Genomic DNA, 109,685 nt, shown 5'->3' with positions numbered 1-109,685 from the left:
GCTGAACATGTCCGTGGCCTCCGCCCGCTACCTCGTGGACGACGACCTGGCGCTGGTGCGGCAGTTCCCGGTGGTGTGGCACGCGTTGGCCGACGGGCGCATCGACGAGGCCCGGGCGAAGGTGGTCGTGAAGGCCCTGCGCTACCAGGCCGCGACCTGGGGCGGGCCGGTCGACGACGCGGTGATCGATGCGATCGCCGCCCAGGCGGTGGGATGGGCAGCGGCCGGGTGCCCGCCCACCACGTTGCGGGAGCGGATCGACGCCGCGCTGATCGCGGCCGATCCCGAGGCTGCGGATCGGCGGAAGGCGCTGCGCAAGCGGGAGGCCGGCGTCAGGGTGCAGGGCACCGGCGACGGCCTCGCCGACCTCCGGGCCACGAACCTGGAGGCCGCCGACGCCAGCTGGTGAAGGCCCAGCTGGGTGCGTTCGTGCGCAAGCTGAAGGCCGACGGGGACACCCGCCCGTCCGGGGAGATCGAGACCGAGCTGGTGGTCACGTTGCTGACCCGCCCGTGGGAGCAGCTGGACCCGGCGATCGCGCACCTGACGGTCAACGCCGACCTGGCCGACCTGCTGGTGCCCGACCTGAGCGCCCTCATCGCCCAAGCCCAGGCCGAGGCCGAGGCCGAGGCCGAGGCCGAGGCTCGAGCCGGTGGGGCCGATGTCGGAGGTGAGTCCGCCGCGACTGCCGACGTCGACGGCAATACCGACGGCGGCTCCGCGGACTTCGACTCCGGCGCGGATTCCGCCGAGGACGACACCGAAGTCGAAGTCGAAGTCGAAGCCGACGCCGAAGCCGACGCCGACGCCGGGGACACCGTTGCCGGCGAAGCCTCCGAGGTGGAAGTCGGTGCTGCGCATTCGGCGAGGACCGGTCCACCCGACGACGGGACAGGTGTGCCCGATGCCGGGGTCGGTCCGCTCGCCGGTGAACAGGTGGCCTTCGGTGGTGCGCAGGTCGGGCACGTCGACGGGCTGTCGGTCACCCCGGCGGCCGTGCGATCGCTGCTGACCTGGATCGATGCGCTGGGCCTGACCCACCCCGACGGCGGTGGGGAGCTGGCGTTCACCATCACCGGCCAGGGCGGCCGACTGCTGGCCGTGGCCACCCCCGAGGAGCTCGTCATCGCCGCGAAGGCCGGGCGAGGGGTCGGGCCACCACCCGTCGCATCCAGGTACACGCCGACGGCGGCGCAGTACCGGTATCTGCGTGCCCGCGACCGGCACTGCCGGTTCCCCGGCTGCCGTCAGGTCGCCCGAGCCTGCGACGCCGACCACGTCATCCCCTACGACCACCACAACCCCACCGCCGGCGGACCCACCTGCGTCCGCAACCTCGCCATGCTCTGCCGCCGACACCACCGGCTCAAGACCCACTCCCCCGGCTGGCGATTCCAGATGGGCGCCGACGGCACCCTGCACGTCACCACCCCCGGCGGCACCACCCGCACCACCCGACCACCGGCCATGGGCGAGGTCCTCGACCTCGACGCCGAGCCAGCACCGCCCGACGATCCCACGGACGACCCACCGCCGTTCTGACGCGACCATCGGCCGTGGGGCCGTGCAGCAGCGAGCGGGGGTCAGCCGCCGACGCAGATGAGGCCGCCGACGCAGATCGTGGTCGAGGGCAGCGGCAGCGGGACGTCGACCAGGGGCGGGACCGTGGTCGACGGCACCGTCGTCGGCAGCGCGGGGACCGTCGTGGGCGCTGCGGCCGTGGTGGACGGCGTCGCGGCCCCACCGGTGCCGCCGCTGCCGCCGGACGGTGCCGCGGTGGTCGCCCCGGCAGCGCTGCTGGCCGGCGCCTGCCCGCTGACGGTGCCCGGGGCCGGGGTCGCGCCCTGGTCCGGTTCCGTCGAGGGTGCGGCGGAGGAGGACGGCGTGGGCGCCACGGCCAGGCACTCACCGGGCAGCGGACCCAGGCGATCGGTGCCCGGCGCGGTGACCCCGGCGGGGCACTGCAGCGTCGCCTGGAGCGCGGTCGCCCGGGCGGCCACCTCGTCGACGAGGGCGAGGGCCTCGGACCGCGCCTCCTCGGCGCCGGAGGGGACGTCGAGGGCCGCGACCCCGGCATGCTGCTGCCCGGCCCACCGGCTCAACGTGCTGAACGCCGCCGTGTCCCGGGTCTCGAGAGCGGTCGTGGCCAACCACGAGGTGCCCTCGGTGGTCTGGTCGTCCATCGTGGTCAGGACGTCGACCACGGTGCCGGCGTCGACCCCGGAGGCGGCCACCGCGAGGCCCGAGGCGTCCGCCGGGCCGACCGACACCGGCGACGCACCCACGTCGGACCCGGTCAGGTCGGCCAGCTCGGTCAGCCGGTTGCTGGCGAACCCGAGCAGGGTGAGACCGCGGTCGGCGTCGCTGGCCAGCGCCAGCCGGGTGTCCTCACTGCCGCGCTTGAGGCCGTAGAGCAGGTCGCCGGGCTCAGCGCCCTGGGCCAGCGCCGTGAGCCCGGACAGGGCGCCCACGGTCATCGCGGCACCGGCGAGACCGGCCGTCAGCCGGGTCCGCCACCGGGCGACGGGCGCGTCGACCGCCCGGGCCGCGACCAGCCGCCGCCACCGACCCGGTCGCGCCTCCGGCGACCGCACCTCGCCCGTCGGCCGGACCGCCGCCATCGCCACCAGCCGGGCCCGCTGCGCCGACCGGACGTCGGGAGCCAGGTCCGGCTCGCCGCGGGACAGCAGCCGCAGCCGCCCGACCAGCGCCTCCTGCAGCTCCTCGTCGTTCACCGTGCTCCCCGATCCCCGTGTGCGTCGACCGGCCCGGAGGACCGTGTCAGCGCGGTCAACGAGGTCCACGGGGACCCGATACGGGGTACCCGCAGGTAACTTGCGCGCTCACCCGGACGGGTCATCGCAGACCCTCCGGCAGCAGCGCGGCCAACCGCTTCACGGCGCGGTGCTGCAGCGCCTTGATCGCGCCGTCCTTCTTGCCCATGGCGGCCGCGGTCTCGGCGACCGACAGCCCCTGCAGGAAGCGCAGCGCGATGCACTCCCGCTGCTCGTCGCCCAGCTGCGCGACGCAGGCCAGCAGCTCGGCGTTCGTCAGGTTCTGCAGGACGGCGTCCTCGGGCCCGTCGGTCACCCGGTCGGCGTCGCGCATGTCGCCGATGGTGACCTCCAGCCGGAACCGGCTGCTCTTCACGTGGTCCAGCACGATGTTGCGCGCGATGGTGACCAGCCAGGCACCCACGTCGCGGCCCTGGAAGGACAGCGAGTCGATGCGGCGCAGGGCCCGCACGAAGGTCTCGCTGGTGAAGTCCTCGGCGGTCTGCCGGTCGGTCACCCGGTGGTAGAGGAAGCGGAACACCATGTCGGCGTAGCGGTCGTAGAGCCGCCCGAAGGCCTCGGCGTCGCCGGCCTGCGCCTGCTCGACCAGCGCCCAGACGGTGACCTGCTCCTCGCCCTCGGGCTGCGCCGGCTGCTCGACCTCGGCCGGGACCGACGGGGGCTCCGGAACAGGCTTCGGAACGGGCTCGGGAACGGGCTCCGGCGCGGGGGTCGGCTCGGGGACCCGGTGCGAGGCCGGGGCCTCGTCGACCGGACGGCGGGGCGACGGCGCCGGGCGCGGGCGCGGCCGGGGACGGGGCGGGGGGAGCGCGGTGACCGCGTCGACGGGATCGGCAGCACGACCGCGGAGGGACACGGATGTCCCCCCATCATCGTCGGCGGCACGGGGCAGGTGGGTGCATCCGGGCCCTGACCTGCGCAGGTCGGCCCCATGGTGACAACATCGGGCCTCCGCGTCCACGTGAGAGCACCGGACCCCGGCCGCCCGGCCGCCCGGTGGAGGAGGGAGAGCCCGTCGTGGCCCCTGCAGCCGGCACGTTCCACGGTCTGGTCCGCGCGGCCGCCGACGCCCACGGCGAGGCACCTGCGCTGGTCGAGGGCGACCGGCGGCTGAGCTGGGCCGAGCTGTCCGCCGCCGTCGACCGGGTGGCCGCCGGCTGGGCCGCACGGGGCCTGGTCGCCGGCGACCGGGTCGCGGTCCAGCTGCCCAACGGCGTCGACTGGGTGCTCGCGGTGGTCGGCGCGCTGCGGGCCGGGCTGGTCGTCGTCCCGGTGAACACCGCCTACACCGACCCCGAGCTGTCCCACCTGCTCGGCGACTCCGGCGCCCGTGCGCTGGTCACCGCCGGGCCCCGGGCCGACCTCGACGGCGTGCCCGTCGTCGTCGGGCCGCCGGAGGCCGACGGCGAGCCGCCGGCCGACCCCGACGACCCCTCGGCGCTGGCCCTGCTGGGCTACACCAGCGGCACCACCGGCCGCCCGCGCGGGGCGATGCTCACCCACGCCGCCCTGCTGGCCAACCAGCAGCAGGTGCTCGCCGTCGACCCCGCCCCGGTGCGCCCCGGCGACGTCGTGCTCCTGGCGCTGCCGCTGTTCCACGTCTACGGCCTCAACGGCGGCCTCGGGCTGGTCGCGGCCACCGGCTCGTGCGGGGTCGTCGTCCCGGCGTTCGACCCGGTCGGCACGCTGGCGCTGATGGCCGCCGAGGGCGTCACCGCCGTCCCCGCGGCCCCGCCGATGTACCAGGCCTGGCTGGCCGCGGCCGACGCCGCGGGCTCGGACACCGCGCTGCGCCGCGCGTTCGCCGCCGTCCACACCGCGAGCTCGGGCTCGGCCCCGCTGGCGCCCCGGGTCTGGACGGCGATGCGCGACCGGGCCGCCGTCACCGTCTGGGAGGGCTACGGCCTGACCGAGGCGGCGCCGGTGCTGGCCACCACGCTGGTCACCGGCCGGGCCAAGCCGGCCTGCATCGGCGCCCCCGTGCCCGGCGTCGAGCTCGTGCTGCGGGACAGCGCCGGTGGACCGGGCGCCGGGCCCGACCCCGGCAGCAAGGTCCGCGAGGACGTCTTCGGCGACCCGTTCGGCGACGACCCGCCCGACAGCGCCGGCGAGGTCTGCGTGCGCGGGGCGAACCTCTTCGCCGGCTACTGGCCCGACGGCGCCGACGGACCGGACGACGAGGGCTGGCTTCTCACCGGCGACATCGCCTACCGCGACGCCCAGGGCGACCTGCACCTGGTCGACCGCCGCCGCGACCTGGTGCTGGTCAGCGGCTTCAACGTCTACCCGCTGGAGGTCGAGCGGGTGCTGGAGGCCCACCCCGAGGTCGCCGAGGCGGCGGTCATCGGGTTGCCCGACGAGCGCACGGGGGAGTCGGTGCGGGCGGTGGTGGTCCGCACGCCGGGGTCCGCGCTGACCGCCGAGCAGCTGCGCACCGAGGCGGCCCGGTCCCTGGCGAGGTTCAAGGTGCCCAGCAGCATCCACTTCGTCGACCAGCTGCCGCACTCGCTGACCGGCAAGGTCAGCCGCGCCCGGCTGCGCGAGCTCGGCCTGCACCTGGTCGCCGAGGAGACCCAGCACGTCGAGGGTGTGGACGGCGCGGGCGTCGATGGCTGAGCTGCAGCTGCTGACCCGGGCGGGCTGCCACCTGTGCGCGGTGGCCGCCGGGACGCTGGGGCGGGTGGCCGACGAGCACGGGCTCGCCGTCACCGAGGTCGACGTCGACGCCGACCCCGAGCTGCAGGCCGAGTACGGCGACCGGGTGCCCGTGGTGCTGCTCGACGGACGTGAGCACAGCTACTTCACCGTGGACGTCGACCGCCTCCGCCGGGACCTCGCTGCGGGCTGACCCACCCGCCCACGGGGTGGCGTCGGCCACATCGGACGGCGGTGACCTGCGGATACGCGTCGCCGAACTTTGTTCCGGCGTTCACAAGCGGTTACCGTGGCGGAGCCGGAGCCCGACGCGCCCCGGCCAGACACCCCCGATGTCGGCGACACCGCCCCGTGCGTGCGGATCGCCGTGGAGACGCCCGTGACCCAGCCCGTCCGGCGCCTCCGGGGTGCCCCGTGCCGGCCGGACGAGGAGGGCGCATGAGCGAGCCGCGGAACCGGGTCATCCCCGAGACCACCGTCGCCCGCCTCGCGGTGTACCTGCGGGTGCTCAACGGACTGGCCGAGAGCGGTCGCACCTCGGTCTCCAGCGGTGAGCTGGCCTCGGCCGCCGGCGTCAACCCGGCCGGGCTGCGCAAGGACCTCTCCTACCTGGGCCCCTGCGGCGTGCGGGGGGTCGGCTACGCCGTCCCGGCGCTCCGCGAGCGCCTGGCCCGCGCCCTCGGCGTCGAGCAGGCCCGCTCGTGCGTGCTGGTCGGCATGGGCAACCTCGGGTCGGCGCTGGCCGGCTACGCCGGGTTCGGCAGCCGCGGGTTCTCCTTCGTCGGCCTGCTGGACGCCGACCCGACCCGAGTCGGCGACGTCGTCGGCGGCACCGCGGTGCGCCCGGTCGACGACCTCGAGGACGTCGTCGCGGCCCACGGGGTGACCATCGCGGTGGTCACCACCCCGGCGGCCGTGGCGCAGGCGGTGTGCGACCGGCTCGTGGCCGCCGGCGTCCGCAGCATCGTGAACTTCGCGCCGGTGGCGCTGGTCGTCCCCGGCGGGGTCGACGTCCGGCAGGTCGACCTGTCGGTGGAGCTCCAGGTGCTGGCGTTCCTGGACCGGCAGAAGGGTGTCGACGTGCAGACCGAGCAGGTGGCGCTGCCATGAGCCTCCTCGCCGTGGGCATCAGCCACCAGACCGCGCCGGTCACGCTGCTCGAGCAGGTCGCCATGAGCGGTGACGACACCGTCAAGACCCTGCACGAGCTGCTGGACAGCGAGCACGTCTCCGAGGCGCTGGTGCTGGCCACCTGCAACCGGGTCGAGATCTTCGCCGAGGTCGACCGCTTCCACGGCGGCGTCACCGACGTCAGCCGGGTGCTGGCCCGGCACGCCGGCACCGGCGTCGAGGACCTCTCGCCCTACGTCACCGTGCACTACGAGGACCAGGCCATCGGTCACCTGTGCACCGTCGCGGCCGGGCTGGACTCCATGGTCGTCGGCGAGACCCAGGTGCTGGGCCAGCTGCGCGCGGCCTACGCCCTCGCCCAGGCCGAGGGCACGATCGGCCGCGAGCTGCACCCGATCACCCAGCGGGCGCTGCGGGTGGGCAAGCGCGTGCACAGCGAGACCGGCATCGACCGGGCCGGCGCCTCGCTGGTGTCGGTCGCCCTCGACCGGGTCACCGACCGGATCGGCGACCTCGCCGGCCGGCCCGTGCTCGTCGTCGGCGCCGGGTCGATGGGCGCGCTGGCCGCCACCACCCTCGCCCGCCGGGGTGCCGCCGTCACCGTGACCAGCCGGACGCCGGGCACCGCGACCCGGCTGGCCGAGTCCCTGGGCGGCCGCGCCGTCGACCTCGAGCAGCTGGGCGTCGAGCTGGCCGCCGCCGACGTCCTGGTCACCTGCACCGGCGCGACCGGCACGGTGATCGGCACGGACGTCGTCACCGCCGCGATGGTCGGGCGCGACCGTCCGCTGGTCGTGGTCGACCTGGCCCTGCCCCGCGACGTCGACGCCGCCGTCGGCACCCTGCCCGGCGTGCACGTGGTCGACCTGGCGATGCTGCAGGGCGAGCGCGCGGCCCACCCCGGTGAGCCCGTGGCCGGGTCGGTGGCCGCCGACGACATCGCCGCGGCGCACGCCCTGGTCGAGCTCGAGACCTCGCTGCTGCGCGCCGAGCGGCAGGCCGCCGCGGTGGCCCCCACCGTCTCCGCGCTCCGCAGCCAGGCCGCGGTGGTCGTCGACGCCGAGCTGCTGCGGCTGTCCACCCGGTTGCCCGACCTCGACGCGCGGGCCCGCTCCGAGATCGCCCGCACCGTGCGCCGGGTCGTGGACAAGCTCCTGCACGAGCCCACCGTGCGGGTGAAGGAGCTGGCCAGCGCCCCGGGCGGCACCGACTACGCCGACGCGCTGCGTGCGCTCTTCGGCCTGGGTCTGGACGCCGACACCACCGTGCTGTCCGACGCCGTGACCGTCGACGCCACCGCCTCCACCACCCTGGACCAGCTGCCCGACCGGGACGCCTCGTGAGCGGGCCGATCCGGCTGGGCACTCGGCGCAGCGAGCTGGCCCTCACCCAGTCCGGGCACGTCGCCGAGGCCATCACCGCGGCCTGCGGGCGCCCGGTCGAGCTGGTGCACATCACCACCGACGGCGACCGGTCCGCGGCGGCGATCAGCCAGCTCGGCGGTACCGGCGTGTTCGTCAGCGCGCTGCGCGACGCCCTGCACGCGGGCACGGTCGACGTCGCCGTGCACAGCTACAAGGACCTGCCCACCGCCGACGAGCCCGGCCTGGTGATCGCCGCGGTGCCGCCGCGCGAGGACCCCCGCGACGCGCTCGTGGCCCGCGACGGCCTGAGCCTGGGTGAGCTCCCCGCCGGGGCCACCGTCGGCACCGGTGCACCGCGCCGCGTGGCGCAGCTGCGGGCCCTGGGCCTGGGCCTCGAGGTGGTGCCGATCCGGGGCAACGTCGACACCCGGATGGGGAAGGTGACCTCGGGCGAATTGGACGCGGTGGTGCTCGCCCGGGCAGGATTGGCCCGCCTCGGCCGGCTGGACGCCGTCACCGAGGTGCTCGACCCGCTCCAGGTGCTCCCCGCCCCCGCGCAGGGTGCCCTGGCCGTGGAGTGCCGGAGCGACGACGACGTCACCCGGTCGCTGCTGGCGGCCCTCGACGACGCCGGTGCCCGCGCCTGCGTCGCGGCCGAGCGCACGGTCCTGGCCACCCTGGAGGCCGGGTGCAGTGCGCCCGTCGCCGCCCACGCCGAGATCGGCGAGGGCGAGGACGGCGCGGACGAGCTCTACCTCCGGGCCTCGGTCACCGCGATCGACGGCAGCGACGCCGTCCGCGGCTCGACGTCCGGGCCGGCGACCGACGCAGCCCGGTTGGGCCGCGAGCTCGCCGCCGAGCTGCTCGACCGCGGTGCGGCCGCCCTGATGGCGGCCAGCCGGTGAACCCCAGCACGACCCCCCAGACCCCCAGCCCGACCGCAAGCGACCCCACCCCGGGGTCGGAGATGGAGAGCACGCGATGACGCGCTCACGCAAGCAGACCGGCCGAGTCGTCTTCGTCGGCGCCGGCCCCGGCGACCCCGGGTTGCTGACGACCCGCGCCGCCGACGCGCTGGCCGCCGCCGACCTGGTGCTGGCCGACGCCGGCGTCCCGTCGCCGCTGACCGACGCGGTCCGCGAGGTGCACCCCGACCTCGAGCTGACCGTCGTCACCGGTGAGCCGGCCGAGGTGGCCAAGACTGCCGTGGCCGCTGCCAAGAACGGCTCGGTCGTCGTCCGGCTGGTCGCCGGTGACCCGTTCACCACCGACGCCGTGGTCAAGGAGACCCTCGCGGTCACCCGCACCAGCGTGCCCTTCGACGTCGTCCCCGGGGTGGCCGTCGGCACCGCCGTCCCGGCCTACGCCGGTGTCGCGATCGGCGCGGGCTCGGTGCAGGCCGACCTGCGCGGCGAGGAGCCCGTCGACCTCGGCGCCCTGGCCGCCGCCGCCCTGGGCACCGGCAGCCCGCTGGTCCTGCAGGTGCACGCCGAGGGCCTGCCGGCCGTCGCCGCGGGCCTGGTCGAGGGCGGGCTGTCCGCCTCGACCCCGATCCTGGTCACCGCCGACGGCACCGGCACCTCGCAGCGCAGCGTGGCCGCCAAGCTGGGCGCCGTCGCCGAGAAGGACGCCGGCACCGAGTCGCTGACCGGCTCCGTCGTCGTCACCGTCGGCTCGGTCGTGGACAAGCGCGCCAAGCTCGGCTGGTGGGAGTCCCGCCCGCTGTTCGGCTGGCGCGTGCTGGTGCCCCGCACCAAGGAGCAGGCCGGCGACATGAGCGAGCGGCTGCGCGCCTACGGCGCCGTGCCGGTCGAGGTCCCCACCATCGCCGTCGAGCCCCCGCGCAGCCCCGCCCAGATGGACCGCGCCGTGAAGGGCCTGGTCACCGGCCGCTACGGCTGGATCATCTTCACCTCCACCAACGCCGTGCGCGCCGTCCGCGAGAAGTTCACCGAGCTGGGCCTGGACGCCCGCGCGTTCGCCGGCGTCAAGGTCGCCTGCGTCGGCGAGCAGACCGCGCAGGCCGTGCGCGAGTTCGGCATCGTCCCGGAGCTGGTGCCCTCGGGCGACCAGTCCTCCGAGGGCCTGCTCGTGGACTTCCCGCCCTACGACGACGTGTTCGACCCGATCGACCGGGTGCTGCTGCCCCGCGCCGACATCGCCACCGAGACCCTCACCGCGGGCCTGAAGGACCGCGGCTGGGAGGTCGACGACGTCACCGCCTACCGCACCGTCCGCGCGGCCCCGCCGGCCGCCGCCGTGCGCGAGGCCATCAAGGGCGGCGGCTTCGACGCCGTCTGCTTCACGTCGTCCTCGACCGTGCGCAACCTGGTCGGCATCGCCGGCAAGCCGCACGCCCGCACCGTCGTCTCGGTGATCGGCCCGGCCACCGCGGCCAGCGCCACCGAGTTCGGCCTGCGGGTCGACGTCCAGCCCGAGACCGCCGCGGTCGGCCCGCTGGTGGACGCGCTCGCCGCGTTCGCCGAGGCCCGCCGCGCCGAGGCCGAGGGCTCGGCCGAATGACAGGGGGGGCCAGCCCGGGGTTCGCGCGGGGACGGCGGCTGCGCTCGACGCCGGCCATGCGCCGGCTGACCGCGCAGACCCGGCTGGCCCCCGCCGACTTCGTGCTGCCGGTGTTCGTCAAGCAGGACATCACCGAGCCGGTGCCGATCTCCTCGATGCCCGGCGTCGTCCAGCACTCGCTCGACTCGCTGCGCAAGGCCGCCCACGAGGCGGCCGAGGCCGGCATCGGCGGGCTGATGCTCTTCGGCATCCCCGCCGAGAAGGACGCCGTGGGCTCGCAGGCCGACGCCGCCGACGGCATCGTCAACGAGGCGTTGCGCCGGCTCCGGTCGGATCTGGGCGACGAGCTCGTGCTCATGGCCGACCTGTGCCTGTGCGAGTACACCGACCACGGCCACTGCGGCGTGGTCACCCCGGCCGGGGTCGTGGACAACGACCCCACGCTCGACCGGTACGCCGCAGTCGCGATCGCCCAGGCGCAGGCCGGTGCCCACCTGGTGGCCCCCAGCGGGATGATGGACGGCCAGGTCGCCGCCATACGGGCCGGGCTGGACTCCGCTGCCTTCACCGAGGTGCCGATCCTGGCCTACGCCGCCAAGTACGCCTCGGGCTTCTACGGCCCGTTCCGCGAGGCCGCCGAGGGCGCCCCGCAGTTCGGCGACCGCTCGACCTACCAGATGGACCCGCCCAACGCCGCCGAGGCGCTGCGCGAGGTGGCCCAGGACCTCGCCGAGGGTGCCGACGCCGTCATGGTCAAGCCGGCGCTGCCCTACCTGGACATCGTGCGCCAGGTCGCCGACGCCGTCGACGTCCCGGTCAGCGCGTACCAGGTGAGCGGTGAGTACGCGATGGTCGAGGCGGCCGCCGAGCGCGGCATGCTCGACCGGCGGCGGGCGATCCTCGAGACGCTCACCGCCATCCGCCGGGCCGGGGCCGGCACGGTGCTCACCTACTGGGCGGTCGAGGCGGCCGGCTGGGTCCGGTGACCCACCGGTGAGCTACGTCGAGCGCGGTGGCTCCTGGCGGCCCTTCTGGGGCATCGCCGGGGTCCTCGCGCTGCTGGCGGTCGCGGACGTCCTGCTGCCCGGCGCCGACGTGCCGCTGCTGGTGTGGGTGGTCGCCGTCGTCGTCGTGCTCGGCATCGTCGCCACCGGCACCGTGTCGGCCAACCGCGTCTGGACCGTCACCGTCGCCGAGCGCGGCGACGACGCCGGCCTGGTCGTGGGCCGCGAGCGGCTGCCGCTGGCCGACATCGACCCAGCCTCCCTGGACGGCGAGGTCGGCGTGGACGTCGGCGCCCCCGTGCTGGGCGGCGGGGCCGACGTCCCGCGGGGCCGGGTGGGCCTCCCGCTGCGCCGCACGGACGGGACGACGGTGCTCGTGCCCACCCGTCGGCCCGCACAGCTCACCGCTGCCCTGCGCACAGCTCTGACGGGGGCCGCCGGCACCGACGAGCGGCCTGGGACAGTGGAGCCGTGACCTACCCGTACGACGCCCCGGCCTCGGCCGACCTGTTCGAGCGCGCCGCCGCGGTGACCCCGGGCGGGGTCAACTCACCGGTGCGCGCCTTCCGCGCCGTCGGGGGCACCCCGCGCTTCATGGCGTCGGGCGCCGGCCCCTGGATCACCGACGTCGACGGCCGGCGCTACGTCGACCTGGTCAGCTCCTGGGGCCCGATGATCCTGGGCCACGCGCACCCCGAGGTCGTCGCGGCGGTGACCGGGGCGGCCACCCGCGGGTTCTCCTTCGGCACGCCCACGGCCGGCGAGGTCGACCTGGCCGGCGAGATCGTCCAGCGGGCCGGCGTCGAGCAGGTGCGGCTGGTCAACTCCGGCACCGAGGCGGTGCTCTCGGCCATCCGGCTGGCCCGCGGCGCCACCGGCCGGGCGGTCGTGGTCAAGTTCGCCGGCTGCTACCACGGCCACGTCGACGCGCTGCTGGCCGCGGCCGGCTCCGGCGTCGCCACCCTCGGCCTGCCCGACACCCCCGGCGTGACCACCGGTGCGGCCGCCGACACCGTCGTCCTGCCCTACAACGACGTCGCCGCGGTCGAGGCCGTGTTCGCCGAGCGCGGCGGCGAGATCGCCTGCGTCATCACCGAGGCCGCCGCCGGCAACATGGGCGTCGTCCCGCCGCTGGAGGGCTTCAACGCCGAGCTCCGCCGGATCACCGCCGCGCACGGTGCGCTGCTGGTGGTCGACGAGGTCATGACCGGTTTCCGGGTGTCCCGCTCGGGCTGGCGGGGGCACGAGCACTACGACGCCGACCTGGTCACCTTCGGCAAGGTGATGGGCGGCGGGCTGCCGGCCGCGGCCTTCGGCGGCCGCCGCGAGCTCATGCAGCAGCTGGCCCCGCTCGGGCCGGTGTACCAGGCGGGCACCCTCGCCGGGAACCCCGTGGCCGTCGCCGCCGGGCTGACCACGCTGCGGCTGTGCACCGACGAGGTCTACGCCCGCTGCGACGCCGTCGCCGGGGTGCTGTCGGCCGCGGTGTCCGACGCGCTGACCGGGGCCGGGGTCGCGCACCGGCTGCAGTCGGCCGGGTCGATGTTCTCGGTGTTCTTCGTGCCCGACGGCCGGGTGGTGCGCGACTACGACGACGCCCGCACCCAGGAGACCGCCCGGCACACCGCGTTCTTCCACTCCATGCTGGCCGCCGGGGTCTACCTGCCCCCGTCGGCGTTCGAGTCCTGGTTCGTCAACGCCGCGATGGACGACGAGGCCGTGCAGCACGTGCTCGACGCGCTGCCGGCCGCCGCCCGGGCCGCCGCGGCCGCCGTCCCCGGTACCGCCCCCGCGGTCTCGCACGACGCCCAGGCGCTGCAGCCGTGACCGCCGAGCTGACCACCGTGCACGTGATGCGGCACGGCGAGGTGTTCAACCCCACCGGCGTGCTCTACGGCCGGCTGCCCGGGTTCCACCTCTCCGAGGCCGGGCACGGCATGGCCCGCGCCGCGGCCGGGTGGTTCGACCAGCACCGGCCGATCACCCACCTGGTCGCCTCCCCGCTGCAGCGCGCCCAGGAGACCGCGGCCCCCATCGCCGAGGTGCTGGGTCTCGAGATCGCCACCGACGACCGGTTGATCGAGGCCGGGAACCAGTTCGAGGGCCAGACCTTCGGGGTCGGGGACGGCGCGCTCAAGCACCCGGCGAACTGGTGGCGGCTGCGCAACCCGTTCACGCCCTCGTGGGGCGAGCCCTACAAGGAGATCGCCGCCCGCATGCTCGGCGCGGTGCACACCGCCCGCGACGCCGCCCGCGGCTCGGCGGCCGTCTGCGTCAGCCACCAGCTGCCGATCTGGACCCTGCGGCTGACCGTCGAGGGCCGCAGCTACCTGCACGACCCCCGCAAGCGGCAGTGCGGCCTGGCCAGCGTCACGTCGCTGACCTGGGCCGGCGACGAGCTCGTGCGCGTCGACTACGCCGAGCCCGCCGGGCCGGCCGGGAAGGGCGCGGTGGGCGGGGCATGAGGAAGCTGCTCGTCGCGGTGGTCGCCGTCCTCGCCGTGGCCGGGTGCTCGACCGGTGCCGACCAGGTCGACGTCAACAACGGCGGCGAGTTCCGGTTCGTGGCCGGCACCCCCGCGGGCGAGGTCATCGACCAGGCCGAGCGGGCCTCGGCGCCGGAGTTCTCCGGGACGCTGCTGGGCGGGGGCGCCTGGAGCTCGACCGAGCTGTCCGGCGACGTCGCGGTGCTCAACTTCTGGGGGTCGTGGTGCGCCCCCTGCCGGGTCGAGACCCCGCAGTTCCAGCAGGTGTACGACGAGGTCGGCGACCGGGGCGTGCAGTTCCTCGGGCTCAACGTCAAGGACCAGGAGCAGCTGGCCCAGGCGTTCGTGACCAACCAGGGCATCACCTTCCCGTCGTTGTTCGACCCGGCCGGCGAGGTCGCGCTGGCCTTCCGCGACTACCCGGCCACCGCCATCCCCTCGACGATCGTGCTGGACCGCGAGGGGCGCGTGGCGGCCGTCTACACCGGTGAGGTGCGCCAGGACGACCTGCGCTCCACCCTCGACCTGCTGCTCGAGGAGGACTGACCGTGGGGGAGACGTTCCGGCAGCTGGTGCTCGACGGCCCGTTCCTGGTCGCCGCCGCGGTCGCCGCGCTGGTCGGGCTCATCAGCTTCGCCTCGCCCTGCGTGTTGCCCCTGGTCCCCGGCTACCTGTCCTACGTCACCGGTCTGGTCGGCACCGGCACCGGCACCCGCGCCCCGCAGCCGGTCGGCGACGGCGCGGTGGCGACCGCCGTCCGCGCCGACGAGCGGCCCCCGCGGGGCCGCATGGTCACCGGTGCGCTGCTGTTCGTGCTCGGCTTCACCGCGGTCTTCGTCGCCTTCGGCGCGGCCTTCGGTGGCCTGGGCCGGTGGCTGCTGGTCTACAACGACGAGATCACCCGCGTGATGGGCGGCGTCACCGTGCTCGTCGGGCTCGGGTTCCTCGGCTGGCTGCCGTTCCTGCAGCGCACCAGGAAGCTGTCGATCCGACCGGCCACCGGGCTCGCCGGCGCACCCCTGCTCGGCGTGGTGTTCGGCCTGGGCTGGACCCCGTGCCTGGGTCCGACGCTGTCGGCCGTGAACTCGCTGGCGTTCTCCGAGGCCACCGCCACGCGCGGCGCGCTGCTCGGCGTCGCCTACTGCCTGGGTCTCGGCGTGCCGTTCGTGCTCGTCGCGCTGGGCGCCCGGTGGGCGGTCGGGGCGACGACGTTCCTGCGCCGGCACGCCGCCGCAGTCAGCCGCTTCGGCGGCGCAGTGCTGGTGGTCGTGGGTCTGCTGCTGCTCACCGGGCTGTGGGGCGAGGGCATGATCTGGTTCCGCTCCTGGCTCGCCTCCACCGGCTTCGGGGAGTTCTTCCTGTGAGTGGGGTCGTGCGATGACGGACGTGGCTGAGGGCGCCCTGCGAGGTGGGGACCGAGGTGCGGGGCCGAAGGCTCCCGCCGAGGTGCCCAGGCCGGGCTCAGGGCCGGTCGGGCACGGCACGTGGCGGCGGTTGGAGCCCGTAGGGCGACGGTTGACGCGGTGGTGGCGGTCGCTGACGGCCATGCGCACTGCGTTGATCCTCCTGTTCCTGCTCGCCGTCGCCGCCATCCCCGGCTCCCTGCTGCCGCAGCGGTCGCTGTCGCAGAGCCAGGTCACCGCCTACTTCTCCGACCACCCCGACCTGGCGAAGGTCTTCGACGCGCTGTACCTGTTCGACGTCTTCAGCTCGCCGTGGTTCGCCGCGATCTACCTGCTGCTGTTCATCTCGCTCATCGGCTGCGTCGTGCCGCGGGCGATCGAGCACGGCCGCGCGGTGTTCGCCGCGCCGCCGCCGGCCCCGCGGCACCTGCACCGGCTGCCCGACAACCGCACGCTGCCCACCGACCTGGACGCCGCCGCCGCGCTGGACGTCGTCGAGGAGGAGCTGCGGGTCCGCCGGTTCCGGGTGGTCCGCCGCGACGGCAAGCACGGCCCCGAGCTGTCGGCGGAGAAGGGTTTCCTCAAGGAGACCGGCAACGTCGTGTTCCACCTGGCGCTGCTGGCGCTGCTGCTCGGTCTGGCCGGCGGCAAGCTCTGGGGCTACGAGGGCAGCATCCTGGTCACCGAGGGCGAACGGTTCTGCAACACGTTCCAGCAGTACGACAACCACCGCGAGGGCGCGTTCGTCGACCCCGCCGACATGACCCCGCTGTGCGTCACCCTCGACGACTTCCAGGCCCAGTACGAGGACAACCTCACCGCGGCCTCCTTCACCGCCGACATCGACTACGGCCTGGCCGGCTCGGCGACGCGGAACACCACCATCGGGGTCAACAGCCCCCTGCGCGTGGACGGCGACCGGGTGTACGTCACCGGCCACGGGTTCTCGCCCGTCTTCGACGTGACCTTCGCCAACGGTGACTCCTTCACCGACATCTCGGCCCCGTTCCTGCCGACCGAGACCCGCACCATGTCCAGCGAGGGCGCGGTCAAGTTCCCCGACGTGCCCGGCTCCGACACCCAGCTGGCCCTGCAGGGCCTGTTCGCCCCCACCGGGTCGGTGACCGGCGGCCTGCTCACCTCCATCGACCCACGGCCGCTGGACCCCCAGGTCGCCGTGTTCGTCTACGAGGGCTACCTGGGCCTGGACTCCGGCCTGCCGCAGAACGTGTACTCCATCGACCAGACGCAGCTCGAGCGCGGCACGCTCCAGCAGGTCGGCCAGGCGAACCTCAAGGTGGGGGAGTCCACCACGCTGGACGACGGCACCGTGATCACGTTCTCCGGCATCAAGGAGTTCGCGGCCATGCAGCTGTCCCACGACCCCGGCCAGCTCTGGGTGCTCGGCGCCGCCGTCGCCGTCCTGGTCGGACTGCTGGGCATGCTCCTGCTGCGGCGCGAGCGGGTCTTCGCGCGCGCCTCCGGCGGCACCGACGGCGCGGGTACCGTCGTCGGCATCGGTGCGCTCACCCGTGGCAGCGCCGACACCGCACCCCGCTTCACCGCACTGACCGACGACGTCGCGGCGGCCCTCGCCCGCCGGACCCGCAGCGAGGAGAAACCCAGCTCGTGACAGACGAAACGCTCGCCGCGCTGTCGGACACCCTGTTCTCCATCGCGGTGGGGCTCTACTCCCTCGCGGTGGTCGCCTACTGCGCCGAGCTCGCGTTCGGCGGCCGCACGGCCCCGGCCCGCGAGCTGGTCGCCGCGGGCGGTGGCGCCCCGGCCCTCCCGGCGACGCCCGCCACCTCCGCCGACGAGGAGCCCGCCCGGGCCCGGCGCTGGGGCATGGTGGCGATGGGGCTGACCGTGCTCGGTGCCCTGGTGCAGGCCGGCGTGCTGATCACCCGCGGCATGGCCACCGGTCGCCTGCCCTGGGGCAACATGTACGAGTTCGGCACCGCCGTCGTGCTCGTCGCCGTCGTCGTCTACCTGGTGCTCGCCGTCAAGACCCCGGCCCTGCGGCACATCGGCGTCTTCGTGCTGGGCCCGGTCGTGCTGGCCATGGTCGGCATCGGCCTGTTCCTCTACGCCTCGGCCGGCCCGCTGGTCGCCGCACTGCGCTCGGCCTGGCTGGCCGTGCACGTCACCACGGCGATCCTGGGCTTCGGCATCTTCTTCGTCTCGGGCATCGCCAGCGTCATGTACCTGGTGCGCTCGCGGTACGAGGCCAAGGTCGCCGCCGGAGAGGCCCCGCTGTCCCGCATCGTGCACCGGTTGCCCACGGCCGCCGCACTGGACCGCACGGCGCACCGCACCGCTGTCTTCGGCTTCCCGATCTGGACCTTCGCGGTCATCGCCGGCGCCATCTGGGCCGAGAGCGCCTGGGGCCGGTTCTGGGGCTGGGACCCCAAGGAGACCTGGGCGTTCATCGCGTGGGTGGTCTACGCCGCCTACCTGCACGCCCGCACCACCGCCGGGTGGCGCGGCCGCCCGTCGGCCTGGGTGAACGTGGTCGGCCTGGGCGTCATGGTCTTCAACCTGCTCTACGTGAACATGGTGTCGACCGGGCTGCACTCGTACGGCGGGCTCAAGTAGGTCCTCACCCTGCGTGATCCCCGATCGGGGGACAGCTGGGCGCTGCGCGTGCCCCGACCGCTCTGACGTGCCATCCTTCTGTCATGAGCGAGCTGAGGGGGCAGCACTGTGGGTAAGCACAGTGCCGCCGACGGAGCCGTCGTCCACCCGATCGTGGCCACCGCCATGCTGCGGCGCACCGGGGCGGGTGCACCGCCGCGGCCCAGCATCGGCGGGCCGCGGGCGGGTCACGCGTCCGCGGGGTCGGCGGTCGGCTGGCCGCAGGAGCCCCACCGGGGCGACGGCATCGGTTGGCCGGTCGAGCCCACCGGGCCCGCGGCACCCGAGCCCACCCCGGTCGGCGACGACGGCTCGGTGCTCGCCGTGCTCGACGCCGCGGCCCAGGGCGTCGAGGCCGCACCGGTCAGCGAGCCCCCGCCGGCCCGCCGCGGCGGCTGGCGCCGGATCTTCGGCGGCTCGGGCGGTTCCCCCAGCGCCGCCTGACGCACTCGCCCTGGCCACGGTGATCAGGTGACCTGATCACCGTGGCGCCGACCACACCAACGGTGGTGCGGTCGGACACCCGTGGATCAGGTCACTTGATCACCGACGGGCGCACGGAGGCGGGGCGGCTCCGGCGGGTGCGGTCAGGCGGGGGTGCTGCCGTCGTCGCGGCGGGTGCGGCGGTCGAGCTCGCGCAGGAAGTCGGGGTCGTCGTCGGGCGCGATGATCCGCGGCGGGGGCTTCGGGCCGCGCGGGGGCCGCGGGCGCCGCAGCCCACCGGGGCCACCGCCCTTGTCGCCGCCCTGCATCGCTGCGGCCCGCATCACGAGCACGACCACCGCGATGGCGATGACGAGCATGACCAAGAAGACCACCGGTCCACCTCTTCCCCGCTGTCCTGCACGACCCACCGGACCCCCAATGTAGGCGCCCCGGCGATACTCGGGGCGGCCAGCCATCCAGCACCGCCCGACCCCGGAGGACGACATCGACGCCGTCGACGAGCAGCTGCTCGCGCTGCTGCAGGCCAACGGCCGGGCGAGCTACGCCGAGCTCGCGCGGCAGGTGGGCCTGTCCGCCCCGGCGGTGCACGAGCGGGTCGGCAAGCTGGAGTCCGCGGGGGTGATCACCGGCTACACCGCCGTGGTCGACCCGGCGGCGGTGGGGCTCGGCGTGACCGCGCTGGTCGGCATCATCGACAGCGACGAGAACGACGACGTCGGCATGCTGGAGGCGATGTCCGGGCTGCCGCAGGTGCAGGACTGCTGGCGCACGGCCGGCACCGAGGGCTACGTCCTCAAGGTGCGGGTGACCGACATCCCGGCACTCGAGGACACCATCAACGCGTTGAACAGGATCCGGGGCGTCTCGCGCACCCGGACGACCGTCGTGCTGTCGACCAAGTGGGAGGGCCGTCATGGCCGCGCAGAGTGAGCCCAACCGTCCGGTGAGCCCGACCGGCGGGCCCGCCCAGGCGCCGTCGGTGTGGCCGCTGCTGGCGCTCTACACGCTGGGCCGGCTCGTGCTGGCCGCGGCGCTGGTGGCCCTGCTGTGGCTGCTCGGCCTGGGCAGCTTCCCCGGCCTGCTGTTCGGCCTGCTGCTGTCGATGCCGCTGTCGTTCGTGCTGCTCAAGCCGCTGCGCGAGCGGCTCACCGAGGCGATGCTCGCCCGCTCGGTGACCCGCAAGGCGGCCAAGGAGGACCTGCGCGCGCGGCTGGCCGGCGGGGACGACCCGGTCAGCTGAGCGCGAGGCCCAGCCCGAGCACCACCCCGGTCACCAGGGTCGCCCTGCCGGTGCCGCCGAGGGCGGCGATCAGCGCCGGCCCGGTGGCACCGGAGAGCACCGTGCGCGCCGGGCCGACGGCCAGCGGCGCGGCCAGCAGACCCAGCAGCGCCCACGGTCGGGCCAGCCCGATGAGCACGACGACGACGAACGCGGCGACCAGCAGGCCGGCGAAGAACACCCGGGTGGACCGTTCGCCCAGCAGCACCGCCAGCGTGCGCTTGCCGACGGCGGCGTCCCCGTGCACGTCGCGCAGGTTGTTGACCACCAGGATCGCGGTGATCAGCAGGCCCACGGGCACCGCGGCGGCGAAGGCGAGGCCCTCGACCGTGCGGGTCTGGCCGAACGTCGTGCCCACGACGGCGACCAGGCCGAAGAACACGAAGACGAACACCTCGCCCAGCGCCCGGTAGCCGTAGGGGATCGGCCCGCCGGTGTAGGTCCAGGCCGCGGCGATGCTGACCGCGCCGACGGCGACCAGCCACCAGCTCGACAGCGCGGCCAGCGCCAGCCCGGCGAGGCCCGCCACGGCGAAGGACAGCAGCGCGGCCACCAGCACCGCCTGCGCCGACGCCGCGCCGGACCCGACCAGCCGCATGGGCCCGACCCGGTCGGCGTCGGTGCCGCGCTTGCCGTCGGAGTGGTCGTTGGCGTAGTTCACCCCGACCTGCAGGGCGAGCGCGATCAGCAGGGCCAGCAGTGCGGGGACCAGCCGGAAGCCGTCGAGCGCGACCGCCACGCCGGTGCCCACCAGCACCGGGGCGACGGCGGCGGGCAGCGTGCGCGGGCGGGCGCCGGCCAGCCACTGGGCAGGGGTGGCCATCAGGCTCCTTCGATCAGGTCGGCGACCGCGCGGCGGTCGGGCTTGCCGGTGTGCAGCACGGGGACGGCGTCGAGCAGGTGCAGCTCCTTGGGCGCCGCGGCGGCCCCGAGCCGGTCGCCCACCCAGGCCCGCAGCGCGGCGAGCTCGGGCACGGCGCCGGGGGAGGGGACGACGGCGGCCACCACGCGGGTGCCCCACTCGGGGTCCGGGCGGCCGGCCACCACGGCGTCGGCGACGGCGGGGTGCTCGCGCAGCGCGGCCTCGACGGCCTGCGGGGCGACGTTGACGCCGCCGCTGACCAGGACGTCGTCCAGCCGGCCGTGCACCACCAGGCGCTGCCCGTCGAACGTGCCGGCGTCGCGGGTGCGGAACCAGCCGCCGACGAAGGCGTCCGCGGCCGGGTCCAGCCGGTAGCCCAGGGCCAGCTGCGGCCCGGCCAGCTCGACACCGCCGTCCACGACCCGCACGGCGACGCCGTCCAGCGGGACGCCGTCGTAGACGCAGCCGCCCGCGGTCTCGCTCATGCCGTAGGTGGTCACGACGGCGACCCCGGCCGCTCGGGCGGCCGCGAGCAGATCGGGGTCGGTGGCGGCCCCGCCGACCAGCACCGCGTCGAACGCGCGCAGCGCGTCGGGCTCGGCGGCCAGCGCCCGGCGGAGCTGGGTGGGCACCAGGGCGGTGTAGCGGCGGTCGGCGGGCATCGCCGCCACGGCGTCGGTCAGCGAGCCGCCGGCCGGCAGCACGGCGGGGGTGCGGCCGGCGAGCGCGGACCGGGCCAGCACCTGCAGCCCGGCGATCGCGCTGACCGGCAGGGCGAGCAGCCAGTGCCCAGGCCCGCCCAGCCGGTCGAGGGTGGCGGTCGCGCTGGCCCGCACCGCCGCGGCGGACAGCAGCACGCCGCGCGGGGTGCCGGTCGACCCGGAGGTGACGACGACCAGGTCGGCGCCGTCCTCGAGCGGTTCCGCGGGCCGCACCGCCGCCCGGGCGGCTGCGGCGGGGCCGTCGCCGGCGGGGAGCACGGCCAGCGGGGCGTCGCCGTCCAGGGCCGCGCGCAGGGCCGGCCAGACGTCGTCGAGGACCGCGGGGCCCAGGGGCGGCGCGGGCACCAGGGAGAGCTGCCGGGCCACGAGGAGCCAGGGTACGGCGGGGGCCCGCATACCCTGGGCCGGTGATCGAGGGCCTGACCGACGTGCGGGTCTACAGCACCCCGCTGCGCACCCGGTTCCGCCGGATCGACGTCCGGGACGGCGTGCTGGTCCGCGGTCCGGCCGGCTGGGGCGAGTTCTCCCCGTTCTGGGACTACGACGACGCCGAGAGCCGCCGCTGGTGGGCCAGCGCGGTGGAGGCGGCGACGGTCGGCTGGCCCGCCCCGCTGCGCGACTCCGTCCCCGTCAACTGCATCGTGCCGGCGGTCGGCCCCGAGGCCGCGCACGCCGCCGTGGTCGCCTCGGGCTGCGCCACGGCGAAGGTCAAGGTCGCCGAGCCCGGCCAGACCGCTGCGGACGACGAGGCCCGGGTCGAGGCCGTGCGCGACGCGCTGGGGCCGGACGGCGGCCTGCGGGTCGACGCCAACGCCGCCTGGGACGTCGACACCGCCGTGGCCCGCATCCGCGCCCTGGACCGCTTCGACCTGCAGTACGTCGAGCAGCCCGTCGCCACCGTCGAGGAGCTGGTGGCCCTGCGCCGGCGCACCGACGTCCGGGTGGCCGCCGACGAGGTGCTGCGGCGCTCGGCCGACCCGCTCGGGGTGGACCTGCGCGAGGCGTGCGACGTCGTCGTCCTCAAGGTGCAGCCCCTCGGCGGAGTGCGGGCCGCGCTCGAGGTCGCGGAGGCGCACGGGTTGCCGTGCGTGGTGTCCTCGGCGCTGGAGTCCTCGGTCGGGCTGGCCGCCGGGGTGGCGTTGGCCGCCGCGCTGCCCGAGCTGCCCTTCGCCTGCGGGCTGGGCACCCTGTCCCTGTTCACCGCCGACGTCAGCTCCGACCCCTTGGTTCCGGTCGACGGCGCGCTCGCGGTGCGGGCCGTCGTCCCCGACCGGGTGGCCGCCGCCGACCCGGAGACCGAGGAGCGCTGGCTGGCCCGGCTGGCCCGGGTGTCGGCATGAACCCCTCGACCGCCTTCGCGCGTGTGCTGGTCGACGAGCTGGTCCGCGGCGGGGTCGCCGACGCCGTGGTCTGCCCCGGCTCCCGCTCCGCCCCGGTCGCGCTGGCCCTGCACCAGGCCGAGCTGTCGGACCGGCTGCGGCTGCACGTGCGCATCGACGAGCGCACCGCGGCCTTCCTCGCCCTGGGCCTGGCCAAGGCCTCGGGCCGCCCGGTGCCGGTGCTCACCACCTCCGGGACGGCCACCGCCCACCTGCACGCCGCCGTGCTCGAGGCCGACGAGTCGGGCATCCCGCTGCTGCTGCTCACCGCCGACCGGCCGCCCGAGCTGCGCGGCACCGGTGCCAACCAGACGATCGACCAGGCCGGCCTCTACGGCGGCGCCGTGCGCTGGGCGACCGACGTGGGGGTGCCGGAGGTGGGGCGCGAGGAGCCGCAGAACCGCTACTGGCGCTCGCTGACCGCCCGCGCGCTGCTGGTCGCCACCGGCGCGCTGTCCGGCGACCCCGGCCCGGTGCACCTGAACCTGGCCCTGCGCGACCCCCTGCTGCCCGAGGGGCACGACCCGCGCCCGGCACTGCCCTCGGGCGTCTGGGCCGGCCGGCCGGCCGACGCCCCGTGGACCGCGGCGGCCGTGGGCACCGGGCCCGGCTCGATGGTGGTCAGCGCCCCGGCCGCGGCCACCCGCACGCCCGGGCGGGCCCGCCGCACGCTGGTGGTGGCCGGCGACGCGCCGGTCTCCCTGGGCCGCAGCACCTCGGTGGTCGCCGCGCAGCGCGGGTGGCCGGTGCTGGGCGAGCCGAGCAGCGGCACCTGGGGCGGCACCGGCTCGGTCCGCGGCGCGGCGCTGCTGCTGGGCGCCGTGCCCTGGGCCGCCGCGCACCGGCCCGACCGGGTGGTCGTCGTCGGCCGGCCCACGCTGAGCCGGCCGGTGGCGGCGCTGCTGGCCCACCCCGACGTCGTCGTCGACACCGTGTCCCCGCACCCCGGCTGGCCCGACGCCGGCCGCGGCACCCGCCGTGTCGGCGGCGTCCTGCCCGACCCCGGCGCGGTGCTCGGCGAGCTCGACGTCTCGGGCCACGTGACCCCCGACGGCTGGGCCGACGAGTGGACGACGGCCGCGCAGCGGGTGGGCGCCGCCGTCGACGAGGTGCTCGACGCCAGCCCGCGGTTGACCGCCGCCCGGCTGGCCCGCGACCTGGTGGCGGCGCTGCCCGCCGGGGCGCTGCTGGTGCTCGGGTCGTCCAACCCGGTGCGCGACGTCGACCGGTACGCCGTCCCCCGGGCCGGGCTGACCGTGCTGGCCAACCGCGGCGTCGCCGGCATCGACGGCACCGTCTCGACCGCGATCGGGGCGGCGCTGGCCCACCAGGGCGCCGGCGGCGGTCCGGCCTACGCGCTGATGGGCGACCTGACGTTCCTGCACGACCTGCAGGGGTTGCTGCTCGGCGACGGCGAGACGGTGCCCGACCTGACCGTCGTGGTGCCCGACAACGACGGCGGCGGCATCTTCGCCCAGCTCGAGCCGGGGCGGCCCGAGCACGCCGCGGGCTACCGCCGGGTGTTCGGCACCCCGCACGGCCGGGACCTGGTGGCGGTCGCCCGGGCGCTGGGCTGGGCGGCCACGGCGGTGCACGACCCGGCGCAGCTGGCCGGCGCGCTGGCCCTCGGCGGCCCCCGGGTGGTCGTCGTCCGGGGAGACCAGCACGCCGAGGCCGACCTGGCCACGCGTCTCCGCGACGCCGCCCACGCCGCCCTGGCCTGACCCCTCGCCGCCCGGGAGCGAGCTAGTCCTGCAGCGCGGCCTGGACGGCGGCGAGCTTGGCCTGGGTCTCGGCGAGCTCGGCCATCGGGTCGGAGTCGCCGACGATGCCGCAGCCGGCGAACAACCGGGCCTCGGCCCCGCCCGCGCCGCCGGTGAGCTGGGCGCAGCGCAGGGCCAGCCCGAACTCGCCGTCCCCGCGGGCGTCGACCCAGCCCACCGGGCCGGCGTACCGGCCGCGGTCCATGCCCTCGATCTCGCGGATCAGGTCCAGGGCGGCGGCCCGGGGGGTGCCGCCGACGGCCGCCGTGGGGTGGACGGCGGCCAGCAGCCCCAGCAGGCCCGGGGCGTCCGGCGCCAGGGTGCCCCGGACGTCGGTGGCCAGGTGCCGCACGTTGGGCAGGGTCAGCACGGCCGGCCGGGACGGGACGTCGAGGTCGGTGCAGAACGGCCGCAGCGAGGCGGCCAGGGAGTCGATCGCGTACCGGTGCTCGGCGTGGTCCTTGGCGCTGCCGGCGAGCCCGGCGCCCAGCGCGGTGTCGGCGGCGGGGTCGGAGCTGCGGGCGGCGGTGCCGGCCAGCACCCGGGAGCCGACCTGGTCGCCGGTGCGCCGCAGCAGCAGCTCGGGGGTGGCCCCGATCAGACCCTCGACGGCGAACGTCCAGCACGAGGGGAACCGTGCGGCCAGCCGCAGCAGCAGCCGACGGGGGTCGAGCGGGTGGTCGGCGGTGACCAGCACGTCGCGGGCCAGCACGACCTTGCCCAGGTCACCGGCGCCGATGCGCCGCACGGCCTCGGACACCACGCCGCACCAGGTGACCGCGTCCAGCGCGCCGTCGGCGTAGGTCAGCCGGCCGATCGAGGCGTCGGCGGCCTGGGCGGGGAACTCGGTGACCTCGTGGTCGTCGTCGCCGTGGTCGCCGGCGGTGGTCACCCAGGTCTGCCCGTCGCGCCGGCCCAGCACCACCGCGGGGACGACGAACACCGACGTGCCGCGCTCGGGGTCGAAGGCCACCGAGCCGAACAGCACCGGCCCCGATCCGGGCAGGCCGACCGGGTCGTCGACGCGGGTGTCGGCGCACCACTGCGCGAACCACCGCTCGGCGCGGTCGAGGGCGCCGGGGCCGGTGACCTCGAGCCGGGCCGCCTCGCCCCAGCCGACCAGCCCCTCGCCGTCGCGCACCCACGCCAGGGCACCCTGCGCGGGGAGCTTGGTGAGCAGGTCGCTGCGCCGCCGACCGAGGGGGGTGGTCACCACCTCGCGCGTCGTCGTCCCGGTCGCCGTGCTCACGTACTCCACAGTAGGAGGCCCCGCCGTATCGTCGTCGGGCGTGACAGCAGGAGATCCGACACACGGCTACCGGGCGACGTTGGACAAGCGGCCCGCCGAGGTGGCCGCGATGTTCGACCAGGTCGCCGGCAAGTACGACCTCACCAACACCGTCCTCTCGGGCGGGCTGGACGCCGGCTGGCGGCGGGCCACCCGCGAGGCGCTGGGCGCCCGCGCCGGGCAGACCGTGCTGGACGTCGCCGCCGGCACCGGGGTCTCGACCGTCGAGCTGGCCTCGGGCGGTGTGCGGGCGATCGCCTGCGACTTCTCCCAGGGCATGCTGCGGGCCGGTCGGCACCGCCCCGTGCCGATGGTGGCCGGCGACGCCATGGCGCTGCCGCTGGCCGACGAGAGCGTGGACGGCGTCGTCATCTCCTTCGGCCTGCGCAACGTGGCCGACACCGACGCGGCGCTGCGCGAGTTCCTGCGGGTGGTGCGGCCGGGCGGCACGCTGGTGGTCTGCGAGTTCTCCACCCCGACCTGGACGCCGTGGCGCACCGTCTACCTCGAGTACCTGATGCGCGCCCTGCCCTCGATCGCCCGGGGCGTGAGCAGCAACCCCGACGCCTACGTCTACCTGGCCGAGTCCATCCGCGCCTGGCCCGCCCAGGGCCCGATGGCGGCCAAGCTGCAGGCCGCCGGCTGGACCGACGTCGCCTGGCGCAACCTCACCGGCGGCATCGTCGCCCTGCACCGGGGCGTCAAGGCCTGACGCCGGGGTTGGGGGTGGGTGACCTGGGGCACACCTCGTGCATGACCTTCCCGCCCACACCTGACCCCGGCCCCGTCGACGTGCCGCCCACCCCGGTGGACCCGGTGCCGTCGGAGCCCGCGCCGCTCTCCCCGGTGCCCAACCCGACCGACCCGATCGCGCCGCCCCCTTCCTAGACTCCGGGCGTGGTGGACCAGCAGCGGGACGTCGTGGTCGTGGGCGCCGGACCCGCCGGGTCGAGTGCGGCCTACTGGCTGGCCCGGGCCGGGCTCGACGTCCTGGTGCTGGAGAAGTCGCACTTCCCCCGCGAGAAGGTCTGCGGCGACGGCCTGACCCCCCGCGGGGTCGCCGCGCTGGCCGCGATGGACGTCGACGTCGCCGACGACGGCTGGGTGCGGCACCGCGGCCTCCGGGTGCACGGCGGCGGCCAGGTGGTCGAGGTCGACTGGCCGCGGCTGGCCCGGTGGCCGTCGGGTGGGCTGATCCGCACCCGGGCCGACCTGGACGCCCAGCTCGCCCGGCACGCGGTCGCCGCCGGCGCCGAGGTCCGGTTCGGCGTCACCGTCGCCGAACCGCTGCTGGACGACGCAGGCCGGGTGTGCGGTGTGCGGGCCGCCGACGGCGAGGAGTTCCGCTCGACGCTGGTCATCTCCGCCGAGGGCCTGTCCGGCCGGCTGGCCAAGGCGCTCGGGCTCAACCGGCGCACCGACGTCCCGCTCGGGGTCGCCGTCCGGCAGTACCTGCCGACGACGCGGTCGCACGACCCCTACCTCGACATCTCCTTCGACCTCACCGACCACGGCCCCGACGCCGAGTCGATGCCCGGCTACGGCTGGTTCTTCGGCATGGGCGACGGCACGGCGAACGTCGGCTTCGGCCTGCTGGACACCCGGTACGCCGGGGACGACGACACCCGCACGGTCTACCGGCGCTGGCTGCGCTCCCTGCCGGCCTCGTGGGGCATCGACCCCGACGCCCCCGGCACCCCGCTGCGCGGAGCGGGGCTGCCCACGTCGCTGTCCCGGCGGCCGGCCTACACCCGCGGGCTGCTGCTGGTGGGCGACTCCGCGGGCACCGTCAACCCGTTCAACGGCGAGGGCATCTCCTACGCCATGGAGACCGGCCGCACCGGCGCCGGCGTCGTCCTCGCCGCCCTGGCGAAGCCGGCCGGCCCGGCCCGGGAGGCCGAGCTGCGCCGCTACCCGGAGATCCTGCGCCGCGAGTTCGGCGCCCACCACCGGCTGGGCGGGTTGTTCCTCAAGGGCCTGGCCCGGCCCGAGCTGGTCCGGTTCGCCACCGCGCACGGGCTGAAGCGCCCCGCCGCGGTGAGCATCGCCCTGCGGCTGATGGGCAACCTGTCCGACGGCCGGGACGGCGACGCCGTCGACCGCACCCTCGACGTGCTGCACCGCCTCACGCCCTCCCGCTGACCTGCGAGAACCCTGCTGAGGGTGCCCTCACCTGCGGCGCGCCGGAGGGGGGTGCCTTCCGGGAAGTGTGACCTCGGGCATAGGGTCGAGCCGTGTCGACTTGTGAATCAATTCACAAGCAGATCGGGAACTCGGGGAGGCGCTGATGCTCGCGACGTACGCCCCCCTGGTCGGTCTGTTCGTGCTCGCCGCCGGCTTCGCGCTGTTCTCGGTCACCGCGGCGCCGTTCATCGGCCCCCGGCGCTACAACTCGGCCAAGCTCGAGGCCTACGAGTGCGGCATCGAGCCGGTCGACCAGCCGCTGACCGGCGGTCGCTTCCCGATCAAGTACTACCTGACCGCGATGTTGTTCATCGTCTTCGACATCGAGATCGTCTTCCTCTACCCGTGGGCCGTCGCCAACGACCAGCTCGGTGTCTTCGGCCTCGTCGAGATGGTCGTCTTCATCGCCACCGTCTTCATCGCCTACGCCTACGTCTGGCGCCGCGGCGGATTGGAATGGGACTGAGATGGGTCTCGAGGAGAAGCTCCCCAGCGGAGTCCTGCTGACCAGCGTCGAGAAGCTGGTGAACTGGACCCGCAAGTCCTCGCTGTGGCCGGCCACCTTCGGGCTGGCCTGCTGCGCGATCGAGATGATGGCCTCGGGCGCCGGCCGCTACGACCTGGCCCGCTTCGGCATGGAGGTCTTCCGGGCCTCCCCGCGCCAGGCCGACCTGATGATCGTGGCCGGCCGGGTGAGCCAGAAGATGGCCCCGGTGCTGCGCCAGATCTACGACCAGATGCCCGAGCCGCGCTGGGTGCTCGCCATGGGCGTCTGCTCGAGCTCGGGCGGCATGTTCAACAACTACGCGATCGTGCAGGGCGTCGACCACATCGTCCCGGTGGACATGTACCTGCCCGGCTGCCCGCCGCGGCCCGAGATGCTCATGGACGCGATCCTCAAGCTGCACCACAAGATCCAGCACGAGCCGCTGGGCGAGAAGCGGGCCGCCGCCCTCGCCGCCGCCCGCGCGAACGGCACGGCGAAGGACCTCCACGTCGAGATGCCGAGCACCGTGCGCGCCGACAAGGTCGCGCGCAGGGCCTACGAGGACGCCGCTGCCCGTGGCCGCACCGGCCAGTTCGCCATCGAGCAGCGCGGGGGCAACGCCGTCCTCCTCCCGGGGGAGCGGCCGTGACCGGCGCGTTCCGCACCGGCGCCTTCGGGGTCACCGGCAGCGGCGACACCTCCGGCTTCGGCGGGCTGGTCCGGGTCGAGCCCGGCGGCGCCGTCGCGCTGCACACCACCGAGCGGCCCTACGGCGGCTGGTTCGACGAGGTCGCCGACGCCCTGGCCGAGGCGGTCGGGCAGGCCACCTACGACGCCGCCGTCCGCCGGGTGCTGGTCGACCGCGGCGAGATCACCTGGTTCGTGCACCGCGAGCACCTGCTGGTGCTGCTGCAGGCCCTGCGCGACGACGACGCCCTGCGGTTCGAGCTGTGCAGCAGCGTCAGCGGCGTCGACTACCTGGACGCCGGCGGCCCGACGGGGGAGCGGCTGCACGTCGTCCACCACCTGACCTCGATGACCTACCGCCGGCGCATCCGGCTGGAGACCGCGGTCACCGCCGACGACCCGCACGTGCCGAGCTCGACGCGCATCTACCCGACGGCGGACTGGCACGAGCGGGAGGTCTGGGACATGTTCGGCGTCGTCTTCGACGGCCACCCCGCGCTCACCCGGATCCTCATGCCCGACGACTGGGAGGGCCACCCGCAGCGCAAGGACTACCCGCTGGGCGGCGTCCCCGTGGAGTACCACGACGCGACGATCCCGCCCCCGGACGAGAGGCGGTCCTACCGGTGACCACCACCGATCCCTACGCCGGTTCCCGCGAGACCACCGAGGGGCGGGTCTACACCGTCACCGGTGGGGACTGGGACCTCACCTTCGGCTCGGACCCGCTCGCCGAGGAGCGGCTGGTCGTCAACATGGGCCCGCAGCACCCCTCCACCCACGGGGTGCTGCGGCTGGTGCTCGACCTCGAGGGCGAGACGGTCACCAAGGCCCGGGTCGTCATCGGCTACCTGCACACCGGCATCGAGAAGAACGTCGAGTACCGCACCTGGACCCAGGGCACGACCTTCGTGACCCGCATGGACTACCTGGCGCCGCTGTTTAACGAGACCGCCTACTGCCTGGCGGTGGAGAAGCTGCTGGGCATCGAGGTGCCCGAGCGCGCCACGACCATCCGGGTGCTGGTCATGGAGCTCAACCGGATCGCCTCGCACCTGGTCGGGCTGGCCACGTTCGGCATGGAGATGGGCGCGCTCACCGGCATGACCAACGGGTTCCGCGAGCGCGAGCTCGTGCTGGACCTGCTGGAGGAGATCACCGGGCTGCGGATGAACCACGCCTACGTGCGCCCCGGCGGGTTGGCCCAGGACCTGCCCGAGGGCATCGAGGCCAAGATCCGCGAGTTCCTGACGATCATGCCGGAGCGCGCGGCCGGCTTCCACCGGTTGCTCACCGGCCAGCCGATCTGGCAGCGCCGGCTGCGCGACGTCGGCTACCTGGACGTCACCGGCTGCGTCGCCCTCGGCGTCACCGGGCCGATCCTGCGCAGCGCCGGCCTGCCCTGGGACCTCCGCAAGGTCGAGCCCTACTGCGGCTACGAGACCTACGACTTCGAGGTGCCCACGGCCGACACCGCCGACGCCTGGGGCCGCTACCTGGTGCGCATGGCCGAGGTCTCCGAGTCGCTGAAGATCATCGAGCAGGCGCTGGACCGGCTGCGCCCGGGGCCGGTCATGGTCGAGGACAAGAAGATCGCCTGGCCCGCGCAGCTCTCGCTCGGCGCCGACGGCATGGGCAACTCCCTCGACCACGTCAAGCACATCATGGGCCAGTCGATGGAGGCCCTGATCCACCACTTCAAGCTGGTCACCGAGGGGTTCCGGGTGCCGGCCGGGCAGGTCTACAGCGCCATCGAGAGCCCCCGCGGCGAGCTCGGCTTCCACGTGGTCAGCGACGGCGGCACCCGGCCCTTCCGGGTGCACGTGCGCGACCCCAGCTTCGTCAACCTGCAGGCGACGGCGGCGATGAGCGAGGGCGGCATGATCGCCGACGTCATCGCGGCCATCGCCTCCATCGACCCCGTGATGGGGGGAGTCGACCGATGAGTGCGCTGCCCGGATCAGCGGAGGGGACGGCGGTGACGGGGCTGGACTCCAGCGCCGTCGAGGTGCACGGGGACCTCCCGCCGCTGACCGAGACCACCCGCGCCGAGTGCCGCGAGATCATGGCCCGCTACCCGGTGCCGCGGTCGGCGCTGCTGCCGATGCTGCACCTGGTCCAGTCGGTGCAGGGCTACGTCTCGCCCGAGGGCGTGGCGCTGTGCGCGCAGGAGCTGGGGCTGACCAAGGCCGAGGTCGGCGCGGTCGCGACGTTCTACACGATGTTCAAGCGCCGCCCCACCGGCCGGCACCTGGTCAGCGTCTGCACCAACACGCTCTGCGCGGTGCTCGGCGGGCAGAAGATCTACGACGAGGTGGCCGCCGAGCTCGGCGTGCACCACGACGAGACCACCGCCGACGGCGCGATCACCCTCGAGCACGCCGAGTGCCTGGCCGCCTGCGACTACGCTCCGGTGGTCACGGTCGACTACGAGTTCTACGACCAGCAGGACGTCGCCGCGGCCCTCGAGCTGGTCGCCGCCCTGCGTCGCGGCGAGAGGCCGGCACCCACCCGTGGTGCGCCGCTGACCGACTTCCTCGGCGTCTCCCGCCAGCTGGCCGGGTTCTCCCAGCACGCCGACGCCGCGGCCGCCCAGTCCGCGGTCGACGGGCCGAGCGCCGGCGTCCCCACCCTGCGCGGTGTCCGGCTGGCCGCCGAGCGCGGCGAGACCGCACCCCCCATGGCCGCCGGTCCCCCGGAGACCGCGGTCTTCGGGGAAGAGCCCCCGGAGACCGCGGTCTCCGGGGAAGAGCCCCCGGACACCGCGGTTCCTGGGGAGGGCGGGGGGACGCCGGGGGCGCAGGCCGCCGACGCCGAGGTGGCCGCCGCGAGCAACCCGGCCGAGCGCTCCGGCGCCGAGCAGAACCACCCCGACCGCCCCGAGCCGGCCGGCCGCGAGGCCGCCGACCGCGACGCGCCCGCACCCGACGCCGACGGCCAGGCCCAGTCGGGCTCGGGCACGTCGGTCCAGCGAGAGGTCTGACCATGCCGCTGACCCCCGTGCTCACCAGCCGCTTCGCGGAGGAGCGCAGCTGGACCATCGAGACCTACGAGCGCACCGAGGGCTACGCGGCCTGGCGCACCGCGCTGGGCATGACCCCCGACGAGCTGGTCACGCTGGTCAAGGACTCCGGCCTGCGCGGCCGCGGCGGCGCCGGGTTCCCGACCGGCATGAAGTGGAGCTTCATCCCGCAGCCCAAGCCGGGGGAGACCCCGACCGGCCCGGCCGCCAAGCCGAAGTACCTGGTGGTCAACGCCGACGAGGGCGAGCCCGGCACCTGCAAGGACCTCCCGCTGATGATGGCCGACCCGCACTCGCTGGTGGAGGGCGTGGCCATCGCCTCCTACGCGATCCGCTGCCACTACGCGGTCATCTACGTGCGCGGCGAGGCGGTGCACGCCCACCGCCGGCTGCAGGCCGCGGTGGCCGAGGCCTACGCCGCCGGTCACCTGGGCCGCGACGTGCACGGCTCGGGCTACGACCTCGACGTCATCGTGCACGCCGGCGCCGGGGCCTACATCTGCGGCGAGGAGACGGCGCTGCTGGACTCCCTGGAGGGCCGGCGCGGCCAGCCCCGGCTCAAGCCGCCCTTCCCGGCCGTCGCCGGGCTGTACGGCGCCCCGACCGTCGTCAACAACGTCGAGACCCTGGCCAGCGTGCCGTTCGTCGTGCGCGGCGGGTCGGCCTGGTTCAAGGAGTTCGGCCCCGAGAAGTCGCCCGGCCCCAAGATCTACTCGGTGTCGGGCCGGGTCGTGCACCCCGGCCAGTACGAGGCCCCCATGGGGACGACGATGCGCGAGCTGCTGGCGATGGCCGGTGGCGTCCGGCCCGGGCACGAGCTGAAGTTCTGGACGCCCGGCGGCTCGTCCACGCCCTACTTCACCGCCGACCACCTCGACGTCCCGCTGGACTTCGACTCCGTCGCGGCGGCCGGCTCGATGCTGGGCACGACGGCGCTCATGGTCTTCGACGAGACCGACTCGATCGTCGAGGCCACCCTCCGGTTCACCGAGTTCTACGCGCACGAGAGCTGCGGCAAGTGCACCCCTTGCCGCGAGGGCACGTACTGGCTGGTGCAGATCCTCGAGCGGCTGGTCGCCGGGCACGGCACGGCCCGCGACCTGGACCTGCTCACCGACACCTGCGACAACATCCTGGGCCGCTCCTTCTGCGCCCTGGGCGACGGCGCCACCAGCTGCATCGCCTCTTCGCTGAAGTACTTCCGCGACGACTACGTCGCCCTGCTCCCCGCCGACGAGCAGGGCCGGCTGGGCCGCACGCTCCACCTCGAGCCCGTGGGAGCCATGGCATGACGACCCCTGAACCGGCCCGCGCCCAGGTGCCGGCCGTCCCCGGTCCGCACACGCCCGAGGACCACGTCCGGCTGACCATCGACGGGTTCGACGTCGCGGTGCCGAAGGGCACGCTGATCATCCGGGCCGCCGAGCAGATCGGCGTGCAGATCCCGCGGTTCTGCGACCACCCGCTGCTGGAGCCGGTCGGGGCCTGCCGGCAGTGCCTGGTCGAGGTCGAGGGCCAGCGCAAGCCGGTGGCCTCCTGCACCGTGCCGGTGACCCCGGACATGGTGGTCAAGACCCAGCTGACCAGCGAGGTCGCCGAGTCGGCGCAGGCCGGCACGCTGGAGCTGCTGCTGGTCAACCACCCGCTGGACTGCCCGGTCTGCGACAAGGGCGGCGAGTGCCCGCTGCAGAACCAGGCGATGAGCAACGGGCACGCCGAGAGCCGCTTCGAGGGGGTGAAGCGCACCTACCCGAAGCCGTTGCCGATCAGCTCGCAGGTGCTGCTGGACCGCGAGCGCTGCGTGCTGTGCGCCCGGTGCACCCGGTTCTCCCAGCAGGTGGCCGGCGACCCGTTCATCGAGCTGTTCGACCGGGGCGCCCTGCAGCAGGTCGCGATCTACGAGGACGAGCCCTTCGAGTCCTACTTCTCCGGCAACACCGTGCAGATCTGCCCGGTCGGCGCGCTGACCAGCTCGGCCTACCGGTTCCGCTCCCGCCCGTTCGACCTGCGCAGCGAGGCCAGCACCTGCGAGCACTGCGCCTCGGGCTGCGCCCAGCGCACCGACTACCGCCGCGGCACCGTGCTGCGCCGGCTGGCCGGCGACGACCCGGCGGTCAACACCGAGTGGAACTGCGACAAGGGCCGCTTCGCCTTCCGCTACGCCGCGGCCAACGCCCGGCTCACCACGCCGCTGGTGCGGCGCGACGGCGAACTGGTCCCGGCGTCCTGGCCCGAGGCCTGGGCCGCTGCGGCCGCCGGTCTGGCCGCGGCCCGCGAGGACGGCGGGGTCGGCGTGCTGCCCGGCGGCCGGCTCACCGTCGAGGACGCCTACGCCTACGCCAAGTTCGCCCGGGTCGCCCTGGGCACGAACGACGTCGACGCCCGGGCCCGCGCGCACTCGCCCGAGGAGCTGGCCTTCCTGGCCGCGCACGTGGCCGGCACCGCGCCGGGCGCCGGTGCGGTCACCTACGACGAGCTGGTCGCCGCACCGGCGGTCCTCATGGTCGGCTTCGAGCCCGAGGAGGAGTCGCCGATCGTCTTCCTGCGGCTGCGCCGGGCGGTCCGCGAGCGCGCGCTGCCGGTCTTCGACGTCGCCCCCTTCGCCACCCTCGCCGACGAGAAGCTCGACGCCACCCTGCTGGCCACCCCGCCCGGGCTGGAGGCCGCCGTCCTGCGGGCGCTGGCCGCCGAGTCCGCCGGCGGGGTCGGGGCGCGGGCGGCCACCGCCCTGCGGCAGGACGGGGCCGTCGTGCTGGCCGGCGAGCGGTTGGCCGAGATCCCCGGCGCGCTGTCGGCGCTCTCCGCACTGGCCACCGCCTCCGGTGCCCGCATCGCCTGGGTCCCGCGCCGGGCCGGCGAGCGGGGTGCCGTCGAGGTCGGCGCCCTGCCCAGCCTGCTGCCCGGCGGCCGCGCCGTCGAGCACGCCGACGACCGCGCCGACGTCGAGGCCGCCTGGGGGGTCGAGCTGCCCCGCAAGGCCGGCCGCGACCTCACCGCGATCCTGCAGGCCGCGCAGTCCGGTCGGCTGGGCGGTCTGCTGGTCGGCGCCGTCGACCCCGCCGACCTGCCCGACCCGCGCCTCGCCGAGGCCGCGCTGGTCGCCGCCGGGTTCGTGGTCAGCCTCGAGCTGTTCCCCTCGGCGGTGACCGACCACGCCGACGTCGTCCTCCCGGTGGCCGCGGCGCCCGAGAAGGCCGGCAGCTACCTGGACTGGGAGGGCCGGGTGCGGCCCTTCGACGCCACCCTGCACGGCACCGGACAGCTCACCGACGCCCGCGTGCTCACCGGCCTCGCCGACGCGATGGGCGTGCGCCTGGGTCTGTCCGGCGTCGACGACGCCCGCCGCGAGCTGGTCGCCCTCGGCGGGGCCGGCCGGTCCCGCGAGGTCCGCGGGCTGGACGTCGCCCCCGCCGGCAGCCCCCGCGTGGGTGCCGAGCAGGCCGTCCTGGCGTCCTGGCGTCAGCTGCTGGACGACGGCACCCTGCAGCGCGACGAGCCGGCGCTGGCCGGCACCGCACGGCCGGCCGTCGTCCGGCTGGGCAAGGAGACCGCGGTGCGGCTCGGGGTCACCGACGGCGAGCCGGTCACCGTGACCGGCCCGGCCGGGGCGATCACGCTGCCCGCCCGCATCACCGAGATGCCCGACCGCGTGGTCTGGCTGCCCATGAACTCCCCGGGCAGCCACGTCCGGGCCGACCTCGGCACCGCGCCCGGCGGCGTCGTCACCCTGACCGCAGGAGGCGTCGCGTGACCGCACTGGCCGCCGCGGACTCGCCCACGCTGGCCGACTTCGGCAACGACGTCTGGTGGCTGGTGCTGGTCAAGATCGTCGGCGTGTTCGGCCTGCTGGTCGTCATGACGCTGTTCGCGATCGTGTTCGAGCGCAAGGTCGTCGCCCGCATGCAGCAGCGCTCGGGCCCCAACCGGGTCGGTCCGCGCGGCTACCTGCAGAGCCTGGCCGACGGCCTGAAGCTGGCGTTCAAGGAAGACATCATGCCGGCGCTGGCGGACAAGCCGGTGTACTTCATCGCCCCGGTGATCGCGACCATCCCGGCGTTCCTGGCCTTCTCGGTCATCCCGCTGGGCCCCGAGGTGTCGATCTTCGGCCAGCGCACCCCGCTGCAGCTCATCGACGCCCCGATCGGCGTGCTCGTGGTGCTCGCCTGCTCGGCGATGGGCGTCTACGGCATCGTGCTGGGCGGTTGGGCCTCGGGTTCGACCTACCCGCTGCTGGGCAGCCTGCGCAGCGCGGCCCAGATGGTCAGCTACGAGATCGCCATGGGGCTGAGCATCGTCGCGGTGTTCCTCTACGCCGGCACGATGAGCACCTCGGAGATCGTGGCCGCGCAGGCCGGGGACAACCGGCTGGACTTCTTCGGGCTCGAGTTCGACGGGCCCAGCTGGTACGCCGTGCTGCTGCCGGTCAGCTTCATCATCTACGTGATCGCGGTGGTCGGTGAGACCAACCGGGCGCCCTTCGACCTCCCCGAGGCCGAGAGCGAGCTGGTCGGCGGCTTCCACACCGAGTACTCGTCGCTGAAGTTCGCCCTGTTCTTCCTGGCCGAGTACGTCAACATGGTCACCGTCTCGGCCCTGGCCGCCACCCTGTTCCTCGGCGGCTGGCGGGCGCCGTGGCCGGTCTCGATCTGGGACGGCGCCAACTCCGGCTGGTGGCCGCTGCTGTGGTTCCTGCTCAAGGTCGTCGCCGCCCTGTTCGTCTTCATCTGGCTGCGCGGCACGCTGCCCCGCCTGCGCTACGACCAGTTCATGCGCTTCGGCTGGAAGGTGCTGGTGCCCACGGCGCTGGTCTGGATCCTCGCCGTGGCCACCATGCGCACGGTGTCCCGCGAGGCGAACCTGTCCAGCGGTGAGGTGGCCCTCTACGTCGGGCTGCCGATCGCCGCCGTCGTCCTCGCGGTGCTGCTCATCGCCTCCCGCAAGAGCAACGAGGACACCCGCATCGCCGCGCTCAACGCCGCGGCCGGGTCGATCAACCCCACCGAGCCCGAGGTGCTGCCCCCGGTGCGCACCGAGGGTGCCCGCCGCCGGCCCGCCCAGCGCAGCGGTCCCGCCCGGGCCGAGGGCGGGTTCCCCATCCCGCCGATGGACCTGGTGGTGCCCCCGTCACCCCGGCTGGCCAGCAAGGAGCCGGTCGCCGCCGGTGCGCCCGTGGCCAGCGGCCGACGCCGTCCCAGCCCCACCCCCCGGAAGGACGACGATGCCTGACCTCACCCCGGAGAGACGACGCGGCGGCGAGGTCGACCAGACCGGTGGCACCCGCTCCGCGCCGGCCGCGCGCACCAGCCGGCTGCCCGCCCCCGCCCAGGGCTTCGGCGTCACCTTCTCGACGATGTTCAAGAAGGTCACCACCGAGCAGTACCCCGACGAACCCAAGATCACGAAGCCGCGCTACCACGGCCGGCACGTGCTCAACCGGCACCCCGACGGCCTGGAGAAGTGCGTGGGCTGCGAGCTGTGCGCGTGGGCCTGCCCGGCCGACGCCATCTACGTCGAGGGCGGCACCAACACCGACGAGCAGCGGTTCAGCCCCGGCGAGCGGTACGGCGCGGTCTACCAGATCAACTACCTGCGCTGCATCTTCTGCGGGCTGTGCATCGAGGCCTGCCCCACCCGCTCGCTGACCATGAGCAACGACTTCGAGCTGGCCGACGACGACCGCGCGAGCCTGATCTACACCAAGGAGCAGCTGATGGCCCCGCTGCTGCCCGGCATGGAGCAACCCCCGCACCCCATGCGCCTGGGCGACGACGAGAAGGACTACTACCTGCGGGCCGGCTCCTGATGGGCGGCGCAGCAGCAGGCATCGAGATCGGCACGGCCGAGACCGTCGTGTTCTGGATCCTCGGCCCGATCGCCCTGGCCGGCGCGCTAGGCATGGTCTTCGCCCGCAACGCCGTGCACTCGGCGCTGTTCCTGGTGAACACGATGCTGGCGCTGGGGGTGTTCTACGTCGTCCAGGAGGCGCCGTTCCTCGGCGCGGTGCAGATCATCGTCTACACCGGCGCGATCATGATCCTCTTCCTGTTCGTGCTCATGCTGGTCGGCCGCGACTCCTCGGACTCCGTCGTCGAGACCCTCCGGGGTCAGCGGGTCGCCGCCACGGTGCTGGGCATCGGGTTCGCCGGCCTGGTCGGGGCGGGCATCGCGCGGGCCACCGAGGGCATGACCGTCGCCGGCCTGGAGTCGGTGCAGGGCGGTGCGGGCGGCGCCGCCGACGGCAACATCGAGGCCATCGCCCGGTTGCTGTTCACCCGCTACCTGCTGGCCTTCGAGGTCACCAGCGCCCTGCTGATCACCGCTGCGGTCGGCGCGATGGTGCTGGCCCACATCGAGCGCGAGCCCGGCAGCCGGCTGACGCAGAGGGAACGGTCCCGCGCCCGGTTCCTCACCTCCGACCACCCGCAGACCCTGCCCGGCCCCGGTGTCTACGCCCGGGCCAACTCCATCGCCGCACCCGGCCGGCTGCCCGACGGCAGCCCGGCCGAGGCCAGCTACGCCACCGGCGTCGAGCCCCAGGTCGTCGAGGAGCTGCCGCCCGGTGACCACACCGGCGGCGGTCCCGACGGCGCCCTGGGCACCACCCGGGGGGTGACCCGGTGAGCCTGACCAACTACCTGGTGCTGGCCGCGATCCTGTTCACCATCGGTGCCGTCGGCGTGCTGGTGCGCCGCAACGCCATCGTCGTGTTCATGTGCATCGAGCTGATGCTCAACTCGGTGAACCTCACGCTGGTCACCTTCGCCCGGGCCACCGGCACGGTCGACGGCCAGGTCATCGCGTTCTTCGTCATGGTCGTCGCCGCCGCCGAGGTCGTCATCGGGCTGGCGATCATCATGTCGATCTACCGCACCCGCCGGTCGGCCTCGGTCGACGACGCCAACCTGCTGAAGTACTGAGGGCGCCGACATGAACCCCGTGCCCGCGACCGGGCTCCTGAGTGCCTCCTGGCTGCTGATCGCGCTCCCCCTGGCCGGGGCCGCCGTCCTGCTGCTGGGCGGGAAGCGCACCGACCGCTGGGGCCACCTGCTGGCCATCACCACCGTGACCGGCGCGTTCGTGCTGGCCGTGCTGTCGGCCGTCGATCTCGCCGGCCTCGACGACCGGAGCGTCGGCGTCGACCTGTACACCTTCGTCTCCACCGGGCAGCTCGAGGTCAGCGCCGGGTTGCTCGTCGACCCGCTGTCGATCACCTTCGCCCTGCTGATCACCGGGGTCGGCGCGCTGATCCACGTGTACTCGGTCGGCTACATGGCCCACGACCCCGCGCGCCGTCGGTTCTTCGCCTACCTCAACCTGTTCGTCGCGGCGATGCTGCTGCTGGTCCTCGGCAACAGCTTCGTGGCGCTCTACGTGGGCTGGGAGGGCGTGGGTCTGGCGTCCTACCTGCTCATCGCGTTCTGGTACACCCGGCCGGCCGCGGCCACCGCGGCCAAGAAGGCGTTCATCATGAACCGGGTCGGCGACGTCGGCCTGGCCCTGGCGATCTTCCTCATGTTCACCCAGCTGGGCACGACGTCCTACGCGGGCGTGCTCGGCTCGGTCGGGGTGCTGGCCGGGGGCACGGTCACCGCGATCGGGCTGCTCCTGCTGCTGGGCGCCTGCGGCAAGTCCGGCCAGTTCCCCCTGCAGGCCTGGCTGCCCGACGCCATGGAGGGCCCGACCCCGGTCTCGGCCCTCATCCACGCCGCCACCATGGTCACCGCCGGGGTGTACCTCATCGCCCGGTCGGCACCGGTGTTCGACGCCGCCCCCGCCGCGCAGACCGTCGTGGTCATCATCGGCGCGATCACGATCATGATCGGCGCGATCGCCGGCTGCGCCTACGACGACATCAAGAAGGTGCTGGCCTGGTCCACGGTCAGCCAGATCGGCTACATGTTCCTGGCCGTCGGCCTCGGCCCCGTCGGCTACGCCGCGGGCATCGCGCACCTGCTCACCCACGGCTTCTTCAAGGCCGGGCTGTTCCTCGGCGCCGGCTCGGTGATGCACGGCATGGGCGACCGCACCGACATGCGCCGGTTCGGCGGGCTGGCCACGAAGATGACGACCACCTTCGTCACCTTCGGGCTGGGCTACCTCGCGCTGATCGGCTTCCCGTTCCTGTCCGGCTACTGGACCAAGGACGCCATCATCGAGGCCGCCTTCGACCGCGGCGGGGCGTCGGGGTACCTGCTCGGCGGCGTCGCGGTGCTCGGCGCCGGGCTGACCGCGTTCTACATGACCCGGCTGATGCTGATGACCTTCTTCGGCAAGCCCCGCTGGGAGGACGACGTGCACCCGCACGAGTCGCCCGCGGTGATGACCCTGCCGATGGTGGTGCTCGCGGTCGGCTCGGTGGCCGCCGGTTTCCTGCTGGTCGAGGTCTTCCCGCTGGCCGGCTGGCTGGCCCCCGTGTTCGGCGAGCCCGAGGAGGCCGCGGCGCACACGATCCCGCCGCTGGTGGTCAGCGTCCTGGTCACCGTCGTGGTGGCGCTCGGTGCGCTCACCGCCTGGCTGTTCGTGGGCCGCCGCGAGGTGCCCACGACGGCACCGGCCCGCGTGTCGGTCCCGGTGCGCGCCGCGCGCAACGCCCTCTACGCCGACCAGGTCAACGAGGCCGTGTTCATGCGACCGGGCATGTGGCTCACCCGGGCCCTGGTCTGGGTGGACAACCGCGGGGTGGACGGCGTGGTCAACGGCATCGGCGCCGGGCTGGGCGGTTCGTCGTCCCGGCTGGGCCGCGCGCAGACCGGGTTCGTCCGCTCCTACGCCCTCGGCATGCTCGGCGGCGCCGTCCTGGTCGTCGGGGCCCTGGTCGCGGTGACCGCAGGATGACCACCCACGACGACGAGGAGCAGCTCCCGTGAGCGACTTCCCCTGGCTGCTCGCGATGATCGCCGTCCCGGCCGTGGGCGGCGCCGCGGTGGCCGCCCTGCCCAAGGGCCGGGACCTGCTGGTCAAGCAGGTCACCCTGGCGGTCAGCGCCCTCGTGCTGGTGCTGGCCGTCCTCGCCACGGTCGCCTTCGACACCGGCGGCGACCGGTTCCAGCTGACCACCTCGGTCTCCTGGATCCCCGCCTTCGGGGTCGACTTCGCCCTCGGCGTCGACGGCATCGCGCTGGTCATGCTGCTGCTGATCGGCGTGCTGGTGCCGGTCGTCGTCGTCGCCTCGTGGGAGGACACCGGCCCCGGCGGCCGGTCCACGAAGGCCTACTTCGCCTGGCTGCTGGTGCTCGAGGCCATGATGGTCGGGGTCTTCGCGGCCACCGACGTCTTCCTGTTCTACGTGTTCTTCGAGGCCATGCTCGTCCCGATGTACTTCATCATCGGCAGCTTCGGCGGGCCGCGCCGGCAGTACGCCGCGGTGAAGTTCTTCCTGTACAGCCTGCTCGGCGGGCTGGTCATGCTGGCCTCGGTCATCGGGCTGTACGTGGTCTCGAACTCCCAGCTGGGTGAGGGCACCTTCGCCTTCGACGCGCTGCGCCAGCTCGACATCGACCCGGGCGTGCAGAAGCTGCTCTTCCTGGGGTTCTTCGTCGCCTTCGCGATCAAGGCGCCGCTGGTGCCCTTCCACACCTGGCTGCCCGACTCCGGCGCCGAGGCCCCGATCGGCGGCGGCGTGCTGCTGGTCGGCGTGCTGGACAAGGTCGGCACCTTCGGGTTCATCCGCTACTGCCTGCCGCTGTTCCCCGACGCCTCGCGCACCTTCGCGCCCTGGATCCTGGGCCTGGCGGTGGCCGGCATCCTCTACGGCGCCCTGCTCGCGATGGGGCAGTCCGACCTCAAGCGGTTCGTGACCTACACCTCGATCGCCCACTTCGGGTTCATCGCGCTGGGCATCTTCGCCTTCACCGCCGAGGGCGGCTCGGGGGCCGTGCTGTACATGGTCAACCACGGCATCTCGACCGGGATCCTGTTCCTGGCCGTCGGCATGCTGATCAGCCGCGGTGGGTCCCGGTCGATCGCCGACTACGGCGGCGTGGCGAAGAAGGCGCCGGTGCTGGCCGGGGTCTTCCTGGTCGCCGGTCTGTCCAGCCTGGCGCTGCCGGGCACCAACAGCTTCGTGTCGGAGTTCTTGGTCCTGCTGGGCTCGTTCCCGACCCGCCCGGTGTTCACGATCGTCGCCACCGCCGGGATCGTGCTCGCCGCGCTCTACGTGCTGCTGGTCGTGCAGCGGACCATGCACGGCCCCTCCCGCGGGCTGGTCGTGGACAAGCCGTTCCCCGACCTCCGCCGCCGCGAGCTGGCCGTCGTGGCCCCGCTGATCGCGCTGATCCTCGTCCTGGGGGTCTACCCGCAGCCGCTGCTGGCGCTGATCGACCCGGCGGTCGCCGCCACCATGACCGACATCGGTTCCGACCCGGGCGGCACGCCGCCGGTGCACGAACCCGTCACCGCCGAGCAGGGGGCCAACTGATGATCGAGGCACCGGACCTCTCGCTGTCCGCGCTCACCCCGCTGCTGTTCGTCTTCGGGGCGGCGCTGGTCGGCGTGCTCGTCGAGTCCTTCGCCCCCCGGCACGTCCGCCAGCCCACGCAGGTGGCGCTGGCCCTGGTCGGCACGGTCGGTGCCTTCGGGTCGACCCTGCTCGTCGCCGGTGACGACGGCACGGTCACCGGCGCCGGCGCGCTGGCCGTCGACGGCGCCGGGCACTTCCTGCAGGCCACCATCGCCGGGCTGGGTGCGCTGTCGATCCTGCTGTTCGCCGAGCGCGGCCTGGACCCCGCGAAGTCCGCGTTCGTCGCCTCGGCCGCGGTGCCCGCGGGCAGCCCCCGCGACCGCGAGCTGCTCACCGACGAGCGGGTGCAGACCGAGGTCTACCCGCTGGCCACCTTCGCCGTCGGCGGCATGATGCTCTTCGTCGCGGCCAACGACCTGCTGGTCATGTTCATCGCCCTCGAGGTGCTCAGCCTGCCGCTGTACCTGATCTGCGGTCTCGCCCGCCGTCGCCGGCTGCTCTCGCAGGAGGCGGCGGTCAAGTACTTCCTGCTCGGCGCCTTCGCGTCGGCCTTCTTCCTCTACGGCCTGGCCCTGGTCTACGGCGCCACCGGCAGCATCCGGCTCTCGGAGATCCGCCAGTCGGTCACCGACGACGGCACCGGCACCCTGCTGGTGCTCGGCCTGGGCCTGCTCGTGGTCGGGCTGATGTTCAAGGCCTCGGTCGCGCCGTTCCACACCTGGACGCCGGACGTCTACCAGGGCGCCCCGACCCCGGTCACCGCGTTCATGGCCGCCTGCACCAAGGTCGCCGCCTTCGGCGCGATCCTGCGGCTGCTCTACGTCGCCTTCGGGACGGCGGACTGGACCTGGCGGCCGCTGGTCTACGGCATCGCGATCGTCTCGATGGTCGTGGGCGCCGTCCTCGGCCTGACCCAGACCGACGTCAAGCGGATGCTCGCCTACTCCTCGATCGCGCACGCCGGGTTCCTGCTCACCGGGGTGATCGGCCTGGGCGGGGGCACCGGCTCCGGGTTGTCGGCCACGCTGTTCTACCTGCTCGCCTACGGCCTCACCACGATCGGTGCGTTCGCCGTGGTGACCTTGGTCCGGGACGGCGACGGCGAGGCCACCCACCTCTCGCAGTGGGCCGGGCTGGCCCGGCGCTCGCCGCTGACCGCGGGGGTGATGACCTTCCTGCTGCTGGCCCTGGCGGGGATCCCGCTGACCAGCGGGTTCACCGGGAAGTTCGCCGTCTTCCGGGCCGCGATCGAGGTGGGGGCCTGGCCGCTGGCCGTGGTCGCCCTGGTCACCAGCGCGGTGGCCGGCTTCTTCTACCTGCGGCTGGTCGTGCTCATGTACTTCTCCGAGCCGGCCGAGGACGGGCCGTCGGTCGGGGTGCCGGGGCTGCCGACGACGATCGTGCTGGCCGTGACGGTGGCCGCCACCCTCGTGCTGGGCGTGGTCCCGGGCTCGGTGCTCGACCTGGCCGACCGCGCCGCGACGCTGGTCGGGTAGGGCAGCGTCGGCGTCCCCACCTGCGGCGACTAGATTCAGCGGCCATGAGCGGGAGCCAGACGCAGACGTGGAACCGGCCGGGCAGGCCGGCGTCCACCGTCGGGTCCTGGCTGCCCGAGGGCCCGCTGGGTGAGTCGTTGGCCGCGGGCCTTGCCCGGGTCGAGTCGGCCCTGCAGGCCTCGGTGACCAGCGACCACGAGTTCGTCGCCGAGGCCGCCGCGCACCTGATGACCGCCGGCGGCAAGCGCTTCCGGCCGGTGCTGGCGCTGCTGGCCGCGCAGCTGGGCGACGCCGACGCCGACGACGTGGTCTCGGCCGCCGTGGTCTGCGAGCTCACGCACCTGGCGACGCTCTACCACGACGACGTCATGGACGAGGCCGCCGTCCGGCGCGGCGCGGCCAGCGCGAACAGCCGTTGGAGCAACAGCATCGCCATCCTGACCGGCGACTTCCTCTTCGCCCGGGCCTCGGACCTGCTGGCCGACCTGGGCCCCGAGGCGGTGCGGGTGCAGGCGCGCACCTTCGAGCGCCTGGTCACCGGGCAGATCCGCGAGACGGTGGGCCCGGCTGCCGGTGAGGACCCGATCGCCCACCACCTCTCGGTGCTGGCGGACAAGACCGGGTCGCTGGTGGCCACCTCGGCGCGGTTCGGCGCCACGTTCGCCGGGGTCGACCCCGCCGTCGTCGAGGACCTCACCGCCTACGCGGAGGAGGTCGGGGTGGCCTTCCAGCTCTCCGACGACCTGATCGACATCGTCAGCGAGCGCGGCACCTCGGGCAAGCTGCCCGGCACCGACCTGCGCGAGGGCATCGCCACGCTCCCGGTCCTGCTGGTGCTCGCCGGCGACGACCCGGCCGAGGCGCGGTTGCGCCAGCTGGTCGCCGGGCCGATCACCGACGACGCCGAGCACGCCGAGGCCCTGGCCCTGCTGCGCGCCTCGGCCTCCCTGACCCGGGCCACCGAGGTGCTCGACTCCTACGCCGACCGCGCCCGGGCCCGGCTGGGCAGCGTGCCGGCCGGCGAGGTCCGCGAGGCCCTCGACGCCCTCTGCGACTACGTGGTCACCCGCAGCGCCTGAGGCGCGCACCGCGGCTGCACCGTGGCCGGACTCCGGCGACACTGGGGGCGATGAGCACCCACCGCGCTGCCCGCCCGACCGCACTCCTCACCGGCCTGGTGCTGCTGGCCGGTTGTTCGTCCGGGTCCTCCGACCCGGACGACGCAGCCACCGCGGCGCCGTCCGACGCGCCGGCCCTGCAGGTCGAGGTGCTGGCCGACGGTCTGGACCACCCGTGGGACGTCGCCCAGGCCCCCGACGGCACGCTGCTGCTCGACGAGCGCGGTGGGGGCTTCACCGCCGTGCGCCCCGACGGCAGCACGCAGGAGGTGGCCGCGGACCTCGGCGACCTGTGGGCCGAGGGCGAGACCGGCCTGATGGGCCTGGTCCTCGACCCGGCGTTCGACACCGATCGCCGGTTCTACACCTGCATGGGCGTGGCCGACGGCGGCGCGGACGGCGGCCCCGGCATCGAGGTGACCGCCTGGACCGTCGACGAGGGGTGGACGGCGGCCTCCCGGGTCGCCGACCCCCTGGTGGGCCAGATCCCGGTGAACGCCGACTCCGGCCGGCACGGTGGCTGCCGGCTGCGCTTCGACCCCGACGGCCAGCTGCTGATCGGCACCGGTGACAACGCGCTGGGCACCAACCCGCAGGACCTCTCCACCCAGGCCGGCAAGCTGCTGCGGGTCGACCCGCAGACCGGGCAGCCCTCGGCCACCAACCCGTTCCTCGAGCTGACCGACCCCACCTCGCACGCGATCGTGGGCTACGGCCACCGGAACGTGCAGGGCATCGCCGTGCGGCCCGGCACGGGCGAGGTGTTCACCGCCGAGCAGGGCAGCCAGGTCGACGACGAGGTCAACCTCGCCCAGGACGGCGGCAACTACGGCTGGGACCCGGTCGGCGCCGGCGAGTACGACGAGAGCGTGCCGATGACCGACCCCGACATCCCCGGCGCGATCGCCGCCGTGTGGTCCTCCGGCGACCCCACGATCGCCGTCTCCGGCATCACCTTCCTGGACGGCGAGCAGTGGGGCAGCTACGACGGCCTGCTCCTGCTCGGGGTGCAGAAGGACACCGGCGTGCTCGCGCTGCGGCTGGCCGACGACGGGTCGCTGGTCGAGCAGTTCCGCATCCCGGAGCTCGAGGGCACCTACGGCCGGGTGCGCACCCCGCAGCTGGGCTCCGACGGTGCGCTGTACCTGACCACCGACAACGGTGACGGGGCCGACCAGCTCCTGCGCGTCACCCCCGCGAGCTGACCCGCTCGGGTACCGGGGTGCCGGCCGGCAGCAGCGGGCAGGGCTCGGGCTCGCCCCACACGGTGCGCAGCGGGAGGACGCCGGCCCAGTCGGCCTGCGGGTCGGCGAGGTCCCGCTCGTCCTCGCCGGGCGGGCCGGTGCGGACCTTGACGCTGGCCTCGGTGAGGTCCAGCGCGAGCACGGCGGTGGCGGCCAGCTCCTTGCGGTCGGGCTGCCGGCTGTGGTCCCACGAGCCGGGGGCGAGGTGCTCGGTCAGCACGGCCAGCCCGTGCCACCGCTCGTCCGGGTCGGTGACCAGCCGCGCCGTGCCCTGCACGACGGCCGACCGGTGGTTCATCGAGTGGTGGAAGGCCGACCGGCTGTAGACGATGCCGTCGACGTGGGTGACGGTGAAGCAGACCGGGATGCCCGCACCGGCCGCCCGCAGCGACGCGGCGCCGCTGGAGCCGTGCAGGTACAGCGTCTCGCCGTCCCGGCCGTACCCGGTGGGCAGCACGACCGGCCCGCTGGGCATGGCCAGGCCCAGGTGCCCGATCAGCCCGGCGTCGAGCACGGCGTGCAGGTCGGCGCGGTCGGTGCGGGCCCGCACGGCGTTGCGCCGCACGGTCGAGCGGGGGGTGGGGGACAGCGGCGTACTGGTCACGGGACCATCCTGCCGTCGTCCGTGGCATCCTCCGATGGCCAATCCGCACCAGTTCCGGGAGGCCACCGGTGCTCGAACCACCACCCGTCCAGCTCGACCGGGGCTCGGGTGTGCCCCTCGCCGTCCAGCTCGCCGACGGGCTCCGCGCCGCCGCCGCGTTGCGCGCCGGCGACCGGCTGCCCTCGACCCGCGAGCTGGCCACCCTCCTCGGCGTCAGCCGCACGGTGACCGCGGCCGCCTACGACCAGCTGCTGGCGGAGGGGTGGCTGGCCGGCCGGCGCGGGGTGGGCACCTTCGTGGTCGGCACCCCGGTCGCGGCCAGGCCGGCCCGGGCCGCCGTCCCGCCCTCGTCCGGCCCGCGGGTCGACCTGCGGCCGGGGGCGCCCTGCACCGAGGTGGTCGACCGGGCCGCCTGGCGTCGGGCGTGGCGGGCGGCCGGCGACCGGGACCCCGACACCGGCTACGACGCGGCCGGCGACCCGGTGTTCCGGTCGGCCGTGGTGGAGCACCTGCTGCGGCACCGCGGGCTGCCCGCCGACCCGGCGGACGTGCTGGCCAGCGGGGGGACGTCGGCCGCGGTGGCCGAGCTGGCCGGGCTGCTGCCGCACGGGTCGCGGGTGGGGGTGGAGGACCCGGGCTACCGGCGGGCGGTCGGCGCGCTGCGGGCGGCGGGCATCGAGGTCGTGCCGCTGGCGGTGGACGACGACGGCCTGGTGGTCGACGCGGTCCCGGCCGGGTTGGCCGCCGTCTACTGCACCCCGGCCCACCAGTTCCCCCTCGGCGGACGGCTGCCGGCGCCGCGGCGGGCCGCGCTGGTGGCCCGGGCGCGCGCCGAGGGCTTCACGGTCTGGGAGGACGACTACGACGGCGAGCTGCGCTACGACGTCGCCCCGCTGCCGCTGCTGGCCGCGCTGGCCCCCGACGTCGTCGTCCACCTGGGGACGGCGTCCAAGGTGGTCAGCCCCACCCTTGGCCTGGGCTGGGTGGTGGCCCCGCCGGCGCTGCGGGACCAGTTGCTGCAGCGCCGCACCGACACCGGTCTGCGGCCGGGCCGCTCGGGCCAGCGGGTGTTCGCCGCGCTGGCCACCTCGGGGGACCTCGCCCGGCACCTGCGGCGGTTGCGCCGCGAGCTGGCCGACCGCCGCGAGCTGGTGCGCGCCGCCGTGGCGACCGCCGGGCTGGTCACCACCGGGGACGCCGCCGGTGCGCACCTCGTCGTCCCGCTGGCCGACCGAGCCGTGGAGCAGGCGGTCGCCGCCGACCTGGCCGGCCGGGGCATCGCCGTCGGCACCCTGGCCGAGCAGCAGCTGACCGACACCCGGGCCGGCCTGGTGGTCGGCTGGGCGGCACCCCCGCGCGCCGACCTCCCCGCGGCCCTCACCGCCCTCACCCACGCCCTCGGGGTCAGGTCGTGACGGGCAGGTGCAGGGGGCCGCGGAGCACGGTGGCCACCCGGGGGACGGCGGGGCCGGCCGGGCGCAGCCGCGGGGCCCGCTCGGCGAGCAGCCGGAGGGCCACCTCGCCCTCCAGCCGGGCCAGCGGGGCACCCAGGCAGTAGTGCGCGCCGCCGGAGAAGGCCAGGTGCGGCACGGTCTGCTCGCGGTGCAGGTCGAACCGGTCGGGGTCGGGGTGCACCGCGGGGTCGCGGTTGGCGCTGGCCATCAGGACCAGGACGCCGCTGTCCTTGCGCAGGGGCCGGCCGTCGACCTCGACGTCCTCGTGGGCGAAGCGGGCGGTGAGCTGGACCGGCGGGTCGTACCGCAGCGTCTCCTCGACCGCGGCCGCGGCGAGCGAGGGGTCCGCGGCCAGCGCGGCCCACTGGCCGGGGGTGCGGTGCATGGCCTGGACGGCGTTGCCGATCAGGTTGGTGGTGGTCTCGAACCCGGCCACCAGCAGCAGCTGCGCCAGGGCCAGCACCTCGTCGGCGGTGGCGGTGCCGCCGTCGACCGCACCGGCCAGCGTCGAGATCACGTCCTCGCCCGGGTGGGTGCGCCGCTGCTCGAGGAGCTGGCCGAACAGCGCCCGCATGCCGTCGGTGGCCCTGGTCAGCTCGCGCACGTGCGCGGGTGAGCGGACGCCGTCCAACGAGGAGCCCAGCGCCAGGCCCCAGCGGGCGAACCGCTCGGCGTCGACGTCGGGCACGTCGAGCAGGGCGGAGATCACCCGGATGGGCAGCGGCGAGGCGAGCTCGGCGACCAGGTCGACCGGCCCGCCCCGGGCGAGGGCGGCGTCGAGCAGCTCGGTGGTCACCTGCTCGGCGACCGCGCGGTAGTGCGCCAGCCGGCGGGGGGCGAATGCCGGCTGGGCCAGCCGGCGCAGCCGGGTGTGGTCGGGCGGGTCGATCGTGAGCAGCGAGAGGTCCACCGGTTCCATCAGCGAGGGCCCGTCGCCCTCGCCCAGCCGGCTGCGGCCGTCGGAGAGCCGCACCCCCAGCCGCCGGTCGCGCAGCACGGCCTCGACCGAGGCGTGGGTGGCCAGCGCGGTCAGCCCGGTGCGGCTGCGCACCGGGCCGTCGGCGAGCTGGGCCGCGCGCAGCTGGGCGTAGACCGGGTAGGGGTCCAGCCGCCACGGGCGGTGCAGCAGCCGGGCGACCCGGTCGCCGCGCAGCGCGAGGGCCATGCCGCCGGCCCGCATGGCGCCGATGCGGGCCCCGAGCACGACGTCCTCGACCAGGCGGCCGGTCGAGGTCGTCGGCCGGGTGCGGACCACGTCGTCCACCCCGGTGCTCATCGGTGCCCGTGTCCGACCCGGAAGTAGGTGTTAGTCGCGTTCACACCAACACCTTCCACCAGGTCGGGCAGCGGCGCAAGGTCAGGCGACCGTCCAGGTGTCCGAGCCGCGCAGGAGGGCGTCCAGGTCGGCGGGCTGGCCGGAGCGGGCGTCGGCGAGCTGGTCGGTCATCATCTCGTCGTAGGTCGGCTTGCGGATCGACCGGAACACGCCCATCGGGGTGTACCGGAGGTCCTGCGACGACAGCCGGGACAGCGCGAAGGCGTACGACGGGTCGGTGCGGTGGGCGTCGTGCACGACGATCGCCGACTCGTCGACCTGGTTGGTCTCGGCGATGCGCAGCCCGCCGAACCCGTCGGCCACCACGCACGAGGCGCCGTCGGGGCCGAAGACCAGCTTCTCGCCGTGCACCAGCGGGATCGACCACTGGGTGCCGGTGGTCGGGTCCTTGAGCAGCTCGAAGGCGCCGTCGTTGAAGATGTTGCAGTTCTGGTAGATCTCGACCAGCGACGTGCCCTGGTGCTCGGCGGCCTGCCGCAGCACGTCGGTGAGCCCCTTGCGGTCGGAGTCCATCGCCCGGCCCACGAAGGTGGCGTCGGCACCGAGGGCGAGCGACACGGGGTTGAACGGGTGGTCCAGCGACCCCATCGGGGTGCTCTTGGTGACCTTGCCGATCTCCGAGGTGGGGGAGTACTGGCCCTTGGTGAGCCCGTAGATCCGGTTGTTGAACAGCAGGATCGTCAGGTTCACGTTGCGCCGCAGCGTGTGGATCAGGTGGTTGCCGCCGATGGACAGCGCGTCGCCGTCGCCGGTCACGACCCACACCGACAGGTCCGGCCGCGAGGCGGCCAGCCCGGTCGCGATCGCCGGCGCCCGGCCGTGGATCGAGTGCATCCCGTAGGTGTTCATGTAGTACGGGAAGCGGCTGGAGCAGCCGATGCCCGACACGATGACCATGTCCTCGCGGGCGATGCCGAGGCTGGGCAGGAACGACTGGACGGCGTTGAGGATCACGTAGTCCCCGCAGCCGGGGCACCAGCGCACCTCCTGGTCGGTCTTCATGTCCTTGGCCTTGAGCGACGTCTGCTTCTCGCCGCCCAGCTCGACCGACCGCGCGACCGCGTCGGCGATCCGCTGGTCGAAGGCGGGCATCCCGAGCTCGTGCACGTGCTCGTCGATGGGTGAGGTGGTCATGCGGGGCCCTCGGTTCCGGTGCTGTCGATGACGTCCTGGAGGACGGCGGCGAGCTCGGCGGCCCGGAAGGGCAGCCCGCGCACCTGGGTGTGGCTCTGCACGTCGACGAGGTACTTCGCGCGCAGCAGCAGGGACAGCTGGCCGAGGTTCATCTCGGGGCACACCACGCGGTCGTAGGACCGCAGGATGTCGCCGAGGTCGGCCGGCAGCGGGTTCAGGTGGCGCAGGTGGACCTGCGCGATGGACCGGCCCGAGCGGCGGATGCGCCGGCAGGCGGCCCCGATCGGCCCGTACGTCGAGCCCCAGCCGATGACCGCGACCCGCGCGTCGCCGTCGGGGTCGTCGACCTCGGTGGGCGGCAGCGAGGCGGCGATGCCGTCGACCTTGGCCTGCCGGGTGCGGGTCATGAAGTCGTGGTTGGCCGGGTCGTAGCTGATGTTGCCGGTGCCGTCGGCCTTCTCCAGCCCGCCGATGCGGTGCTGCAGACCCTTCGTGCCGGGCACCGCCCACGGGCGGGCCAGGGTCTCGGGGTCGCGCAGGTAGGGCAGGAACTCGCCGTCCACCCCGTTGGGCTCGGTGGCGAACTCGACGTCGATGTCGGGGAGGGTGTCGGCGGCCGGCACCGACCACGGCTCGGCGCCGTTGGCCAGGTAGCCATCCGACAGCAGGAACACCGGCGTGCGGTAGGCCAGCGCGATCCGGGCGGCCTCGATGGCGGCGTCGAAGCAGTCGGCGGGGGAGCGGGGTGCCACCACGGGCACCGGCGCCTCGCCGTTGCGGCCGAACAACGCCTGCAGCAGGTCCGACTGCTCGGTCTTGGTGGGCAGCCCGGTCGAGGGCCCGCCCCGCTGGACGTCGACGATGACCAGCGGCAGCTCGGTCATCACGGCCAGGCCGATGGTCTCGGCCTTCAGCGCCACGCCGGGGCCCGACGTCGTCGTCACGCCCAGGGCGCCGCCGAAGCTGGCCCCGAGCGCAGCACCGATGCCGGCGATCTCGTCCTCGGCCTGGAAGGTGCGCACCCCGAAGGCCTTGTGCTTGCTCAGCTCGTGCAGCACGTCCGAGGCCGGGGTGATCGGGTAGGCGCCCAGGAACACCGGCAGGCCCGACAGCTGCCCGGCGGCGACCAGGCCGTAGGCCAGCGCCTGGTTGCCCGAGATGTTCCGGTAGGTGCCCGGGGCCATCGGGGCGGGCTTGATCTCGTAGGAGACCGCGAACGCCTCGGTGGTCTCGCCGTAGTTGAACCCGGCGCGGAACGCGGCGATGTTGGCCGCGGCGATCTCGGGCTTCTTGCGGAACTGGCGCTCCAGGAAGCGCACGGTGCCCTCGGTGGGCCGGTGGTACATCCACGACAGCAGACCGAGGGTGAACATGTTCTTGCTGCGCTCGGCCTCCTTCTTGCCCAGCCCCGAGTCGGCGAGCGCGTCGGTGGTCATCGAGGTCAGCGGCACGCTCACCAGCTGCCAGCCGTCCAGCGAGCCGTCCTCGAGGGGGTTCTCCGCGTAGCCGACCTTGGCCAGGTTGCGCGGGGTGAACTCGTCGGCGTCGGCGATCAGCAGGCCGCCGCCGGGCAGGTCGGCCAGGTTGGCCTTCAGCGCGGCCGGGTTCATCACGACCAGCACGTCGGGGGCGTCCCCGGGGGTCATGATGTCGTGGTCGGCGAAGTGCAGCTGGAAGCTGGACACGCCCGGCAGGGTCCCCGTGGGCGCCCGGATCTCGGCGGGGAAGTTCGGCAGGGTCGACAGGTCGTTGCCGAAGGACGCCGTCTCGCTGGTGAACCGGTTGCCGGTCAGCTGCATGCCGTCGCCGGAGTCGCCGGCCAGCCGGATGACGACGCGGTCCAGGGACACGACGCTCTTGACGAGCCCGCCCGGGGCCGAGGGCGGTGCCTCGACGGGGGCCTGCTCGGGGGTGCTGTGGGTCATCAGGGGTGTACCTCCACCGGCCGAGGTTACGTTCCCGTCACGGGGCCCCGCGTCCCCGGGAGCTGGAGGTGAGGGAGCACACAGGCTGCCCTCACCTGCGCAGGTCAGCCGAGCTTCGCGCCGAACTCGCGCAGGGTGCGGGCGGCGACCTCGCGGAGCTTGACGTTGGTCTCCTGGCTGACGGTGCGCAGGACGCCGAAGGCGTCGTCGGGGGTGACCTGGCGGACGACCGCGATGGCCCCCTTGGCCTGCTCGATCACCGCCCGCGACGCGATCGCCTCCTCGAGCTGCGAGATGAGCGTCGCCGACCGGTGCTGGCGCAGCTGCCCGGCGACCAGCCCGCTGGCGATCCGCCCGATCAGCGTGGCCAGCGCCTCGTCGTCGTCGTCGAAGCCGTCCCGCGACCGGCTGTACAGGTTCAGCGCGCCGAACCGCCCCCCGTCGACGACCAGCGGGCAGGCGAGGAAGGCCAGCACGCCGTCCTCCTGCGCCGCACGGGTGAAGTCGGGCCAGGCCTGCATGGCCTCGGCCACGGTGACCCGGACGCAGGTCTCGGTGCGGACGGCGTGCAGGCACGGCCCGTCGTCCACGTCGTACTGGTCGCGGTCCACGGCGAGGGTGCGCTCGTCGGTCCAGGCCGAGGTGAACGGGGTGCCCTCCTGCACCACGGTGACCCCGGCGGAGTCGCAGTCCTCGATCGTCGCCTTGGCGGTGCGCACCACGAGCTGCAGGAGCTCGGTCACCTCCCGGCCGTGCGCCTCGGGACCGGTGAGCGCGTCGACGACGAGGCCCACCGCCTGCGGGCGGCGGGTCGCCACCGTGGCCACGAGGTCGCGCGTGCCGAGGCCCGAGGCCCGGTTCAGCTCGTCGGTGGCCGACGGGCGCACACGTGCCTGCTCGCCGGTGTCCGTGTCGGTGCTCATGGCCTGGGGGTTGCTCGCCCACCGGCGCGGCAAACCTCCCGCGAGGTGCCGAAGGCGGGGAACGGCCCCCCGACCCGCGGCGTTGAGCGGGCGTGCACCGCTGGAACAACGGTCTGCGGACCGCGCTGCTGCTGGGCCTGATGGCCGGGGTCGTCCTGCTGGTGGGCGCCCTGCTCGGTGGGCGCAGCGGGTTGGTCGTCGCGGTGTTCGTGGCCCTCGGCATCAACGGGTACGCCTACTACAACAGCGACACGCTGGCGCTGCGGTCCATGCGGGCCTTCCCGGTCACCGAGACGCAGGCCCCGCAGCTGTACGCCATCGTGCGGGAGCTGGCCACCGAGGCCCGCCAGCCGATGCCGCGGCTGTACGTCAGCCCCACCGACCAGCCCAACGCCTTCGCGACCGGTCGCAACCCGCGCAACGCCGCGGTGTGCTGCACCCAGGGCATCCTCACGCTGCTCGACCGGCGGGAGCTGCGCGGCGTCCTGGCCCACGAGCTCTCGCACGTCCACAACCGCGACATCCTGATCAGCTCGGTCGCCGGGGCCATGGCCACCGTGGTCACCTTCGCGGCGCAGATGGCGATGTTCTCCAGCCTGCTGGGCGGGCGCTCCGACGACCGCGGCGGGGGCAACGCCCTCGGCAGCCTGCTGCTGGTGGTCCTCGGTCCGGTGGCCGCCGGGCTCGTGCAGATGGGCGTCAGCCGCAGCCGGGAGTACGAGGCCGACGCCTCGGGGGCGCGGCTCTCGCACGACCCGCTGGCCCTGGCCTCGGCGTTGCGCAAGTTGGAGCAGGGGGTGGCGGCCCGCCCCCTGCCCCAGGACCGGCGCCTGGTGACCCAGAGCCACCTGATGATCGCCAACCCGTTCCGGGGGGCGGGCATGGCGCAGCTGTTCGCCACCCACCCCCCGATGGCCGAGCGCATCGCCCGCCTCGAGCAGATGGTGTAAGGACCCCGTCGCCCCCCATGACGCGCTCCGCACGCCACGGGTCCCTGCGACGGGGCCGTTCCATCAGCTCACCTGTAGTTGTCGAACTGCAGGGCGATCTCGAAGTCCTTGCCCTTCAGCAGCTGCTGCACGGCCTGCAGGTCGTCCCGCTTCTTGCCGCTGACCCGGAGCTGGTCGCCCTGGATCTGCGCCTGGACGCCCTTGGGCCCCTCGTCCCGGATGGCCTTGGCGATCTGCTTGGCCTTGTCCGACGCGATGCCCTGCTGGATGGTCGCCGAGATCTTGTAGGTCTTGCCGGAGGCCTGCGGCTCCCCGGCGTCCAGGGCCTTCATCGAGATGCCCCGCTTCACCAACTTCTCCCGGAACACCTCCAGCGCCGCGGCCACCCGCTCCTCGGTGTCCGCCGTGAGGGTCACGCCCTCCTCGCCGGCCCACGCGATCGCGGCGTTGGTGCCGCGGAAGTCGAACCGCTGGGACAGCTCCTTGCCCGCCTGGTTCAGCGCGTTGTCGACCTCCTGGCGGTCCACCTTGCTGACGACGTCGAACGATGCATCTGCCATCTCGGTCTCTCCTCCTGTGCGGCCGGGCCACCCGGTGGGGCGGTCGGACCGGTCTTGTACGCTCGTCGGGCACCACAGCACGCGGCGGGTTGCCCGAGTGGCCAATGGGAGCGGACTGTAAATCCGTCGGCTTAGCCTACGAAGGTTCGAATCCTTCACCCGCCACGCCCGGTGCGACGGCCCTCGACCACCACGGTCGGGGGCCGTCGTCGTGGGCGGGCCTCACGCGGTGGGCGCCTGGGCGCTGGCCACCGCGGTCCGCTCCAGCTGCCGACCGCCGAGGAACAGCCACCCGAACGCGATGGACACCGACCGGGTGCAGGTGACGGTGGCCTCGGCGCCGTCCACGGTCACCGACCACGCGTCCAGCCGGGTGCCCCCGTCGGCGAGCTGGTCGGCCACCGCGACCTCGGCGCCGGCCCGGTCCAGCGGCAGGTACCCGTCGACGCCCCGGGCGTAGGCCGCGCCGGCCTCGGTCTGGTTCGCCGCGGCCAGTGCCGCCCCGTCGCAGACCGACTGCACGCGCTGCTGCTCCAGGAAGGCGTCGGAGGCGGCGATCGCGCCGAAGGCCATGAGGGCGGCCACCAACCAGCAGACCAGGACGAAGGGCAGCGTGGACCCCTGCTCCGACCTGCTCGTCCGGTCCTCCACGCGGCGCACTGTAGGTGTCCGGGGGCTGGTGGTCACCGCCCGCGGTGCGCGCTGGGGACGGCGCGGCGGGTCGGGTGCCGCAGCCGGCCGGCGTCGTGATCTCCGGTCCGCACCCGGTTGCACAGCGTCACGACTCGGTGGTGGGGGCGAGCGGACCGGCGCTGGTCCCGTCCCGCGCGTGTCGCGGACGTCCCCGTTCCGTAGCTGTGGGCGCGCCCGGCACTCGCCGTAGGTCATCCCCTGCTCCAGGTGACCGAATACCCTCGATTCGGTGACTTGAGGTCGTCAAATGTCACCGCAGGGTGACGACGCCCCCGTCTGTCACCCGGTCGTGATGTCAACAACTTGCCCGAACGGGTGACGGATCGCAGTCTTCCCAGAGCGGTCCGTGCCGACCTTGCTCTGCCCCCGCGTGGGCGGCTGCCGCAGTCCAGCAGTCCTGCCATGCCTGAGGAGGCGTCATGTCCAGCACCATCGCCATGTCCAGCACCGTCGAGACCACCACCGCCCGCGGCGCGCGCTGGGGCCGCGGGGCCCGCTGGGGCCGCGGCGCCCGCTGGGGCCGCTGATCCCCGACCGGTTCGGGGAGAGTGTCGGCCGACGGTGCCGATGCTCTCCCTGACCCGGAGGGATGAGAAGCCGTCGGTGTGACGGTCACTCGCTGTTAGCCTTGCCGCGTCTTCCCATCGACAGGACGTGACATTGGCCGACCGCCCAGATGCGCGCGCGCCGCGGCCATCCGTCGTGCGGCGGCCGTGGACACCGGCGGTCTTCGCCGGCGCCGTCGCCGTGGCCGTCGCCGTGCCCGCGTTCGCCCCCGTGCCCGCGTTCCCGGGCGTCGTCCTCGTCGGTCTGCTGACCCTGGCGTTCCTGGTGACCGACGCCTCGACCATCGACGTCGAGTTCCGGCGCCAGACCTACGTCTTCTTCCCGGTCGAGTTCGCGCTGGTCGTCGGGCTGGTCGAGGTGGGTGGGCTCTGGACGGCCCTCGCCCGCGTGCTCGCCCTGGGCGTGGTGCTGCTGCGCCAGCCCTACGGCTGGTCGAAGGCCGCCTTCAACCTGGCGCTGGGCGTCGTGGAGATCGCGGCGGCCTGGGCCGTGGTCCGGGCGCTCGGCCTGGGCGCGCTGGAGGACCCGCGGTCCTGGCTGGTGCTGCTGGTCGCCGTGGTCGTGGTCGGGGTGGTCGACCTGCTCATGGTCGGCACCGCCGTGGCGATGGTCGAGGGCCGGCCACCGGCCGCGTTCTGGGTGGGTGCGCTGGTCCCCAGCGTCACCGTCGGCCCGCTGTGCGTGGCCCTGGCGCTGGTGGCCCTGCAGGTGACCGACGACCAGCCGCTGGCCTGGGTGCTGGTGGTGCCCGTCGTGGCCGCGATCCTGCTGGTGTTCCGCCAGTCGGCGACCGCCGTCCGCGAGCGGCGGAGCGTGCAGTCCGTGCACGACTTCGCGCGCCGGGTCGAGCAGCTCTCGCCCGACGAGGACGGCACCCGCGAGCTGGTCCGGGCCGTCCGCGAGCTGCTCAACGCCGACCGGGTCGCCCTGTGGTTGCCGCCCTACCTGGACGAGGAGCCCCGGCTGGTGCTCGACCGGGCCGGCGAGGGCCCGGACTGGTACGCCGGGCCCAGCGACCCCGAGGACCTCGTCCGCCGCCGTGCCGTCGACCGCGACAGCGGAGGGCCCGTGCTGCTGCGCGCGGCGAAGGCGACCGCCGAGGAGCGCGAAGCCCTGCGGCGACGGGCCGCCCAGGAGGTCCTGGGGGCGCCGATCGTCACCGCCGCGGGGGAGTACGGGTACCTGGAGGTCTGCGACCGGCAGAGCGACGTCGTCCCGTTCGAGTCCGGCGACCGGGCCGTGCTGGACTCGATGCTCACCCACGTCAACGCGGTCATCCGCCAGCAGCAGCTGCTGACCCGCATCCGCTACGACGCCGACCACGACGGGCTCACCGGCCTGCCCAACCGCCAGCGGCTGGCCACCGAGATCGACGTCCTCCTGCAGAGCGGGTCCGCCGAGGTGCGGGCCGGGCTGGTGTTCGCCTCGCTGGACAACTACACCGACGTGACCGACACGCTGGGCCACGCGGCCAGCGACGAGCTGCTGCTGGTCACCGCCGGGCTGCTGCGCGAGCACGCCCCGCCCGCGGCGCTGGTCGCCCGCATGGAGGGCGGGCAGTTCGCGGTCCTCCTGCCGGGGCTGAGCCTGCCGGCCACCGAGCGGGCCGCGCGCCGGCTGCGCGACGCCGCGGCCACCCGGGCGCGCGTGGCCGGCCTGGACCTCGACGTCCTGCTGACGTTCGGCGTCGCGGCCGCCCCGGTGCACGGCACCGACTCGGGCACGCTGATGCAGCGCGCCGACGTCGCCCTCCTGGCCGGCCACAGCTCGGGCGGGGTGGCCAGCTACCACCCGGTGCTCGACCAGCAGAGCCTGCGGCGGTTGCAGCTGGGCACCGAGCTGGAGTCGGCGATGGCCGAGAAGCAGATCACCGTGGTGTTCCAGCCCATCGTCGACACCCGGACCTCCGACATCGTCTCGGTCGAGACCCTGGTCCGCTGGGCGCACCCCCGCTACGGCAACGTGCCGCCGGACGACTTCATCGGCCTCGCCGAGCAGATCGGCCGCATCGGCGCCGTCACCGACTACGTGCTGGACCTCGCCCTCGAGCGCTGCCGCAAGTGGCTGGACCAGGACATCGCGCTGTCGGTCGCGGTCAACCTCTCGGCGCGGTGCCTGGCCGAGCCCGACCTGGTCGACCGGGTCCGCGGCGCGCTGCGGCACCACGGCGTCCCCGGCTCGCTGCTGACCCTCGAGCTGACCGAGGGCATCGTCGTCGACGACTCGGTCCGCAACTCCACCGTGCTGGCCGACCTGCACTCGCTGGGGCTGCGGCTGTCGATGGACGACTTCGGCACCGGCTACTCCTCGCTGTCCCAGCTGCGCCAGCTGCCGATCGACGAGCTCAAGATCGACAAGTCCTTCGTGCTCGGCATGTCCACCAGCCAGAGCGAGTCCTTCATCGCCCGCTCGATCGTCGAGCTGGCCCACAACCTGGGGCTGCGGGTGGTCGCGGAGGGCGTCGAGGACGAGGTGACCCGGGACCTGCTGGCCGAGATGGGCTGCGACAAGCTCCAGGGATTCCTGGTCAGCCGCCCGTTGCCCGACGACCGCCTGGAGAACTGGCTGCTGGCCCGCACCGGCGTCCGGTCGGCCGCGCCGGGCGCGCCGCACCGCCGGTTGTTCGTCCGCTCCTGAGGGTTTGTTACAGTTCTCGCCGCACGCTCCGCGAGGAGCTGCAGGCCCCTTTAGCTCAGTCGGCAGAGCGTCTCCATGGTAAGGAGAAGGTCTACGGTTCGATTCCGTAAAGGGGCTCCGATCAGCCCGGGCCGGTTGCGAGACCGGCCCGCACGATCGCGGCGGCGTAGCTCAGCCTGGTAGAGCAAACGGCTCATAATCGTTGTGTCACCGGTTCAAGTCCGGTCGCCGCTACCCATGACGGACCCCTCCACGGGGTCCGTCGGCGTGTGGGGGACCCCACGCGCCACCCGATCCCGAACAAGGCGAGGAAACGCTCATGGCAGCCACCGATGTCCGTCCGAAGATCACCCTGGCCTGCCAGGAGTGCAAGAACCGCAACTACATCACCCGCAAGAACCGTCGGAACGACCCCGACCGGCTCGAGCTGAAGAAGTACTGCCCCAAGGACAAGAAGCACACGGTCCACCGCGAGACCCGCTGACGGTCGTCGCACGGATCGCCGGAGGGCGGGGAGCATGACGCTGGACGCAGGACTGGTCGGGCGCAGCTACCCGCCCTCCGTCGTGTACGAGGTCGGTCGCGAGAAGATCGCCGAGTTCGCCGCGGCGCTCGGCGACCCGGACCCGGTCTACCGCGACCCGGAGGCGGCCCGGGCGGCCGGGCACCCCGACGTCATCGCGCCGCCCACGTTCGCCATCGTGCTGAGCCTGGGCGCCGGGAACGTCGTGCTCGAGGACCCCGACGTCGCGATCGACTACAGCCGGGTCGTGCACGGCGAGCAGAAGTTCGTCCACCACCGCCCCGTCCGGGCCGGCGACCGGCTCGTCGCCACGGCCTCGATCGAGGCCGTGCGCACCGTGGCCGGCAACGACATGCTGACCACCCGCGTCGACCTGACCACCGAGGACGGCGAAGCCGTGTGCCGCACCAGCTCCATGCTCGTCGCGCGGGGCACGGCCGCCGAGGGGAGTGCCTGATGGCCGCCGTGGTCGGGTTCGCCGACGTCGAGGTCGGCACCGAGCTGCCCGGGCAGACGTCGACCGTGACCCGGGCCGACCTCGTCCGCTACGCCGGCGCCTCCGGTGACTTCAACGTCATCCACTGGAACGAGCGCGTGGCCACCGAGGTAGGGCTCCCCGGCGTCATCGCGCACGGCATGCTCACCGCCGGCCTCGCCGCCCGCGCGGTGACGGCCTGGGCGGGTGACCCCGGCGCGCTCGTCGAGTACTCGGTGCGGTTCAGCCGTCCGGTCGTCGTGCCCGACGACGGCACCGGTGCCGAGGTCGTCGTCGCCGGCCGGGTCGCCGCCCTGCTGGACGGCGACCGGGTCCGCGTCGACCTCACCGTCACCAGCGGTGGCGAGAAGGTGCTGAGCCTGGCGCGGGCCGTCGTCCAGCTGTGACGGCCCGCGCCGGGGGCGAGGGGTCCTTCCTCAGCCCGCGGTGCCCAGCAGCCGCTGCATGCGGCTGACGCCCTCCACCAGGTCGTCGTCGCCCAGGGCGTAGGACAGCCGCAGGTAGCCCGGCGTCCCGAACGCCTCGCCCGGGACGACGGCGACCTCGGCCTCCTCCAGGATGATCTCGGCCAGCTCGACGCTGCTGGCCGGCGTCCGGCCCGCGATCTCGCGGCCGAGCAGGGCCTTCACCGACGGGTACACGTAGAACGCGCCCTGCGGCTCCGGGCAGGCGATGCCCGGGATCTCGCGCAGCATGCCCACGATCGTCTGCCGGCGGCGGTCGAAGGCCGCCCGCATGGTGTCCACCGCCGAGAGGTCGCCGGTCAGCGCCGCGATCGCCGCGGCCTGCGACACGTTCGCCACGTTGGACGTCGCGTGCGACTGCAGGTTGGTCGCGGCCTTGACGACGTCGGAGGGGCCGAGGATCCAGCCCACCCGCCACCCGGTCATGGCGTAGGTCTTGGCGACGCCGTTGACGATCACGCACCGCGACTGCAGCTCGGGGACGACCGCCGGCATCGACGGCGCGGTCACCCCGCCGTAGGTCAGGTGCTCGTAGATCTCGTCGGTCAGCACCCACAGGCCCGACTCCAGCGCCCACCGGCCGATCTCCTCGACCTGCTCGGCGGGGTACACCGCGCCCGTCGGGTTGGACGGGGAGCAGAACAGCAGCACCTTGGTGCGCGGGGTCCGGGCAGCCTCCAGCTGCCGGACCGACACCAGGTAGCCGGACTGCTCGTCGGCCACGACCGGCACGGGCACGCCGCCGGCGAGCCGGATCGCCTCGGGGTAGGTGGTCCAGTAGGGCGCGGGCAGCAGCACCTCGTCGCCCGGGTCGAGCATGGTCGCCAGGGCCTCGTAGACCGCCTGCTTGCCGCCGTTGGTGACCAGCACGTCGGCCGTGGTGGCCTGCACCCCGGAGTCGCGCAGCGTCTTGGCGACGATGGCCTCCTTGAGCGCGGGCAGCCCGCCGGCGGGGGTGTACCGGTGGTAGGTCGGGTTGCGGGCGGCCTGCACCGCCGCCTCGACGATGTAGTCCGGCGTCGGGAAGTCGGGCTCGCCCGCGCCGAACCCGATGACCGGCTTGCCGGCCGCCTTCAGCGCCTTGGCCTTGGCGTCGACGGCGAGGGTGGCGGACTCCGCGATCGAGGCGATCCGGCGGGACACCCGTCGGTCGGCGGGGGAGACGGGCGGCTGCTGGGGCCCCGGCGTGCCGGGCCCCGGTGCGGTCGGGGCGGTCATGGTGCCCATCGTGTCAGCCCGCCCCGCCCGGTGGGCCGTCCAGCCCTCCGGCGACCACCGCGTGGACCACCGGGCGGACCGGGCTGTGGTCGCCCCCGGACCCGGTCACGTACACTTCTCGCCTGGGGTTCGTGCACCCTGCCACCGGCGTGCCCCGGTACCACTCCGACCCAGGGTGGTCCGTCTGCGCCGCCGGCGGGACACGACCCCCGGCGTCCGCCCCGCGCGGTCGCCTAGGGGTGTAGCTCAATTGGCAGAGCAGCGGTCTCCAAAACCGCAGGCTGCAGGTTCAAGTCCTGTCACCCCTGCCCGTCCGCCGGCCCGCCGGCGTGCAGGTGCCCCGGCCACCGGTCGGGGCGCCGGAGTCCCACCACCAGACGAACACCGACATTCGAGGCGAGGCGCAGTGAGCGACGAGCAGCCGGGCACCGAGGGCGAGCGCGAGCCGCGCCGTCCCCGCTCCGAGCCCGCCGACGGCGTCGCCGAGCCCGCCGACGGCGAGCTGACCGACGAGCAGATCGACGCGGAGACCCCCGGGGTCGACGACGCCGCCGAGCTCGAGGCCGCCGAGGACGAGGTCGCCGAGGAGGCGGTCGAGGACGAGGACAAGGTCGTCGCCACCCCGGCCCGCCGCCGGCGCGGTGCCATCACCGCCGGCGACGACGAGGACGACGAGCCCGAGGCCCCCCGGGTTCGCCGGCGTGACCGGCCCGGTGGCCGCCCGGCCAGCGAGGCCCGCACCACCCGCCCGGCGCGCGGCGACACCGGCGGGAAGAGCGCGGTCGGCAAGAAGGACGAGACCCGCACCCGCGCCGACGCCGAGCGTGCCCGCGCCGCCGAGCTGCGCGAGAAGCGCAGCATCGGCCGGTTCCTCCGCGAGGTCGTGGCCGAGCTGCGCAAGGTCATCTGGCCCGGTCGGCGCGAGCTGATCACCTACACCACGGTCGTCATCGTCTTCGTGGCCGTGATGGTCGCGCTGGTGGCCGGGCTGGACATCCTCTTCGCCCAGGGCGTCATCGCCGTCTTCGGCTGACGCCGGGCCGGGCAGCCGGCACACCGACCCACTGCACGCACCACCGACGCACAGGAAAGAGACCCACCCCGTGACCGACCCCCGCGAGACCGACGAGGCCGTCGACGCCGCCACCGAGGAGCCGACGGCCGACGCCGACACGGACGCCACGACCGGTGCCGTCGACGCCGAGACCGGCGTGCGCGAGACCGGTGCGGCCGAGGGCTCCGTGGACACCGGTGACCTGACCGCCGACAACCCGATGGCCGACGCCGTCCCCGGTGGTTCGGGCAACGCCCGCGGCGCCGTCGACGACGCGCTGGTCGGGGACACCACGCTGGAGCCGGCACCCGACCACGACCCGCTCACCGAGGAGGTCCTGGCGACCGCCGAGGCGGAGGACGAGGACCCCGCCGAGGCGATGCGCAAGGCGCTGGCCACGGCGTTCGGCGACTGGTACGTCATCCACAGCTACGCCGGCTACGAGAACAAGGTCAAGACCAACCTCGAGTCGCGGATCACCAGCCTCGACATGGAGGACTACATCTTCCAGATCGAGGTCCCGACCGAAGAGGTCACCGAGATCAAGAACGGCAAGCGGGTGCAGGTCAACCGCAAGGTGCTGCCGGGTTACCTGCTGGTCCGCATGGACCTCACCGACGACTCCTGGGGTGCGGTGCGCAACACCCCGGGCGTCACCGGCTTCGTCGGCGCCACGTCGCGGCCCTCGCCGCTGAGCCTGGACGAGGTGGTCAAGCTGCTGGTCCCGGCGACCACCGCCAAGGCGCCCTCGGCCCCCGAGGCCGGTGCGCCGGCGCAGGGTTCCTCGAGCACGCCGCTGGTCGACTTCGAGGTCGGCGAGTCGGTCACGGTCATGGACGGGCCGTTCGCGACCCTGCCGGCCACCATCAACGAGATCAACGCCGAGCAGCAGAAGCTGCAGGTGCTGGTCTCGATCTTCGGCCGCGAGACCCCGGTCGAGCTGTCCTTCAGCCAGGTCCAGAAGCTCTAGCGGACCTGGCTGTCCGTTCCACCACCTGAACGACAAGAAGAGGAAGTCATGCCCCCCAGGAAGCGGTTGACCGCGGTCATCAAGCTCCAGATCAAGGCCGGTGCGGCCACCCCCGCGCCGCCCGTCGGTCCGGCGCTCGGCCAGCACGGCGTCAACATCATGGAGTTCTGCAAGGCCTACAACGCCGAGACCGAGTCCCAGCGCGGCGACGTCGTCCCGGTCGAGATCTCGGTGTTCGAGGACCGCTCGTTCACCTTCATCACCAAGACCCCGCCGGCTGCGCGCATGCTGCTCAAGGCCGCCGGTGTCGAGAAGGGCTCGGGCGAGCCGCACAAGACCAAGGTCGCCTCGGTCACCCGCGACCAGGTCCGCGAGATCGCCCAGACCAAGATGACCGACCTGAACGCCAACGACCTGGACCAGGCCGAGAAGATCATCGCCGGCACCGCCCGGTCGATGGGCATCACCGTCAACTAGCAGTACCCGTGGGAGGGCCGGCCAGGCCCGTTCACCACACGATCTGCCCGGGCACCGGGTGAGAACAGGAGCACCACATGGCCAAGCACGGCAAGAACTTCCGCAAGGCGGCCGAGCTCGTCGACGCGAACCAGCTGTACAGCCCGCTGCAGGCGGCCGGTCTGGCGAAGCAGACGTCGACCACCAAGTACGACGCCACCGTCGAGGTCGCCATCCGCCTCGGTGTCGACCCCCGCAAGGCCGACCAGATGGTCCGCGGCACGGTCAACCTGCCCCACGGCACCGGCAAGACCGCCCGCGTCATCGTGTTCGCGACCGGTGACAAGGCCGCCGAGGCCGAGGCCGCCGGCGCCGACGTCGTCGGTGCCGAGGACCTGATCGAGCGCATCCAGGGCGGCTTCCTGGACTTCGACGCCGCGATCGCCACCCCCGACCAGATGGCCAAGGTCGGCCGGATCGCCCGCATCCTCGGCCCTCGCGGCCTGATGCCGAACCCGAAGACCGGCACCGTGACCCCCGACGTCACCAAGGCCGTCAACGACATCAAGGGCGGGAAGATCAACTTCCGCGTCGACAAGCAGTCCAACCTGCACCTGGTGATCGGCAAGGTCTCCTTCGACGAGACCAAGCTGGTCGAGAACTACGCCGCCGCCCTCGACGAGGTCCTGCGCGCGAAGCCCTCGGCCGCCAAGGGCCGGTACGTCCGCAAGGTCACCGTCTCCACGACGATGGGCCCGGGCATCCAGGTCGACCCGAACCGCACCCGCAACCTGCTGGTCGACGAGGCCTCCCAGGTCTGAGCCACCGCACGCAGAACGCCCCCGCAACCACCGGTCGCGGGGGCGTTCTGCGTCCCGGCGGGGGAGCGGCCCGGCCAGGTGACCCCCGGGGACGTCCCGCGGGACGGGGGCCGGAGGCCTCCTCCCGCGGGACGCGGAGCGGCTCAGCCCAGATCGGGACGGCCGTTGGCCGCGGTGCGATCCGGAGGATCGCGGTGTGCTCAGCGTCGCGGGGGCAGTGGGACGAAGCCGCTGGTGCGCTCGACGTACTCGGCGAAGCCCTTGCGGGTGCTCCGCATCCGCCGGTCGGTCATGGCCGCGCCGGAGCCCTTGACCAGGTTGGCGGTCATGAGCACCGGGCAGACCAGCACGACCAGGCCCGACCAGTGGCCGGCGGTGAGCAGCCAGAGCCCCCACATGACGCAGGCGTCGCCGAAGTAGTTGGGGTGCCGGGTGTACCGCCACAGGCCGCGGTCGTTGACGACGCCCTTGTTCGCGGGGTCGGCCTTGAACCGCTCGAGCTGCCAGTCGCCGACGGTCTCGAAGGTGAACCCGACCGACCAGACGACGACACCCAGCAGGGCGGCGACCAGCGGCCAGCCCGACGTCGCCGAGCCCTCCTGGAACGCGGCGACCTGCAGGGGCAGCGACACCACGAACAGCACCGCGACCTGGCTGAGGTACACCCGCCGGTAGATGTGCGCCGCGGGTGAGCCCGTCGCCCGGGCCAGGATCTCCTCGTAGCGAGGGTCCTCCTTCGAGCCGTTGCGCCGGCCGATGTGCACGGCCAGGCGCACGCCCCACGCCGTGGTCAGCGCGAGGGCGAGCAGCTGGCGCCCCAGGTCCCCGTGGTCGCCGGCCTGTGCGACCAGGAGCCCGACGAGGGACACGACGACGAAGCCCATGCCCCAGACCACGTCGATGACCGAGTGCCGCCCCAGCCGCAGCGCCAGCAGCCAGGTGCCGGTGAAGACCACCAGCAGCACGCCCAGCGTGATCAGCGCGTTGACGCCCAGCGCGCCCCAGTCGACCCCGACGTCCATCACGAGCTCCTCGTCCCGGGCCGGTTGCTCGACCCTGCTGCCCGGCGAGGTGCCCGCCGGGGTCGTGCCCGCAGTTCGGCCTGACCGTAGGGGCCCGCGGCGTGCGGAGCGCGCCGTGGGGGACGGTCAGGTCCTTCAGCAGGCCGTGACGTCCCAGGCCCGGCGGGTCGCCGGCATGCCGCTGCGGCCGGTGGGCAGCGGCTTCACGAACAGCAGCTGGTCGACGCCCATGCGGTTCTCGGCGAAGGTCAGGCCGCCGCCGGCCAGGTACAGCCGCCAGATGCGGGCGCCGGCCTCGCCGATGATCGCGGTGACGTCGGACCAACGCTCCTCGAGGCGGACGCCCCAGGCCCGCACGGTCCAGTCGTAGTGCTCGCGGATGCTCTCGACGTCGCGCAGCTCGAGACCCGGGGCCGCGAGCATCTCGGCGGTCTGCCAGGTCGGGCGCATGTGCATGTCGGGGGCCACGTAGCGCTCGATGAACGCGCCGCCGCCGGGGGCGCTGGGGTGGCTCATGGCCTGCACGAGGACCCGGCCGCCGGGCTTGACCAGGCGGTGGAGCGTCGCGGCGTAGACCGGGTACTGCTCCTGGCCGACGTGCTCGCTCATCTCGATGGAGCTGATGGCGTCGTAGGGCCCCTCGGCGGGCAGCGGGACGTCCCGGTAGTCCTGCAACCGCACGGTCACCCGGTCGGCCAGGCCGCGCTCGGCGACGACCTTCTCGATGTGGTCGCGCTGCTGGGCGGAGATGGTGACACCGGTGGCGTGCACGCCGTGGTGCTGGGCGGCGTAGAGGATCATCGAGCCCCACCCGCAGCCGACGTCCAGCAGCCGCATGCCGGGCTCGAGGCCGAGCTTGCGGCAGACCAGCTCGAGCTTGTCGCGCTGGGCGTCGGTGACGGTGTAGCTGCCGTCGGCGGCACCGGGGTCGGTGGCCGGGTCCTCGCGGAAGTAGGCGCAGGAGTAGGCCATGTGCTCGTCGAGCAGCGCCTGGTAGACGTCGTTGCTCTGGTCGTAGTGGTAGCTGATCGCGTCGCTGTCGCGGTCGGTGGTGTGCTTCTCGCCCGACAGCACGGCCTCCTCCGGGGGCGCAGCCGGCCGGCGACCCACGATGCCCAGCCGCAGCGCGGTGCGGGCCCACCGCAGCTGGTCGCGCACGCCGGGCAGCGACGGCGGCCGCTCCCGCACGAGCGACCAGACCCGGGACAGCCCGTCGGCCAGGTCGCCCTCGACGTCGATCTCGCCGGCGACGTAGGCGCGGGCCAGGCCCAGCTCGTTCGGGTCCCACAGCAGCCGGCGCAGGGCGGTGCGGCTGCGGAGGACGACGACCGGCGCGTCGGCCGGGCCGGCCTCGCTGCCGTCCCAGGCGCGGATGCGGACCGGGACCCGGCCGCCGAAGACCTCGCCGACCAGGCCGGCCAACCGGCCGGCGACCGAGCGGTCGGTGGGGGGAGTGCTGCTCATGCGGGGTGTGCTCCTGTCGTGCGGCGGGGCGTCCGGGTAGATCCTCCGGTGTTCGCTCCGCGGGGGCGCGGCGGATGCCGGTGCCGGGTCCCCGCGCCGATGGCGTACTCTTCTCCGAGTTCCCCCCAGACCGCTGGTCGTCGCACGTCCGCGTGCGATCGAAGGTCCCGGATCCGTCCGGGCGACCCGCGCAGGTGAACGGATCGTCCGCGGTTGCTCTGTAGCTGCTCACGCCCCGTGCGCCTCGCGCCGGGGCGTCCGTCGTCTCCGGTCCTCTCGATCGTGCGCGCGCCGTGCCTCCTCCGGTGGTCGCCCCGACTGAGAGAGGAGGCCCATGCCCACGCAGGCCAAGGATGCGGCGATCGCGGAGATCACCAGCCAGTTCCAGGACTCGAGTGCGGCGGTGCTCACCGAGTACCGCGGGCTGACCGTGGCGCAGCTGAGCCAGCTGCGTCGTTCCCTCGGTGCGGGCAGCAGCTACGCCGTCGTCAAGAACACCTTGACGAAGCGTGCGGCGGACTCGGTCGGCCACGCCGACCTGGCTCCGCTGCTCACCGGCCCCACCGCCATCGCGTTCATCGCCGGTGACCCGGTGGAGGCCGCCAAGGCGATCCGCGACTTCGCGAAGGCCAACCCGGCCCTCGTCGTCAAGGGCGGGGTCGTCGAGGGCCGCACGGTCGATGCCGCCGAGGTCACCCGCCTCGCCGACGTCGAGTCCCGTGAGGTCCTGCTGGCCAAGCTGGCCGGCGCGATGAAGGGCAACCTCACCAAGGCTGCCGGGCTGTTCCAGGCCCCGCTGTCGCAGGTCGCCCGTCTCGCCGCCGCCCTGCAGGAGAAGAAGGAGGCGGCCGGGGAGACCCTGCCCGCCGCCGACGCTCCGGCCGAGGACGCCGCTGCTGCACCCACCACCCCCGACACCGACGCTGACGCCGCGCCCGCGGCCAGCGACGACTGACCAGTAGGAGAAAACATGGCCAAGCTGTCCACCGACGAGCTGCTCGACGCCTTCAAGGAGATGACCCTCCTGGAGCTGTCGGACTTCGTGAAGGAGTTCGAGACCACCTTCGACGTCACCGCTGCCGCCCCCGTGGCCGCTGTCGCCGCCGGCCCGGCCGGTGGCGGCGCCGCCCCCGAGGCCGCTGCCGAGCAGGATGAGTTCGACGTCATCCTCGAGGCCGCCGGCGACAAGAAGATCCAGGTCATCAAGGAGGTGCGCGGTCTCACCTCCCTGGGCCTCAAGGAGGCCAAGGACCTGGTCGACGGCGCGCCCAAGCCCGTCCTGGAGAAGGTCGCCAAGGACGCCGCGGAGAAGGCCAAGGCTGCCCTCGAGGGCGCCGGCGCCACCGTCACCGTCAAGTGACACCCCGCCCGGCAGCTGCCGGGCCGGTCGCCCACGGGTGACCAGCACCACCGCACGTCCGCAGGGGCCGTCCTCCCACCCGGGAGGGCGGCCCCTGCTGCGTGCCCAGGTCACGATTAGGGGTGAGACGGGGGCCACCCGATTGCCGTGACGCGCGTAACCACTAACCTCGACCTTCGTTATTGCCCAGTAGACATGCGCCGCCGCCCCGGGGGCCGCATGATGCCGGAGCCCGCCCGACCGGCGGGGTGACTGAACCGGCACCGGAGCCGGCGGAGGAGGTTCGACCATGGGCGTCGCCGTGCACGTCGAGGGGCTGACCAAGTCCTTCGGCAGCCAGAACATCTGGAGCGACGTCACCCTCACGCTCCCGCCGGGCGAGATCTCGGTGATGCTGGGGCCCTCGGGCACCGGCAAGTCGGTGTTCCTGAAGTCCCTGGTGGGGCTGCTCAAGCCCGAGCGCGGCTCGATCGTCATGAGCGACACCGACATCGTCAGCTGCTCCGAGCGCGACCTGTACGACGTCCGTCGCCTCTTCGGCGTCCTCTTCCAGGACGGCGCGCTGTTCGGGTCGATGAACCTCTACGACAACATCGCGTTCCCGCTGCGCGAGCACACCAAGAAGAGCGAGTCCGAGGTCCGCTCCATCGTCATGGAGAAGATGGACATGGTCGGCCTGGCCGGCACCGAGGGCAAGCTGCCCGGCGAGATCTCCGGCGGCATGCGCAAGCGGGCCGGGATCGCCCGGGCGCTGGTGCTCGACCCCGAGGTCATCCTGTTCGACGAGCCCGACTCCGGGCTCGACCCGGTGCGCGTCGCCTACCTCAACCAGCTGATCGTCGACCTGAACGCCCAGATCGACGCCACCTTCCTCATCGTCACCCACGACATCGGCACCGCCCGCACCGTGCCGGACAACCTCGGCCTGCTGTTCCGCCGGCACCTGGCCATGTTCGGCCCGCGCGAGCAGCTGCTCACCAGCCAGGAGCCGGTCGTGCGGCAGTTCCTCAACGGCCGCCGCGAGGGCCCGATCGGCATGAGCGAGGAGAAGGACGTCGCCCAGGTCGAGGCCGAGATGGCCGCCCTGGAGGCCCGCGGCGGCGACCAGCACAACGGGGTGGGCCCCAAGGGCGCCTCCGGCGGCGAGGCCGTGCCCCCGCAGCTCGAGCCGTCGCCCGGCCTGCCCGAGCGCAAGGCCGTGCGCCGCCGCCAGGAGCGGGTCGCCCGGATGCTGCACACCTACGACCCGGCCACCGCCGACGCGATCCGGGCCAGCCTGCCCGCCGACCTGCTCGCCCTGGCCGACTCCGGCTCGTTCGAGCCCACCACGTCCGAGGGGCGCGAGTGGCGCACCGAGGACGGCGCCGACCTCGTCGTCCCCGACCCCCGGGGCCGTCCGTGACGGCCACCCCGGGCGAGAAGCCGAAGGCGCCGGGTCTGCTGGACGGGAAGCTGTCCCCGCTGCGCCCGCTGCGCGCCAGCGGCAACCTGTTCGCCTTCGCCCTCGACGTCATCCGGTCGGTCTTCCGCCGCCCGTTCCAGCTGCGCGAGTTCATCCAGCAGACCTGGTTCGTGGCCTCGGTGACGATCCTGCCGACCGCGCTGGTGGCCATCCCGTTCGGTGCGGTCATCGCGCTGCAGCTGGGCTCGCTCACCCGGCAGCTGGGGGCCCAGTCCTTCACCGGGTCGGCGTCGGTGCTGGCCGTGCTCCGCGAGGCCAGCCCGATCGTCACCGCGCTGCTCATCGCCGGCGCGGGTGGTTCGGCGATCTGCGCCGACCTGGGTGCCCGCAAGATCCGCGACGAGATCGACGCCATGGAGGTGCTCGGCATCTCGCCGATCCAGCGCCTGGTGGTGCCTCGTGTGCTGGCCTCGATGCTGGTCGCGGTGCTGCTCAACGGTCTGGTCTCGGTGGTCGGCGTGACCGGCGGCTACTTCTTCAACGTCATCCTGCAGGGCGGTACCCCCGGTGCCTACCTGGCGTCGTTCAGCGCGTTGGCCCAGGTGCAGGACTTCTGGTCCGGCGAGATCAAGGCGCTGATCTTCGGCCTGATCGCCGGCATCGTGGCCTCCTACAAGGGCCTGCGGGCCGGCGGTGGGCCCAAGGGGGTGGGCGACGCGGTGAACCAGTCGGTCGTCATCACCTTCCTGCTGCTGTTCGCGGTGAACTTCGTGATCACCGCGATCTACTTCCAGCTCGTGCCGCCGAAGGGGCAGTGACGATGGCCCTGCTCTCACCCGTCGACCGGGTCAAGGTGCGCACCCGCCGCATCGTGCGCACGGTCTACCGCCGGCCGATGTCGACGCTGGAGGACCTCGGCGACCAGGTCAGCTTCTACGGCCGCGCCCTGGGCTGGACCCCCCGCACGCTCAAGCGCTACAAGCGCGAGACCTTCCGCCTGCTGGCCGAGGTCAGCTTCGGCACCGGCGCGCTCGCCGTGGTCGGGGGCACGGTCGGGGTGATCGCGTTCCTGTCGTTCTTCACCGGCACCGAGGTCGGCCTGCAGGGCTACCAGGCGCTGGACCAGCTGGGCACCTCGGCGTTCACCGGGTTCCTCTCGGCCTACTTCAACACCCGCGAGATCGCACCGCTGGTCGCCGGGCTCGCCCTGTCGGCCACCGTCGGCTGCGGCTTCACCGCGCAGATCGGCGCCATGCGCATCAACGAGGAGATCGACGCCCTCGAGGTCATGGGCGTGCCCTCGCTGCCGTTCCTGGTGACCACCCGCATCGTCGCCGGCTTCGTCGCCGTCATCCCGCTGTACGTCATCGGCCTGCTCACCAGCTACTTCGCCACCCGCACCATCACCACCACCGTCTACGGGCAGTCGGCGGGCACCTACGACCACTACTTCAACCTGTTCCTGCCACCGCAGGACGTCCTCTGGTCCTTCGTGAAGGTGCTCGTCTTCAGCGTCGTGATCATCCTCAGCCACTGCTACTACGGCTACCGCGCCGGCGGCGGGCCGGCCGGCGTGGGCCTGGCCGTGGGCCGCGCGGTGCGCTTCTCCATCGTGGCGGTGATGGTCATCGACCTGTTCCTGTCCCTGGCCATCTGGGGCTCGACGACGACCGTGAGGATCGCAGGATGAGCCGCGGCAGAGGCGCCGTCGTCCGCCAGCGGTTGCAGGGGGTGGCCTTCCTGGCCGTGATCCTGATGCTGCTCGGGCTGGCCGTGGCCACCTACCAGAAGGCCTTCAGCGGGGCCGTCACCGTCCAGCTGGAGACCGACACCATCGGCAACCAGCTGCAGACCGCCAGCGACGTGAAGATCCGGGGGGTCATCGTGGGCGAGGTCCGGGCCGTGTCGGCCAGCGCCGACGGCGCGACCATCGAGCTGGCCATCCAGCCCGAGTACCTCGACCAGATCCCGGCCAACGTGAACGCCCGACTGCTGCCCAAGACGCTGTTCGGCGAGCGGTTCGTCTCCCTGGTCATCCCGGACGACCCGAGCGAGCAGCGGCTGGCCGGCGGGGACACCATCGGGCAGGACCGCAGCGAGAACGCCATCGAGCTCGAGCGGGTCATCGACGACCTCCTGCCGTTGCTGCAGGCGGTCGACCCGGGCGACCTCTCCTACACCCTGGGCGCGGTGGCCGACGCCCTCCGGGGCCGGGGGGACCAGCTGGGGCAGAACCTGGCCGACACCGGCTCCTACGTGGGCTCGGTCAACACCGTGCTCCCGCAGCTGCAGGCCGACATCTCGCTGCTGGCCGACACCGCGGACACCTACGAGGCGGCCACGCCGGACCTGCTGGCCGTCCTGGACAACCTGTCGGTGACCGCCAGCACCGTCGTCGACCAGTCCGAGCAGCTGCGGCGCACCTTCACCGTCGTCGGCTCCTCGGCCCAGACCGCGGCCGGCTTCCTGCAGCAGAACGAGAGCTCCCTGATCCAGCTCGCCCAGGGCTCCCGACCGGTGCTCTCGCTGTTCGCCCGGTACTCCCCGGAGTACCCGTGCCTGCTCAACGGGCTCAGCCGGTTCAACCCGATGATCAGCGAGGCGTTCGGCGCCGACGGCGACCCCGCGCTGAACTTGAACCTCACCGTCACGCTGCCGCCGCGCAACCCCTACGTGCCCGGTGACCAGCCGGCCTACGACGACGTCTCCGGGCCGGACTGCCGGGGCCTGGACGACATCGACGGCGTGATCGCCGCCGCGGCGCAGGGCGAGTACTACTGCCCCGTGCCGCCGCTGGACGGCGTCGACTCCACCGACAACCCGGTGTCGGGCAACCCGCGCTGCCTGGGGGGCACCGGTCCCACCGACCTCCCGTTCGAGGACACCCGCACCGGGCGGGACGGCACGGGCGTGGGCACCGACTTCTCGCTGGCGTCGGTCCTGCCACGGGGGCTCACCGACGGGGGGAGCGCCGGTGACAGCCTAGCGGGTTCCTCGGCGGAGCTGGACTTCGTCCGCAGCCTGCTGGGCTACCAGACCGGCGTCGACCCGACCGACGTCTCCGACCTCGCGGCCTCCAGCCTGGCGCCGCTGCTGCGCGGGACGCAGGTGATGGTGCCGTGAGGGGCCTGACCGCACCGATCGTCAAGCTGGTGGTCTTCGCGATGGTGACCATCCTGGCCAGCTACGTGCTGCTCGCGACCATCACCAACGCCGGCTACGGCGACCAGACCACCTACCGGGCGCAGTTCACCGACGTCGCCGGGCTGGTCGCCGGCGACGAGGTGCGCATCGCCGGTGTGCGGGTGGGCCAGGTGACCGACATCGGCCTCACCGACGACCGCGAGTCCCCGATGGCCGAGATCGGCATCGAGGTGGCCTCCGACGTCCGGCTGCCCAGCTCGGTGCAGGCGACCATCCGGTACCGCAACCTGGTCGGCCAGCGCTACGTGGCCCTGACCGAGGGCGACGGCTCCGGCGGGCAGACCCTGTCCGCCGACGACGTCATCCCGGTGGCGCAGACCAAGCCGGCGCTGGACCTCACCGTGCTGTTCGGCGGTTTCCAGCCGTTGTTCCAGGCGTTGAGCCCGGACGACGTCAACCGGCTGTCCTACGAGCTGATCCAGGTGTTCCAGGGCGAGGGGGGCACCGTGCAGAGCCTGCTGGCGCACGTCGGCTCGCTCACCAACTCCCTGGCCGACAAGGACCAGGTGATCGGCAGCGTGATCGACAACCTGACCACCGTCGTGGGCACCGTCGCGGCCCGCGACCAGCAGCTGTCGGACCTGGTGGTCTCGCTGCAGCAGTTCGTGTCGGGGCTGGCCGCCGACCGCGACACGATCTTCGACTCGCTGCAGACCATCGACGGCCTGGCCGCGACGACGTCGCAGTTCCTCAGCGACGCCCGGCCGCCGCTGGCCGCCGACATCACCGCGCTCGGGGACCTGTCGACGAACCTGGCCGACAGCGGCGACGTCCTCGAGGGCTTCCTGCAGCTGGCCCCGACCAAGATCGACCTGATCACCCGCACGGCGGTCAACGGCAGCTGGTTCAACTTCTACCTCTGCTCGGCGTCGGGCGTGGTGACCCTGCCCGTCGTCGGCACCACGCAGCTGCCCCCCGGCGGGGCGCCCAACGGATCGGCGGGGTGCAGCTGATGGCCCGCGAGTCCAAGCCGTTCCGCGACCGCAACCCGGTGACCATCGGTGCGGTCAGCCTGACCGTCATCGCCGTCCTGGTGCTGCTGGCGTTCAACGCGCAGTCGCTGCCGCTGATCGGCGGGGGGACCGTCTACTCCGCCCAGTTCAGCGAGGCGGCCGGGCTGCGTGCCGACGACCCGGTGCGGGTGGCCGGCGTCAAGGTCGGCCAGGTCGAGGGCCTGGCCCTCGAGGACGGCGCGGTCACCGTGACGTTCCGGGTCCGCGACGCCTTCGTGGGGGACCAGAGCGAGGCCGCGATCAAGATCGAGACGGTGCTGGGCGCGAAGTACCTGGCCCTGGTGCCGCGCGGGGAGACCGCCCTGGACCCCGACGACCGGATCCCGCTGGACCGCACCGCGTCGCCCTACGACGTCGTGCAGGCCTTCAACGGGCTGGCCCAGACCATCGACGACGTCGACACCGCGCAGCTGGCGCAGTCCTTCGAGGTGCTCAGCGAGACCTTCGCCGACACCCCGGACGAGGTCCGCACCTCCCTCGACGGGTTGTCCCGGCTCTCGCAGACCATCTCCAGCCGCGACGCCCAGCTGCAGCAGCTGCTGACCGCGACCCGGGACGTGACCCAGGTGCTCGCCGACCGCAACGGCGAGTTCACCCAGCTGATCCTGGACTCCAACACCCTGCTCACCGAGGTGCAGGAGCGGCGCCAGCTCATCGACTCCATCCTGACCACCACCCAGACGCTGTCGACGCAGCTGGCCGGGCTGGTGCAGGACAACACGGCCGCGCTGACCCCGGCGCTGGCCCAGCTCTCGACCGTGACCGACATCCTCGAGCGCAACCGGCAGAACCTGGGGGACACGGTGGCCAACCTGGCGCCCTTCGTCACGGTCTTCACCAACACCCTGGGCAACGGCCGCTGGTTCGACAGCTTCGTGGACAACCTGATCCCCGGGGTCGTCGGGGGCGTGCTCTGCGGGTCGGTGGCCGGCAACTCCGGCGGGCTGCTGGGGTGCTCGCCGTGACGGCCCGCCTGCAGCGCTTCGTGGCGCTGGCCGCAGCACTCGTCCTGGTCGGGGCGCTGGGCTGGACCGTGCTGCGCCCGGCCGGCCAGATCCGGGTCACCGCCTGGTTCGACCAGACCGTCGGTCTCTACACCGGGTCCGACGTCCGCGTCCTGGGCATCGACGTCGGCGAGATCACCGCCGTCGTCCCCATGGGCGACCGGGTGCGGGTGGACATGCTGGTCGACGACCAGTACGCCATCCCGGCCGACGCCGACGCGGTCATCCTGGCGCCGTCCCTGGTCGCCGACCGGTACGTGCAGTTCGCGCCGGTGTACGCCGGTGGCGAGAAGATGGCCGACGGGGCCGAGGTCCCCCTGGACCGCACCGCGACCCCCGTCGAGCTCGACCAGGTCTACGGGGCGCTCGACGACCTCTCGGTGGCCCTGGGTCCCACCGGTGCCAACGCGAACGGTGCGCTGTCGGACCTCGTGGACGTCGGGGCGGCGAACCTGGACGGCAACGGCCAGGCGCTGAACGACACGCTGAGCGGGTTCTCGCAGGCCGTCCGCACGCTCGCCGACAACCGGGACGACCTGTTCGGGTCGTTGGACAACCTGCAGACGTTCACCAGCGCGCTGGCCACCATCGACAGCCAGGTCGGGCAGTTCAACACCAACCTGGCCGCGGTCGCCGAGCAGCTGGCGGGCGAGCGCGAGGACCTCGCCTCGGCCATCGCGCTGCTGTCCTCGGCGCTGGGGCAGGTGGCCACCTTCGTGCAGCAGAACACCGCGCTGCTGACCACCAACGTCGACCGGCTCGCCGACGTCACCCTCACCCTCGTGCAGCAGCGCCAGGCCCTCGCCCAGGTGCTCGACGTCGCCCCGGCGGCCATCGGCAACCTGGCGCACGCCTACAACCCCGACTACGGCACCCTCGACACCCGCGACAACTCCCTGGGCAGCGAGAACGCCGACGTCGTGGTCTGCCAGCTGCTGGGCCAGGCCGGCCGGCTGCAGCTGGCCGGGGTCAACCTGGACGACGTGACGACGCTGCTGGGCCTCCCGCCGGTCGACCAGGTGTGCGCCCGGCTGCTGTCCGGCGACGCGAACGCCGACGGATCGCTGGACGACCTCAACGGCAACGGGGTGCCCGACCTGCAGGAGCTGCTCACCGCCATCTTCTCGCCGTCGACCGGCCTGCCCGGGGGCGGTTCGCTGCCCGGCCTGCCCACGATCCCGGGAGTGACCTCGTGACCACCTCCACCCGCCGGGCCGCCGCGCTGGTGTCGGTCGCCGTCCTGCTGTCGGGCTGCGGGTTCCGCGGCGCCTACTCCTTCGACCTGCCCGGTGGCGCCGACACCGGCGACGACCCGTACGACGTCCAGATCCAGTTCGCCGACGTGCTGGACCTGGTCCCGCAGTCGGCGGTCCGGGTGGCCGACGTCCCCGTCGGCAAGGTCACCGACGTCGAGCTCGGCGACGACTGGACGGCGGTGGTCACCGTCGAGGTGAACGGCGACGTCGACCTGCCGGCCAACGCCGTCGCGATGATCCAGCAGAGCTCGCTGCTGGGGGAGAAGTACGTCGAGCTGGCGGCCCCCGGCGGCGAGACCCCCGAGGGCGAGCTCGGCAACGGGTCGCTGATCACCCTGGACCGCACCAACCGCAACGTGGAGGTCGAGGAGGTCCTCGGCGCGCTGTCCCTCGTCCTCAACGGCGGTGGTCTCACCCAGCTGCAGACGATCACCTCCGAGCTCGGCCAGGCCCTGGAGGGCCGCGAGGACGCCGTCCGCAACACCCTGGACCAGCTGAACACCTTCGTCGCGGGTCTGGACGACCAGCGGGACGAGATCAACCGCGCCCTGGACAGCGTGAACGCCCTCGCGGGCACCCTGGCCGCGAACACCGGCACGCTGACCACGGCGCTGGACACCATCGGCCCCGGGCTCAGCGTGCTGGAGGACCAGCGGGGGCTGCTGGTGTCGATGCTGCAGTCCCTGGCCCAGCTGGGCGACGTCGGCACCCGGGTGATCAACGAGACCGGCGCCGACACCGTGGCCAACCTGCAGGACCTCCAGCCGATCCTCAGCCAGCTCGCCGCGGCCGGCCCGGACCTCGCCAACTCGCTGGACCTGCTGCTCACCTACCCCTTCCCGGCCAGCTCGCTGACCGCCCTGCAGTACCGGTCTGACCAGCGCACCGGGGGCTACGGGCTGTTCGCCAACATGACCGCGGACCTCAACCTCGACCTGGGCGAGCTGTTCTGCCGCTACGTGGTGGACCAGACCACGGGGGCGCTGGTGCTGCTCGACCCGAGCCAGCTGGCCGGCGGCGCGTGCGGCCAGCCGGGCAGCTCGGGGGGTGGGGCGGGCACGGCACCGGGCTCGGGCTCGACCTCGACGGGCTCGCCCGCGTTCACCCTGCCGACCCTGCCCGACCTCACCGCGCTGGTCCCCAGCACCACGACCGGCAGCGGACTGCTCGGCCTCCCGGCCATCCCGGGCCTGACGACGGGGGCGACCCAGTGATCACCCGGACCACCAAGCTGCAGCTGCTGGCCTTCGCGGTGGTGGCCCTGCTGGGCATGAGCTACGTGGGCTTCCGCTACGTGGGCCTGGACCGGCTGCTGTTCGGCGGCGGGTACCAGGTGGCGGCGGAGTTCACCGACTCCGGCGGCATCTTCGTCAACGCCGAGGTCACCTACCGGGGCGTGGCCGTGGGCCGGGTGAGCGACATGCGGCTCACCGACGACGGTGTCGAGGTGGAGCTGACCATCGACCCCGATGCCCCGCAGATCCCGGCCGACGCCGCCGCCGCGGTGGCCAACCGCAGCGCGGTGGGCGAGCAGTACGTCGACCTGCGCCCCGACAGCGACGACGGTCCCTACCTGGGGGCCGGCTCGGTCATCCCGGTCGACCGCACGTCCATACCGATCCCGGTCGAGCAGCTGCTGCAGGACGTCGACGGCCTGGTCGGCTCGATCGACCTGGACAACCTGCGCACGGTCGTGGACGAGCTCGGCACCGCCTTCGCCGGATCGGGCGACGACCTCGCCCGGCTCATCGACAACGGCAACCTGCTGCTGACCCGGGCCGAGCAGTCGCTGCCGCAGACGCTGCAGCTGATCACCGACGGCCAGACGGTCCTGCAGACCCAGGTCGACTCGCGGTCGGCGATCGCCGACTGGGCGGCCAACCTGCGGCTGCTGTCGGACACCCTGGTCAGCAGCGACGCGGACCTCCGCAGCCTGGTGGTGAACGCACCCGACGCCGGGGCCGCCCTGCAGCAGCTGGTCACCGACGCCGGCCCCGGCCTGAGCTCGCTGATCCGCAACGTCGACGTGCTCAACGACGTCACCACTCCCCGCCTGGACGGCGTCGAGCAGCTGCTGGTGACCTACCCCGAGGTGGTCACCGGGGGCTTCAGCGTCGTCCGGCGGGACGCGGACGGCATGATGCGCGCGCACTTCGGCTTCGTGCTGAACAACGGCGACCCCCGTGCCTGCACCTCGGGGTACGTGTCCACGGGCGCCAGCCCCTCGCCCGCCGCGGTGGCCGGGCTGGACACCACGGCCGTCCGGTGCGACGTGGTGGACGGGGTCGACCCCGACCCGTCCGACGGCGTCGACGAGAGCGGCTCGAACATCCGCGGCGAGCAGAACATCGGCGGCTCCGGCGGGGTGGCCTCGTCCGGCGCCCAGGGGGGCGTGGCCGCCGGTGGGACGACGGTGGCCGGGGTGCTGGACGGCCTCCTCGGCGGCCTGCTCAGCGCGTCCCCGTTCTCCACCTCGGCCGGCTGACCCCTCCGGGGCACCCGCTCCCGCCGGCGGCGGCCCCTGCCAGGTGGGCCCGCTACCGTGACCTGCCCCGCACCGTGGCACGTCCCCTGCACGCCCGACCGACGACCGAGAGGAGCGCCCCGTGACCGACGACACCCGGGTGGGCTCGCGCGAGCCCGAACCGGCCGAGCCGGCGACCGCGGAGGTGCCGTCCTCCGGTGACCGATCCGCCGACACCGCAGCCGCCGACACCGCCGACGGCACGGACGGCACCGACGGCACGGGCGACACCGACACCGGTGTCGACACCGCGGCCGACGGTGACGCGGCCGACGGGCCGGCGGCGAAGGACGCGACCGGGGGCCGCCGGGCGCGTCGGGCGGCCCGCCGGGCCGCCGCCGACGAGGAGGCGACGACCGACCCCGACGAGGGCCCGCGGCGGCGCGGTGCCGCAGTCCCGCTCGTCCCCGCCCTCGCCGGGCTGCTCGTGCTCCTGGTCGCCGGCACCGGTTTCCTCTGGTTCACCCGGCCGGGCACGTCGTCGGTGGCGACCGCCGACTACGTCGACGCCCTGCAGGCCGCGCGGGCCGGCATCGTCGACGTGGCCTCCTTCGACTACCTCACCCTCGACGACGACATCACCCAGATCCAGGCGGTGACCACCGGGGACCTCGCGACCGACTCCGTCGACCAGCTCAACAGCCGGCGGCAGGACATCACCGACTCGCAGGCCGTGGTGAACACCGAGGTGGTCGGCGCCGCCGTCGGCGCCGCCGACGACAGCACCGCGACGGTCTACATGGTCATCCAGTCCACCCAGACGACCAGCGGCTCCGAGCAGGCCCAGGTGCAGCGGTACCGCATCGAGGTCGACCTCACCAAGGACGGCGGCCGCTGGCTGCTGTCCGGGATCTCCGGACGGTGACCCGACCATGACCGACGACGCAGGCACGACCTCCGACGGCGACGCCACCCGGCCGCGTCCCCGGCCCACCCCGCGCCCGCGCGGTGCGGCCGCCCGTCCGTCGCCGCGCCCCCGCGTCGCCGGCAGCCGGCGCGCCGAGGACGAGGCCGACCAGCCCGATGCCGAGGCGCCGGCGCGGCGCCCGGTCCCGGCACCCCGCGCGCGGACGGCGACCCCGGCCCCGCTGCCCAGGAACCGCCCCCGGCCCGCTGCTGCGCCCGCGTCGTCCACCGTCGTCGGGACCGACGGGGCCGCGGAGGACGCGGGGACCCGCACGGGGCGGACGAAGGGCAGGAAGACCCGGCCGACGAAGGGCCGCACCGCGAGGTCCACCGGCGCGGCCCCGCGGCGGAGCCGCACCCTGGCCCTGGTGCTGGCCCTGCTCTGCGTCCTCGTGGCCGCCGGTGGTGGGTGGTTGCTCTGGCAGCGGACCCACCCCACCTCGGTGGACCCGGCGATCTTCGCCGCGGCCCGCAGCGGCGTCGAGGACGTCTACGCGTACGACTACCAGGACTCCGACGGCAGCGTGCAGCGCAAGCTCGACGCCCTCACCGGTGACCTGCGCGACCAGTACGAGTCCGACCTGTCCTCGGGCGGGATCATCAGCACCTACGAGCAGGTCTCGGCCACCACGAGCTACGACGTCCTCGAGGTCGGGCTGCAGCAGGTCAACGACTCCCAGGACCAGGCCACGCTCGTCGTGTTCGGCCAGTACGTGGTGAAGTCGGTCAACTCCGGCACCCAGGCGGCCCCGACCGGGTCGGAGTGCACGGTCACCGACGACGGAGCGCAGTCGTGCACGCAGACCGTCCGGGTCACCGTGCTGAAGGTCGACGGCGCCTGGAAGATCAGCGAGCTCACCCTGCTGACCAGCAGCTGAGCGACCGACGCGCCGGGTCCCGGCGCGCCCGGTGTCGCCGGGGCCCCGTCGCTGGCATCATCCCGGTGACCGCTCTCCCCCCGACGTGGACAGGTGTCCAAACGAGGGGTAGGGTCTCCTGTTGCGCTGCCCTCTGACTGTCTGCCCGCCGAGCCCGGGTCACCAGAGGTGCTCCGAACACGACGGGGACACCTCACGCTGACCGGGTGGATCGGGCGCTCGACGGCCGTCGGGTGCCAGCGCCGACACCGCCGACGACGACTCGCACCGATCCGCCCGCACGTCGTGAGGTCCTCGAAAGGACGCATCTTGGCAGGCTCCAGCCCCACCAGCACGGACACCACCAGCACCGAGCAGATCATCCCGGACGACCCCCAGAACAGCGCGCACACCGCCGGTACCGCTGCGCAGAAGATCCCCGGCGCCCCCCTCCGCGTCTCCTTCGCGAAGATCCACGAGCCCCTCGAGGTCCCCGACCTCCTGGCGCTGCAGACGGCCTCCTTCGACTGGCTGGTCGGCAGCCCGGAGTGGAAGGCGACGCTGTCCCCCGAGGAGCAGGAGGCCGCCGTCGGCGGTCTGGCCGACATCCTCGAGGAGATCTCGCCGATCGAGGACTTCAGCGGCTCGATGTCGCTGTCCTTCTCCAACCCGCGCTTCGAGGACGTCAAGGCGTCCCTCGAGGAGTGCAAGGACAAGGACATGACCTACGCGGCGCCGCTGTTCGTCACCGCCGAGTTCATGAACAACACCACCGGCGAGATCAAGAGCCAGACGGTGTTCATGGGCGACTTCCCGATCATGACGAACAAGGGCACGTTCGTCATCAACGGCACCGAGCGCGTCGTCGTCTCGCAGCTGGTCCGCTCCCCGGGCGTCTACTTCGACAAGACCCTGGACAAGACCAGCGACAAGGACGTCTTCTCCGCCAAGGTCATCCCCAGCCGGGGTGCGTGGCTGGAGTTCGACGTCGACAAGCGCGACACCGTCGGCGTCCGCATCGACCGCAAGCGCCGCCAGCCGGTCTCCGTGCTGCTCAAGGCGCTGGGCTGGACCGAGGACCGCATCCGCGAGCACTTCCAGTGGTCGCCCACGATGCTGGCCACCCTCGAGAAGGACCACATCGCCGGCCAGGACGAGGCGCTGCTGGACATCTACCGCAAGCTGCGTCCGGGCGAGCCGCCGACGCGCGAGTCGGCCCAGGCGCTGCTGGAGAACCTGTTCTTCAACCCCAAGCGCTACGACCTGGCCCGCGTCGGTCGGTACAAGGTCAACAAGAAGCTCGGCGTGGGCGTGCCCCAGCCGACGCAGACGCTGACCGAGGACGACATCGTCGCCACCATCGAGTACGTGGTGAAGCTGCACGCCGGCGAGCCCGACCACGGCGTCGACGACATCGACCACTTCGGCAACCGTCGCCTGCGCACGGTGGGTGAGCTGATCCAGAACCAGATCCGGGTCGGCCTGTCCCGCATGGAGCGCGTGGTCCGCGAGCGGATGACGACCCAGGACGTCGAGGCGATCACGCCGCAGACCCTGATCAACATCCGGCCGGTCGTCGCCTCCATCAAGGAGTTCTTCGGCACCAGCCAGCTGTCGCAGTTCATGGACCAGACCAACCCGCTCGCGGGCCTGACCCACAAGCGCCGCCTGTCGGCGCTGGGCCCGGGTGGTCTGTCCCGTGAGCGCGCCGGCATGGAGGTGCGCGACGTGCACCCCAGCCACTACGGCCGCATGTGCCCGATCGAGACCCCGGAAGGCCCGAACATCGGCCTGATCGGGTCGCTGTCCTCCTTCGGGCGGGTCAACGCGTTCGGGTTCATCGAGACCCCGTACCGCAAGGTCGAGAACGGCACCGTCACGGCGCAGATCGACTACCTCACCGCCGACGAGGAGGACCGCTACGTCGTCGCGCAGGCCAACAGCCCGCTCGACGCCAAGGGTCGCCTGGCCGAGGAGCGGGTGCTGGTCCGCACCAAGGGCGGCGAGGTCGACTACCTGGCCCCCGAGAACGTCGACTACATGGACGTGTCGCCGCGGCAGATGACCTCGGTCGCCACCGCGATGATCCCGTTCCTGGAGCACGACGACGCCAACCGCGCGCTCATGGGCGCCAACATGCAGCGCCAGGCCGTCCCGCTGCTGCGCAGCGAGGCCCCGCTGGTCGGCACCGGCATGGAGCTGCGTGCCGCCGTCGACGCCGGTGACGTCGTCACCGCGGAGAAGGCCGGTGTGGTCGAGGACTCCACCGCCGACTACGTGACCGTCATGGCCGACGACGGCACCCGGCAGACCTACCGGCTGCTGAAGTTCCGCCGCTCGAACCAGGGGACGTCGATCAACCAGTCCCCGGTCGTCGAGGAGGGCCAGCGGGTCGAGGTCGGCCAGGTCATCGCCGACGGTCCGTGCACCGACCAGGGCGAGATGGCGCTGGGCAAGAACCTGCTCGTCGCCTTCATGCCGTGGGAGGGCCACAACTACGAGGACGCGATCATCCTGTCGCAGCGCCTCGTGCAGGACGACGTCCTGTCCTCGATCCACATCGAGGAGTTCGAGGTCGACGCCCGCGACACCAAGCTGGGCGCCGAGGAGATCACCCGGGACATCCCGAACGTCTCCGAGGAGGTCCTCGCCGACCTCGACGAGCGCGGGATCATCCGGATCGGTGCCGAGGTCGTCCCCGGCGACATCCTGGTCGGCAAGGTCACGCCCAAGGGCGAGACCGAGCTGACCCCCGAGGAGCGCCTGCTGCGCGCCATCTTCGGCGAGAAGGCCCGCGAGGTGCGCGACACCAGCCTCAAGGTCAAGCACGGCGAGTCCGGGAAGGTCATCGGCGTCCGCGTGTTCTCGCGCGAGGACGGCGACGAGCTGCCCGCCGGCGTGAACGAGCTCATCCGGGTCTACGTGGCCCAGATGCGCAAGATCTCCGACGGCGACAAGCTGGCCGGCCGGCACGGGAACAAGGGCGTCATCTCCAAGATCCTCCCGCAGGAGGACATGCCCTTCCTCGAGGACGGCACCCCGGTCGACATCGTGCTCAACCCGCTGGGCGTGCCCGGCCGGATGAACGTCGGCCAGGTCCTGGAGACCCACCTCGGGTGGGTCGCCAAGACCGGGTGGCAGGTCGAGGGCAACCCGGAGTGGGCCAAGAACCTGCCCCAGGGCGCCCGCGGTGCCCAGCCGGGCACCCGTACGGCCACCCCGGTGTTCGACGGCGCCCGCGAGGAGGAGATCGTCGGCCTGCTGGGCTCGACCACCCTCACCCGCGACGGCGAGCGGTTGGTCAAGGAGACCGGCAAGGCCCGGCTGTTCGACGGTCGTTCCGGGGAGCCCTTCCCCGAGCCGATCTCGGTGGGCTACGTCTACATCCTGAAGCTGCTGCACCTGGTCGACGACAAGATCCACGCCCGCTCCACCGGCCCGTACTCGATGATCACGCAGCAGCCGCTGGGTGGTAAGGCGCAGTTCGGTGGTCAGCGGTTCGGCGAGATGGAGTGCTGGGCCATGCAGGCCTACGGCGCCGCCTACGCGCTGCAGGAGCTGCTGACGATCAAGTCCGACGACATCCTCGGCCGCGTGAAGGTCTACGAGGCCATCGTCAAGGGCGAGAACATCCCCGAGCCGGGCATCCCCGAGTCGTTCAAGGTGCTGCTGAAGGAACTGCAGTCGCTGTGCCTGAACGTCGAGGTGCTCTCCGGCGACGGGCAGGCCATCGAGCTGCGCGACACCGACGACGAGGTCTTCCGGGCCGCGGAGGAGCTGGGCATCGACCTCAGCCGCCGCGAGCCCTCCTCCGTCGAGGACGTCTGATCGACCGCCGGCCGGCCCCTGACCCGGGGCCGGCCGGCCACCACCTCGTGACTCAAGAAACGAAGAACTAGCCCCGGAAAGGGGTAATCAGTTGCTCGACGTCAACTTCTTCGACGAACTGCGCATCGGCCTCGCCAGCGGTGACGACATCCGCCAGTGGTCCCACGGCGAGGTGAAGAAGCCCGAGACCATCAACTACCGGACCCTGCGTCCGGAGAAGGATGGCCTCTTCTGCGAGAAGATCTTCGGTCCCACCCGGGACTGGGAGTGCTACTGCGGCAAGTACAAGCGGGTCCGGTTCAAGGGCATCATCTGCGAGCGCTGCGGCGTCGAGGTGACCCGGGCCAAGGTCCGCCGTGAGCGCATGGGGCACATCGAGCTCGCCGCCCCGGTGACCCACATCTGGTTCTTCAAGGGCGTGCCGTCCCGGTTGGGCTACCTGCTCGACCTGGCCCCCAAGGACCTCGAGAAGATCATCTACTTCGCGGCCTACCTGATCACGACCGTCGACGACGAGGCGCGCCACCGCGACCTCCCGACGATCGAGGCCGAGATCAGCGCCGAGAAGCACAACCTCGAGAGCCGTCGCGACGCCGACGTGGAGGGTCGCCAGCAGAAGCTGGAGGCCGACCTCGCCGAGCTCGAGGCCGAGGGTGCCAAGTCCGACGTGCGCCGCAAGGTGCGCGAGGGCGGCGAGCGCGAGATGCGCCAGATGCGCGACCGTGCGCAGCGGGAGATCGACCGTCTCGACGAGGTCATGGACACCTTCCGCAAGCTCGACGTCAAGCAGCTGATCGCCGACGAGGGCCTCTACCGCGAGCTGCGCGACCGCTTCGGCGAGTACTTCGAGGGCGGCATGGGTGCCGCGGCGCTGCAGAAGCTGCTCGCCGACTTCGACCTCGACGCCGAGTCGGTCTCGCTGCGCGACACCATCCGCAACGGCAAGGGCCAGCGCAAGCTGCGCGCGCTCAAGCGGCTCAAGGTCGTCGCGGCGTTCCAGCAGACCCGCAACTCGCCCATGGGCATGGTCCTGGACGCCGTCCCGGTGATCCCGCCGGACCTGCGCCCCATGGTGCAGCTCGACGGTGGCCGCTTCGCGACCTCGGACATGAACGACCTGTACCGCCGGGTGATCAACCGCAACAACCGGCTCAAGCGCCTGCTCGACCTGGGTGCGCCGGAGATCATCGTCAACAACGAGAAGCGGATGCTCCAGGAGTCCGTGGACGCGCTGTTCGACAACGGTCGCCGCGGTCGTCCGGTCACCGGCCCGGGCAACCGGCCGCTGAAGTCCCTGAGCGACCTGCTCAAGGGCAAGCAGGGCCGGTTCCGCCAGAACCTGCTGGGCAAGCGCGTCGACTACTCGGGCCGTTCGGTCATCGTCGTCGGCCCGCAGCTCAAGCTGCACCAGTGCGGTCTGCCCAAGCAGATGGCGCTGGAGCTGTTCAAGCCCTTCGTCATGAAGCGGCTGGTCGACCTCAACCACGCGCAGAACATCAAGTCCGCCAAGCGGATGGTCGAGCGTGCGCGCCCGGTCGTGTGGGACGTGCTGGAGGAGGTCATCACCGAGCACCCGGTGCTGCTCAACCGCGCACCGACGCTGCACCGCCTCGGGATCCAGGCCTTCGAGCCCCAGCTGGTCGAGGGCAAGGCCATCCAGATCCACCCGCTGGTCTGCACTGCGTTCAACGCGGACTTCGACGGTGACCAGATGGCGGTGCACCTGCCGCTGTCGGCCGAGGCCCAGGCCGAGGCCCGCATCCTGATGCTGAGCTCGAACAACATCCTGAGCCCGGCCGACGGTCGTCCGATCACCGCGCCGACCCAGGACATGGTGCTGGGGCTCTACCACCTCACGACGCTCAAGGCCGCGGCCGACGAGCGCGGGGCCGACGAGCTGCCCAAGGCCTACGGCTCCACGGCCGAGGCCGTCATGGCCTACGACCGCGGTGCGATCGGCATCCAGGAGCGCGTCCTCATCCGCCTGGACGAGGTCTTCGGCGTCGACAACGGCCCGAAGAACGACGCGTGGGAGGCCCCCGAGGGCTGGGAGCCCGGCACCCCGGCGCTGGTCAGCACCTCGCTGGGCCGGGTCCTGTTCAACGAGGCCCTGCCCGAGGACTACCGCTTCGTCAACTACCAGGTGCCGAAGAAGGAGCTCGGGGCGATCGTCAACGACCTCGCCGAGCGCTACGCCAAGGTGCAGGTGGCCGCGACCCTGGACGCCCTCAAGGCGGCCGGGTTCCACTGGGCCACCCGCGCGGGCATCACGATCGCCATTGACGACGTCGTGACTCCGCCGGCCAAGGCCGCCATCCTGGAGCGCCACGAGGACGAGGCCCGCAAGATCGAGAAGCAGTACGAGCGCGGCGTCATCACCGACTCCGAGCGTCGTGCCGAGCTCATCGAGATCTGGACCCGAGCGCGGGCCGAGGTCAGCCAGGCGATGGTGGACAACTTCCCCGTCACCAACCCGGTCTGGGTCATGGTCAACTCGGGTGCCCGAGGCAACATGATGCAGATCAGCCAGATCGCCGGCATGCGCGGTCTCGTCGCCAACCCCAAGGGCGAGATCATCCCGCGGCCGATCAAGGCGAACTTCCGCGAGGGCCTGTCCGTGCTGGAGTACTTCATCTCCACGCACGGCGCCCGCAAGGGTCTGGCCGACACCGCGCTGCGCACCGCCGACTCCGGGTACCTCACCCGTCGTCTGGTGGACGTGTCGCAGGACGTCATCATCCGCGAGGAGGACTGCGGCACCGAGCGCGGCGTCCTCATGCCGATCGGCACCGTCCTCGACGGCAAGGTCACCCGCGACGCACACGTCGAGACCAGCGTGTACGCCCGGGCCCTGGCCGCCGACGTCGAGGCCTCGGACGGCACGGTCGTCGCGACGGCCGGCTCCGACCTGGGTGACGTGCTCATCGCCGAGCTGGTCGACGCCGGCATCAGCGAGGTCAAGGTGCGCTGCGTGCTCACCTGCGAGTCCCTGCTGGGCACCTGCGCCACCTGCTACGGCCGGTCGCTGGCGACCGGCAAGCTCGTGGACGTCGGCGAGGCGGTCGGCATCATCGCCGCCCAGTCGATCGGCGAGCCCGGTACGCAGCTGACCATGCGCACCTTCCACACCGGTGGTGTGGCCGGTGACGACATCACGCACGGTCTGCCGCGCATCGTCGAGCTCTTCGAGGCGCGCGTCCCCAAGGGCAAGGCCCCCATCGCCGAGGTGGCGGGCACCGTGTCGATCGACGACGGCGAGCAGTTCCGCAAGCTCACCATCGCCCCCGACGACGGGTCCGAGGACGTCGTGTACGAGAAGCTGTCGCGTCGCTCCCGCCTGCGGGTCGAGGACGGCGGGCACGTCGAGGTCGGCGAGCAGCTGACCGAGGGCGCCGTCGACCCGCACGAGGTCCTGCGGATCATGGGCCCCCGCGAGGTGCAGCTGCACCTGGTCCGGGAGGTCCAGGAGGTCTACCGCAGCCAGGGCGTGTCGATCCACGACAAGCACATCGAGGTGATCATCCGCCAGATGCTGAAGCGGGTGACCATCATCGACTCGGGCGCCACGGACTTCCTGCCCGGTGCACTGGTCGAGCGCACCCTCTTCGAGACCGAGAACCGTCGGGTGGTGTCCGAGGGCGGCGAGCCGGCCTCGGCCCGTCCGGTCCTCATGGGGATCACCAAGGCGTCCCTGGCGACGGAGTCGTGGCTGTCCGCGGCCTCGTTCCAGGAGACGACCAAGGTGCTCACCGACGCCGCGATCCAGGGCAAGAGCGACAGCCTGCGCGGTCTCAAGGAGAACGTGATCATCGGCAAGCTGATCCCGGCCGGTACGGGGATCAGCCGCTACCGCAACATCACGGTCGAGCCCACCGAGGAGGCCCGCGCCGCGGTCTACACGATGGCCGGCTACGACGACGGGCAGTACTACAGCCCCGACGTGTTCGGCACGGGCAGCGGCGAGGCCGTGCGCCTGGAGGAGTACGACTGGCGGAGCTGATCCGCTGACGCGAGGGGCCCCGCAGACCACGTCTGCGGGGCCCCTCGTGCGTTCGGCGGGCAGGTCAACGGGCGAGGCGCGCCAGGGTCTCGATCGTGCGGCGGCGGCCGGCGGGGGAGTCGTCCAGCGGCTGCGCGGTGAGCACCGTGACCCCGGCCTCGGCGAACGCGGCCACCCGCTCGGCCACCCACGACTCCGGGCCGATCAGCGAGGTCTGCCGGACCAGCTCGTCGGGGACGGCAGCGGCCGCCTCGTCCTTGCGGCCGGCCAGGTACAGGTCCTGGATGCTGGCGGCCTCCTCGGCGAAGCCGTACCGGACCGCCAGGTCGTTGTAGAAGTTCTTCCCCTTGGCGCCCATGCCGCCGACGTAGAGGGCGATGCCGTGCTTGACCAGCTCGAGCAGCCCCTCGACGTCGTCGCCGATGGCCACGGGCACCCCGGCGACGACACCCAGCTCGCCCAGCGCGGGGTCGCGCCGGGCCCTGCCCGCGGCCAGGGAGTCGCCCCACACCTCGGTGGCCTTCTCCGGGTGGAAGAAGATGGGCTCCCAGTACTCGGCGATCTCCGCGGCCAGCTGGACGTTCTTGGGCCCGATGGCGGCCAGCAGCACGGGGATGCGCTCGCGCACCGGGGTGTTGATGAGCTTCAGCGGCTTGCCCAGCCCGGTGCCCTGGTCGGCCGGCAGCGGGATCGTGTACTTGGGCCCCGCGTGCTCGAGCCGCTCCCGGCGCCACACCGACCGGCAGATCTCCACCACCTCGCGGGTGCGGGCCAGGGGCGCGTCGTACGGCACGCCGTGCCACCCCTCGACGACCTGCGGGCCCGAGGCGCCCAGCCCCAGCGTGAAGCGCCCGTCGGAGACGAGGTCCAGCCCGGCCGCGGTCATGGCCGTCAGCGCGGGCGTGCGGCTGTAGATGGGCAGGATGCCGCTCATCAGCTCGACGCGGTCGGTGACCGCGGCCAGGTAGCCGAGCTGGCTGACCGCGTCGAAGGTGTACACCTCGGCCACCATGGCGACGTCGAGGCCGACCTGCTCGAGGTCCACGATCTCCTGGGCGGTCTGCCGGAAGTCATCGGAGTAGCTGGTCTGGATCCCGATGCGCACGCGTGTCCTCCTGGTCGACGGGGCGTCCTCGTCGACGCCGGGCGTACCGGCAGCGTGGCACGGCCGCCGCCGTCCGGCCCGGGGTCAGGTGGCCGGGAGGGTGCGGACCGTGCCGATGACGCGGGTGACCACGGCGACGCCGTCCACGCTGCCGGGGACGCGGGCCCCGGCCGACGACTCGGCCAGGTCGACCCGCAGCACGTAGTCGCTGTCCCGCTTGGCCAGCCCCACACCGGTGATGCCCGGGGCGTCGGCGAGCCGCTCGACCAGGACGGCCTTGGCGGCGCGGGCGGTCGGTCGGTCGGTCATCCCCCCATGGTGGACCCGGCAGGCACCGCTGGTCCACCTCCGGGCCGCCCGCCGGGCTCAGCCCGCGACGAACGTGACCTGCAGCAGGCGGAGCACGGTCGCCAGCGGGTTCGCGAAGGTGACCCCGCCGCCGTTGCTGCCGCCCTCGGTGGAGCCCGCGAACAGCAACCCCAGCGGAGCCCGGTCGCTGCTGCGCCAGATCACCGAGCCGGAGTCACCGCCGTCGCTGAACGAGCCGCTGGCACCCTCGATCTCGATCTGGTCGTCGAAGGTGTGCACCACGTCCTCGTCGTACTGCACGCCCACGCCGTCGACCTCGACCGCGGTGATCCGACCCGTGGTGTGCCCCGTGGTGCGGCCGACCTTCTCCACCTCCTCGTCGGGGTCGACGGCGTCGGCGGTGAGCACCTCGGCGCGCAGGGCGCCCCCCGGGTAGCCGGTCGGGTCGGCCTGGACGTCGTCGTCCAGCGCCGCGACCGCGGCGTCGACCAGGTTGCCGGTCGCCACGAACCGCTGGAACGCGGTGAGGGTGCCCACCCGGTCGGCGGCGGTGCCTCCGTCGGCCGGCCCGGGCTGGAGGACCGGATCACCCTCCGTGGCCCCGTCGCTGTCGGCCAGCACGTGGTTGTTGGACAGCACCAGCAGCCCGTCGGACCCGGGGCGTCGCACGAACCCGCCCAGCGTGCCGGCCGTCACGGCGGGGTGGGCGACGGACAGGCCGGGGACCAGCGGGCGGGTGCGCTGCTGCAGCTGCTCGGGGGTGGGGGAGCGCTGCGGGCGCACCGGGCCGATGACCCGCACGTCGACCTCACCGCGGGCGGCGTCGTCGAGCCCGTCGAGCACGAGCTGGGCATCGGCCTCGGCGAGCAGCCGCACCGCGAGGTGCACCTGGTCGGGACCCACCGGGGCCAGCCCCAGGGCCACCCCGCTCCAGGACCCCGGTGCCCGGCTCGCGACCACGGCCCCCGGGGGTGCCTGCGACAGCCTGAGGGACAGCGCGGCCTTGAGCTCGCGGGCGGTGTCGACGTGCACGATGGCCTCCAGGGCGCTCGGGATCTGCCTGTGACGGTTCGGTGCCCGACCGTAGGCGCGGGGTCCGACAGGAGGGAAGGACGAGATCGGCCGGTGTCGAGCGGCTGGCGCTGCGGTGCACTCCGGGTATCGTGGCTCCCGGTTCGATCCCGGCCGGCTGTCGCCCGGGGGTGCACACCCCCTCGCGGTGGCCGGGCCCGCACACCTCGTCCGTCCCGACCCCCGGGTCGGTGGACGCGGCAGCGGCGCCCGCACTGGCGTGACGGACCCGGCTTTGACCGGGTCCCACCGCCCGGGTATCGTTGTCAGCCGTGCCCAGGTTCACCTGGGCCTGCTCCCGCTCGCGGCGCACCTGGGTGCCCGGTCGATCCTCGGATCGCCTGGATGCCAGGGGGTCCCGTCCCGGCTCCGGCCAGGACCAGGGGACCGTGCACCAGGCGCGAGGGGCGATCGAGTCCGACTCACCTCGAGACCGGAACCCAGCGAAGGCGACACGCCCGAGCGCGGGGGCCGGACCACGGGGTGTACAGGGCCAGGAGCAGGGCCGGAGCACCGCTCCGGGCCGCCGAAGCACGAAGCACCGCACTCATCCAGAGCACGACCCAGCGCAGGCAGGAGTTCAAGGCCACCCATGCCCACGATCCAGCAGCTGGTCCGCAAGGGCCGCGAGGACAAGGTCGAGAAGACCAAGACCCCGGCGTTGAAGGGTTCCCCCCAGCGTCGCGGCGTGTGCACGCGCGTCTACACGACGACGCCGAAGAAGCCGAACTCGGCGCTGCGCAAGGTCGCTCGCGTCCGGCTCACCAGCGGCGTCGAGGTGACCGCGTACATCCCCGGTGTCGGCCACAACCTGCAGGAGCACTCGATGGTGCTCGTGCGCGGTGGCCGGGTGAAGGACCTCCCGGGCGTCCGTTACAAGATCATCCGCGGTTCCCTGGACACCCAGGCCGTCCGTGGTCGCAAGCAGGCTCGCAGCCGCTACGGCGCGAAGAAGGAGAAGAGCTAATGCCGCGCAAGGGCCCCGCGCCGAAGCGTCCGCTCGTCGTCGACCCGGTCTACCAGTCGCAGCTGGTCACCCAGCTGGTGAACAAGGTGCTCGTCGACGGCAAGCGCTCCATCGCCGAGGCGATCGTCTACGGCGCCCTCGAGGGTGTCCGGGCCAAGAACGACACCGACCCGGTCGTGACCCTCAAGCGCGCGCTGGACAACGTCAAGCCCGCCCTCGAGGTCCGCAGCCGCCGCGTCGGTGGTGCGACCTACCAGGTCCCGATCGAGGTGCGCGCCTCGCGCAGCACCACCCTCGGCCTGCGCTGGCTCATCCAGTACTCCCGGTCGCGTCGTGAGAAGACGATGACCGAGCGCCTGATGAACGAGCTGCTCGACGCCAGCAACGGCCTCGGTGCCGCGGTCAAGCGCCGCGAGGACACGCACAAGATGGCCGAGTCGAACAAGGCCTTCGCGCACTACCGCTGGTGATCACCGGCGGCTGGTGAGACCCACCAGCGCCACCAGCCGCCACCCCGCGGCGAACCCCAGGACACCCCCGGGACCCGCGACCAGGACCAGAGCAGGAAGGGCAGGCAATGGCCAACCTCACCAAGACCCGGAACATCGGGATCATGGCGCACATCGACGCCGGCAAGACCACCACCACCGAGCGGATCCTCTTCTACACCGGGATCAACTACAAGATCGGTGAGGTCCACGACGGCGCGGCCACCATGGACTGGATGGAGCAGGAGCAGGAGCGCGGCATCACCATCACGTCGGCCGCGACGAAGTGCACCTGGAACGGGTTCGACATCAACATCATCGACACCCCCGGGCACGTCGACTTCACCGTCGAGGTGGAGCGCTCGCTCCGCGTGCTCGACGGTGCCGTCGCCGTCTACGACGGTGTCGCCGGCGTGGAGCCGCAGACCGAGCAGGTCTGGCGCCAGGCCGAGAAGTACGGCGTGCCGCGCATGTGCTTCGTCAACAAGCTCGACCGCACCGGTGCCAACTTCTTCCGCTGCGTCGACATGATGGTCGAGCGCCTGGGTGCCAACCCGCTGGTGCTGCAGATCCCGATCGGCGCCGAGGGCGACTTCGTCGGCGTCGTCGACCTGGTCCAGATGCGCGCCCTGACCTGGCGCGGCGAGACCAAGCTGGGCGAGGACTACGCGATCGAGGAGATCCCGGCCGAGCTCGCCGAGCAGGCCGCGGAGTACCGGACCAGGTTCCTCGAGAACCTGGCCGACTTCCACGACGAGATCATGGAGTCCTACCTCGGTGGCGAGGAGATCCCGGTCGCGACCCTCAAGGCCGCGATCCGGAAGTCCACCATCGCCGGCGAGGTCAACCCGGTCGTCACCGGTTCGGCGTTCAAGAACAAGGGCGTCCAGCCCATGCTCGACGCCGTCACCGACTACCTGCCCAGCCCGCTGGACGTCGAGGCGATCGTCGGCACCGCGCTCGACGGCGAGACCGAGGTCCTGCGGCACGCCGACGAGACCGAGCCCTTCTCGGCCCTGGCCTTCAAGATCCAGACCGACCAGCACCTGGGCAAGCTGACCTACATCCGCGTGTACTCCGGCAAGCTCGACGCCGGGTCCCCGGTGCTGAACAGCACCAAGGACCGCAAGGAGCGGGTCGGCAAGATCTACCAGATGCACGCGAACAAGCGCGAAGAGCGTGCGGGCGTGGGCGCCGGCGAGATCGTGGCCGTCAACGGCATGAAGGGCACCACGACCGGGGACACCCTCTGCGACCCGCAGAAGCCGGTGATCCTCGAGTCGATGACCTTCCCCGCGCCGGTCATCTCGGTGGCCATCGAGCCGAAGACCAAGAGCGACCAGGAGAAGCTGGGCACGGCGATCCAGAAGCTCGCCGAGGAGGACCCGACGTTCCAGGTCCGCCTGGACGAGGAGACCGGTCAGACCGTCATCTCCGGCATGGGCGAGCTCCACCTGGAGATCCTGGTCGACCGCATGCGGCGTGAGTTCAACGTCGAGGCCAACGTGGGCAAGCCCCAGGTCGCCTACCGCGAGACGATCCGCAAGGCCGTCGAGCGCTACGACTACACCCACAAGAAGCAGACCGGTGGGTCCGGCCAGTTCGCGAAGGTGCAGATCGCCCTCGAGCCGTTGGAGATGACGGCGGAGTCGGCGACCTACGAGTTCGAGAACAAGGTCACCGGTGGCCGCATCCCCCGGGAGTACATCCCCTCGGTGGACGCGGGCATGCAGGACGCCATGCAGTACGGCATCCTCGCCGGCTACCCGATGGTCGGCGTCAAGGCGATCCTGCTCGACGGCGCCTACCACGAGGTCGACTCCTCCGAGATGGCGTTCAAGATCGCCGGCTCGATCGCCTTCAAGGAGGCCGCCCGCAAGGCCAGCCCGGCCCTGCTGGAGCCCCTCATGGCCGTCGAGGTCGTCACCCCCGAGGACAACATGGGTGACGTCATCGGAGACCTGAACTCCCGTCGTGGCACCATCCAGGCGATGGACGAGCGCTCCGGTGCTCGGGTCGTCAAGGCGCTGGTCCCGCTGTCGGAGATGTTCGGCTACGTGGGCGACCTGCGCAGCCGCACCCAGGGACGGGCGAGCTACACCATGGTGTTCGACACCTACGCCGAGGTCCCGTCGAACGTCGCCAAGGAGATCATCGCCAAGGCGACCGGAGAGTGACCGGGACGGGCCGCTGATCCCTCGGCGGCCCGACCCGGCGGGCGCCCGCCCGCACCCCAGACTCAGCAGCAGCACTGCGACAGACACTTACGGAGAGGAACCCCAGTGGCCAAGGCCAAGTTCGAGCGGACCAAGCCGCACGTCAACATCGGCACCATCGGGCACATCGACCACGGGAAGACGACGCTCACCGCGGCGATCACCAAGGTCCTGCACGACAAGTACCCGAACCTCAACGAGGCGTCCGCGTTCGACCAGATCGACAAGGCGCCCGAGGAGAAGGCGCGTGGGATCACGATCTCCATCGCGCACGTCGAGTACCAGACCGAGAACCGGCACTACGCGCACGTCGACTGCCCCGGGCACGCCGACTACATCAAGAACATGATCACCGGTGCCGCGCAGATGGACGGCGCGATCCTGGTCGTGGCCGCCACCGACGGCCCGATGCCGCAGACCAAGGAGCACGTGCTCCTGGCCCGCCAGGTCGGCGTCCCCTACATCGTCGTGGCCCTGAACAAGTCCGACATGGTCGACGACGAGGAGATCCTGGAGCTCGTCGAGCTCGAGGTCCGCGAGCTGCTCTCCGAGTACGAGTTCCCGGGCGACGACCTGCCGGTCGTGCGCGTCTCCGCGCTGAAGGCCCTCGAGGGCGACGCCGAGTGGGCCGACAAGCTCATGGAGCTCATGGACGCCGTCGACTCCGCCATCCCGGAGCCCGAGCGCGAGATCGACAAGCCGTTCCTCATGCCCGTCGAGGACGTCTTCACGATCACCGGCCGCGGCACCGTGGTGACCGGTCGTGTCGAGCGCGGCATCGTCAAGGTGTCGGAGACCATCGAGATCGTCGGCATCCGCCCGACCTCGACCCAGACGACCGTCACCGGCGTCGAGATGTTCCGCAAGCTGCTCGACCAGGGCCAGGCCGGCGACAACGTGGGCCTGCTGCTGCGCGGCATCAAGCGCGAGGACGTCGAGCGCGGCCAGGTCGTCGTGAAGCCGGGCTCGATCACCCCGCACACCAACTTCGAGGGTTCGGTCTACATCCTCTCGAAGGACGAGGGCGGCCGTCACACGCCGTTCTTCAACAACTACCGTCCCCAGTTCTACTTCCGGACGACGGACGTCACCGGCGTGGTCACGCTGCCCTCGGGCACCGAGATGGTCATGCCCGGCGACAACACCGAGATGACGGTGGAGCTCATCCAGCCCATCGCCATGGAGGACGGCCTGCGCTTCGCCATCCGCGAGGGTGGCCGCACCGTCGGCGCCGGTCGGGTCACCAAGATCCTCAAGTGAGTCCCCGGTGGGCGGCGGCCGTCACGGCCGCCGCCCACCGCCCCGGGTCGTCCCGGGAACACCCGGGTCAACCGACCCAGTACTGACTTCCAGCAACACCCGATCGGCAGGAGCGAGACAAGGCGATGGCGGGACAGAAGATCCGCATCCGGCTGAAGGCCTACGACCACGAGGCCATCGATGCCTCGGCGCGGCGCATCGTGGACACGGTGACGAAGACCGGAGCGCGCGTCGTCGGCCCGGTGCCGCTGCCGACCGAGAAGAACGTGTACTGCGTCATCCGCTCGCCGCACAAGTACAAGGACTCGCGCGAGCACTTCGAGATGCGTACGCACAAGCGACTCATCGACATCCTCGACCCGACGCCGAAGACGGTCGACGCGCTCATGCGCATCGACCTCCCGGCCTCGGTCGACGTCAACATCCAGTAGGGGCACCGAGACAATGGCGAGCACATTCCGTGGTCTCCTCGGCGAGAAGCTGGGGATGACCCAGGTCTTCGACGAGAACAACCGCATCGTGCCGATCACCGTGGTCAAGGCCGGCCCGTGCGTGGTCACCCAGGTGCGCACCCCCGAGGTGGACGGCTACTCGGCCGTCCAGATCGGGTTCGGCGCGATCGACCCCCGCAAGGTGAACAAGCCCGAGGGTGGGCACTTCGCCAAGGCGGGCGTCACGCCGCGACGGCACCTGGTCGAGCTGCGCACGAAGGACGCCGGCGACTACACGGTCGGCCAGGAGCTGACCGCCGACGTGCTCGCCGATGTGGCGACCGTCGACGTGATCGGCAAGAGCAAGGGCAAGGGCACGGCCGGTGTCATGAAGCGCCACGGGTTCAAGGGCCTGGGCGCGGGGCACGGCGTGCAGCGCAAGCACCGCTCGCCCGGCTCGATCGGTGGCTGCGCCACCCCGGGTCGCGTGTTCAAGGGCATGCGCATGGCCGGTCGGATGGGTGCGGTCACCACGACCACCCTGTCCCTCAAGATCCACAAGGTCGACACGGAGAAGGGCCTGGTGCTCATCAAGGGCGCCGTCCCGGGTCCGAAGGGTGGGTTGCTCCTCGTCCGCTCCGCGGTCAAGGGCGGCCCCGTGGGGAGTGACACCAAGTGACCAGCTCGCAGACGACCGAGCGCGTCGACCGCAGCGTCGACGTGAAGGACGCCACCGGCGCCACGACGGGCACCGCCACCCTCCCGGGTGCGCTGTTCGACGCCAACGCCAACGTGTCCCTCATGCACCAGGTGGTCGTGGCCCAGCTGGCCGCGGCCCGCCAGGGCACGCACGCCACGAAGACGCGGGCCCAGGTCAGCGGTACCGGTGCCAAGCCGTACCGCCAGAAGGGCACCGGCCGCGCCCGTCAGGGTTCGCTGCGTGCGCCGCAGTTCGAGGGTGGTGGCATCTCGCACGGCCCGCAGCCGCGCAGCTACGACCAGAAGACCCCCAAGAAGATGAAGGCCGCTGCCCTGCGCGGCGCCCTCTCCGACCGGGCCCGCGAGGACCGCGTTCACGTGGTCAGCGCGTTCGTCTCCGGCGACGCGCCCTCGACCAAGGCCGCGCTGGCAGCGCTGGACGCGATCAGCTCGGCCAAGCGCGTCCTGGTCGTGCTCGACCGCGACGACGTCCTCAACTGGGTCAGCCTGCGCAACGTGTCGCGGGTGCACCTGATCGAGGCCGGCCAGCTGAACACCTACGACGTGCTGTGCGCCGACGAGGTGGTCTTCACCGAGGCCGCGCTCGCCGAGTACGTGGCCGGCCCGGCGAAGGGTGGACGGGGCCGCGCGAGCAGCTCCGAGCTGCCCGACCTGGAGACCCACGAGATCGACAGCGAGGTGCCCTCCGTGGCACCCGCGACCACCGAGGAGAAGGCATGAGCGTCCGCGACCCCCGGGACGTCCTGCTGTCCCCGGTCATCTCCGAGAAGAGCTACGGGCTCCTGGACGAGAACAAGTACACGTTCATCGTCCGCCCGGACGCCAACAAGACCCAGATCAAGATCGCTGTGCAGCAGGTCTTCAACGTGAAGGTCCTCGCCGTCAACACGATCAACCGGCAGGGCAAGCGGAAGCGCTCCAAGGGCGCCGTGATGGGCAAGCGCAAGGACACCAAGCGCGCCATCGTCTCCGTGGCCCCTGGCGACCGCATCGAGCTGTTCGGCGGCCCCGGCGCCTGACGGCGTCCGGGACCAGCGACTGCCACGAGACCAGACAGGGATTGAGTAGGAACCATGGCCATCCGTAAGTACAAGCCGACGACGCCGGGCCGCCGCGGCTCGTCCGTCGCCGACTTCGCCGAGGTCACCCGCGACCACCCCGAGAAGTCGCTGGTCCGCCCGCTGCACGGCCGGGGCGGTCGCAACGTCCACGGTCGCGTCACCGCGCGCCACCAGGGCGGTGGGCACAAGCGTGCCTACCGGCTCATCGACTTCCGCCGGGCCGACAAGGACGGTGTGCCGGCCAAGGTCGCGCACATCGAGTACGACCCCAACCGCACGTCGCGCATCGCGCTGCTGCACTTCGCGGACGGCGAGAAGCGCTACATCATCGCCCCCGCCAAGCTGAAGCAGGGCGACGCGATCGAGTGCGGCCCGAACGCCGACATCAAGCCCGGCAACAACCTGCCGCTGCGCAACATCCCGGTCGGCACCGTCGTCCACGCCATCGAGCTGCGGCCCGGTGGCGGGGCGAAGATCGCCCGCTCGGCCGGCACCAGCGTGCAGCTGGTGGCCCGCGAGGGTCGCTTCGCGCAGCTGCGCATGCCCTCGGGCGAGATCCGCAACGTCGACGTCCGCTGCCGCGCGACGATCGGCGAGGTCGGCAACGCCGAGCAGTCCAACATCAACTGGGGCAAGGCGGGCCGCATGCGGTGGAAGGGCAAGCGCCCGACCGTCCGCGGTGTCGCGATGAACCCGGTCGACCACCCGCACGGTGGTGGTGAGGGGAAGACCTCCGGTGGACGCCACCCGGTCAACCCCAAGGGCAAGCCGGAGGGCCGCACGCGCAAGCGCAAGGCCTCCGACGCCATGATCGTGCGTCGTCGTCGCACCAACAAGAAGCGCTGAGCGGGTAGGGGAAGACAATGCCAAGGAGCCTGAAGAAGGGCCCGTTCGTCGACGACCACCTGCTCGCCAAGGTGGACGCCCAGAACGAGAAGGGCACCAAGAACGTCATCCGCACCTGGTCGCGGCGTTCGACGATCATCCCGGACATGCTCGGCCACACCATGGCCGTGCACGACGGTCGCAAGCACGTCCCGGTCTTCGTGACCGAGGCCATGGTCGGGCACAAGCTCGGCGAGTTCGCGCCCACGCGCACGTTCCGTGGGCACGTCAAGGACGACCGTCGGTCGCGGCGCGGCTGAGCGGGACGAGGAGAATCTTCAGATGACTTCCCAGCTGGGGACCGACGCACCGGTCGCCCGGGCCACGGCCCGGTTCGTCCGCGTCACCCCGATGAAGGCCCGCCGGGTGGTGGACATGGTCCGCTACCTGCCCACCGACGAGGCCCTGGCGCTGCTGCGGTTCGCGCCGCAGACGGCCAGCGAGCCGGTGGCCAAGGTCGTCGCGTCCGCGGTGGCCAACGCCGAGCACAACCTGCAGCTCGACCCGGCTGCGCTGGTCGTCAGCGCCGCCTACGTCGACGAGGGCCCGACCCTCAAGCGGATCCGTCCGCGCGCCCAGGGGCGTGCGTTCCGGATCAACAAGCGCACCTCGCACATCACCGTCGAGGTCAGCGAGGTCGCCTCCAGCGCCGAGCTCGCCGCACGCTCCCGCAAGGCACGTCGCGACACGGGCCAGCACGGCCCCGCGGCGCAGCAGAAGACCAACTCGAAGGGAGGGACCCGCTAGTGGGTCAGAAGGTCAACCCGCACGGGTTCCGCCTGGGCATCACCACCGACTACAAGTCCCGGTGGTACGCCGACAAGCTGTACGCGGCCTACGTCAAGGAGGACGTGGCGATCCGCAAGCTGATGGGCAAGGGCATGGAGCGCGCCGGCATCTCGAAGGTGGAGATCGAGCGCACCCGTGACCGCGTCCGCGTCGACATCCACACCGCCCGCCCGGGCATCGTCATCGGCCGCCGCGGCGCCGAGGCCGACCGCATCCGCGGCGAGCTCGAGAAGCTCACCGGCAAGCAGGTGCAGCTGAACATCCTCGAGGTCAAGAACCCCGAGTCCGACGCGCAGCTGGTCGCCCAGGGCGTGGCTGAGCAGCTGTCCAGCCGGGTCAGCTTCCGGCGGGCCATGCGCAAGGCCATGCAGTCGGCCCAGCGCAGCCCGCAGGTCAAGGGGATCCGGGTGCAGTGCTCCGGTCGCCTGGGCGGCACCGAGATGAGCCGTTCGGAGTTCTACCGCGAGGGTCGTGTGCCGCTGCACACGCTGCGCGCGAACATCGACTACGGCATCTACGAGGCGCGCACCACCTTCGGCCGCATCGGCGTCAAGGTCTGGATCTACAAGGGCGACGCGAGCGGCTCCCGGGCCGAGCGCGAGGCCCTGCAGGCCCTGGCGCAGCGTCAGGAGCGTCGCGAGCGGGCCCAGCGTCCGCGTCGGTCGGGTTCGACCGGCACCACCGCCGGTGGCACCGAGGCCGGTCGCGCCGCGGCCGAGCCGCAGGACGTCACCGCCACCGAGGCCCCGGCCGAGGACACGACCGCCACCGCGGTCGAGCCCACGGTCGAGGCTGCCCCGGCGCAGAGCGTCGGCGAGGCCGCCGGCGCCGAGGGCACCGCGACGGCCGAGGCCGCCGGTGCCGAGGCAACCGCTCCCCAGGAGGGCTGACAGATGCTGATCCCGCGTCGCGTCAAGCACCGCAAGCAGCACCGTCCCGACCGCACCGGTCGGGCCAAGGGCGGCACCGCGATCAACTTCGGTGAGTACGCGATCCAGGCCCTCGAGCCTGCCTACGTGACCAACCGTCAGATCGAGTCCGCTCGTATCGCCATGACCCGCCACATCAAGCGCGGCGGCAAGGTGTGGATCTCGATCTACCCCGACCGCCCGCTGACCAAGAAGCCCGCCGAGACCCGCATGGGTTCCGGCAAGGGCTCGCCCGAGTGGTGGGTCGCCAACGTGAAGCCCGGCCGCATCATGTTCGAGCTGTCCGGTGTCGACGAGCCCATCGCCCGCGAGGCCATGCGCCGCGCCATCCACAAGCTCCCCATGAAGTGCCGCTTCATCACCCGTGAAGGAGAGGTGTGATGGCTGCCGGCCTCACCGCCCCGGAGCTCCGCGAGCTCTCGGTGGACGAGCTCGCCACGCGTCTGCGTGAGTCGAGGGAAGAACTGTTCAACCTGCGGTTCCAGGTGGCCACCGGCCAGCTGGACAACAACCGGCGACTGCAGACCGTCCGCCGCGACATCGCCCGGATCTACACGATCATGCGCGAGCGCGAGCTGGGTCTGTCCGTCGCCCCGAACGAGGGTGTGGCATGAGCGAGACCACCGACGAGACCAACGAGGCGATCGCCTCCGGTCCCGGCCTGGCCGGTCGCGGCTTCCGCAAGGTCCGTGAGGGCCTCGTCGTCTCCGACAAGATGGAGAAGACCATCGTCGTCGAGGTCGAGGACCGCGTGAAGCACGGCCTGTACGGCAAGATCCTGCGCCGCACGAGCAAGCTCAAGGCGCACGACGAGGACGGCACCGCCGGCATCGGCGACCGCGTCCAGATCATGGAGACCCGGCCCACCTCGGCCACCAAGCGCTGGCGCCTGGTGACCGTGATCGAGAAGGCCAAGTAGGCCCGAGTCCGCTGCGACGACGCCCCCGCTGGTGGCGGGGGAGTCGTTGCGCGTACGCTGGCCCACTGGCGCGCCCACGGGTGCGCCGACATCCGGGACCCGACGGCCGGCGGCACTCGCCGCCGGCTGTCGCACGTGAGTCCCGACCGCCGCTTCACCGTCCAGGCCCGGCGGTCACCCCAGACACCACAGGAGCAACGCAGTGATCCAGCAGGAGTCGCGACTGCGCGTCGCCGACAACACGGGTGCCAAGGAGATCTTGTGCATCCGCGTTCTCGGCGGCTCGGGTCGTCGCTACGCGGGCATCGGCGACGTGATCGTCGGCACCGTGAAGGACGCCATCCCCGGCGCGGGGGTCAAGAAGGGCGACGTCGTCAAGGCGGTCATCGTCCGCACGGTGAAGGAGCGTCGGCGTCCCGACGGCTCCTACATCCGCTTCGACGAGAACGCCGCGGTCATCATCCGCGACAGCGGTGACCCGCGCGGCACCCGCATCTTCGGGCCCGTCGGCCGCGAGCTGCGCGACAAGCGCTTCATGCGGATCATCTCGCTCGCCCCGGAGGTGCTGTGATCATGGCTGAGAAGACGCCTTCGCTGAAGGTCAAGAAAGGCGACCAGGTCCAGGTCATCGCCGGCAAGGACAAGGGCGCCAAGGGCCGGGTCATCGCGGCCTTCCCCAAGACCGGGAAGGTGCTCGTCGAGGGCATCGGCCGGGTCAAGAAGCACACCCGCGTGAGCACCAGCCAGCGCGGCTCCCAGTCGGGCGGGATCGTGACCCAGGAGGCCGCCATCCACGTGAGCAACGTGATGGTCGTCGACTCCGAGGGCAACCCGACCCGCATCGGCTACCGCAAGGACGAGGACGGACGCAACATCCGGGTCTCGAAGCGAACCGGCAAGGACCTGTGACATGAGTGCACCCACCCGAGAGCTGCCCCGGTTGCTCGCCCACTACCGCTCGGACATCGCGCCGGCGCTGATGAGCGAGTTCGGCTACGCCAACGTCATGCAGATCCCCGGCCTCACCAAGATCGTCGTGAACATGGGCGTCGGCGAGGCCACCCGCGACGCGAAGCTGATGGACGGCGCGGTCCGCGACCTCACCGCCATCACCGGCCAGAAGCCGGCCGTCGTCCGGGCCCGCAAGTCCATCGCCCAGTTCAAGCTGCGCGAGGGCATGCCGATCGGCGCGAAGGTCACCCTGCGCGGTGATCGCATGTGGGAGTTCCTGGACCGGCTGCTCAGCCTGGCCCTGCCCCGCATCCGTGACTTCCGCGGTCTGAACTCCAAGCAGTTCGACGGGCACGGCAACTACACGTTCGGCCTCAACGAGCAGTCCATGTTCCGCGAGATCGACGTCGACAAGATCGACCGCCCGCGTGGCATGGACATCACGCTGGTCACCACCGCCACCAACGACGAGGAGGGTCGCGAGCTGCTCAGCCTGCTCGGCTTCCCCTTCGCCGGCCAGACCGTCGTCCAGACGACTCGCTGAGCCGGGAACAGGAGACACCATGGCCAAGAAGGCGCTCGTCAACAAGGCGGCCCGCACCCCCAAGTTCAAGGTCCGCGGCTACACGCGCTGCCAGCGCTGCGGCCGTCCGCACGCGGTCTTCCGCAAGTTCGGGCTGTGCCGCATCTGCGTCCGGGAGATGGCCCACGCGGGCGAGCTCCCCGGCGTGACCAAGTCCTCCTGGTGATGCACCTCGGTGCCCACCCGGCACCGAGGTCGGCCCACCTTCCGCAGCACCACTGATCGCCGACAGGCCCCCGCACCGTGCGGAGGGAACCGCGGTGAGAGAGGCACGACCGACACATGACGATGACCGACCCGATCGCGGACATGCTCACGCGCATCCGCAACGCGAACTCGGCGTACCACGACGCAGCGGCCATGCCCTCGTCGAAGCTCAAGACCAAGGTCGCGGAGATCCTCCAGCAGGAGGGCTACATCGCCGGCTGGAAGGTCAACGACGTCGAGAAGGACGGCCAGACCCGCAAGGAGCTGGTCGTCGACCTCAAGTACGGCCCCAACCGTGAGCGCAGCATCGCCGGTGTCCGGCGCGTGTCCAAGCCCGGCCTGCGGGTCTACGCCAAGTCCACGGCGCTGCCGAAGGTCCTGGGCGGTCTCGGGGTGGCGATCATCTCCACCTCGACCGGTCTGCTGACCGACAAGCAGGCGAACAAGAAGGGCGTGGGTGGGGAAGTCCTCGCCTACGTCTGGTAAGGGGACCTCGAGATGTCACGAATCGGACGACTCCCGGTCACCGTGCCCGGTGGTGTCGACGTCGCCATCGACGGCCGCACCGTCAACGTGAAGGGCCCCAAGGGGTCCCTCGCCCACACCGTCGCCTCTCCCATCTTCGTGGAGAAGGACGACTCCGGCGCGCTGCTGGTGCAGCGCCCCGACGACGAGCGCGAGAGCCGTGCCCTGCACGGTCTGTCACGCACCCTGATCGCGAACATGATCACCGGCGTGACCGAGGGCTACGTGAAGACCCTCGAGATCGTCGGCGTCGGCTACCGCGTGCAGGCCCGGGGCGCCGACCTCGAGTTCGCGCTCGGGTTCAGCCACCCGGTGCTGATCAAGGCCCCCGAGGGGATCACCTTCACCGTCGAGGCCCCGACCCGGTTCAAGGTCGCCGGCATCGACAAGCAGCAGGTCGGCGAGGTCGCCGCCAAGATCCGCAAGTTGCGCAAGCCCGACCCGTACAAGGGCAAGGGTGTGCGTTACCAGGGCGAGGTCATCAAGCGCAAGGTCGGGAAGACGGGCAAGTGATGGCAGAGACCAAGACCAACGACAAGGTGGCCCGGGTGCACAAGCCCGTGGGCACCGATGCCAGCACCGCGCGACGCGTGTCGCGTGCGCGGCGCCACAACCGGCTCCGCAAGCGCGTGGCCGGTACCGCCGAGCGTCCCCGCATGGTCGTCAAGCGCAGCTCGCGCCACGTCCACGTGCAGGTCGTCGACGACACCCAGGGCATCACCCTGGTCAGCGCGTCGACGATGGACGCCGCCCTGCGCGGCACCGCCGGCGACAAGTCGGCGCTGGCCCGTCAGGTCGGCGCCCTGGTCGCCGACCGGGCGAAGGCCGCCGGCATCTCGGCCGTGGTGTTCGACCGCGGCGGCAACCGCTACCAGGGGCGTCTGGCGGCTCTCGCCGACGGCGCCCGCGAGGGCGGGTTGAACTTCTGATGAGCACCCAGCTGCTCGACAACGTGATGATCGAGGGGAACGTCTGATGCCAGGACCACAGCGACGCGGCGGTGGCGCCGGCGGTGCCGGTGGCACCGGCGGCGGACAGGGCGGTCAGGGCGGCAACGACCGCCGCGACCGTCGTGACGGCGGTGGCCGCGGCCCCGGCGGCCCGGCCGAGAAGAGCCAGTTCCTCGAGCGGGTCGTGGCCATCAACCGTGTGTCCAAGGTCGTCAAGGGTGGTCGTCGCTTCAGCTTCACCGCCCTGGTGATCGTGGGCGACGGCGACGGCACCGTGGGTGTCGGCTACGGCAAGGCCAAGGAGGTGCCCGCGGCGATCGCCAAGGGCGTCGAGGAGGCCAAGAAGCACTTCTACCGCGTGCCGCGCATCGCCAGCACCATCCCGCACCCCGTGCAGGGTGAGGCGGCGGCCGGTGTCGTGCTGCTCAAGCCGGCCAGCCCGGGTACCGGCGTCATCGCCGGTGGTCCGGTGCGCGCCGTGCTCGAGTGCGCCGGCATCCACGACGTGCTGTCCAAGAGCCTGGGTTCCTCGAACCCGATCAACATCGTGCACGCCACGATGCAGGCGCTCAAGGACCTCGTCCGCCCCGAGGAGATCGCGGCCCGCCGCGGTCTGCCCCTCGAGGACGTCGCGCCCGCCGCCATGCTGCGGGCCCGTGCCGGCCAGGGGGTCTGACATGAGCCAGCTCAAGGTCACCCAGGTGAAGTCCGGCATCGGGGCCAAGCCGAACCAGCGCCAGACGCTGCGTTCGCTGGGCCTGAAGCGGATCAACCACACGGTCGTCCAGGAGGACCGTCCCGAGATCCGCGGGATGGTCGCCACGGTGCCGCACCTGGTCACCGTCGAAGAGATCGCCTGAGCGGTCGAGAAGGAACATTGACATGACTCTCAAGGTCCACCACCTGCGGCCGGCACCCGGCGCCCACACCAAGAAGACCCGCGTGGGTCGCGGTGAGGGCGGCAAGGGCGGCAAGACCGCCGGTCGAGGCACCAAGGGCTCGGGCGCTCGCGTCCAGGTCTCCGCCCGCTTCGAGGGTGGTCAGACGCCGCTGTTCATGCGTCTGCCCAAGCTCTCCGGCTTCACCCCGCGCAACAAGGTGGTCTTCCAGGTCGTGAACCTGGACAAGATCGCCTCGCTGTTCCCCGACGGCGGGTCCATCAACCCGGACTCCCTCGCCGAGGTCGGCGCCGTGCGTCGCGGCCAGCCCGTCAAGGTCCTCGGGACCGGCGAGCTCGGCGGCGTCCAGGTCCACGTCCACGCGCACGCCTTCTCGTCCTCCGCGGCCGAGAAGATCGCCGCGGCCGGGGGCAGCACCACCCAGATCTGAGAAGATCCCCCTTGCTCGTCCTCGTCGGTCCGCCGGTGAGGGCAGGCAAGGGGGTCTTCTGCTGTCCGGCGTCTCCGTCGTCGGACGGCCCCCGCAGGTTGCCGGCCACGTTGCGTCGGTGACATCTCGGGGAGGCCCGACGACCCGCCGGGTCCTCGCGTTGTTAACCTCGCACGACCGACTCGGGGAGGGCACGTGCTGCAGGCGTTCGCCGCGGCGTTCCGGACGCCAGACCTCCGGCGCAAGCTGTTGTTCTCCCTGGCGATCATCGCCGTGTACCGGTTGGGCGCCAGCGTCCCCGGTCCTGGTGTGTCGATCGAGGCCATCAACAGCTGCCTGGACCAGGCCCAGGCCTCCGACCAGCGCGATGTCTACTCGCTGGTGAACCTGTTCTCCGGCGGCGCGCTGCTCCGGCTGTCGATCTTCGCGCTGGGGATCATGCCGTACATCACGGCGAGCATCATCGTGCAGCTGCTGGTCGTGGTCATCCCGCGGTTCGAGCAGCTGAAGAAGGAAGGGCAGTCGGGTCAGGCGAAGCTGACCCAGTACACCCGGTACCTGACGATCGCCCTGGCCGTCCTGCAGAGCACCGGGATCATCGCGCTGGCCCGCAGCGGCCAGCTGTTCCCGAACTGCGGGGACGACCTGATCCCCTCCGACTCGATCTGGACCACCGTCGTGCTGGTCATCGCCCTCACGGCGGGCACCGCGATGATCATGTGGCTGGGCGAGCTGCTGACGGAGAAGGGGATCGGCAACGGCATGTCCGTGCTGATCTTCACCTCGATCGCGGCGCGCATCCCCGCCGAGGGCGGCTCGATCCTGCAGTCCCGCGGCGGCCTGGTCTTCGCCCTGGTCTGCGTGCTGGCGCTGGTGGTCATCGCCTCGGTCGTCTACGTCGAGCAGGCCCAGCGGCGCATCCCGGTGCAGTACGCCAAGCGCATGGTCGGCCGGCGCATGTACGGCGGCACCTCGACCTACCTGCCGCTGAAGGTCAACCAGGCCGGCGTCATCCCGGTCATCTTCGCCTCGTCGCTTCTCTACCTGCCCCAGCTGATCAGCCAGCTGCAGGGTGACTCGGCGGGCTCGGTCCGGCAGTTCTTCGAGAAGTACGTCATCAACCAGTCCAGCCCGGTGCACATCGCCATCTACTTCGGCCTGATCGTGTTCTTCACGTACTTCTACGTGTCGATCACCTTCAACCCCGAGGAGCGCGCCGACGACATGAAGCGCTACGGCGGCTTCATCCCCGGCATCCGGCCGGGCCGGCCGACCGCGGAGTACCTGCAGTACGTGCTGTCGCGCATCACGCTGCCGGGCTCGATCTACCTGGGTCTGGTCGCGGTGCTGCCCAACCTGTTCCTCTCGATCACGCAGGAGGGGCAGAACCAGAACTTCCCGTTCGGCGGGACCGCGGTGCTGATCATGGTGGGAGTGGGCTTGGAGACGGTGAAGCAGATCGAGACGCAGCTGAACCAGCGCAACTACGAAGGGTTCCTGAAGTAGTGCGCGTCGTCCTCCTGGGGCCGCCCGGCGCGGGCAAGGGCACCCAGGCGCAGATCATCGCCGACCGGTTGGCCATCCCGGCCATCTCCACCGGCGACATCTTCCGGGCCAACGTGACCGGCAAGACCGAGCTGGGCCAGCAGGCCAAGGTCTACATGGACGCCGGTGACCTGGTCCCCGACGAGATCACCGTGGCGATGGTCAGCGACCGGCTCGCCGAGCCCGACGCGAAGGCCGGGTTCCTGCTCGACGGCTTCCCGCGCACGATCGCGCAGGCCGAGCAGCTGGGTGACTCCCTGACCGAGCTCGGTCACCGGCTGGACTGCGTCCTCGAGCTCGTGGTCGACGAGGACGAGCTGGTCCGCCGGCTGTCCGGCCGCGTGGTCATCGTGGACGGCAAGCCGGTGCAGCGCGACGACGACAAGCCCGAGACGGTGCGGCACCGGCTCGAGGTCTACCGCAGGCAGACCGCGCCGCTGTCGGGGTGGTACGCCGACGAGGGCCTGCTGGCGACCATCGACGCGATCGGGGAGATCGACGAGGTGACCGAGCGCGCGCTCCGGGCCCTCGGCGCCGGCGACGACGACGGGACGGCGGGGCAGCCCGCGCTCGGATGAGCGCGGGTCCGCGGTGACCGCGAACCTGCTGTCGCGGCTGCCGCTGCTGGCGAAGTGGAGTGGACGCATGATCCAGATCAAGACGATGCACGAGGTCGAGCTCATGCGGGCGGCCGGTCTGGTCGTGGCCGGCGCCCTGGCCGCCGTGCGCGCGGAGGTCCGGCCCGGGGTCACCACGGGCGAGCTCGACGCGGTCGCCGAGGACCACATCCGGACGGCCGGGGCGATCCCGTCGTTCCTGGGGTACCACGGGTTCACCGGCAGCATCTGCGCCTCGATCAACGACGAGATCGTGCACGGCATCCCGGTGGCCGGTCGGACGCTGGCGCAGGGGGACAACATCTCCGTGGACTGCGGGGCGATCCTGCAGGGCTGGCACGGTGACAGCGCCCTGACCATGACGGTGGGGGAGGCCTCGGCCGAGGACGCCGCCCTCATGGCGGCGACCGAGCGGTCGATGTGGGCCGGGCTGGCCCGCGCACTGGTCGGCGGCCGGCTGACCGACATCAGCGCGGCGGTCGAGGAGTCGATCCTGGCCGAGCCGCACCCGTACGGGATCGTCGACCACTACGGCGGCCACGGTATCGGCACCGAGATGCACCAGGACCCGCACGTGCTGAACTACGGCCGTGCCGGCCGCGGGCCCAAGCTCGTCCCCGGTCTCGCCCTGGCCATCGAACCGATGGTGACCGTGGGGGACCCCACCACCGTCGAGCTCGAGGACGGCTGGACCGTCGTGACGAAGGACGGCTCCCGGGCCGCGCACTTCGAGCACACCGTCGCCATCACCCCCGAGGGCCCCTGGGTC

General features: G+C 72.8%; 111 protein-coding genes and 4 tRNA genes (1 of these 115 only partly in view). 96 read left to right on the top strand and 19 right to left on the bottom strand.

Features of this window, described 5'->3' with window-relative positions:
• Both BLS67_RS02870 and BLS67_RS02865 read left to right on the top strand, forming a co-directional pair.
• The coding region (locus tag BLS67_RS02870; protein WP_131801658.1) for a DUF222 domain-containing protein at window positions 1-409 on the top strand (409 nt) is incomplete at its 5' end.
• A gap of 20 nt (window positions 410-429) precedes the next feature.
• A complete protein-coding gene (locus BLS67_RS02865) occupies window positions 430-1,542 on the top strand; it encodes an HNH endonuclease signature motif containing protein (protein WP_131801657.1) in 1,113 nt (370 codons plus the stop codon).
• Window positions 1,543-1,583: 41 nt separating this feature from the next.
• Here BLS67_RS02865 and BLS67_RS02860 read toward each other — a convergent pair whose 3' ends face one another.
• Together BLS67_RS02860 and BLS67_RS24015 are read right to left on the bottom strand one after the other, a co-directional pair.
• Window positions 1,584-2,735, bottom strand: a complete 1,152-nt coding sequence (locus tag BLS67_RS02860) for a hypothetical protein (protein WP_091239034.1) — start codon at window positions 2,733-2,735, stop codon at window positions 1,584-1,586.
• A gap of 121 nt (window positions 2,736-2,856) precedes the next feature.
• On the bottom strand, window positions 2,857-3,651 hold the full coding sequence (locus BLS67_RS24015) for a sigma-70 family RNA polymerase sigma factor (protein WP_278247100.1): 795 nt from the start codon (window positions 3,649-3,651) through the stop codon (window positions 2,857-2,859).
• 161 nt (window positions 3,652-3,812) lie between these two features.
• Here BLS67_RS24015 and BLS67_RS02850 point away from each other — a divergent pair, with 161 nt between their 5' ends.
• The 15 genes from BLS67_RS02850 to BLS67_RS02780 all read left to right on the top strand — a co-directional run bounded on the left by BLS67_RS02850 (window position 3,813) and on the right by BLS67_RS02780 (window position 18,441).
• Entirely contained in the window at window positions 3,813-5,411 is a 1,599-nt protein-coding gene (locus BLS67_RS02850) for an AMP-binding protein (RefSeq protein WP_242653752.1), read from the top strand.
• Complete coding sequence (locus BLS67_RS02845; protein WP_091239444.1) at window positions 5,404-5,643, top strand: glutaredoxin family protein; 240 nt, start codon at window positions 5,404-5,406, stop codon at window positions 5,641-5,643. The genes BLS67_RS02850 and BLS67_RS02845 overlap by 8 nt, the downstream gene beginning before the upstream one ends.
• A 245-nt stretch (window positions 5,644-5,888) precedes the next feature.
• Window positions 5,889-6,560, top strand: a complete 672-nt coding sequence (locus BLS67_RS02840; RefSeq protein WP_091239029.1) for a redox-sensing transcriptional repressor Rex — start codon at window positions 5,889-5,891, stop codon at window positions 6,558-6,560.
• On the top strand, window positions 6,557-7,924 hold the full coding sequence (locus BLS67_RS02835) for a glutamyl-tRNA reductase (protein ID WP_091239026.1): 1,368 nt from the start codon (window positions 6,557-6,559) through the stop codon (window positions 7,922-7,924). Before BLS67_RS02840 ends, BLS67_RS02835 begins: the two co-directional genes overlap by 4 nt.
• Window positions 7,921-8,850: a hydroxymethylbilane synthase gene (gene hemC, locus BLS67_RS02830; protein ID WP_091239022.1), complete on the top strand. Its 930-nt coding sequence runs from the start codon at window positions 7,921-7,923 to the stop codon at window positions 8,848-8,850. Before BLS67_RS02835 ends, hemC begins: the two co-directional genes overlap by 4 nt.
• A 76-nt stretch (window positions 8,851-8,926) precedes the next feature.
• Window positions 8,927-10,468 (top strand): uroporphyrinogen-III synthase, encoded by a 1,542-nt coding sequence (locus BLS67_RS02825; protein WP_091239018.1) that lies wholly within the window; start codon window positions 8,927-8,929, stop codon window positions 10,466-10,468.
• Window positions 10,465-11,454, top strand: a complete 990-nt coding sequence (gene hemB / locus BLS67_RS02820; RefSeq protein ID WP_091239015.1) for a porphobilinogen synthase — start codon at window positions 10,465-10,467, stop codon at window positions 11,452-11,454. Before BLS67_RS02825 ends, hemB begins: the two co-directional genes overlap by 4 nt.
• A gap of 7 nt (window positions 11,455-11,461) precedes the next feature.
• Window positions 11,462-11,947 (top strand): hypothetical protein, encoded by a 486-nt coding sequence (locus BLS67_RS02815; RefSeq protein WP_091239012.1) that lies wholly within the window; start codon window positions 11,462-11,464, stop codon window positions 11,945-11,947.
• The gene (gene hemL, locus BLS67_RS02810) at window positions 11,944-13,299 is read left to right on the top strand and encodes a glutamate-1-semialdehyde 2,1-aminomutase (RefSeq protein ID WP_091239008.1); all 1,356 of its coding nucleotides are present in this window, start codon (window positions 11,944-11,946) and stop codon (window positions 13,297-13,299) included. The genes BLS67_RS02815 and hemL overlap by 4 nt, the downstream gene beginning before the upstream one ends.
• A complete protein-coding gene (locus BLS67_RS02805) occupies window positions 13,296-13,937 on the top strand; it encodes a histidine phosphatase family protein (RefSeq protein ID WP_242653749.1) in 642 nt (213 codons plus the stop codon). The genes hemL and BLS67_RS02805 overlap by 4 nt, the downstream gene beginning before the upstream one ends.
• Window positions 13,934-14,503, top strand: a complete 570-nt coding sequence (locus BLS67_RS02800; RefSeq protein WP_091239006.1) for a TlpA family protein disulfide reductase — start codon at window positions 13,934-13,936, stop codon at window positions 14,501-14,503. The genes BLS67_RS02805 and BLS67_RS02800 overlap by 4 nt, the downstream gene beginning before the upstream one ends.
• A gap of 2 nt (window positions 14,504-14,505) precedes the next feature.
• Window positions 14,506-15,321, top strand: a complete 816-nt coding sequence (locus tag BLS67_RS02795) for a cytochrome c biogenesis CcdA family protein (protein ID WP_091239003.1) — start codon at window positions 14,506-14,508, stop codon at window positions 15,319-15,321.
• A gap of 181 nt (window positions 15,322-15,502) precedes the next feature.
• Window positions 15,503-16,993 carry a cytochrome c biogenesis protein ResB gene (gene resB, locus BLS67_RS02790; RefSeq protein ID WP_242653747.1) on the top strand — a complete coding sequence of 497 codons (1,491 nt, stop codon included), beginning with the start codon at window positions 15,503-15,505 and terminating at the stop codon, window positions 16,991-16,993.
• Window positions 16,990-17,958 carry a c-type cytochrome biogenesis protein CcsB gene (gene ccsB / locus BLS67_RS02785; RefSeq protein ID WP_091238999.1) on the top strand — a complete coding sequence of 323 codons (969 nt, stop codon included), beginning with the start codon at window positions 16,990-16,992 and terminating at the stop codon, window positions 17,956-17,958. The genes resB and ccsB overlap by 4 nt, the downstream gene beginning before the upstream one ends.
• 108 nt (window positions 17,959-18,066) lie before the next feature.
• Entirely contained in the window at window positions 18,067-18,441 is a 375-nt protein-coding gene (locus BLS67_RS02780) for a hypothetical protein (RefSeq protein WP_091238995.1), read from the top strand.
• Between the two features lie 143 nt (window positions 18,442-18,584).
• Here the strand turns inward: BLS67_RS02780 and BLS67_RS02775 are convergent, their stop codons facing one another.
• Entirely contained in the window at window positions 18,585-18,815 is a 231-nt protein-coding gene (locus BLS67_RS02775) for a hypothetical protein (RefSeq protein WP_091238992.1), read from the bottom strand.
• Between the two features lie 82 nt (window positions 18,816-18,897).
• Between BLS67_RS02775 and BLS67_RS02770 the strand changes: the two genes are divergently transcribed.
• Both BLS67_RS02770 and BLS67_RS02765 read left to right on the top strand, forming a co-directional pair.
• Complete coding sequence (locus BLS67_RS02770) at window positions 18,898-19,374, top strand: Lrp/AsnC family transcriptional regulator (protein ID WP_341350140.1); 477 nt, start codon at window positions 18,898-18,900, stop codon at window positions 19,372-19,374.
• Window positions 19,358-19,684 carry a DUF4229 domain-containing protein gene (locus BLS67_RS02765; protein WP_091238985.1) on the top strand — a complete coding sequence of 109 codons (327 nt, stop codon included), beginning with the start codon at window positions 19,358-19,360 and terminating at the stop codon, window positions 19,682-19,684. The genes BLS67_RS02770 and BLS67_RS02765 overlap by 17 nt, the downstream gene beginning before the upstream one ends.
• Here BLS67_RS02765 and BLS67_RS02760 read toward each other — a convergent pair.
• Window positions 19,677-20,546, bottom strand: coding sequence for a 1,4-dihydroxy-2-naphthoate polyprenyltransferase (locus BLS67_RS02760; RefSeq protein ID WP_091238982.1), 870 nt, complete (start codon window positions 20,544-20,546; stop codon window positions 19,677-19,679). The genes BLS67_RS02765 and BLS67_RS02760 overlap by 8 nt on opposite strands.
• A complete protein-coding gene (menE, locus tag BLS67_RS02755) occupies window positions 20,546-21,673 on the bottom strand; it encodes an o-succinylbenzoate--CoA ligase (protein WP_091239439.1) in 1,128 nt (375 codons plus the stop codon). The genes BLS67_RS02760 and menE overlap by 1 nt, the downstream gene beginning before the upstream one ends.
• A 41-nt stretch (window positions 21,674-21,714) precedes the next feature.
• Between menE and BLS67_RS02750 the strand changes: the two genes are divergently transcribed.
• Entirely contained in the window at window positions 21,715-22,647 is a 933-nt protein-coding gene (locus BLS67_RS02750) for an o-succinylbenzoate synthase (RefSeq protein ID WP_091238979.1), read from the top strand.
• Window positions 22,644-24,410 (top strand): 2-succinyl-5-enolpyruvyl-6-hydroxy-3-cyclohexene-1-carboxylic-acid synthase, encoded by a 1,767-nt coding sequence (gene menD / locus BLS67_RS02745; RefSeq protein WP_091238976.1) that lies wholly within the window; start codon window positions 22,644-22,646, stop codon window positions 24,408-24,410. Before BLS67_RS02750 ends, menD begins: the two co-directional genes overlap by 4 nt.
• A gap of 22 nt (window positions 24,411-24,432) precedes the next feature.
• Here the strand turns inward: menD and BLS67_RS02740 are convergent, their stop codons facing one another.
• Complete coding sequence (locus BLS67_RS02740; RefSeq protein ID WP_091239436.1) at window positions 24,433-25,698, bottom strand: isochorismate synthase; 1,266 nt, start codon at window positions 25,696-25,698, stop codon at window positions 24,433-24,435.
• Between the two features lie 40 nt (window positions 25,699-25,738).
• On the opposite strand from BLS67_RS02740, the gene BLS67_RS02735 reads away from it, so the two are divergent.
• The 18 genes from BLS67_RS02735 (at window position 25,739) to BLS67_RS02650 (ending at window position 46,395) form a co-directional block, all read left to right on the top strand.
• Complete coding sequence (locus BLS67_RS02735; protein ID WP_165617440.1) at window positions 25,739-26,449, top strand: demethylmenaquinone methyltransferase; 711 nt, start codon at window positions 25,739-25,741, stop codon at window positions 26,447-26,449.
• A 185-nt stretch (window positions 26,450-26,634) separates the two neighbouring features.
• Window positions 26,635-27,879, top strand: a complete 1,245-nt coding sequence (locus BLS67_RS02730; RefSeq protein WP_091238972.1) for an NAD(P)/FAD-dependent oxidoreductase — start codon at window positions 26,635-26,637, stop codon at window positions 27,877-27,879.
• A 145-nt stretch (window positions 27,880-28,024) separates the two neighbouring features.
• Window positions 28,025-28,387 carry an NADH-quinone oxidoreductase subunit A gene (locus BLS67_RS02725; protein WP_091238968.1) on the top strand — a complete coding sequence of 121 codons (363 nt, stop codon included), beginning with the start codon at window positions 28,025-28,027 and terminating at the stop codon, window positions 28,385-28,387.
• Between the two features lies 1 nt (window position 28,388).
• Complete coding sequence (locus BLS67_RS02720) at window positions 28,389-29,057, top strand: NuoB/complex I 20 kDa subunit family protein (RefSeq protein ID WP_091238965.1); 669 nt, start codon at window positions 28,389-28,391, stop codon at window positions 29,055-29,057.
• Window positions 29,054-29,725 (top strand): NADH-quinone oxidoreductase subunit C, encoded by a 672-nt coding sequence (locus tag BLS67_RS02715; protein ID WP_091238962.1) that lies wholly within the window; start codon window positions 29,054-29,056, stop codon window positions 29,723-29,725. Before BLS67_RS02720 ends, BLS67_RS02715 begins: the two co-directional genes overlap by 4 nt.
• The gene (locus BLS67_RS02710) at window positions 29,722-31,041 is read left to right on the top strand and encodes an NADH-quinone oxidoreductase subunit D (RefSeq protein ID WP_091238960.1); all 1,320 of its coding nucleotides are present in this window, start codon (window positions 29,722-29,724) and stop codon (window positions 31,039-31,041) included. The genes BLS67_RS02715 and BLS67_RS02710 overlap by 4 nt, the downstream gene beginning before the upstream one ends.
• The gene (nuoE, locus tag BLS67_RS02705) at window positions 31,038-32,078 is read left to right on the top strand and encodes an NADH-quinone oxidoreductase subunit NuoE (protein ID WP_091238957.1); all 1,041 of its coding nucleotides are present in this window, start codon (window positions 31,038-31,040) and stop codon (window positions 32,076-32,078) included. Before BLS67_RS02710 ends, nuoE begins: the two co-directional genes overlap by 4 nt.
• 2 nt (window positions 32,079-32,080) lie before the next feature.
• Entirely contained in the window at window positions 32,081-33,409 is a 1,329-nt protein-coding gene (gene nuoF, locus BLS67_RS02700) for an NADH-quinone oxidoreductase subunit NuoF (RefSeq protein WP_091238955.1), read from the top strand.
• Window positions 33,406-35,868, top strand: coding sequence for an NADH-quinone oxidoreductase subunit G (locus tag BLS67_RS02695; RefSeq protein ID WP_091238953.1), 2,463 nt, complete (start codon window positions 33,406-33,408; stop codon window positions 35,866-35,868). Before nuoF ends, BLS67_RS02695 begins: the two co-directional genes overlap by 4 nt.
• The gene (nuoH, locus tag BLS67_RS02690; protein ID WP_091238950.1) at window positions 35,865-37,343 is read left to right on the top strand and encodes an NADH-quinone oxidoreductase subunit NuoH; all 1,479 of its coding nucleotides are present in this window, start codon (window positions 35,865-35,867) and stop codon (window positions 37,341-37,343) included. The genes BLS67_RS02695 and nuoH overlap by 4 nt, the downstream gene beginning before the upstream one ends.
• Complete coding sequence (nuoI, locus tag BLS67_RS02685; RefSeq protein ID WP_091238947.1) at window positions 37,336-37,920, top strand: NADH-quinone oxidoreductase subunit NuoI; 585 nt, start codon at window positions 37,336-37,338, stop codon at window positions 37,918-37,920. The genes nuoH and nuoI overlap by 8 nt, the downstream gene beginning before the upstream one ends.
• Window positions 37,920-38,738, top strand: a complete 819-nt coding sequence (locus BLS67_RS02680) for an NADH-quinone oxidoreductase subunit J (protein ID WP_091238945.1) — start codon at window positions 37,920-37,922, stop codon at window positions 38,736-38,738. The genes nuoI and BLS67_RS02680 overlap by 1 nt, the downstream gene beginning before the upstream one ends.
• On the top strand, window positions 38,735-39,034 hold the full coding sequence (nuoK, locus tag BLS67_RS02675) for an NADH-quinone oxidoreductase subunit NuoK (protein ID WP_091238942.1): 300 nt from the start codon (window positions 38,735-38,737) through the stop codon (window positions 39,032-39,034). Before BLS67_RS02680 ends, nuoK begins: the two co-directional genes overlap by 4 nt.
• Window positions 39,035-39,044: 10 nt before the next feature.
• A complete protein-coding gene (nuoL, locus tag BLS67_RS02670) occupies window positions 39,045-40,952 on the top strand; it encodes an NADH-quinone oxidoreductase subunit L (protein WP_091238939.1) in 1,908 nt (635 codons plus the stop codon).
• 28 nt (window positions 40,953-40,980) lie between these two features.
• Window positions 40,981-42,534, top strand: a complete 1,554-nt coding sequence (locus tag BLS67_RS02665) for an NADH-quinone oxidoreductase subunit M (protein ID WP_091238936.1) — start codon at window positions 40,981-40,983, stop codon at window positions 42,532-42,534.
• Window positions 42,534-44,072, top strand: a complete 1,539-nt coding sequence (nuoN, locus tag BLS67_RS02660; RefSeq protein WP_091238933.1) for an NADH-quinone oxidoreductase subunit NuoN — start codon at window positions 42,534-42,536, stop codon at window positions 44,070-44,072. Before BLS67_RS02665 ends, nuoN begins: the two co-directional genes overlap by 1 nt.
• 44 nt (window positions 44,073-44,116) lie before the next feature.
• A complete protein-coding gene (locus tag BLS67_RS02655) occupies window positions 44,117-45,151 on the top strand; it encodes a polyprenyl synthetase family protein (protein WP_091238929.1) in 1,035 nt (344 codons plus the stop codon).
• A gap of 50 nt (window positions 45,152-45,201) precedes the next feature.
• Window positions 45,202-46,395, top strand: coding sequence for a PQQ-dependent sugar dehydrogenase (locus BLS67_RS02650; protein WP_091238926.1), 1,194 nt, complete (start codon window positions 45,202-45,204; stop codon window positions 46,393-46,395).
• On the opposite strand, the gene BLS67_RS02645 is transcribed toward BLS67_RS02650, so the two are convergent.
• Entirely contained in the window at window positions 46,379-47,038 is a 660-nt protein-coding gene (locus BLS67_RS02645; protein ID WP_091238922.1) for a pyridoxamine 5'-phosphate oxidase family protein, read from the bottom strand. The genes BLS67_RS02650 and BLS67_RS02645 overlap by 17 nt on opposite strands.
• 68 nt (window positions 47,039-47,106) lie before the next feature.
• Between BLS67_RS02645 and BLS67_RS02640 the strand changes: the two genes are divergently transcribed.
• Window positions 47,107-48,453 (top strand): aminotransferase-like domain-containing protein, encoded by a 1,347-nt coding sequence (locus tag BLS67_RS02640; protein ID WP_091238918.1) that lies wholly within the window; start codon window positions 47,107-47,109, stop codon window positions 48,451-48,453.
• Here BLS67_RS02640 and BLS67_RS02635 read toward each other — a convergent pair.
• The 4 genes from BLS67_RS02635 to BLS67_RS02620 all read right to left on the bottom strand — a co-directional run bounded on the left by BLS67_RS02635 (window position 48,443) and on the right by BLS67_RS02620 (window position 53,810).
• Window positions 48,443-49,768 (bottom strand): cytochrome P450, encoded by a 1,326-nt coding sequence (locus BLS67_RS02635; RefSeq protein WP_091238915.1) that lies wholly within the window; start codon window positions 49,766-49,768, stop codon window positions 48,443-48,445. The two genes, BLS67_RS02640 and BLS67_RS02635, sit on opposite strands and share 11 nt — an antisense overlap.
• An 81-nt stretch (window positions 49,769-49,849) precedes the next feature.
• The gene (locus BLS67_RS02630) at window positions 49,850-50,962 is read right to left on the bottom strand and encodes a 2-oxoacid:ferredoxin oxidoreductase subunit beta (RefSeq protein WP_207500177.1); all 1,113 of its coding nucleotides are present in this window, start codon (window positions 50,960-50,962) and stop codon (window positions 49,850-49,852) included.
• Window positions 50,959-52,887 carry a 2-oxoacid:acceptor oxidoreductase subunit alpha gene (locus tag BLS67_RS02625; protein WP_091238912.1) on the bottom strand — a complete coding sequence of 643 codons (1,929 nt, stop codon included), beginning with the start codon at window positions 52,885-52,887 and terminating at the stop codon, window positions 50,959-50,961. Before BLS67_RS02625 ends, BLS67_RS02630 begins: the two co-directional genes overlap by 4 nt.
• A 104-nt stretch (window positions 52,888-52,991) precedes the next feature.
• Window positions 52,992-53,810 carry a GAF and ANTAR domain-containing protein gene (locus BLS67_RS02620; RefSeq protein ID WP_091238908.1) on the bottom strand — a complete coding sequence of 273 codons (819 nt, stop codon included), beginning with the start codon at window positions 53,808-53,810 and terminating at the stop codon, window positions 52,992-52,994.
• A gap of 92 nt (window positions 53,811-53,902) precedes the next feature.
• Here BLS67_RS02620 and htpX point away from each other — a divergent pair, with 92 nt between their 5' ends.
• Window positions 53,903-54,760, top strand: coding sequence for a zinc metalloprotease HtpX (gene htpX / locus BLS67_RS02615; protein ID WP_091238905.1), 858 nt, complete (start codon window positions 53,903-53,905; stop codon window positions 54,758-54,760).
• A gap of 68 nt (window positions 54,761-54,828) precedes the next feature.
• Here the strand turns inward: htpX and BLS67_RS02610 are convergent, their stop codons facing one another.
• The gene (locus BLS67_RS02610) at window positions 54,829-55,320 is read right to left on the bottom strand and encodes a YajQ family cyclic di-GMP-binding protein (protein WP_091238902.1); all 492 of its coding nucleotides are present in this window, start codon (window positions 55,318-55,320) and stop codon (window positions 54,829-54,831) included.
• Between the two features lie 83 nt (window positions 55,321-55,403).
• On the opposite strand from BLS67_RS02610, the gene BLS67_RS02605 reads away from it, so the two are divergent.
• A tRNA-Tyr gene (locus BLS67_RS02605) sits at window positions 55,404-55,485 on the top strand.
• Between the two features lie 57 nt (window positions 55,486-55,542).
• On the opposite strand, the gene BLS67_RS24300 is transcribed toward BLS67_RS02605, so the two are convergent.
• On the bottom strand, window positions 55,543-55,971 hold the full coding sequence (locus BLS67_RS24300) for a pilus assembly protein TadG-related protein (protein WP_242653743.1): 429 nt from the start codon (window positions 55,969-55,971) through the stop codon (window positions 55,543-55,545).
• A 744-nt stretch (window positions 55,972-56,715) separates the two neighbouring features.
• On the opposite strand from BLS67_RS24300, the gene BLS67_RS02595 reads away from it, so the two are divergent.
• From BLS67_RS02595 to BLS67_RS02570, 6 genes are all read left to right on the top strand, one after another.
• Window positions 56,716-59,217 carry a putative bifunctional diguanylate cyclase/phosphodiesterase gene (locus tag BLS67_RS02595; RefSeq protein ID WP_242653741.1) on the top strand — a complete coding sequence of 834 codons (2,502 nt, stop codon included), beginning with the start codon at window positions 56,716-56,718 and terminating at the stop codon, window positions 59,215-59,217.
• A gap of 44 nt (window positions 59,218-59,261) precedes the next feature.
• A tRNA-Thr gene (locus tag BLS67_RS02590) sits at window positions 59,262-59,334 on the top strand.
• A gap of 43 nt (window positions 59,335-59,377) precedes the next feature.
• Window positions 59,378-59,451, top strand: a tRNA-Met gene (locus BLS67_RS02585).
• 85 nt (window positions 59,452-59,536) lie between these two features.
• Window positions 59,537-59,701, top strand: coding sequence for a 50S ribosomal protein L33 (rpmG, locus tag BLS67_RS02580; RefSeq protein ID WP_056289289.1), 165 nt, complete (start codon window positions 59,537-59,539; stop codon window positions 59,699-59,701).
• A 34-nt stretch (window positions 59,702-59,735) separates the two neighbouring features.
• Window positions 59,736-60,197, top strand: a complete 462-nt coding sequence (locus BLS67_RS02575) for a MaoC family dehydratase N-terminal domain-containing protein (RefSeq protein WP_091238891.1) — start codon at window positions 59,736-59,738, stop codon at window positions 60,195-60,197.
• Window positions 60,197-60,622: a MaoC family dehydratase gene (locus tag BLS67_RS02570; protein ID WP_091238887.1), complete on the top strand. Its 426-nt coding sequence runs from the start codon at window positions 60,197-60,199 to the stop codon at window positions 60,620-60,622. Before BLS67_RS02575 ends, BLS67_RS02570 begins: the two co-directional genes overlap by 1 nt.
• A 30-nt stretch (window positions 60,623-60,652) precedes the next feature.
• On the opposite strand, the gene BLS67_RS02565 is transcribed toward BLS67_RS02570, so the two are convergent.
• Entirely contained in the window at window positions 60,653-61,918 is a 1,266-nt protein-coding gene (locus tag BLS67_RS02565) for a pyridoxal phosphate-dependent aminotransferase (RefSeq protein ID WP_091239426.1), read from the bottom strand.
• Window positions 61,919-62,153: 235 nt separating this feature from the next.
• Between BLS67_RS02565 and BLS67_RS02560 the strand changes: the two genes are divergently transcribed.
• From BLS67_RS02560 to rplA, 5 genes are all read left to right on the top strand, one after another.
• A tRNA-Trp gene (locus BLS67_RS02560) sits at window positions 62,154-62,226 on the top strand.
• A 98-nt stretch (window positions 62,227-62,324) separates the two neighbouring features.
• Window positions 62,325-62,951, top strand: a complete 627-nt coding sequence (gene secE / locus BLS67_RS02555) for a preprotein translocase subunit SecE (RefSeq protein WP_091238883.1) — start codon at window positions 62,325-62,327, stop codon at window positions 62,949-62,951.
• A gap of 70 nt (window positions 62,952-63,021) precedes the next feature.
• Entirely contained in the window at window positions 63,022-63,942 is a 921-nt protein-coding gene (gene nusG, locus BLS67_RS02550) for a transcription termination/antitermination protein NusG (RefSeq protein WP_242653738.1), read from the top strand.
• Window positions 63,943-63,990: 48 nt separating this feature from the next.
• Window positions 63,991-64,419: a 50S ribosomal protein L11 gene (gene rplK / locus BLS67_RS02545; RefSeq protein ID WP_091238880.1), complete on the top strand. Its 429-nt coding sequence runs from the start codon at window positions 63,991-63,993 to the stop codon at window positions 64,417-64,419.
• 77 nt (window positions 64,420-64,496) lie between these two features.
• Window positions 64,497-65,219, top strand: coding sequence for a 50S ribosomal protein L1 (rplA, locus tag BLS67_RS02540; protein WP_091238876.1), 723 nt, complete (start codon window positions 64,497-64,499; stop codon window positions 65,217-65,219).
• A 200-nt stretch (window positions 65,220-65,419) separates the two neighbouring features.
• Here the strand turns inward: rplA and BLS67_RS02535 are convergent, their stop codons facing one another.
• Together BLS67_RS02535 and BLS67_RS02530 are read right to left on the bottom strand one after the other, a co-directional pair.
• Entirely contained in the window at window positions 65,420-66,241 is an 822-nt protein-coding gene (locus BLS67_RS02535; protein ID WP_091238872.1) for a DUF1295 domain-containing protein, read from the bottom strand.
• Window positions 66,242-66,376: 135 nt separating this feature from the next.
• Entirely contained in the window at window positions 66,377-67,705 is a 1,329-nt protein-coding gene (locus BLS67_RS02530) for an SAM-dependent methyltransferase (protein ID WP_091238869.1), read from the bottom strand.
• A gap of 334 nt (window positions 67,706-68,039) precedes the next feature.
• Between BLS67_RS02530 and rplJ the strand changes: the two genes are divergently transcribed.
• From rplJ to BLS67_RS02455, 15 genes are all read left to right on the top strand, one after another.
• Window positions 68,040-68,660, top strand: coding sequence for a 50S ribosomal protein L10 (rplJ, locus tag BLS67_RS02525; RefSeq protein WP_091238866.1), 621 nt, complete (start codon window positions 68,040-68,042; stop codon window positions 68,658-68,660).
• Between the two features lie 15 nt (window positions 68,661-68,675).
• On the top strand, window positions 68,676-69,065 hold the full coding sequence (rplL, locus tag BLS67_RS02520; protein ID WP_091238863.1) for a 50S ribosomal protein L7/L12: 390 nt from the start codon (window positions 68,676-68,678) through the stop codon (window positions 69,063-69,065).
• A 289-nt stretch (window positions 69,066-69,354) separates the two neighbouring features.
• A complete protein-coding gene (locus tag BLS67_RS02515) occupies window positions 69,355-70,467 on the top strand; it encodes an ABC transporter ATP-binding protein (protein WP_109504714.1) in 1,113 nt (370 codons plus the stop codon).
• Window positions 70,464-71,285: an MlaE family ABC transporter permease gene (locus BLS67_RS02510; protein WP_242653736.1), complete on the top strand. Its 822-nt coding sequence runs from the start codon at window positions 70,464-70,466 to the stop codon at window positions 71,283-71,285. Before BLS67_RS02515 ends, BLS67_RS02510 begins: the two co-directional genes overlap by 4 nt.
• 2 nt (window positions 71,286-71,287) lie before the next feature.
• A complete protein-coding gene (locus BLS67_RS02505) occupies window positions 71,288-72,157 on the top strand; it encodes an MlaE family ABC transporter permease (protein ID WP_207500176.1) in 870 nt (289 codons plus the stop codon).
• A complete protein-coding gene (locus BLS67_RS02500) occupies window positions 72,154-73,590 on the top strand; it encodes an MCE family protein (protein WP_091238860.1) in 1,437 nt (478 codons plus the stop codon). The genes BLS67_RS02505 and BLS67_RS02500 overlap by 4 nt, the downstream gene beginning before the upstream one ends.
• Window positions 73,587-74,624, top strand: a complete 1,038-nt coding sequence (locus tag BLS67_RS02495) for an MCE family protein (RefSeq protein ID WP_165617439.1) — start codon at window positions 73,587-73,589, stop codon at window positions 74,622-74,624. Before BLS67_RS02500 ends, BLS67_RS02495 begins: the two co-directional genes overlap by 4 nt.
• Window positions 74,624-75,649 carry an MCE family protein gene (locus BLS67_RS02490; RefSeq protein WP_091239407.1) on the top strand — a complete coding sequence of 342 codons (1,026 nt, stop codon included), beginning with the start codon at window positions 74,624-74,626 and terminating at the stop codon, window positions 75,647-75,649. The genes BLS67_RS02495 and BLS67_RS02490 overlap by 1 nt, the downstream gene beginning before the upstream one ends.
• Window positions 75,646-76,884: an MCE family protein gene (locus tag BLS67_RS02485; protein WP_091239404.1), complete on the top strand. Its 1,239-nt coding sequence runs from the start codon at window positions 75,646-75,648 to the stop codon at window positions 76,882-76,884. Before BLS67_RS02490 ends, BLS67_RS02485 begins: the two co-directional genes overlap by 4 nt.
• On the top strand, window positions 76,881-78,158 hold the full coding sequence (locus tag BLS67_RS02480) for an MCE family protein (RefSeq protein ID WP_091238857.1): 1,278 nt from the start codon (window positions 76,881-76,883) through the stop codon (window positions 78,156-78,158). Before BLS67_RS02485 ends, BLS67_RS02480 begins: the two co-directional genes overlap by 4 nt.
• On the top strand, window positions 78,155-79,429 hold the full coding sequence (locus BLS67_RS02475; protein ID WP_091238854.1) for an MCE family protein: 1,275 nt from the start codon (window positions 78,155-78,157) through the stop codon (window positions 79,427-79,429). The genes BLS67_RS02480 and BLS67_RS02475 overlap by 4 nt, the downstream gene beginning before the upstream one ends.
• A gap of 121 nt (window positions 79,430-79,550) precedes the next feature.
• Window positions 79,551-80,333, top strand: coding sequence for a hypothetical protein (locus tag BLS67_RS02470; protein ID WP_091238850.1), 783 nt, complete (start codon window positions 79,551-79,553; stop codon window positions 80,331-80,333).
• A 7-nt stretch (window positions 80,334-80,340) separates the two neighbouring features.
• Window positions 80,341-81,252: a hypothetical protein gene (locus tag BLS67_RS02465; protein ID WP_091238846.1), complete on the top strand. Its 912-nt coding sequence runs from the start codon at window positions 80,341-80,343 to the stop codon at window positions 81,250-81,252.
• A 309-nt stretch (window positions 81,253-81,561) separates the two neighbouring features.
• Window positions 81,562-85,059 carry a DNA-directed RNA polymerase subunit beta gene (gene rpoB / locus BLS67_RS02460; RefSeq protein ID WP_091238843.1) on the top strand — a complete coding sequence of 1,166 codons (3,498 nt, stop codon included), beginning with the start codon at window positions 81,562-81,564 and terminating at the stop codon, window positions 85,057-85,059.
• 91 nt (window positions 85,060-85,150) lie between these two features.
• Entirely contained in the window at window positions 85,151-89,059 is a 3,909-nt protein-coding gene (locus BLS67_RS02455; protein WP_091238840.1) for a DNA-directed RNA polymerase subunit beta', read from the top strand.
• 64 nt (window positions 89,060-89,123) lie between these two features.
• Here BLS67_RS02455 and BLS67_RS02450 read toward each other — a convergent pair whose 3' ends face one another.
• The 3 genes from BLS67_RS02450 to BLS67_RS02440 all read right to left on the bottom strand — a co-directional run bounded on the left by BLS67_RS02450 (window position 89,124) and on the right by BLS67_RS02440 (window position 91,505).
• Complete coding sequence (locus BLS67_RS02450; RefSeq protein WP_091238837.1) at window positions 89,124-90,164, bottom strand: LLM class F420-dependent oxidoreductase; 1,041 nt, start codon at window positions 90,162-90,164, stop codon at window positions 89,124-89,126.
• 84 nt (window positions 90,165-90,248) lie between these two features.
• Window positions 90,249-90,473, bottom strand: a complete 225-nt coding sequence (locus BLS67_RS02445; protein WP_091238834.1) for a hypothetical protein — start codon at window positions 90,471-90,473, stop codon at window positions 90,249-90,251.
• A 57-nt stretch (window positions 90,474-90,530) separates the two neighbouring features.
• Window positions 90,531-91,505: a chymotrypsin family serine protease gene (locus BLS67_RS02440; protein ID WP_091238830.1), complete on the bottom strand. Its 975-nt coding sequence runs from the start codon at window positions 91,503-91,505 to the stop codon at window positions 90,531-90,533.
• Window positions 91,506-92,136: 631 nt separating this feature from the next.
• On the opposite strand from BLS67_RS02440, the gene rpsL reads away from it, so the two are divergent.
• From rpsL to map, 28 genes are all read left to right on the top strand, one after another.
• Window positions 92,137-92,511 carry a 30S ribosomal protein S12 gene (gene rpsL / locus BLS67_RS02435; RefSeq protein ID WP_055764615.1) on the top strand — a complete coding sequence of 125 codons (375 nt, stop codon included), beginning with the start codon at window positions 92,137-92,139 and terminating at the stop codon, window positions 92,509-92,511.
• Window positions 92,511-92,981, top strand: a complete 471-nt coding sequence (gene rpsG / locus BLS67_RS02430) for a 30S ribosomal protein S7 (RefSeq protein WP_055764617.1) — start codon at window positions 92,511-92,513, stop codon at window positions 92,979-92,981. Before rpsL ends, rpsG begins: the two co-directional genes overlap by 1 nt.
• 107 nt (window positions 92,982-93,088) lie before the next feature.
• The gene (gene fusA, locus BLS67_RS02425; protein ID WP_091238827.1) at window positions 93,089-95,176 is read left to right on the top strand and encodes an elongation factor G; all 2,088 of its coding nucleotides are present in this window, start codon (window positions 93,089-93,091) and stop codon (window positions 95,174-95,176) included.
• A 105-nt stretch (window positions 95,177-95,281) separates the two neighbouring features.
• Window positions 95,282-96,475, top strand: coding sequence for an elongation factor Tu (gene tuf / locus BLS67_RS02420; RefSeq protein WP_091238823.1), 1,194 nt, complete (start codon window positions 95,282-95,284; stop codon window positions 96,473-96,475).
• A 125-nt stretch (window positions 96,476-96,600) separates the two neighbouring features.
• Window positions 96,601-96,906, top strand: coding sequence for a 30S ribosomal protein S10 (rpsJ, locus tag BLS67_RS02415; RefSeq protein ID WP_014742859.1), 306 nt, complete (start codon window positions 96,601-96,603; stop codon window positions 96,904-96,906).
• Between the two features lie 13 nt (window positions 96,907-96,919).
• A complete protein-coding gene (rplC, locus tag BLS67_RS02410; RefSeq protein WP_091238820.1) occupies window positions 96,920-97,585 on the top strand; it encodes a 50S ribosomal protein L3 in 666 nt (221 codons plus the stop codon).
• Window positions 97,582-98,346: a 50S ribosomal protein L4 gene (rplD, locus tag BLS67_RS02405; RefSeq protein ID WP_091238816.1), complete on the top strand. Its 765-nt coding sequence runs from the start codon at window positions 97,582-97,584 to the stop codon at window positions 98,344-98,346. The genes rplC and rplD overlap by 4 nt, the downstream gene beginning before the upstream one ends.
• Window positions 98,343-98,645 carry a 50S ribosomal protein L23 gene (rplW, locus tag BLS67_RS02400; RefSeq protein ID WP_014742856.1) on the top strand — a complete coding sequence of 101 codons (303 nt, stop codon included), beginning with the start codon at window positions 98,343-98,345 and terminating at the stop codon, window positions 98,643-98,645. The genes rplD and rplW overlap by 4 nt, the downstream gene beginning before the upstream one ends.
• Window positions 98,646-98,699: 54 nt before the next feature.
• Entirely contained in the window at window positions 98,700-99,533 is an 834-nt protein-coding gene (rplB, locus tag BLS67_RS02395) for a 50S ribosomal protein L2 (RefSeq protein WP_091238813.1), read from the top strand.
• Window positions 99,534-99,550: 17 nt separating this feature from the next.
• A complete protein-coding gene (gene rpsS / locus BLS67_RS02390; RefSeq protein WP_055764633.1) occupies window positions 99,551-99,832 on the top strand; it encodes a 30S ribosomal protein S19 in 282 nt (93 codons plus the stop codon).
• 22 nt (window positions 99,833-99,854) lie between these two features.
• Window positions 99,855-100,319 (top strand): 50S ribosomal protein L22, encoded by a 465-nt coding sequence (rplV, locus tag BLS67_RS02385; protein ID WP_091238809.1) that lies wholly within the window; start codon window positions 99,855-99,857, stop codon window positions 100,317-100,319.
• The gene (gene rpsC, locus BLS67_RS02380; RefSeq protein WP_091238806.1) at window positions 100,319-101,251 is read left to right on the top strand and encodes a 30S ribosomal protein S3; all 933 of its coding nucleotides are present in this window, start codon (window positions 100,319-100,321) and stop codon (window positions 101,249-101,251) included. Before rplV ends, rpsC begins: the two co-directional genes overlap by 1 nt.
• Before the next feature lie 3 nt (window positions 101,252-101,254).
• Window positions 101,255-101,671: a 50S ribosomal protein L16 gene (gene rplP / locus BLS67_RS02375; RefSeq protein ID WP_056289191.1), complete on the top strand. Its 417-nt coding sequence runs from the start codon at window positions 101,255-101,257 to the stop codon at window positions 101,669-101,671.
• Window positions 101,671-101,904 carry a 50S ribosomal protein L29 gene (rpmC, locus tag BLS67_RS02370; RefSeq protein WP_091061857.1) on the top strand — a complete coding sequence of 78 codons (234 nt, stop codon included), beginning with the start codon at window positions 101,671-101,673 and terminating at the stop codon, window positions 101,902-101,904. The genes rplP and rpmC overlap by 1 nt, the downstream gene beginning before the upstream one ends.
• Complete coding sequence (gene rpsQ, locus BLS67_RS02365; RefSeq protein WP_091238803.1) at window positions 101,901-102,209, top strand: 30S ribosomal protein S17; 309 nt, start codon at window positions 101,901-101,903, stop codon at window positions 102,207-102,209. Before rpmC ends, rpsQ begins: the two co-directional genes overlap by 4 nt.
• Window positions 102,210-102,411: 202 nt before the next feature.
• Window positions 102,412-102,780, top strand: coding sequence for a 50S ribosomal protein L14 (gene rplN / locus BLS67_RS02360; protein WP_091061406.1), 369 nt, complete (start codon window positions 102,412-102,414; stop codon window positions 102,778-102,780).
• A 2-nt stretch (window positions 102,781-102,782) separates the two neighbouring features.
• On the top strand, window positions 102,783-103,118 hold the full coding sequence (rplX, locus tag BLS67_RS02355) for a 50S ribosomal protein L24 (protein WP_479723810.1): 336 nt from the start codon (window positions 102,783-102,785) through the stop codon (window positions 103,116-103,118).
• A gap of 1 nt (window position 103,119) precedes the next feature.
• Complete coding sequence (gene rplE, locus BLS67_RS02350; protein WP_091238799.1) at window positions 103,120-103,704, top strand: 50S ribosomal protein L5; 585 nt, start codon at window positions 103,120-103,122, stop codon at window positions 103,702-103,704.
• 19 nt (window positions 103,705-103,723) lie between these two features.
• Window positions 103,724-103,909, top strand: coding sequence for a type Z 30S ribosomal protein S14 (locus tag BLS67_RS02345; RefSeq protein ID WP_014742845.1), 186 nt, complete (start codon window positions 103,724-103,726; stop codon window positions 103,907-103,909).
• Window positions 103,910-104,025: 116 nt separating this feature from the next.
• A complete protein-coding gene (gene rpsH / locus BLS67_RS02340; protein ID WP_056289182.1) occupies window positions 104,026-104,436 on the top strand; it encodes a 30S ribosomal protein S8 in 411 nt (136 codons plus the stop codon).
• A gap of 12 nt (window positions 104,437-104,448) precedes the next feature.
• Window positions 104,449-104,988, top strand: a complete 540-nt coding sequence (gene rplF, locus BLS67_RS02335) for a 50S ribosomal protein L6 (protein WP_091238795.1) — start codon at window positions 104,449-104,451, stop codon at window positions 104,986-104,988.
• On the top strand, window positions 104,988-105,404 hold the full coding sequence (rplR, locus tag BLS67_RS02330) for a 50S ribosomal protein L18 (RefSeq protein ID WP_091239397.1): 417 nt from the start codon (window positions 104,988-104,990) through the stop codon (window positions 105,402-105,404). The genes rplF and rplR overlap by 1 nt, the downstream gene beginning before the upstream one ends.
• Window positions 105,405-105,450: 46 nt before the next feature.
• A complete protein-coding gene (gene rpsE, locus BLS67_RS02325) occupies window positions 105,451-106,101 on the top strand; it encodes a 30S ribosomal protein S5 (RefSeq protein WP_091238791.1) in 651 nt (216 codons plus the stop codon).
• Window position 106,102: 1 nt separating this feature from the next.
• On the top strand, window positions 106,103-106,285 hold the full coding sequence (rpmD, locus tag BLS67_RS02320) for a 50S ribosomal protein L30 (protein ID WP_091238788.1): 183 nt from the start codon (window positions 106,103-106,105) through the stop codon (window positions 106,283-106,285).
• A gap of 22 nt (window positions 106,286-106,307) precedes the next feature.
• The gene (gene rplO / locus BLS67_RS02315) at window positions 106,308-106,754 is read left to right on the top strand and encodes a 50S ribosomal protein L15 (protein ID WP_091238784.1); all 447 of its coding nucleotides are present in this window, start codon (window positions 106,308-106,310) and stop codon (window positions 106,752-106,754) included.
• Between the two features lie 195 nt (window positions 106,755-106,949).
• Window positions 106,950-108,260: a preprotein translocase subunit SecY gene (gene secY, locus BLS67_RS02310; protein ID WP_091238781.1), complete on the top strand. Its 1,311-nt coding sequence runs from the start codon at window positions 106,950-106,952 to the stop codon at window positions 108,258-108,260.
• The gene (locus tag BLS67_RS02305; protein ID WP_091238777.1) at window positions 108,260-108,877 is read left to right on the top strand and encodes an adenylate kinase; all 618 of its coding nucleotides are present in this window, start codon (window positions 108,260-108,262) and stop codon (window positions 108,875-108,877) included. The genes secY and BLS67_RS02305 overlap by 1 nt, the downstream gene beginning before the upstream one ends.
• A 13-nt stretch (window positions 108,878-108,890) precedes the next feature.
• Window positions 108,891-109,685, top strand: partial view of a type I methionyl aminopeptidase gene (gene map, locus BLS67_RS02300; protein ID WP_242653732.1) — the 5' portion only. Its footprint extends 63 nt past the window's final position; only the first 795 of its 858 coding nucleotides appear in the window; its start codon is at window positions 108,891-108,893; its stop codon lies beyond the right edge, outside the window.

The sequence above is a fragment of the Klenkia soli genome (assembly GCF_900103975.1).
Taxonomy (GTDB): Bacteria; Actinomycetota; Actinomycetes; order Mycobacteriales; family Geodermatophilaceae; genus Klenkia; species Klenkia soli.
This window is presented reverse-complemented; position numbering and strand designations above follow the sequence as displayed.

What these genes read in the sequence shown, in the direction of transcription:
- BLS67_RS02845 (WP_091239444.1), top strand. Translation starts at nt 5,404, where the DNA reads ATGGCTGAGCTGCAGCTGCTGACCCGGGCGGGCTGCCACCTGTGCGCG.
- BLS67_RS02840 (WP_091239029.1), top strand. Translation starts at nt 5,889, where the DNA reads ATGAGCGAGCCGCGGAACCGGGTCATCCCCGAGACCACCGTCGCCCGC.
- BLS67_RS02835 (WP_091239026.1), top strand. Translation starts at nt 6,557, where the DNA reads ATGAGCCTCCTCGCCGTGGGCATCAGCCACCAGACCGCGCCGGTCACG.
- BLS67_RS02825 (WP_091239018.1), top strand. Translation starts at nt 8,927, where the DNA reads ATGACGCGCTCACGCAAGCAGACCGGCCGAGTCGTCTTCGTCGGCGCC.
- hemB (WP_091239015.1), top strand. Translation starts at nt 10,465, where the DNA reads ATGACAGGGGGGGCCAGCCCGGGGTTCGCGCGGGGACGGCGGCTGCGC.
- BLS67_RS02800 (WP_091239006.1), top strand. Translation starts at nt 13,934, where the DNA reads ATGAGGAAGCTGCTCGTCGCGGTGGTCGCCGTCCTCGCCGTGGCCGGG.
- resB (WP_242653747.1), top strand. Translation starts at nt 15,503, where the DNA reads ATGCGCACTGCGTTGATCCTCCTGTTCCTGCTCGCCGTCGCCGCCATC.
- BLS67_RS02765 (WP_091238985.1), top strand. Translation starts at nt 19,358, where the DNA reads ATGGCCGCGCAGAGTGAGCCCAACCGTCCGGTGAGCCCGACCGGCGGG.
- BLS67_RS02760 (WP_091238982.1), bottom strand. Translation starts at nt 20,546, where the DNA reads ATGGCCACCCCTGCCCAGTGGCTGGCCGGCGCCCGCCCGCGCACGCTG.
- menD (WP_091238976.1), top strand. Translation starts at nt 22,644, where the DNA reads ATGAACCCCTCGACCGCCTTCGCGCGTGTGCTGGTCGACGAGCTGGTC.
- BLS67_RS02725 (WP_091238968.1), top strand. Translation starts at nt 28,025, where the DNA reads ATGCTCGCGACGTACGCCCCCCTGGTCGGTCTGTTCGTGCTCGCCGCC.
- BLS67_RS02720 (WP_091238965.1), top strand. Translation starts at nt 28,389, where the DNA reads ATGGGTCTCGAGGAGAAGCTCCCCAGCGGAGTCCTGCTGACCAGCGTC.
- nuoE (WP_091238957.1), top strand. Translation starts at nt 31,038, where the DNA reads ATGAGTGCGCTGCCCGGATCAGCGGAGGGGACGGCGGTGACGGGGCTG.
- nuoF (WP_091238955.1), top strand. Translation starts at nt 32,081, where the DNA reads ATGCCGCTGACCCCCGTGCTCACCAGCCGCTTCGCGGAGGAGCGCAGC.
- BLS67_RS02695 (WP_091238953.1), top strand. Translation starts at nt 33,406, where the DNA reads ATGACGACCCCTGAACCGGCCCGCGCCCAGGTGCCGGCCGTCCCCGGT.
- nuoI (WP_091238947.1), top strand. Translation starts at nt 37,336, where the DNA reads ATGCCTGACCTCACCCCGGAGAGACGACGCGGCGGCGAGGTCGACCAG.
- BLS67_RS02680 (WP_091238945.1), top strand. Translation starts at nt 37,920, where the DNA reads ATGGGCGGCGCAGCAGCAGGCATCGAGATCGGCACGGCCGAGACCGTC.
- nuoL (WP_091238939.1), top strand. Translation starts at nt 39,045, where the DNA reads ATGAACCCCGTGCCCGCGACCGGGCTCCTGAGTGCCTCCTGGCTGCTG.
- nuoN (WP_091238933.1), top strand. Translation starts at nt 42,534, where the DNA reads ATGATCGAGGCACCGGACCTCTCGCTGTCCGCGCTCACCCCGCTGCTG.
- BLS67_RS02655 (WP_091238929.1), top strand. Translation starts at nt 44,117, where the DNA reads ATGAGCGGGAGCCAGACGCAGACGTGGAACCGGCCGGGCAGGCCGGCG.
- BLS67_RS02650 (WP_091238926.1), top strand. Translation starts at nt 45,202, where the DNA reads ATGAGCACCCACCGCGCTGCCCGCCCGACCGCACTCCTCACCGGCCTG.
- BLS67_RS02635 (WP_091238915.1), bottom strand. Translation starts at nt 49,768, where the DNA reads ATGAGCACCGGGGTGGACGACGTGGTCCGCACCCGGCCGACGACCTCG.
- BLS67_RS02630 (WP_207500177.1), bottom strand. Translation starts at nt 50,962, where the DNA reads ATGACCACCTCACCCATCGACGAGCACGTGCACGAGCTCGGGATGCCC.
- BLS67_RS02625 (WP_091238912.1), bottom strand. Translation starts at nt 52,887, where the DNA reads ATGACCCACAGCACCCCCGAGCAGGCCCCCGTCGAGGCACCGCCCTCG.
- BLS67_RS02620 (WP_091238908.1), bottom strand. Translation starts at nt 53,810, where the DNA reads ATGAGCACCGACACGGACACCGGCGAGCAGGCACGTGTGCGCCCGTCG.
- BLS67_RS02610 (WP_091238902.1), bottom strand. Translation starts at nt 55,320, where the DNA reads ATGGCAGATGCATCGTTCGACGTCGTCAGCAAGGTGGACCGCCAGGAG.
- rpmG (WP_056289289.1), top strand. Translation starts at nt 59,537, where the DNA reads ATGGCAGCCACCGATGTCCGTCCGAAGATCACCCTGGCCTGCCAGGAG.
- BLS67_RS02575 (WP_091238891.1), top strand. Translation starts at nt 59,736, where the DNA reads ATGACGCTGGACGCAGGACTGGTCGGGCGCAGCTACCCGCCCTCCGTC.
- BLS67_RS02570 (WP_091238887.1), top strand. Translation starts at nt 60,197, where the DNA reads ATGGCCGCCGTGGTCGGGTTCGCCGACGTCGAGGTCGGCACCGAGCTG.
- BLS67_RS02565 (WP_091239426.1), bottom strand. Translation starts at nt 61,918, where the DNA reads ATGACCGCCCCGACCGCACCGGGGCCCGGCACGCCGGGGCCCCAGCAG.
- rplK (WP_091238880.1), top strand. Translation starts at nt 63,991, where the DNA reads ATGCCCCCCAGGAAGCGGTTGACCGCGGTCATCAAGCTCCAGATCAAG.
- rplA (WP_091238876.1), top strand. Translation starts at nt 64,497, where the DNA reads ATGGCCAAGCACGGCAAGAACTTCCGCAAGGCGGCCGAGCTCGTCGAC.
- BLS67_RS02535 (WP_091238872.1), bottom strand. Translation starts at nt 66,241, where the DNA reads ATGGACGTCGGGGTCGACTGGGGCGCGCTGGGCGTCAACGCGCTGATC.
- BLS67_RS02530 (WP_091238869.1), bottom strand. Translation starts at nt 67,705, where the DNA reads ATGAGCAGCACTCCCCCCACCGACCGCTCGGTCGCCGGCCGGTTGGCC.
- rplJ (WP_091238866.1), top strand. Translation starts at nt 68,040, where the DNA reads ATGCCCACGCAGGCCAAGGATGCGGCGATCGCGGAGATCACCAGCCAG.
- rplL (WP_091238863.1), top strand. Translation starts at nt 68,676, where the DNA reads ATGGCCAAGCTGTCCACCGACGAGCTGCTCGACGCCTTCAAGGAGATG.
- BLS67_RS02515 (WP_109504714.1), top strand. Translation starts at nt 69,355, where the DNA reads ATGGGCGTCGCCGTGCACGTCGAGGGGCTGACCAAGTCCTTCGGCAGC.
- BLS67_RS02505 (WP_207500176.1), top strand. Translation starts at nt 71,288, where the DNA reads ATGGCCCTGCTCTCACCCGTCGACCGGGTCAAGGTGCGCACCCGCCGC.
- BLS67_RS02500 (WP_091238860.1), top strand. Translation starts at nt 72,154, where the DNA reads ATGAGCCGCGGCAGAGGCGCCGTCGTCCGCCAGCGGTTGCAGGGGGTG.
- BLS67_RS02490 (WP_091239407.1), top strand. Translation starts at nt 74,624, where the DNA reads ATGGCCCGCGAGTCCAAGCCGTTCCGCGACCGCAACCCGGTGACCATC.
- BLS67_RS02465 (WP_091238846.1), top strand. Translation starts at nt 80,341, where the DNA reads ATGACCGACGACGCAGGCACGACCTCCGACGGCGACGCCACCCGGCCG.
- BLS67_RS02445 (WP_091238834.1), bottom strand. Translation starts at nt 90,473, where the DNA reads ATGACCGACCGACCGACCGCCCGCGCCGCCAAGGCCGTCCTGGTCGAG.
- rpsL (WP_055764615.1), top strand. Translation starts at nt 92,137, where the DNA reads ATGCCCACGATCCAGCAGCTGGTCCGCAAGGGCCGCGAGGACAAGGTC.
- rpsG (WP_055764617.1), top strand. Translation starts at nt 92,511, where the DNA reads ATGCCGCGCAAGGGCCCCGCGCCGAAGCGTCCGCTCGTCGTCGACCCG.
- fusA (WP_091238827.1), top strand. Translation starts at nt 93,089, where the DNA reads ATGGCCAACCTCACCAAGACCCGGAACATCGGGATCATGGCGCACATC.
- rpsJ (WP_014742859.1), top strand. Translation starts at nt 96,601, where the DNA reads ATGGCGGGACAGAAGATCCGCATCCGGCTGAAGGCCTACGACCACGAG.
- rplC (WP_091238820.1), top strand. Translation starts at nt 96,920, where the DNA reads ATGGCGAGCACATTCCGTGGTCTCCTCGGCGAGAAGCTGGGGATGACC.
- rplW (WP_014742856.1), top strand. Translation starts at nt 98,343, where the DNA reads ATGAGCGTCCGCGACCCCCGGGACGTCCTGCTGTCCCCGGTCATCTCC.
- rplB (WP_091238813.1), top strand. Translation starts at nt 98,700, where the DNA reads ATGGCCATCCGTAAGTACAAGCCGACGACGCCGGGCCGCCGCGGCTCG.
- rpsS (WP_055764633.1), top strand. Translation starts at nt 99,551, where the DNA reads ATGCCAAGGAGCCTGAAGAAGGGCCCGTTCGTCGACGACCACCTGCTC.
- rplV (WP_091238809.1), top strand. Translation starts at nt 99,855, where the DNA reads ATGACTTCCCAGCTGGGGACCGACGCACCGGTCGCCCGGGCCACGGCC.
- rplP (WP_056289191.1), top strand. Translation starts at nt 101,255, where the DNA reads ATGCTGATCCCGCGTCGCGTCAAGCACCGCAAGCAGCACCGTCCCGAC.
- rpmC (WP_091061857.1), top strand. Translation starts at nt 101,671, where the DNA reads ATGGCTGCCGGCCTCACCGCCCCGGAGCTCCGCGAGCTCTCGGTGGAC.
- rpsQ (WP_091238803.1), top strand. Translation starts at nt 101,901, where the DNA reads ATGAGCGAGACCACCGACGAGACCAACGAGGCGATCGCCTCCGGTCCC.
- rplX (WP_479723810.1), top strand. Translation starts at nt 102,783, where the DNA reads ATGGCTGAGAAGACGCCTTCGCTGAAGGTCAAGAAAGGCGACCAGGTC.
- rplE (WP_091238799.1), top strand. Translation starts at nt 103,120, where the DNA reads ATGAGTGCACCCACCCGAGAGCTGCCCCGGTTGCTCGCCCACTACCGC.
- BLS67_RS02345 (WP_014742845.1), top strand. Translation starts at nt 103,724, where the DNA reads ATGGCCAAGAAGGCGCTCGTCAACAAGGCGGCCCGCACCCCCAAGTTC.
- rpsH (WP_056289182.1), top strand. Translation starts at nt 104,026, where the DNA reads ATGACGATGACCGACCCGATCGCGGACATGCTCACGCGCATCCGCAAC.
- rplF (WP_091238795.1), top strand. Translation starts at nt 104,449, where the DNA reads ATGTCACGAATCGGACGACTCCCGGTCACCGTGCCCGGTGGTGTCGAC.
- rplR (WP_091239397.1), top strand. Translation starts at nt 104,988, where the DNA reads ATGGCAGAGACCAAGACCAACGACAAGGTGGCCCGGGTGCACAAGCCC.
- rpsE (WP_091238791.1), top strand. Translation starts at nt 105,451, where the DNA reads ATGCCAGGACCACAGCGACGCGGCGGTGGCGCCGGCGGTGCCGGTGGC.
- rpmD (WP_091238788.1), top strand. Translation starts at nt 106,103, where the DNA reads ATGAGCCAGCTCAAGGTCACCCAGGTGAAGTCCGGCATCGGGGCCAAG.
- rplO (WP_091238784.1), top strand. Translation starts at nt 106,308, where the DNA reads ATGACTCTCAAGGTCCACCACCTGCGGCCGGCACCCGGCGCCCACACC.